The sequence below is a fragment of the Mesorhizobium sp. B264B1B genome (assembly GCF_020165765.1).
Classification (GTDB): domain Bacteria; phylum Pseudomonadota; class Alphaproteobacteria; order Rhizobiales; family Rhizobiaceae; genus Mesorhizobium.
The window spans coordinates 1-113919 of sequence record NZ_JAIUIS010000003.1; the positions used below are offsets into that span (position 1 = coordinate 1).

The following is a 113919-nucleotide window of genomic DNA, read 5'->3' on the forward strand; positions in this document are numbered from 1 at the left end:
CCCCCCCCCCCCCCCCCCCCCCCCCCCCCCCCCCCCCCCCCCCGCTTCTTTTTTATTTGCCGAGAACAGCAATTATCCTGCGATCAACTGGCCAAAGCGGTCGACTTCCTCTGACGTCGTCGCAAAACTGGTGACGAAGCGATAGAGCAATTCGTCCTCGCCGATATGGCCTTCGAAGCCATGCGGCTTGTGCCAGTCGTAGAAAACAGCACCCGCCGCCTGCAGCCTGTCGGCTTCGGCTTTTTTCATCACCGCGAAAACCTCGTTCGCTTGCGGCAGCCAAGCCAGTTTCGCCGTCTCGGAATCTTCTATCGCCGCGGCAAGGCGGGCAGCCATGGCATTGGCGTGCCTGGCGGTGTCGAGCCACAGGCCGTCGCGGAAATAAGCCTCGAACTGTGCCGCGATAAAGCGCGATTTGGAAAACAGCTGGGCTGCGCGCTTGCGCAGGAAGGCCAATTCCCGGGCACGCTCGAGATCGAATAGCAAGATCGCCTCGGCGCACCAGCAGCCGTTCTTGGTGCCGCCGAAAGACAGTATGTCGACGCCACTTTTCCAGGTCATTTCGGCGGGCGTCGTGTCGAGCGCGACCAGTGCATTGGCAAAGCGGGCGCCGTCCATATGCAATGGCACGGAATGTTGCCGCGCGATGGCCGAGATCGCGGCGATGTCATGCAGGCCGTAGACCGTGCCGACCTCCGTCGACTGGGTGATCGAGACCGCCATCGGCCGGCCCCAATGGACCACCTCGCCGGCGAAACGGCCGATCGCCGTTTCCAGATTGTGCGGATCGATCCGGCCCAGCGCGCCATCGACGGCATGCAGCCGCGAGCCGCCGGAGAAATATTCCGGTGCGCCGCACTCATCTTCGATGACATGCGATTCGCGATGAGCGAAGGAAATGCCGCCGGGCTTGTTGTAGGCGGTCAGCGCCAGCGAATTGGCGGCGGTGCCGGTGGCCACGAAGAACACCGCAACCTCGCGTTCGAAGATTTCGCTGAAGCGCTGGCAGACGGCCTGGTCGAGCGCGCCATCGCCATAGGCAGTGGAAAAGCCGCCGGCGTGGGCCGAGAGGCCGGAGGCGATGTTGGGGTGGGCGCCTGCCCAATTGTCGGAAGCGAAGAACATGCATCTGCCTGTGCTGGGAAAATCGCTGCAACCTTGACCGGTTTCATGGCTGGCTCGCAAGGGCCAGACGCCAGAAAACGGGTAAAGCCAGCGAGCTGCCGAAAACCGGCAGGGACGGAAGCTTGCGTTTAGCGGGTATTTCACGAAGCTTTGTGTCGCGGAACGCCGAAGTTTTTTGTGAATCGGTCTTGTATGCGCCCGGCTTTTCTGCCATAAAAATTTAGGACAGTAGTGCTGTCTTATTTTGTCGCGCAAAACAGGCTGGATTGGCGTATTCTAAGCCTCTCCGGCTTTTGCCGCGAGCGACAGGTGGACGGCCGTGCTCTGGCCTGTACGATACCGGATGCGAACCGCGCGGCGAGCCGCATGGTTCGGCAAGGATTTCGCAAGACGTGCCGTAAGGATGAAGGGGAAGCAATGCGCTTCCCGAGGCAAACCAGCGCCCGCAAGGACGCGGAATGGAGGACAGGACGATGACGGAATTGACGCACGCTGCGACGAACGGCAAGGCCGCGCAGACGAAAGCGGCAGCCGTCAAAACCCTGGCCAATACCCGCCGCACCGGTTTGACCGCCCAGGGCCTTTACGATCCGCGCAACGAGCACGATGCCTGCGGTGTCGGCTTCATCGTCAACATGAAGGGCGCGAAGTCGCACACGATCGTCGAGGACGGGCTTTCCATGCTCGAAAACCTGACGCATCGCGGCGCCGTCGGCGCCGATCCGCTGATGGGCGACGGCGCGGGCGTGCTGGTGCAGATTCCCGACGGCTTCTTCCGCGAGGAGATGGCCGCGCAGGGCGTCGAGCTGCCGCCGGCGGGGCAGTATGGCGTCGGCCATTGGTTCATGCCGCAGGATGCCGCGCTGCGCGCCCATGTCGAGGACATCATTGCCGAATCGGCGCAGTCCGAGGGGCTGCCGCTGCTCGGCTTCCGTGACGTGCCGGTCGACAATTCGTCGCTCTCCAAGGCCCCGGATATCGTGGCATCCGAGCCGTTCCACCGGCAGGTCTTCATCGGACGCACGGCCGACATTCCCGACGACGAGGAGTACGAGGCCAGGCTCTATCTGCTGCGCAAGGTCATATCGGGCCGCATCTACGCCGAGAACGACAACAAGGACATCGGCGCCTACTGCGTGTCGCTGTCGGCGCGCACCATCGTCTACAAGGGCATGTTCCTGGCCTATCAGGTCGGAGCCTATTACAAGGACCTGTCCGATCCGCGCTTCGAAACGGCGCTGATCCTGGTCCACCAGCGCTTCTCCACCAACACCTTCCCCTCGTGGAAGCTGGCGCATCCCTATCGCATGGTCGCGCACAATGGCGAGATCAACACCGTGCGCGGCAACAACAACTGGATGGCGGCGCGCCAGGCGTCGGTGGATTCGGAGCTGTTCGGCAACAACATCTCCAAGCTCTGGCCGATCTCCTATGAGGGCCAGTCCGACACCGCATGTTTCGACAATGCGCTCGAGTTCCTGTTCCAGGGCGGATACAGCCTCAGCCACGCCATGATGATGCTGATCCCGGAAGCCTGGGCCGGCAACAAGCTCATGGACGCCGACCGCAAGGCCTTCTACGAATACCACGCGGCGCTGATGGAGCCGTGGGACGGGCCCGCCGCGGTCGCCTTCACCGACGGGCGCCAGATCGGCGCCACGCTCGACCGCAACGGCTTGCGGCCAGCGCGCTACATCGTCACCGACGACGACCGGGTCATCATGGCGTCGGAGGCCGGCGCGCTGCCTGTGCCGGAGGAAAAGATCGTCCAGAAGTGGCGGCTGCAGCCCGGCCGCATGCTCTTGATCGATCTTGCCAAGGGCCGCATCGTTTCCGACGAGGAGATCAAGTCGGAGATCGCCACCAGGCATCCCTACAAGACCTGGCTCGCCAATACGCAGCTCATCCTGGAGGACCTGAAGCCGGTCGAGCCGCGCGCGCTGCGCAAGGATGTCAGCCTGCTCGACCGCCAGCAGGCGTTCGGCTACACCCAGGAAGACACCAAGCTCTTGATGTCGCCGATGGCCACCACAGGCCAGGAAGCCGTCGGTTCGATGGGCACCGACACGCCGATCTCGGCAATGTCGGACAGATCGAAGCTGCTCTACACCTATTTTAAGCAGAACTTCGCCCAGGTCACCAATCCGCCGATCGATCCGATCCGCGAGGAACTGGTGATGAGCCTGGTGTCCTTCATCGGCCCGCGGCCCAACATTTTCGACCTGGTCGGCAGTTCGCGCCGCAAGCGGCTGGAAGTGCGCCAGCCGATCCTGACCAATGGCGATCTCGAAAAGATCCGCTCCATCGGCCACACCGAGGATCGGTTCGACACCAAGACGATCGACATCACCTATGCCTCGATCGAGGGCGCGGCCGGCATGCAGGGCGCCATCGATCGGCTGTGCGAGCGGGCGGAAGCGGCGGTCGCCGGCGGCTACAACATCATCATCCTGTCCGACCGCCAGCTCGGGCCGGACCGCATCGCCATTCCCGCGCTTCTGGCCACGGCCGCGGTGCATCATCATCTGATCCGCAAGGGGCTGCGTACTTCGGTCGGGCTCGTCGTGGAATCCGGCGAGCCGCGCGAAGTGCATCATTTCTGCTGTCTTGCCGGCTACGGCGCCGAAGCGATCAATCCCTATCTCGCCTTCGACACGCTGCTCGACATGCACAAGCGCGGCGAATTGCCGGAAGAGGTCGACGCCTACGAAGTCGTGTCGCGCTACATCAAGTCGATCGGCAAGGGCATCCTCAAGGTGATGTCGAAGATGGGCATCTCGACCTACCAGTCCTATTGTGGCGCGCAGATCTTCGACGCGATCGGGCTGAAGACCGATTTCGTGGAGAAGTATTTCACCGGCACCGCCACGCTGATCGAAGGCGTCGGGCTGGACGAGATCGCCGAGGAGACGTTCAGGCGTCATACGGATGGTTTCGGCAACGATCCGGTGCTGCGCAACAGCCTGGATGTGGGCGGCGAATACCTGTTCCGCATGCGTGGCGAGGCGCATATGTGGTCGCCCGACGCGGTCGCCACCTTGCAGCACGCCGTGCGCCAGGGGTCCTGGGAGACCTTCAAGGAGTATTCCGCGCAGATCGACAGCGAGACGGCGCGCGCGCAGACCATTCGTGGCCTGTTCAAGATCAAGCTGGCGGAAGATACCGGCCGCAAGAAGGTCCGTCTCGACGACGTCATGCCGGCGGCCGAGATAGTCAAGCGTTTCTCGACCGGCGCGATGTCGTTCGGCTCGATCTCCAGGGAAGCGCATACGACGCTGGCGCGCGCCATGAACGCCATCGGCGGCAAGTCGAACACTGGCGAGGGCGGCGAAGAGGCAGACCGCTATCTGCCGCTGCCCGGCGGCGGCAAGAACCCCGAACGTTCGGCGATCAAGCAGATCGCTTCCGGACGGTTCGGCGTGACGGCCGAATATCTCGTCAACTCCGACGTCATGCAGATCAAGGTGGCGCAAGGCGCCAAGCCCGGCGAGGGCGGCCAGTTGCCCGGCCACAAGGTCGACGCCACCATCGCCAAGGTCCGGCACTCGACGCCCGGCGTCGGCCTGATCTCGCCGCCGCCGCATCACGACATCTATTCGATCGAGGATCTGGCGCAGCTGATCTACGATCTGAAGAACGTCAACCCGGCGGCCGACATTTCGGTCAAGCTGGTGTCGGAGGTCGGGGTCGGCACGGTCGCGGCGGGCGTCGCCAAGGCGCGCGCCGACCACATCACCATCTCGGGTTACGATGGCGGCACGGGTGCCTCGCCGCTGACATCGCTCAAGCATGCCGGCAGCCCGTGGGAGATGGGCCTTGCCGAGACGCACCAGACGCTGGTGCTCAACGGTCTCAGGTCGCGCGTGGCGCTGCAGGTCGATGGCGGATTGCGCACAGGCCGCGACGTCATCATCGGCGCGCTGCTCGGCGCCGACGAGTTCGGCTTCTCGACCGCGCCGCTGATCGCGGCCGGCTGCATCATGATGCGCAAATGCCATCTCAACACCTGCCCGGTCGGCGTGGCGACGCAGGATCCGGTGCTGCGCAAGCGCTTCAAGGGCACGCCCGAGCACGTCATCAACTTCTTCTTCTATGTCGCTGAAGAGGTGCGCGGACTGCTTGCCGAAATGGGCTTCACCCATATCGACCAGATCATCGGCGACGCCGATCTCCTGGAAAAGCGCGACGTGATCCAGCATTGGAAGGCGCGCGGGCTCGACTTCTCGAGGATGTTCTACAAGCCCGATGCGCCACATGAGGCGGTGCACTGGACCGAGCGGCAGAAGCACCCGATCGACGACGTGCTCGACCGCAAGCTGATCGAGCTGGCCAAGCCGGCACTGGAGGCCAAGCAGCCGGTCAAGATCGAGGTCGACATCCGCAATGTCGATCGTTCGGCGGGCGCCATGCTGTCGGGCGAGGTGGCCAAGCGCTTCAGGCACAAGGGCCTGCGCGAGGATACGATCCAGGTGAAGCTGACCGGCACCGCCGGCCAGTCCTTCGGCGCCTTCCTGGCGCGCGGCATCTCCTTCGAGCTGGTCGGCGCCGGCAACGACTATGTCGGCAAGGGCCTGTCGGGCGGCCGCATCGTCATCCGGCCGCCGGATGAAGCCAAGATCGTCGCGGCCGAGTCCATCATCGTCGGCAACACGGTGCTCTATGGCGCTACCGAAGGCGAGGCCTATTTCGCCGGTGTCGCCGGCGAGCGCTTCGCGGTGCGCAACTCGGGCGTCGTCACCGTCGTCGAGGGCGTCGGCGACCATGGCTGCGAATACATGACCGGCGGCATCGTCGTCGTCATCGGCAAGACCGGCCGCAACTTCGCCGCCGGCATGTCGGGCGGCGTTGCCTATGTGCTGGACGAGGCGGGCGATTTCGCCGAGCGCTGCAACATGGCCATGGTCGAGCTGGAGCCGGTGCCGGAAGAAGACGACCTGATGGAAAAGCTGCTGCATCATGGCGGCGACCTCGACCACAAGGGCCGCGTCGACGTCTCGGGTGACATGACCAGCCATGACGAGGAGCGGCTCTATCAGCTGATCTCGAACCACGTGCACTATACGGGTTCGGTGCGCGGCCGCGAGATCCTCGACAATTGGGCGGCGTTCCGGCCGAAATTCCGCAAGATCATGCCGGTCGAATACCGCCGCGCGCTGATCGAGATGGAACGCATGCGCATGAGCGTGGCGGCCGAATAGATCTTCGCAAAGGCCGGGAAGCCCAGGCTTCCCGGCTCCATGTCACTGATAATTTGACCTCTCGCGGAAGGTTGCCACGGCTGCCTGAAGAGGTTAACGGGTGCGGCGAAAACCGCACCATCTGGACAGCAGGAACTGGACTATGGGCAAGGTAACAGGCTTTCTCGAGATCGACCGGCAGGTGCACAAGTATCAGCCGGCCTCCGACCGCATCCGGCATTTCCGCGAGTTTACGCTGCCGATGTCGGACAAGGAGGTCGAGAAACAGGCCGCGCGCTGCATGGACTGCGGCATCCCGTTCTGTCACGGGCCGACCGGCTGCCCGATCCACAACCAGATCCCGGACTGGAACGACCTCGTCTATAACAGGGACTGGGACAATGCGATCCGCAACCTGCATTCGACCAACAATTTCCCCGAATTCACCGGCCGCATCTGCCCCGCGCCTTGCGAGGAAGCCTGCACGCTGAACCTCGAGGACATTCCGGTGGCCATCAAGACGGTCGAGCAGGCGATCGCCGACAAGGCCTACGAGACCGGCCATATCAGGCCCTATCCGCCGGAGAGGAAGACGGGCAAGCGCGTCGCCGTCATCGGCTCCGGCCCGGCCGGCATGGCCGCCGCCCAGCAGCTCGGCCGCGCCGGCCATGATGTCCATGTCTACGAACGCGAAAGCCGGCCAGGCGGGCTGATGCGCTATGGCATTCCCGACTTCAAGATCGAGAAGCACTATATCGATCGCCGCATCGAGCAGATGCAGGGCGAAGGCGTGACCTTCCATTGCGGCGTCAATGTCGGCATCGACAAGCCCGTGGCCGAACTGCTCGCCGAGCATGACGCGGTGCTCTATTGCGGCGGATCCGAGACCCCGCGTGCGGCCAACATCCCCGGTGACGATCTCGGCGGCGTCTATGACGCGATGCCTTACCTGGTGCAGCAGAACCGGCGTGTCGGCGGCGAGCCGATCCAGTCGGTGGCGTGGCCGTCGCACCCGATCATCGCCAGCGGCCAGCATGTCGTCGTCGTCGGCGGCGGCGATACCGCTTCCGACTGCGTCGGCACCGCCTTCCGCCAAGGCGCCGTGCGCGTCACGCAGCTCGACATCCGTCCGCAGCCGCCGGAGAAGGAAGACAAGCTCGCCGTCTGGCCCTACTGGGCGACCAAGATGCGCACCTCCTCCTCGCAGGCCGAGGGCGCCGAGCGCGAATTCCAGGTGGCGACACTCGAATTCATCGGCGAGGAAGGCCAGCTGACCGGTGTCAAATGCTGCGAGGTCGACGACAAGCGCCGACCGATCGTCGGCACCAAGTTCGTCATCCGCGCCGATCTCGCCTTCATCGCCATCGGCTTTGCCGGGCCGGCCATGGCCGGCGTGGTGTCTGAACTGGAAGGTGAGATGAAGATCGTCACCGACAGCCGGCGCTCCCGCAATGTCGAGGCCAATGACCGCGACTACCGGACCAGCGTCGACAGGCTCTATGCCGCGGGTGACGTGCGTCGGGGCCAGTCGCTGGTGGTCTGGGCGATCCGCGAGGGTCGGCAGGCGGCGCGTTCGATCGACGAGGCATTGATGGGTTCGAGCGTCCTGCCCCGCTGAGCCCGTTTGGAAACTCTACTGCTGCGGCCATAAGGCGTTTTCTGCGCTTCCGGTGCTCCCGTACCCAAAAAGTACGCTCGCTCCGGTTCTTGAAAACGCCATCCTATGGCTCGCAGCAGCGAGTTCCGAAAACCGGTTTCGGCCCTCCGCGCTGCTAAGGAGTGATGGCCGTCGTCGTGCCAGCCGCGGCGGCCGCGGCTGCCGGATTTGTCTTCGGCGGCCAGGCGAAATCGTCGGCGCGGCCGGGCGAAGCCACCGGCGCCTTGCCCTCGACCACCAGTTTTTCGCCGGGCAGGCCCGGGTTGGCCTTCGCGGGCGGTCCGGCGCCGAGCAGTTCCGTGCCGCCGTCGAGCGCCGGATCGCTGAGCAGCATCGGCGCGGTGCGGTCAATGACGATGGGAGCGGCGGCCGGCGCCGGCGCCTCGACCGGCGCGCCGGCAGGAGCAGCGGTCGGGGCGACGCTTCCCGGCGCGGCCAGGCCCAGGACCTTCATCAACGGCTTTTCGGTATAGAAGGCGAGCTTGCGCTTGCCGGCCTTCGACATGTTGATGCCGTCATCGGAGCGCAGCCGCACGGGCTGGCCGTTGATGTCGGGGCCACTGGTGACGAAGGCGCCGTTCTCGTCGACGAATCCATCCCAGATATCGACGAATTCGCCGCCATGGCTTTCGGCCGCCTGACGGTAGATGTCGTTGAAGGCGAGCATGTCGGATGTCATCTTCGAAACCCTGAACGCCGGCATGCCGACCCACAGGAAAGGCACCTTGGCCGTGGCGATGGCCTTGCCGAACGCTTCGGTGCGACGTTCGTATTCCTTGGTCCAGCTCTCGGAACGGGGCTGCTCGCGCACATCCCCCACCTTCATCGGCTGGCGGTCGTTGGAACCGAGCATCACGACCACGGCGGCGGGCTTTTCGGTCTCTATCAATGATTTGATCTGTTCTGGCCAATTGTAGAAATCATCGCGCACGAAGCCCGACGAGCCATTGGAGCGAACGACGATCCTGACGCCGGTATTCTCGGCAAAGGCGGTGTCTAGACCTTCGGCGAGCCCGGCCGCCATGAAATCGCCGACCACCAGGACGACCCGGGCGTCCGGCGCCTTCTCGGCGATCGGGATTTCCGGTTCCGCGGGCGGACGCGGCGCGCGCGGCTTTTTTGCCTTGGGCCTGGGCCTTGGTTTCTGGATGTCCAGCGGCGGCTCGATCCGCTCGCTGCGGCGCGGGAACAGAAGGTCACGCAATGACCAGCCGCGGCTTTGCTGCTCCTGCGCCATGGCGGGCGCATGGAAGGCGCCTGCCATGGCGACGGCGAGCACGGCGACGGCCAGGAACAGCACCAGCATGCGGGGAACGAACGTCCCGATGCGCGCAGCCCAAGCCAATCGCTCCTCCTCAGTTCATGACAGGCCCTATTTTTGCCTGAGCCATTTTAGCACTTCCATGCTCGGATAGCCGTCCTGGGTCAAGCCGACCTTTGCCTGATAGGCCATGATGGCCGACTTCGACCCGTCGCCGATCTTGCCGTCGAATTTGCCATCATAAAGGCCGTGCTGGGAAAGCCGCTTCTGCAATTCCTGCCTTTCCTCGAACGTCAGCTTGGTGAAAGGCCGTTTCCAGTCCTGTACGAGGCCGGTGGAACCGGCGATCTCGTCGGCAAGAAGGCCAACGGCAAGCGCGTATTTGTCGGCATTGTTGTAGGCCTTGATGACCGAGAAATTCCTGATCATCAGGAAAGCGGGGCCGCCGCGGCCATCCGGTACTTTCAACGTCGCCTTGTCGCTGAGGTTCCTGAACGGCTTGCCGCTCGCCCTGACCACGCCGAGCGCCTGCCATTGCGCCAGCGTCCTGGAGCCTGCTGGCAGCTTGCCGGCCGGCAAGGCCACCTCGTAGCCCCAGGTCTTGCCGGCCTGCCAGCCATTCTTCTTGAGCAGATTGGCTGATGTCGCCAGCGCATCGGGAATGGAATTCCAGATGTCGCGCTTGCCGTTGCCGTCCATGTCCACGGCATAGTGCTGGTAGCTGGTCGGGATGAACTGGGTCTGGCCCATGGCGCCCGCCCAGGAACCCGTGAGGTGGCTCTCGTCGATGTCGCCGGTCTGGAGGATCTTCAGTGCGGCGACCAGTTGCGTGCGGGCATATTTCGACCGCTTCTGATCGCCATAGGCCAGGGTCGCCAGCGAGCGGACGACATTGCGCATGATGTCGTCGCGCTTGAGGATCTCGCCATAGTTGGATTCCATCGACCAGATGGCCAGCAGGACGTTGCGGTCAACGCCGAACCTCGCCTCGATCCTGTCCAGCCACGGCTTCCATTTCCTGGCCATCTGCTGGCCGACCGCGACCGACTGGTCGTGGACGCGGTTGTCGAAATAATCCCAGGCGGGCGCGGTGAATTCCGGCTGGGTTCGGGCTTTTTCCAGCACCACCGGATCGGGTTCGTCGATGCCCCTGAAGGCGCGGTCATAGACGGCGCCGGAAACGCCCCCCTGCACCGCGGTGGCGCGGAAGCCGGCGACCCATTGCCGGAAGCCGGCATCGGCGAAGGCCGGCCCGGCAGGCATCAGCATGGCGAGCGAGAGGCTGGCGGCCGTCATGACGCTGGTGAAACGCTTTGCGGCATTGCGAACGGACATCTTTTCCTCCTTCTCCGTCTTGGGAAAGACCATTCATCGCCGAACCAGGTTAGGAATTGGTTTACCATAGGCCGCCCCTGGAACGAAAAGGCGCCTCGATGCTTCTACCGGTGCAAGTTTCCCTTCATCCGCCCGATAATCCTCAATTCCGGCGTGAAAATGTCGCGGGGCGGGATTGCGGAGCCGGCCTGCAAACGGATAATTGAAGGCATGAAGAGAGTTCGCAAGGCAGTTTTCCCGGTCGCAGGTCTCGGCACGCGGTTTCTCCCGGCCACCAAGGCCGTCCCCAAGGAAATGCTTACCGTCGTCGACCGGCCCGTCATCCAATACGTGGTGGACGAGGCGCGCGAGGCAGGCATCGAGCATTTCATCTTCGTCACCGGGCGCAACAAGGCGGTCATCGAGGATCATTTCGATATCCAGTTCGAGCTCTATGACACGCTCGCCCAGCGTGGCAAGGACGACCAGCTCGCCAGGTTGCAGCGGCTGCAGCCCGGGCCGGGACAGACCAGCTTCACTCGCCAGCAGGTGCCGCTCGGACTTGGCCATGCCGTCTGGTGCGCGCGCGAACTGGTCGGCGACGAGCCGTTCGCGCTGTTGTTGCCCGACATGATCATGCAGTCGGAAAAGAGCTGCATGAGGGACATGGTCGACCTCTATGCCGAGACCGGCAACAACATCATCGCGGTTCAGGAATGCGATCCCGCCGAGACCCATAAATACGGCATCGTCGGCCGGGGCGAAGCCACCCATCATGGCTTCCGCATCACCGAGATGGTGGAAAAGCCGAAGACCGGCACCGCGCCCTCCAATCTCTACATCAATGGCCGCTACATATTGCAGCCCGAGATATTCAAAATCCTCGAAGGCCAGGAGAAGGGCGCCGGAAACGAGATCCAGCTCACGGACGCAATGCTGAAGCTGGAGAAGCAGCAGCCCTTCTACGGCTACCACTTTCAGGGCCGCACCTTCGATTGCGGATCGCCGGAAGGGTTCGTCGAGGCCAATGTGGCCTTCGCGCTCTGGCGCAACGACATGAACCAGAGCATGGCCGGCGTCATCCGCAGGCTTCTCGACGAGATGGCGCCTTCGGAGCACGTTGTGGCGGCGCTTTAAGGGAGGCGCTGTCTGGCCGATGTCTCGGATGCGGCACGCAGCTTAGCGGCCCGCGCTTACCGCTGCACCTTCAAGCCGAGATAGATGCTGTTGGCGGTGTAGTCGCGGCCAGGCAGGTTGCTGGTGAGCTTCTCGGTCCTGGCGCGGGTGGTGAGGCCGGCATAGCGGTTCAGCCACCATGTCAGCCCGGCTTCGGCGCTCAGCACCCTGTCATGGCCGTCTATGCCGATATAATCGCGCCAGTCCAGGCCCAGCGCGGCATTGCCGGTCAGGTTGGCGCGGATCTGGCGTTCGGCCGTGAGGCGGCCGGAATAGAGGATGTCGCCGCTTTCACCTGCGGTGGTCGTGGGCTCGACCGTGGTCCGCCCGGTCAGGCCGATCGTGGTGCCGCGTTCGGGCGACCATTTCAGGTCGGCGTCCACGGTGGCACCCGCAATCGCCCCCAGGCGGTCGTCGTCGATCGCTTCCCGCAGCCAGCCGGCCGAGAACTCGCCGGCGAGCTTCTCGCCCATGTCGAGCTCGAGGCCGGCGCGGGCACCAAGCCGCGTTGATGAACGCTCGAAACCTTCATTGTCGAAGCGTTGATCATAGGCCCTGCGCCCGAGCTCGATTTCGGTGAAAGGCGTAAGGGCAGGGGAGATTTCGTAGCCGGTGCGCAAGGTCGCCGTATAAAGCGTGGAGTTACGATCCTTCTGCGACAGCGAGGTGTCGTCAGAAAGCTTGGCGTCGCCATAGAAGTCGTGCGAGACCGCCCCGGTCAAAGTGTATTGCGCCTTGCCGACGTCCTTTTCGATGCCGAGGCTGCCGTCGATGGTCTGGCGCAGCGGTTGCTTGCTGACGCCTGCAATGGCGTCGGGCGACGAGGCCGATTCCGGCACGGCCTCGTAACCGAGCTTGGCGACGGCGCGCTGCTCGTTGTCGAGGTCGACATTGAGCTGGCCTTCGATGCGGCCTTGCTCATTGTGAACCGGGTAGCCCGAGACGGTTTCGCGGAAGAGGCCATAACCGTCAATGGTCGCGGAGTTCTCGCGCCAGTCGGAGGCGGCGGAAAAGCGCAGTGCCGTCTCGGACAGCAGCGCCGCTTTGCCGGCACTGCTGGAATCGCCGTTCGAGGTGGCGGTCAGGCCCTGCTCCAGCGTCGGCCTTATGACGAAGGAGCCCCATTTGATGCCTGGAGCGGCGAACGGATCGTCCTCGATTTTCTTCTTCTGCCCTTCGATGGAAGCGGTGCGTTCGGCGCCCGGATCGAGCTGCTGCCGGTCGACGCTGTCGATGGTGACGGCGCGGCGGTTGGCAGTCTCCTGGTCGGTGTCAGTATCGGTGCCAGTGGCGTCGGCATCGTCGGCCGTGCTGGCGGTGGTGGCCGCGTCGGTCGTCGCGGTGGTGTTCTTTTTCTTTGTCTTCGCCTTGTCGGCGGCCTTGTCCGCATTAGCCTGCCCGGTGGCCGATGGCCGGCGTGGCTTGGGCGGAGGCGGATTGTCGGCGGTCGCGTCGTCACCGGCCGCCGGCGGGTCGAAGATGCTGCCAGCGGGCGAGGCGGCACCGCTATCGTCAGGAGCAGCGCCGGCGCTGGCGGGCAGATAGGTGCGCGACGGCGTGTCGTCCTGACCGGCGGCATTCGCTGGCTGCTGTTGACCCTGACCGGCTATGGCGGCCAGTCTCGCCTTGCGCTGCTGGTCGGACAGGATCGCCGATTCCGAGACCTCGCCGCGCAGCTCCGTTTCCTGGGCGAAGGACAGCGTCGGTCGCGGCAGGCCGAAGATGCTGGTCGCCAGCAGCAAGGCGCAGGCAGCCTTGCTCTTTCGCCTTCTCGTCTTTTCTGACTGGGCCCCGGACATCGCCACCACTGCTTGCGCGGCGCGAGCGCGCCATACTTACCGAACCGTAAATGGGGATGGTTAACGGAGGGTTGAGGCGGGGGGCGATTGCTTTTCCAAGCGCTCATTGTTCCAGGCCTCGACATTTGTGACCTTGCGCTTCGTTCATTCGAACCGCTCTCCTAGACGGTCGGGGGAGGCATTTCCGTTGGACAGGCGCGGCACAAAGCGCTAATCGCATCGGCCATGGATGCGAGATCCCTCGACAAGAAGCCGTTGGACAGACAGGCCTCTATCGCTTCGGCACTAAGAACGGTGGCGACCGAACAGGCGGGAGTGGCGGCGCTGGCCGAGGCGCTCGAAAATGGGCTGGCGAAGCCCTTTGCCGAAGCGGTCGACATGATCTCGAGGATCGAAGGCCGGGTCATCGTCACCGGCGTCGGTAAAAGCGGCCATATCGGTTCGAAGATCGCCGCGACCCTGGCCTCGACCGGAACGCCGGCTTTTTTCGTCCACCCCGCTGAAGCCAACCACGGCGATCTCGGCATGATCGCCAGGGACGATGCCATCATCGCCATGTCATGGTCGGGCGAAAGCAAGGAGATGATGGGCATCGTCGCCTATTCCAGGCGCTTCTCCATCCCGCTCATTGCAATCACGTCCGGTGAGACATCGGCGCTGGCGCGCGCCGCTGACGTCGTGCTTTTGCTGCCGCGTGCGCCGGAAGCCTGCCCGCATGGCCTGGCGCCGACGACATCGGCACTGCTGCAACTTGTGATGGGCGACGCGCTGGCGATCGCCCTGCTCGAGGCGCGGGGTTTCACGCCCGATCATTTCCGCACCTTCCATCCCGGCGGCCAGCTCGGCGCCAACCTGATGCAGATCCGCGAGATCATGCATGTCGGCGAGAGGTTGCCGCTGGTCGTTTCGGGCACCGGCATGCAGGACGCGATCCTGGAGTTGTCGCGCAAGGGCTTCGGCTGCGTGGCGGTCACCGCCGCCGACGGCGCGCTGATCGGCATCGTCACCGATGGCGACATCAGGCGTCACATAGGCAGCAACCTGACGGCGATGACGGTCGATGAGGTGATGACGAGATCCCCCAAGACCGCCGCGCCGGACACGCTGGTGGCGACCGCGCTGCAGACGATCAACAATTCAGCCATCACCAGCCTGATGGTGGTGGAGGGCAACAAGCCTGTCGGGCTCGTCCACCTGCACGATCTCTTGCGCATCGGCGCCGCGTAGGGCAGTTCACCGTTTCACGGAAACGGCGAACTGCTCTATCTCTTTGTTTCTGCACAATTCCGGACGGAAAACCGTACACACTTTTCCTGGAATTGCGCTAGCGCGGAGCCGGTTTCACACTCGCTCGACGGTCAGTTCGAGATCGGTGTCGGCGGCTCCGGTGACGCGCACCTGGGTGCCGGCCGGCAGGTCAGGGCCAGAGACGCGCCACAGCGTGTCGCCGAGCTTGATGCGGCCGCGGCCGTCGCGGATCGGCTCGGCCAGCGTCGCCATCCTGCCGATCATCTGCGCGCCACGGCGGTTGAGCAGCGGCTGGTCGGTCGGCTCGTCGCGTCCGCCGATGAGTTTCTTGCCGACCAATGCCGAGACCAGCGACAGCGCGAGGAAGACGAGCACCTGGACCTGCCAAGTCCAGCTGGCCGCATCCCAGACCAGCAGCGATACCGCGCCGACGATCAGCGCGGCGATGCCGGTCCACAACATGAAGATGCCCGGTGCGATGATTTCCATCGCCAAAAGCACGAAGCCCAGAACCATCCAGTTCCACGGGCCGAGTTCGGAAACGATGCGGTCGATCATGGTTTTGATCCACTCACAAAGACATTAGTTGTCGCTCGGCCTGACGACCGGAGGTCGTGAGACCTGCCGTTGCGTGCCGGCCGGCCCGTCGCCCTTGAACACTTCCCTGGCGATCTCGCCGATGCCGCCCAGCGAGCCGATCAGCGACGACGCTTCGAAAGGCATCAGCACGATCTTGCTGTTGGTGGCCGAACCGATCTTGCCCAGCGCTTCGGTGTATTTCTGGGCGACGAAGTAGTTGAGCGCCTGCACATCTCCCTTCGAGATCGCTTCCGACACCACTTGCGTGGCGCGGGCTTCCGCTTCGGCGGAGCGTTCGCGTGCCTCGGCATCGCGGAAGGCGGCTTCCTTGCGGCCTTCGGCCTCGAGGATCTGCGACTGCTTGAGGCCCTCGGCGGCAAGGATCTGCGCGCGTTTGTTGCGTTCGGCCGTCATCTGCCGGCCCATCGATTCGATCAGGTTGGCGGGCGGATTGATATCCTTGATCTCGACGCGGGTGATCTTGATGCCCCAGGGATGAGCCGCTTCGTCGACCACGCGCAGCAGGCGCTCGTTGATCGCGTCGCGGTTCGACAGCAGCTCGTCGAGATCCATCGAGCCCATCACGGTGCGGATGTTGGTCATGGTCAGGTTGAGGATGGCGTTCTGCAGGCCGGAAACCTGGTAGGCCGCCTGCGCCGCGTTGAGGATCTGGAAAAAGGCGATGCCGTCGACACCGACGATGGCGTTGTCGCGGGTGATGATCTCCTGGCTCGGGACGTCGAGCACCTGCTCCATCATGTTCAACTTGGCGCCGATGCGATCGATGAACGGCACGATGAGGTTGAGGCCTGGCGACAGCGTTTTCGTGTAACGGCCAAAGCGTTCGACCGTATAATTGTAGCCTTGCGGGATTGTCTTTATGCCTTTGAACAGCACCAGCACGACAAGAGCGACCAGAACAATAATCGCGATATCGAAACCACTGAAATCCATTTGGCTCTCCCTCAAGAGGCAAGCCATGGGAGCCATTCTCCCGCAGCCGGCTTCAGCAAACACTTAAGTGTGTTTCAACAACGTTACAATCAGGTGATAAGGGATTGTTTGTGTTGCTGCTGCCGGTGGCTGAAGGCGAACAGGCTTGCGTCCGTATCTTCCGATCCGGCCATGGCGGCAGAAACGATTTCGGAAGCGATTTGCGAGAAGGCGATGCCGTTGCCGCCATAGCCCATCACGGCCTGGATGCGCGGATGCCCAGGGATGGCGCCGATATAGGGCAGGCCGGTGGTTGTGGTGCCGAAGGAGCCGGTCCAGGCGAAATCGGGCCTGGTGTCCAGATCCGGGAACAGGCGGCCGAGCTTCCTGGCCAGTCTCAGGCTCTTGCCGGCGATCAACGCGTCACGCCGTTCCTTGTCGATAAAATCCTCGTCTTCGCCGCCGCAGATCACCCTGCCGTCGGCTGTCGCCCTTGCATAAAGATAGGGGTCCGACGCTTCCCAGATGAGGGCCGCGTCCGGCCAGATCTTTCGCGGCTGCGAGCGTGTGGCGATGGCCCATGTCGAGATGACGCGGTGGGCGGCTGCCGGCACGATGTCGGTCAACTCGTAGCCGGTCGCGAGCAGGACGTGCTGCGCGGTGATTGTGGGGCCGCCCCTGGTGGCGACGACGACCTCCTTGGCGCTGTCTTCGATCGTGGTCGCCTCGACCGGGGCGTAGAGGCGCGCCTTGCGCTCCAGCGCTTTCAGCAGCAATCCGGCGGTCAGTTTGCGCGGATCGAGCGCGATGTTGCCATGGCTGAGGATGGCGCCGTCGCGCTCGATGCCGAATCGCGCAGCCAGCGGCGCAGGGGCGAGATAGGTCGCGGCGATGCCCGCCTGTCGCCGCGCCTCGGTCTCGTCACGCAACTGCGATGGGCCGAGCACGGTACCGGCCAGATAGAGGGAGGGGGCGCGGCTCAGGCGGCAGTTGATGGAGAGCTCGGCTATGCGGCCGGCAAGGTTGGAAACGGCCAGACGCGAGCGCCGCCAGGCCTGTTCCGCCGAGGCCTTGCCGATCATCCTGCCGAGTGCCGTCAGCGGCTGGTCGATCTCGAACTGCACCAGGGCGGTGGTCGCCGACGTCGACCCTCTCAGCGGGCCGCGCCGGTCGATGCAGACCACCGAATGGCCGTCCGCCGTCAGCGCTTCTGCGATCATGGCGCCGCTGATGCCCATGCCTATCACCAGCACATCGGCCTTGGCGTCACGGGTCAGAGCGCTTGTCGGGACAGCGGGTGCCCGATAGGCGGACCAGACTGGCCGGCCGCTTCTGAGGTCGAGCTTGCGGGGCATCGATGGTCTCCGGAGGGCGCGCCTCAACGCCCCGGAACGTCCATTGTTCCCGGTTTCAGATCCAGCCGGACAGTTCGCGCCGCACCATCGCCTCGATCACCGCCATGCCTTCGGGACTGTCGTTGAGGCAGGGGATGTGCGCGAATCTTCCGCCGCCGGCATGATGGAAGGTTTCCGCCGCCTCGCGGCCGATCTCGTCCAACGTTTCGATGCAGTCGACGGAAAAGCCGGGGTTGACGATGGCAATCGATTTCACGCCGTCCTTGGCCAGTTTCTCCACCGTCTTGTCGGTGTAGGGCTGCAGCCATTCCTGTGCGCCGAAACGCGACTGGAAGGTGGTGATCAGCTTCTTCTCGTCCCAGCCGAGCCTCTCGCGCAGCAGCCGTGTCGTCTCGAGGCAATGCTCGCGGTAAGGATCGCCTCTGTCGGAATAGGGTTTCGGGATGCCGTGATAGGAGGTGATGACCACCTCCGGTTCGAAATCGAGGCTGGCCAGATGCCGTTCGATCGAATGGGCGAGCGCCTCGATATAGACCGGTTCGGCATAGTAGGGCGGCACGCTGCGGACGGCAGGCGCCGCACGCATCTTCATCAGCGCCCGGAACAACTGGTCATTGGCAGTCGCCGTGGTGGTGGCCGAATATTGCGGATAGAGCGGAAAGGTCAGGATGCGGTCGCAGCCCTGCGCGACCAGGCTTTCGGCGACGCTCGCGGTCGAGGGATTGCCGTAGCGCATCGCCCAGCCGACGACCACGTCGGGCAGGTCGCGCAATGCCACGGTCAGCTTCTCGGCCTGGGCGCGGGTATAGGTGCGCAGCGGCGACTCGTTGTTCTCGCGATTCCAGATCCTGGCATAGTTGGCGCCCGACTTCTTCGGTCGCGTGGTCAGCACGAGGCCATAGAGGATCGGATACCAGATCGCCTTGTTGAGTTCGATGACGCGCGGGTCGGACAGGAATTCGCGGAGATAGCGCCACATCGGCCTGAAATCGGTGCCGTCCGGCGTGCCGAGATTGACCAGCATGACGCCGACCTTGCCCGCCTTGGCCGGCGAATGTCCGGCCGGTCTCGGTCCCACGGTCCTCGCGGGCTTGGCGTCGACAGGGATGGAAGGCGGCATTGCGGGTCTCCGAACACGGCGCGAAAGTAGCGACGCCGCGCTGCTTTTCAATGCAGCGTCTGGCCGCACCTTACCAAAAACAGGACGCCCGCCCTGTTTCGGCGGGTGTCCCTGCGCGCAAAGGCGAAGGCGGTTACCTCGGCGGTATGGTCAAGGTGGCGCCGACCGGAAGCCGGCGCGGTTCGTAGCCCTTGTTGGCTTCGGAAATGACTTTCCACCTGGTGCCGTCGCCATAGGCCTTCTTTGCCAGGTCCCAATAGGTATCGCCGGCGACGATGACATGGCTGGTTTCGGCCGGTGCGGCCTCGGCGGGCTTTGCCGGCTCAGCCGGCGCGGGGGTTGCCGGGGCAGGGGCGGCTTCGGTAGGCTTTGCCGGTTCCGCAGGTGCTGGCGTTGCCGGAGCGGCAGGCGTTGCCGGCGCAGGCGCGGCCTCGGTCGACACGGCCGGCGGCGTGTTGGCGATATCGCCGGAGTTGGCAGGCAGGTCGGGCATTGCTTCGGCTGGCTTGGCGGGCTCCGCCGCAGGCGCGGCCGCTGTCGTCGCGGCGATCTCGGTGATGCGGCCGTCGAGCTTGGGCGTGTAGGGCCGGTGCGCGCCGAGATAGTCGGCGACCACCTGTTCGAGGCCGGGGCCGTAATCATAGGCGTTCTTGGCCTTTTCGGCGAAAACCTTGTAGCCGTCGCCGCCCTGGCGGACATAGTTGTTGGTGGCGACCAGATAGTCCTTGTCGGGATTGAGCGGCGTCCAGGCGCCGTTCTCCATCACCTCGACAGACTTGACGCGGCCGGCATTGGCCGGGGCGGATTTGTCGAAGGCGTATTTCAGGCCGGCCACCTGCGGGAAGCGGCCGGCGCCGTCCTCGACCTGGCTGAGACCGCTTTCGAGCCCGGCAACGAGGTCCTTGCCCGAGATCTGGAAGGTCGCCAGCGTGTTCTGGAAGGGCAGCACGGTCAGCACCTCGCCCATGGTGACGGTGCCCTTGTCGATCGAGGCGCGCAGGCCGCCGCCATTGGAGATGACGATCTCGACGCCCTGTCCCTTGACGCGGTCGAGGATGGCGTCGGAGACGAGATTGCCCATCGCGCATTCGCGGGCGCGGCAGCTCTCGCGGCTGCCGTCGATGACGTCGGTCGTCTCGGCCACTTCCTTGTTCTTCAGCGCTTCGATCGGCGCGCCGAGCTCCTTGATGCGGGCGAGCACCGCGGGATCGGGCGTGATCGACTTGTCGAGGAGGATCGGGTCGCCGCTCGCCGACTTGACGACGCCATTGTCGTCGAACACGACCTTGAACTCGCCGAGATATTTCGAATAGGACGCCGCCTGCACGACCGGCACCTTGTAGCCGTCCGGATTGTCGACCATGGTCGGATAGGGGCCTGCCGCCTTCGGATCGGTGTTGGACAAAAGCGTATGGCTGTGGCCGCCGACGACCACGTCGACGCCCGGGATCTTCGCTATGACATCGCGCTCCCTGTTGTAGCCGATATGGGTCACGGCAATGATCTTGTTGACGCCCTCTCCCTTCAGCTTCTCGACCTCGGCCGTGATCGACTTGACGTCGTCCTCGATGGCGATGTTGGGGCCGGGAGTGGCGAGTTCGGGCGTATCGTTGGTGACGGCGCCGATGATGCCGATCTTCTGGCCGCCGACCTCGACGACGATGGACGGCTTGACGCGGTCACCGAGCTTGGACTGCGCGTTGGCTTTCACATTGGCGCCGAGCACGGGGAACTTGATCATGTCGAGGAACGGCGCCAATGCCGTTTCGCCGTCGTCGAATTCATGATTGCCGAGCGCCATGGCATCGAACTTCATGTCGTTGAGGAACTCGCCTTCGGCCTTGCCCTTGTAAGTCGTGTAGAACAGCGAACCCTGAAAATTGTCGCCGGCGCTGAGCAACAGCACGTTCTGGCCTTCCAGCTTCTTGCGCTCCTGCGCGATCGCCGTGACCAGCCGGCCGGCTCCGCCGACGCATTCGCCCTTTGTCTCCTCGTCCGCCGAGCAGGTGGATTCGTATTTGTTGTTGCTTTCGATGCGGCTGTGCCAATCATTGATGTGCAGGATATTCAGCGTGTAGTCGGCAAAAGATGCGCCGGCCGACAGGCCCAGCGTCGACGCGGAAAGGGCGGCAATGGCGGCAAGCTTTTTCATCTTCGTCTCCCGGATAGGCTGATCAGAGCCGTTTAGCGCTCTTGCTTGACCGGTCTCTAACAGCCGGCTTTTTCAGCCATGTTCCCATCGCGTTCCGGAGCATGCAAGGGGAAATCGGGGCAAAATCCCGTTGATCCCTGCTGGGCACAAAAAAGGACGGCGGCCATTGGCCGCCGTCCTTTGCAGGTCTGAATGCCTGGTGGTTCAGGCGCGCCGGGTCAGCACGAAATTCTGGCCGGAGCCGCTGGTGCAGTTGAGCTGGCTGGTGGACACCAGCAGGCAATTGAAGCTCACCGGCGTCTGCCGGATCAGCGAGGTACCGTGGATCTCGACCGAAGTGGCGCCGGTCATCGTATAGGTGCCGTCGGACAGCTTCTGGCCGGTATCGGTCGCTACCGTGGTGAAGGTTCCGCCGGCAAAGGTCGAAAGACCGGTGCCCTTGGCGTCGATCCAGGAGCCTTCGACGCCCTTCGGCGCGGCCCCTATCGACGGCTCGTCGGGACCGCTGGTTGCACAAGCGGCCAGCCCCACCATCGTGGCCGCCGCAACACTCATCGAAAGAATCTTGCGCGCAATGGTCATGTAAAAATCCTCTCCTCGCCCGTCGGCCCGAAATCGGAAAACGACTTTCGGAAAGCACGGTGCATGCATCCAAGTTTCAAGAGCGCAGTTCATGCGTCCAGATGGACGCGGCTTGCTCCCGTCCGCATCCTTCAATCGCCCGATTTCCGGGCGATTGCAAGGCAGTGAGGCATGCTTGGCGCGACGCTATCGCACCAGGATGTTGCGGAATTGCCACGGGTCGTTCCGGTCGAGGTCCTCCGGAAACAGGCCGGGCCGATTATCGAGCGGCGTCCAGTCGGTATAATAGCCCTTCACCGGTCCGAGATATTGCGACTGCACGTCCAGACAGCGCTTGTAGTTCATCTCGTCGGCCTCGACGATGCCGGCTTCGGGGTTCTCCAGCGCCCAGACCATGCCGGCCAGAACCGCCGAGGTGACCTGCATGCCGGTGGCGTTCTGGTAAGGCGCCAGCTTGCGCGCTTCGGCGAGCGACAGTTGCGAGCCGTACCAGTAGGCGTTCTTGTCATGGCCGTAGAGCAGCACGCCGAGCTCGTCTACGCCGTCGACCAGTTCGTTTTCGTCCAGCACATGGTGTACCGGTTGCGCCTTGCCGGCAGCGCCGAACATTTCATGCAGCGACAGCACCGCGTCGTTGCAGGGATGATAGGCGTAGTGGCAGGTCGGGCGGTACTGAACCTTGCCCTTTTTGGACCGCACGGTGAAGAAGTCGGCGATCGAGATCGCCTCGTTGTGGGTCACCAGGAAGCCGTATTGGGCACCTGGCGTCGGGCACCACGAGCGCACGCGCGTGTTGGCGCCGGGCTGCTCCAGATAGATTGCGGCCTTGGAACCATGTTTGTGTTTCTTGCCGTTCTTGGGCATCCATTTCTCATGCGTGCCCCAGCCGAGTTCGGCGGGCTGCAGGCCCTCGGAGATGAAGCCCTCGACCGACCAGGTGTTCCAGAACACGTCCATCGGCTTCGGCTTCTTGGTGCGCTGGGTGTCGCGCTCGGCGATGTGGATGCCTTTGACGCCCGCCTTCCTCATGAGCTTCGCCCAGCCCTCGCGGTCTTCCTGCGCGGGTTCCGAAAACTCGAGGCCGAGATCGGTGGCCAGGTTGACCAATGCCTGCTTGACGAACCAGGAGACCATGCCCGGATTGGCGCCGCAGGTGGAGACCGCCGTCGCGCCGCCGGGCTTGTCGTGCTTTTCCTTGAGCAGCGACTCGCGCAACGCATAGTTGGTGCGGCTGGCATTGTCGGCCTCGGCATCGAAGTAGAAACCGAGCCATGGCTCGACGACCGTGTCGATGTAGAGCACGCCGAGCTTGCGGCAGAGCCGCATCAGATCCACCGAGCCGGTGTCGACCGACAGGTTGACGCAAAAACCCTGGCCGCCGCCATTGGTCAGAAGCGGGGTCAGGAGCTTCTTGTAGTTCTTCTCGGTCACCGCATCCTGCATGAAGGTGATGCCGCGCTCGTCGAGCAGCGCGCGGTCGGTGCCGCGCGGGTCGATAACCGTCATGCGCGATTTGTCGAACTTGAAATGGCGCTCGATCAGCGGCAGCGTGCCCCGTCCGATCGAGCCGAAGCCGATCATCACCACAGGGCCGGTGATCTCACCGTAAACGGGCCAGTTTTCATTCGCCATTTTATCGAGCACTCCTTCAGACAGGTGCAAAACCCGGGCATTCTCGCCCAACGGGCATGCGCTACATCACAGATCATTGTCATAAACCAGTGAAAAGCGCCAACCGCCGGTCAGGCGGCGTTCGCCATTTGGTTAAGGACGCCGACCAGCCGGTCGCGGTCTGATGTCAAGCCCTTGTAATCGAGCTGGGCGATGTCGAGCGCTTCGAGCTGGGCAGCGAAAGCCGGAGCCAGCGTCGCCCGGTCGGGGTGATGCGCCAACGCCGCCAGCGGGTCGAGATGAATGCGGATGGTGAACAGGATGTCGCCCGAGACGGGCAGTTTTCGAAGCGTCTGCCGCTCGACGCGGATGAAGGCGTGGGCATTGGCGTCGCCATCGGCAAATCGCGACGGGCGGCTGGCGGCGCGCTCGATTCGCTCGACATTGGACAGCGGGTGGTAGAGCGCATCGCCCGATTGAATCGACCAGTTGTAGCGCTCCACGGCCTGGCCCTGGAGGCCGTCGAACATGCGGTTGATCAGCTCGGCCGGCCGCGTGCCAGGGCCAAAACCCGGCACAGGCGCATGGATCTGCTGCAACGGCTTGCCGAATTTTTCGAGCAGCGACCAGGACGAGGGAAAGCAGAGCGAGCCGGCGGCGAGCCGCCAGCCGTCTTCGCCGCGGCGCATCAGGATCAGGTCTTCCTGGACGAGCAGCGAGGCCGCGACAAGCGGCGCCTTGGCGAAGTCGCCCTCGGGATTGCCGGCGGCGCCGATCACCTCGACCCCGCCACTGGCACGCCGATGGGTCTCGGGAAATGCCCGCGGCAAGTGCGCTTCGAGCAGGTCGAGCACTTCGCGCTGAGCATCGCGCGTGCCGTCTTCCTCGACGAACACGGTGCCGGGCATTTCGGCATAGAGCCGCTGCTTCTCGGCGAGGAACGGCAGGAGATGTTCGTCGACTTCGATCCAGTCGGCCAGGGCAAGCGGCTTCAGCCCGATGGTGAACAGCTTGGACGAGCCATCATAGGGCGTGTGGGTGGGCAGCGATGTCATGCTTCAGATCAGTTTTGCCGGGATCAAGCCGCGCAGTGAATTGCCGACATAGAGCGCCCTGGCGGATTTCAAGTCGTCAAAGCTGTAGATCGCCTCGCGGGCGCGGCCTTCATCCAGAAGCGCGCCGCGCAATATGCCAGGCAGCAGCCCGCAATCGAGGCGGGGCGTCAAAAGCATGCCGTCGCCGAAATCGGCGAAGACATTGGTGATGGTGCCTTCGCACATCTCGCCACGCTCGTTGGCCAACAGCACTTCGTCGGCCTGGGTGATGAGGTATTCGGCACGGGCATGCGCGTAGACCTGCCGGCGGCTGGTCTTGTGGCGCAGCAGCATGTCGTTCGAATCGAGCCTCGTGCGCGCCAGCCGCAGCGTCCAAACCTTATCGGCGGCGAGCGGCTCATAGGGCTGGACCGAGGCGGCCGCGTCGCCACTGCGCGCCAAAGCCAGGCGCGTGCGCAAGGCGTTGCGCGCGCCATCGACAGCCTTGCCCAACACGTCACCGATACGTTGCGGGTCGCAGGCAAAACCGAGTTCGGCCGCCGAACCATAGAGGCGCGCCAGATGCCGCTCCAAGCGCAGGAAGCCCGTGGCCGGCTCCCAGCGCATGGTCTCGATCAATTCGAAACCGGCGGCGTTCCCGTCGCGAAGCGGGCTTTCAAGAGACACTCCTGATACTCCTCCTGCGCGGTTGAATCGAAGACGATGCCGCCGCCGACATTGTAGACGGCCTCGCCGCCGGGAAAGAGCGAGATGGTGCGGATCGCCACGGAAAAGCGCATCGTGCCGCCTGGTGCGATCCAGCCGATGGCGCCGCAATAGACATCACGGGGCGTGCCTTCAAGGTCATGCAGGATCTCCATGGCGCGGATTTTCGGCGCGCCGGTGATGGAGCCGCAGGGAAACAGCGCGGCAAAGATCTGGCGGATCGTGAGGCCCGGCAGCAGCTTCGCCCTGACGTCGCTCACCATCTGGTGGACGGTCGGATAGGTTTCGATGCGGAACAGCTCGGGCACTTCCAGCGTGCCGACCTCGCTGATCAGCGAGATGTCGTTGCGAAGCAGGTCGACGATCATCCGGTTCTCGGCCTGGTTCTTCTCGTCATTGCGCAGGAAGGTTTTCTGGCGCTCGTCGTCGGCTTCCGTCGCACCACGCGGCGCCGTGCCCTTCATCGGATGGGTCTCGACCATGCCCTGGGCGTCGATCTCGAAGAACAGTTCGGGTGAGCGCGACAGCACGACCGGATCGCCAAGCGAAACCAGGGCACCATATTTCACCGGCTGGCGTTCGGTCAGCGCGTCGAAGGCGGCGAGCGGATCGCCCGACCATTGCGCATGCACCGGGAAGGTCAGGTTGCCCTGGTAGCAGTCGCCTTGCCTGATGTGCCGGTGCAGCCGCGAGAACCGCTTCTCGTAATCCTCGAACGACCATGTCGCCCTTGCATCGAAGATCGGGCCGTTGGTCGCCGCCGCCTTACGGGGCGGCACCGGCTCTTGCACCGGCGCGTCAAAGACGCCCAGGCAGACCAGCGGGGCGCGGCGCCCGGCCGGCAGCAACGGAACCAGCTTCGGCTCCAGCAGGTAGCCCGCCTCGTACGAGAAGTAGCCGGCAAGCCACTTGCCGGCATCATGCGCGGCCTGGGCCGCCTGCAGCGCGGCCGAGAAATCCCGGGCCTCGTGCGCCGTGATGATGTCGTCCGGTCGGTCGAAAACGAGCTGGCGCGCGCTTTCGTCATTGCGGAAAATTGCGGCGGGCAGGGGCATGGAACTCGGGCGTGGATCGATGAAGCCAATGATGGCTCTATATGGGGGGGCAGCCGCGCGCAATCGAGGGAGCGGCACCTTGCCACTTAAACCCGACCTGTCGCCCGATCCGTGGGCAGACCTTGCGGCCAAAAGCAAACCGGCGGCGCTTCGTTCGCGCCGCCGGCCGCAATCGTCGGATCTGCCCTGTCGCTCAGGTGTTGCTGGCGGTTCCAGCCGACGGAAACTGCCTGGCGAATTCCGCCTCGTTGCCGGCGGCGAGCAGCTTGGCCTGCTCGATCCAGCGCTCGCGCGCGATACGGCCGTCGAAATTCATGACGTCCTCGATCCGCTTGATATCAGCGGCTGTCCAGGCGGCGATCTGGGCAAAGCTGGTGACGCCTTGTGCCCTGAGCAGTTTCTCGTTGACCGGGCCGATACCGATCAGCCGGCGCAGATTGTCGGGTTTGCCGGAAGCCGCCTTGGCCGGCGCGGCCTTCGCCGGTGCCGCCTTCCTGGGCGCCACGCTGGCCTTGGGTGCCGCCTTGGCGGCAGCGGCCTTCGGCGCGCCAGTCTTCGCGGCGCTGGAAGCGGCCTTGGCCGCAGCCGGCTTCCTGGGCGCCGGCTTGGCCGCCGGAGCGGATTTGGCAGGGGTGGGCGTCGACATCAAGGCGGCCGGCGCCGGCGCCGCCGCCTTTGCCGGGCCGGAGCCGGTCGAGGCCTCGCGCAGCTGGCGCTCGAGATCGGCGCGGGTGCGCCCGCAGGCATCCAACTCGCCGGTCAGGCGATCGCTGTCGGCCCGCAGCCGGTCGCGCTCGCTGCGTGTGCGGTCGAGGTCGCCGCGCAAGCTGTCGAGCTCACCGCGCAGGCGTCCCCAGATGAACCAGCCAACCAGCACACCCACAAGGAACGCCAGGAGCATGTAGAAAAAAGTGCCCATTGTCTCTCTCTCCAGTCAGATCCGTCTGCCGCGGCATTGGACTTAATGACCTTCGGCGAAGGACTACTCGATGATGGTTCGGCCGCCTGCGGAACAGCCGGCCTCAGTCGAGCCGTCGGCGTCGGCTTTGCAAGCCATGGCCAATGGCCGTCGTCGCGTGCACCGGAACGCCGCGATCGGCTGAGACTTCCCCGCCCGACCCGCATGCTCCGGCTGAGCTTGGCGGGGAGGCTATCATAGAGCTTACGGAAAGCTATGGGAAAACTACGAAAGAGAGTTATTCAAGAACAGATATTTAGACCAAGAATAGTGTGGGCCCAATATGCATTCCGGCTAAACTGTTCTGAGCAGGTGGGGACGACGTACAGAAGACGCCTCAGTTGTCGAGCGCTTCCAGCTCGTCGATCAAGCCGCTGATCACGCCAAGCCCGATCTGCCAGAAGGCGGGATCGGTGGCATCGAGGCCGAAAGGCGCCAGAAGCTGCGAATGATGCTTGGTGCCGCCGGCGCGCAGCATCTCGAAATATTTGTCCTGGAAGCCGCGCTCGGCGTTCTGGTAGACCGCGTAGAGCGAGTTCACCAGACAGTCGCCGAACGCATAGGCGTAGACGTAGAAGGGCGAATGGATGAAGTGCGGGATGTAGGTCCAGAAGACTTCGTAGCCGTCGCGCAACTTTATCGCCGGGCCCAGACTTTCCGCCTGCACCTCCAGCCAGAATTGGCCGAGCCTGTCGGATGTCAGTTCGCCGTTGCGGCGCTCCGCATGCACCTTGCGCTCGAATTCGTAGAAGGCGATCTGGCGCACGACCGTGTTGATCATGTCCTCGACCTTCTGGGCGAGCATGGCCTTGCGCTCGCGCCTGTCGGTGGTCTGCTCGAGCAACGAGCGGAAGGTCAGCATCTCGCCGAAAACGGACGCCGTCTCGGCCAGCGTTAGCGGCGTCGAGGCCATCAGCGCGCCCTGGCCGCCGGCCAGCACCTGATGCACGCCATGGCCAAGCTCATGCGCCAGCGTCATCACATCGCGCGGCTTGCCCATGTAGTTGAGCAGTACGTAGGGGTGCGCCGAAGGCACGGTCGGATGGGCGAAGGCGCCGGGGGATTTGCCTGGGCGCACCGGCGCGTCGATCCAGTTGCGGTCGAAGAAAGTCCGCGCGATCTCGGCCATCTCGGGCGAGAAGCGCTGATAGGCGGACAGCACCGTGTTCCTGGCCTCGTCCCAGCCAATCACCGCCTGCGGCGTCTCCGGCAACGGCGCGTTGCGGTCCCAGTGGTTCATCACCTCCATGCCCAGCCAGCGCGCCTTCATCCGGTAATAGCGGTGTGACAGGCGCGGATAGGCCTCGCGCACCGCCGAAGCCAGCGCATCGACCACACCGCGCTCGACGCGGTTGGCGAGATGGCGTGAATCGGCGATGTCCTCGAAACCGCGCCAGCGGTCCGAGATTTCCTTGTCCTTGGCCAGCGTGTTGGTGACCAGCGTGAAGGTGCGCAAATTCCTCCGGAAGGTCTGGGCGAGCGCCTCGGAGGCGCGGCGTCGCACCTCGCCGTCGGCATCCTGCAATCGGTTCAGGGCCGGTTCCAGCGTCAGCTCCTCGCCGTCGACGTCGAAGCGCAGGTCCGTCATAGTCTCGTCGAACAGCCGGTTCCAGGCGCCGCGCCCGGTGATCGACTTCTCGTGGAACAGCTGCTCGACGCGATCCTCGAGCTGATAGGGCTTGTCCAGGCGCAGATCGAGCACCCAGGGCCGGTAATGACCGAAGGCGGGGTCGGCGGCGAGCGCGCCCTCGATGGCCGCGTCGTCGATCAGGTTCAGTTCGAGCGCGAAGAACAGAAGATGCGCGCTGGCGTCGGTCATCTTCTCCTGGATGTCGCCATAGAGCTTGGCGCGCTGCGGATCGGCGGTGTTGCCGGCGTAGATGAGGCCGGCATAGGAGACGATGCGGCCGATCAGCTCTTCCAGAGCCTCATAGGCGACAAGCGCCTCGCCCAGCCTGCCTGCGCTGCCGCGCTCGGCCTCGGCGGACAGCGTGCCCTTCCAGCGGCTCTCGAAGGCGACCGCATCGGCGGCGGCTTTCGCGATGTCGCGCTTCAGCTCCGGCGCCTCCATGCCCGCATAGAGGTCGGCAAGATTCCATTCCGGCAGATCGCCAAGCTCGGCGGCGCCCTGACCGGAAGCTGGCGCCGCAAGCCGCCGATCAAACATCACGCGCATCGACAATACCTTCTTTGAATCGAGTGGCCGGGCCCAGGGCCAGAATCAGGAGAACGGAGAAGCCGGTCAAATCCTAAGGAATTCGTTCACCGGGTTTTTTGAAACCTTATTTAGAACCCTGTGCCAAGATGGTCCATGGGGATATCAGGCGGGCGGCTCAAGACAGTCATGACAGGTTCCATACTCATAGTCGATGACGATCCCGTGCAGCGCCGGCTGCTCGAGGCGGCGGTGACGCGGTTCGGCCACACCGCAATCGTCGTCGACGGGGGCGCCGCCGGCCTCGACGCCCTCGACGGACCCGGCGCCCGCGACGTGTCGGTGGTCATCCTCGATCTGGTCATGCCTGATCTCGATGGCATCGGCGTGCTCAAGGCGATGCGCGAGCGCGGCATCACCATCCCGGTCATCGTGCAGACCGCCCAGGGCGGCATCGAGACCGTGGTTTCCGCGATGCGCCACGGCGCCTTCGACTTCGTCGTCAAGCCGGCCTCTCCCGACAGGCTGCAGGCCTCGATCGCCAACGCGCTCAAGGTTGAGGCTGTCGAAGGCGAGGTCAAGCGCACGTCGCGCCGGCGCGGCGGGCTGCTGACCTTCAGGGACATGATCACGCACAGTCCCGCCATGGACAAGGTGATCCGCCTCGGCCAGAAAGCGGCGGCATCCAACATCCCGATCCTGATCGAGGGCGAATCCGGCGTCGGCAAGGAACTGGTGGCGCGCGCCATACAAGGCAGCGGCGACCGCCGCTCGAAACCGTTCGTCACCGTCAATTGCGGCGCCATTCCCGACAATCTGGTCGAATCGATCCTGTTCGGCCATGAGAAGGGCTCGTTCACCGGAGCCACGGAGAAGCACACCGGCAAATTCGTCGAAGCGCATTCGGGCACGCTGTTTCTGGACGAGATCGGCGACCTGCCGCTCGACGTGCAGGTCAAGCTGCTGCGCGCCGTCCAGGATGGCGAGGTCGATCCGGTCGGCGGCCGCGCCACGGTCCGGGTCGACATCAGGCTGATTTCGGCGACGCACCGCAATCTCCTGCAGCAGGTCAAGGACGGCAAGTTCCGCGAGGACCTGTTCTACCGGCTCAACGTCTATCCGATCTATGTGCCGCCCTTGCGCGACCGCCGCGACGACATTCCCGATCTGGTCGCACATTTCATGGAGAAGGTGGCTCCGGCAGACCCGCGCCATCGCCTGCGGGGCATTTCGGCGGCGGCGCTCGCCGTGCTCCAGGCCTATGACTGGCCCGGCAACATCCGGCAGCTGGAAAATGCCGTCTTCCGCGCCTCGGTGCTGTGCGAAGGCGATGTGCTCGGCGTCGAGGATTTCCCGCAAATCCGCGCCCAGGTGGAGGGCACGGTCCGTCTCGATGTGGACATCGCGCCGACCGGCCCGGCTTTGGCCGTAGAACCGCGCGATGAGCCGGCGCTGGCCGGCGAGGGCGTTTCGGCTGCCGAACCCGAATCGCCGACGCGGCTTCAGCCACGCTTCGGCACGCTGCGCGCGCTCGACGAGCGCGGCAATGTGCGCGCGCTGGCGGATGTCGAACTGGAGATGATCAAGCTCGCCATCGATCACTACAACGGCCAGATGAGCGAAGTCGCCCGCCGCCTCGGCATCGGCCGCTCGACGCTTTACCGCAAGCTCAAGGAATACGGCATCGATCCGGAAACCGGCAGGCTCGACCGGCTCGCTTCCTGAGGGCGCTATCGCGCACAGCCGCCCGATGTCCGGCCTGAGAGCGGTCGGCCCGAGTGCGGTCACGCAAGGCCGGGACCAGCTTGCGCTGCCATCATGTCGCCGGTGCATTGACTGGACCGGAGTGTGGCGCGCCGATGGCGACGTCCCCGACGGTCCCGTTCACGCATTAAGGCTAACGGTAACAGATCGTGTTTCGGCCAAACGAGGAATCATGATCTAAACCAGCGGTTTACCAAGAAACCTTGTGGACAATTTTTGGCGGGATATCGCCACGGTCTTACCGCATTTCGGCTTCAATAAGCGATGATTAACCATTAGGATCGATATTCGGATGTGACAACGACACGTCCGTTTGGGCAAATCCGGGGACAAACGGCAGCCTGCAAGGCCTTTTGATTTGAACAGAATCGAACGACACACAAACGGGCGGCACTATCATTTGAGCGTCTGGCCGAAGTGGCTGGCGGCCATGATTGTCGCATTTGGTTTTCTTGCCGCTGCCGCAACCGGCGCCAGGGCCGAAGTGCGTTCGTTGAAGCTCTACCACCTCCACACGCACGAGAAGGCGGAGATCGTCTACAAGCGCAACGGCCGTTACGATCAGGCCGGGCTGAGGAAGATCAACATCATCCTGCGCGACTGGCGCCGCAACGAGCCGACCAAGATGGACCCGCGCCTGCTGGACCTGGTCTGGGAAGCCTATCGGGAAAGCGGCGCCACCGACTATATCCAGGTGGTTTGCGGCTATCGCTCGCCGTCGACGAACTCGATGCTGCGCAGTCGCAGCAAGGGTGTCGCCGAGAAGAGCCAGCACATGCTCGGCAAGGCGATGGACTTCTACATTCCGGGCGTGCCGCTGAAGAAGCTGCGCAATATCGGGCTCAAGATGCAGGGCGGCGGCGTCGGCTACTATCCGAGATCCGGTTCGCCGTTCGTCCACATGGATGTCGGCAATGTGCGCCATTGGCCCGGCATCAGCCGACAGGAACTGGTGAGCCTGTTCCCGAACGGCAAGACGCTGCACGTGCCGAGCGACGGCCGGCCGCTGCCTGGCTTTGAGCAGGCGCTTGCCTCATACAAGGCACGCAAGGGCTCCGGCGGCGCCGCCATCGAGCTGGCCAGCGCCGGCGGTGGTTCCAAAAGGTCCGGCGGACTCCTGGCTGCCTTCTTCGGCGGCGGCGACGACGAGGCCGACGACAGCGCCGATGTCGCATCGGCAGAGCCGGCGCCGAAGCCGAGAAGCGTGAAGCCGGTACCGGCGAGCACCGCCAAGAGCGGCACCCTGCCGGGGATCGCGATCGTGGCGCCCGAGAACGCCAAGCGCGCCGAGATCCCGCAGGTCGCCGAGGAGCAGGCCCCGGAGCCGGAAAAGGATACGCCCGAGACCATCATCGCGGCGTTGCCGGCACGCAGCATCCCGCTGCCCGATTTCGCGCCGCGGCCGAAAGTCGATGTCGGCGCGCAGCCGCCTGAAAATGTTCCCTTCGGCATGGCGGATGCGACGGCCAGCACCGAACAGACCGTGGCAACCGTGCAGACGCCGGCGAATATGCCTTTCGGCAAGGCTGATCCCTCGGCGGTCGCCGCCGATGCAGCGCAGGTTGCCGCCAACAACATACCTTTGCCGACATGGCGCCCCGAACACACGTTGCCGGCGGTGCTGGCGCCTGCGCCCAGCAAGGATGTGCTGATGGCGCTGGCCGAGACGGCCGAGCGTGGCAAGACCGCGACCGATGCCTTCTCGGTGCTGCCGAGCGCGCGGCCGGATATGACCAATATCGATGCGGCCAAGCCCGATGCGGTCAAGCCCGATGCGGTCAAGGCCGTGCTCGACGAGGCCGAGGCGCTTCCCGTGCAGGCTGACTATTATCGGGTTGCGTCGTTGTCCGAGCCTCGTTCGGCTTTCAACGACCCGTCCGGCGTCGATGCCGCATCGCCGCGCGAGGCCGTCGTCGCCCGCGCTGCCGGTTCCGATCCGGTCGCCGCGATCGGCGCCGGCGTGAAGACGACCCGCAAGGAGGCCAGAGCCACCGCCCGCGACCTGAAACCCGGTCCCAAGGCCATCGTAGTCGCCGCCGCGCCGCAGGCCGCCCGCTGGGCGCTGACCAGCGGCGAGAATGTCGCGACGGTTTCGAGCGCCACGACGGCGCCGGGCTACGCCTACAATGTGGTCCACACGCCGCCGAGCGAGGTCTACACGGCCGGCTTCCAGCAGGGGGATCAGATGGCGGATGCCAACCGTTTCACCGGCAATGCCGTAAAATTCCTGTCCGTCGCGCGCTTCCAGACGAAGTAGCGTGAAGACCGGGCATCCGAAAGCCCCGCCGGGCAACCGGCGCGGCTTTCGTTGTCAGCCGGCTGTGTGCGGCAACAATGGCATGCATGAAGCCGGCCCCGGCCCCGCGGGATCACGGGTGCCTGAACTTCTCGTGAAAAGGTAAAAGCCGCCTATTTCCCGGCTAGAATGGCTGCGTTCCAACCCGGGGATATTCATGAAGAAGATTCTATTGGCATCCGTCCTGGCGCTGGTGGCGGCATCGGCGGCTATTGGGCCCTCGCAAGCCGAAACCGTGATCATCAAAAATGGCAAGCATCACTGCCGGACCAAGATGGTCACGCATTGGAAGCATCACCACAAGGCGGTCGAGAAGGTCAGGGTCTGCAACTGACCGCCAAGACACCACTGACTATCATGGCACCAGATTAGCCCGATCGGCGCAAGCCGGCCGGGCTTTTTCGTGCCGCCCGGGATGGTTCAGTCGATGTCCAGCGCGGCCGCTTCGCCCCGCGCCAGAAGCCGCGCGGCATCGCGTGCAGGCGGCAACCCGAACTGACGCGCATACTCCCGGCTGAACTGCGAAGCGCTTTCATAGCCCACGGTAAAGGCAACCCGCGCGGCGTTTCCCGGCTGGGCCAGCAGCAGGTGGCGGGCCTCCAGCAGGCGGACCTGCTTCTGGTACTGGATCGGGCTCATCGCCGTCGCCGCCTTGAAGTGGCGATGAAACGCAGCGCTGCTCATATTGGCGAGCTCGGCCAACCGCCGCACCTCGATAGGCTCGTCATAGTGAGCCCGGATCCAGGCGGTCGCCCGGCGGATCTGTGACAAGCGGCTGTCGGCGCCGGCGAGCTGGCGCAACTTCGCGCCTTGCGGGCCTTGCAACAGGCGAAACAATATCTCGCGCTCGAGCAGGGGAGCGAGCACGGGAATCTCGGCGGGCCTGTCGAGCAGCCGCAGCATCCGGCGCCACGCGTCGAGCAGGTCGTCATTGGCCAGGCAGGTCATGAAATCGTCGCCACCGACGGCCGGCTCGTGCTCGATGAGCAGGGCTGCGATCGCCTTGACATCGAGGGCGAAGCCGATGGCCACATAGGGATGCGCGGTGCTCGCCTCGATCAGCTGGCTGGTGGCGGGTGTCTCGACTGCGTAGACGAAATAGCTGCCGGCTTGATAACGAAGCGTACGCTCGCCGATCAGCACCGATTTCGTGCCTTGCAGCACGAACAGCGCCGTCGGCTGACAAAGCTCGGGCATAGGCGGCGTCGGGACCTCGCTGCGGCCGATCGTAACGCGAGGGATCGCCGTCCTTGTCCGCCGTCCATGCGCATGGCGGGCGGCGATGGCGATCAATTCCAGCAGCGCCTCTCTCATCGTTCCAGCATTGCCGATCCGCGTGGGCCGCGCAACCAGGTGAGAGGATCGGGCAAGAGCAAGAGAGTTTTCGGCGCGCGAGGCGGGCGGCAATCCGCCATCTCTAAGGCGCGTCGCGTTTGGCGGCGTGTTTTGGGCCTTTGTTTTATGCATGTCGTTTTCCCGGACCGGGCCACTTCCAGGCGACAGGCATCAGGCCTCCACAAAGGAGATTTGGATATGACGACATCGAAGCGCGCACTGGTGACCGGCGCCAACAAGGGCATCGGCCTGGAGACCGCACGGCGCCTGGCGGCGACAGGATTCAAGGTCTGGCTCGGCGCCCGCGCCGCCGAACGCGGCGCCGCGGCGGCGCAGGCGCTGCGCAACGAAGGGCTCGACGTCGAGTGGCTCGAACTCGACGTCGTCGATGACGAAAGCGCGGCGGTCGCCGCCAGGACCGTCGCGGCGCGGGTAGCCAGCCTCGACGTGCTGGTCAACAATGCCGGCATTGCTCCTGGATATGTCGACGCGCTCGGCCCCGACGAGCGCTATGAGCTGCCGCCGAGCCGGGAGAATATCGCCGACATCAAGGCCACCTATGATGTCAACGTCTTCGGCCCGATCCGGGTCACCCAGGCATTCCTGCCGCTCTTGCTGGCATCGCCCGCCGGCCGCATCGTCATGGTGAGCAGCTATATCGGCTCGATCGCACGCGCGCAGGACGCAACAGGCGAAAACCAGTCGCCCAACATCATGGGCTATGGCAGCTCCAAGACGGCGCTCAACGCGATTACGGTGGCGTTCGCCAGGGAGCTCGCGCCGCGCGGCATCAAGGTGAATGCCGCTGCTCCCGGCTACACCGCGACCGATCTCAACGGGCACAGGGGCGGTCGCACGGTGCAGCAGGCAGCCGAGATCATCGTGCGCCTGGCGACGCTCGATGCCGATGGTCCGACTGCCGGCTATTTCGACGAGAACGGCCCGCTGCGCTGGTGAACGCGAAAGCGCTTATCCGGCGAGCTTGCTCGCGGCGCGTGCGAGAGCTTCGATCTCGTCCCACCTGCCGGCCTTGACCATGTCGTCGGGGGCAACCCAGGAGCCGCCGACGCAGATGACATTGGGCAGGCTGAGATAGTCGGCCGCGTTCTTGCCGGTGATGCCGCCGGTCGGGCAGAATTTCACGTCGGCGAGCGGCGAGGCGAATGCCTTCAGCGAGGCGATGCCGCCGGACTGCTCGGCCGGGAAGAACTTCAGGAAGCGCAGCCCGGCTTCGCGCGCGGCCATAATCTCGCCGGGCGTGATGGCGCCGGGCAGCAGCGGAACCTCGCTGTCGGCGGCGCCTGCCAGAAGCTCGCGGGTTATGCCCGGGCTGACGATGAATTGCGAGCCGGCGGCGGCCGCCTCATCGAACTGGCGCGCATCCAGAATGGTGCCGGCACCAACGATGGCTTCCTCGACCTCGCCGGCCACGCGGCGGATCGCTTCCAGCGCATCCGCGGTCCTGAGCGTGATCTCGATCGCCGGCAGGCCGCCGCGCGCCAGGGCGCGGGCCAACGGCACCGCATTGGCAACATCAGTGATCTTCAGCACCGGGATGACCGGCTGACCGTTGAGCAACGACAGGAGTTTTTCGGTCTTGCTGGGCATCTTCTTCTCCATATCGTTGTCAATTCAACCGATTAGCAGACGGATATTTTCCTGTCCACGCAACCGGGCGTGTCGTGATGTCACGCACGCCGGGTAGCTTACGGGCTCTTCCGGAACAGGGCCTGACAGGCCGTCAAACCCGTTTCACCTTGAAACGGCTTTTACGAGCGTCTAGTTGCTCTGGCAATGACACCGTCCGCGCCATCCCAGCCTGTCCGCGTCGCCGCGCTCTACAAATTTGCCCGGCTCGACGCCTTCCAGGCGCTGCGAGCGCCACTGGCTGCCTTCTGCTGTGGGCGCGGCATCCGGGGTACGCTGCTTCTGGCGCATGAAGGCATCAACGGCACGGTCGCCGGTAGCGATGCGGCGATTGCCGAACTGATCGACCATCTCGAAGCCATCGACGGGCTGTCCGGCCTCGAGGTGAAATACAGCAGCGCCGCGCAAACGCCCTTCCACCGCATGAAGGTGCGGCTGAAGCGCGAGATCGTCACCATGGGTGTCGAAGACATCGACCCGGCGAAGAGTGCCGGCACCTATGTCGCGCCGGCCGACTGGAACGCGCTGATTTCCCAACCCGACACGATCGTCATCGACACGCGCAACGCCTACGAAGTGTCGATCGGCACCTTCAAGGGCGCCATCGATCCGGCGACCGCGAGCTTTCGCGAATTCCCGGCCTGGGTGGAAGAGCACCGCGCGGAACTGGAAGGCCGCAAGGTCGCCATGTTCTGCACTGGCGGCATACGCTGCGAGAAGGCGACGGCCTATGTCAGGTCGCTTGGTCTCGAGGAGGTGTTCCATCTCAAGGGCGGCATCCTGAAATACCTCGAAGAGGTGCCGGCCGAAGACAGCCTGTGGCAAGGCGAATGCTTCGTCTTCGACGAACGGGTTTCGGTGTCGCACGGCCTCGCCGAGGGCGACGCCGAGCTGTGCCGCGCCTGCCGGCATCCACTGACCTTGGACGAGCTGACATCGCCGAAATTTGCCGCCGGCGTCTCCTGCCCGCATTGTTTCGACGCTCGGTCGGACGACGACCGCCAGCGCTATGCCGAGCGCCAGCGGCAGGTCGAGCTGGCGCAGGCGCGGGGCAGGGGACCGCATATCGGGTCCTGATCAAGGCGCCTGGGCCGGGGCAAAGCGGCCGCCCGTCATTGCAATGCCAGGTTTCGGGACCTACGTCTTCGGCGTTCGAAACCTGCCCGTTCGGCCGGGCAATCCTGGAGGCATTGATGTTCGATCCCAAGAAGCTTCTCGACGATCTGCTCGGCTCGCAAATTCCCGGCACCGGCGGCACGGTCCGCGACAAGGCCGGACAGGCGGTGCAGATGGCCAAGGACAATCCTCTTGCGGCGGGCGCGCTGGCCGCGGTGCTGCTTGGAACCGGCGCCGGGCGCCAGGTCACCGGTGCCGCCGTCAAGCTCGGCGGGTTGGCAGCGATCGGTGGCCTCGCCTACAAGGCCTACCAGAACTACAAGGCCGGCAATGCACCCGAGCAGGCGCCGGCGGCCGGCGAACCGGAATTGCTGCCGCCGCCGAAGGACACTGCGTTCCACCCGTCGCAAGCGCCGCAGGGCGAGGACGAATTCACGCTGACCCTGGTGCGGGCGATGATCTCGGCGGCCAAGGCCGACGGCCATGTCGACGATGAGGAGCGCAAGAAGATCGCCGGCAAGCTGAGCCTCGCGGGGATCGGTTCCGATGCGGAAAAATTCCTGATGGCGGAGCTGGAGAACCCGCTCGACCTCGACACGCTGGTGGCCGGCGCCAAGACCGACGCGCAGAAGCTTGAGCTCTACACCGCGTCGCGCCTTACAATCGATCCCGACACACGCGCCGAGCGCGGCTATCTCGATCTGCTCGCGGGCCGGCTCGGCCTGCCGGATGCGCTGATCGACCATGTCGAGGCAACGGTTTCGGCGGTCAAAGTGCCGGCTGCCAAGGCCGGGACCTCACCCAATCCACGCTGGTAGGCCAAAACGGAACAGGCGGGCCTTCGTGGCGTTAACCTCTCGTTAACCCAGGAAGCGCATGATTCTAGACAGTCGGATCGGCTTTCCTCCTCCCAAGTCCGGTCCAGATCAGGGCGGTCGCCAATGACCGCCCTTTTTGTCGGCCCTCCGTGCTTCTCCCAAAAACGAATTGCGCTTTTCGGTACCCGGCCAGGCTCCGAACCCTTGATAGGAATTTTTTCCTTGACGGGGTGACGGCAACTATGGTAGATATTTGGTTATGGTGCTGAGTTGCGCCAGGGACTCGCCGCAGGCGGGTTTTCCGTTCAAGGCTCCCTCGACAGCGCGCGGTCGAAGGCCGGACGAAACCTGTCAGCTTGGATTCGTTGCCCTGGACACCAGCGTCCCGCTTGCCATCGCCGCCGTCATTTGCGATGCCTTTTGCCCCTGGACCACCTGAAAATCAGTCGAGCCAAATGCGGCGCAGCCGGAGGATATCTGCCATGACCGAAAAAACCGCCATCGTCACCGGCGCCGGCACGGGCATCGGCAAGAGCGTCGCCAGCGCGCTGCTCAAAGCCGGCTGGAACACCGTGTTCTGCGGACGCCGGAAGGCGCTGCTGGACGAGGCGATCGCCGCGGCCGAGCAGACGGATGCCAAGGCACTGGCTGTCGCCTGCGACATCAGCAAGCCCGGCGAGGTCGATGATTTGTTCGAGACGGTGGCGGAGGCGTTCGGCCGCGTCGACCTGCTCTTCAACAATGCCGGCATGGGCTACAAGTCGGCGCCGATCGACGAGATCCCGGTCGAGGTGTGGAACGATATTGTGGGCGTAAACCTCACCGGTTCGTTCCTGTGCGCCCGCGCGGCCTTCCGCGCCATGCGCAAGCAGAAACCGATGGGCGGCCGCATCATCAACAACGGCTCCATCTCGGCCTACGCGCCGCGCCCGGGATCGGTGCCCTATACCGCGACCAAGCATGCCATCACTGGGCTGACCAAGACGCTGGCGCTCGACGGCCGCCCCTACGACATTGCCTGCGGCCAGATCGACATCGGCAATGCGCTGACCGACATGGCGCAACCGATGACGGTCGGCGTGCCACAGGCCAACGGCTCCATTGCCGCCGAAGCGGTGATGGACGTCCAGCACGTGGCCGACGCCGTCGTCCACATGGCCAGCCTGCCGCTCGAGGCCAATGTGCTGTTCATGACCGTGATGGCGACCAAGATGCCGTTCGTGGGCAGAGGCTGACGAAGCCTTTATTTTTGCGCAATTCCCAAGGGAAAGCGCTACGCGCTTTTCCCGGGAAAACCTCTACGCACTTTTTCTGGAGTTGCCTTAGGCCCCCGCCAGCGCCACGCCCGGCAGATAGAGCGCGATCGGGCGGATCTCGTAGACGGCGGTCGGGTTGACGCGGCGCAGATCGCGCGCGATGGCGATCGCGTCATCGCGCTTGGCGCAATCGACGACATAGAGGCCGAGAAGCTGTTCCTTGGTCTCGGCGAAGGGGCCGTCGATGACGATCCCGTCGCCGGGTCCGCGCAAGGTGCAGGCCGACTGGGTCGCTCCAAGCCGCGCCGAGGGGCCGAGGCTGCCGTTCGCATAGAGCCCGTCGTGGATCTTGAGCAGGTCGGTCATCAGTGCCGCATCTTCCTGCGGCGTCAGTGCCTTGATCGCGTCTTCCACGTGATAGGCAAGAATTGCATAAAACATCGAGGCACCCCATTTCGATCCTGATCCAACGATCGTAGCGGCTCCCCGCACGCAGGCACAGTCTTTGGCCTTGCGCCTCCCGACGCATCATGACATTGCCATGCCGCCAGCGGCAATCGATGCGGACTCGCGGCGAACGCCGGAGGCCTCACTTGGCCAGGAACGCTCCGATCCTGTCCAGCGCGCGCAAAATGTTCTCCTCGGAATTGGCGTAGGAGAGCCTGACATAGCCCTCGCCGAGAATGCCGAAATCGGGGCCGCCGATCAGTGCCACGCCGGCGTCGTCGAGCAGGGCGGAGGCCAGTTGCTTCGCCTTCCAGCCGGTCTTCGACACGTTGGGGAAGGCATAGAAGGCGCCCTTGGGCGTGATGCAGGATATGTTTGGCAGGGCGTTCAGTCCCTCGACCACGATCTTCCTGCGGCGATCGAAGGCGCGCATCATCTTTTCGACGTCGTCCTGCGGGCCGTCTATGGCGGCGATGCCGGCGAATTGGCTGGGCGCGTTAACGCAGGACCAGCAATTGACCGCCAGCTTGCGCACCTTGTCGTAGAGATGGGCGCCCTTGTCGCCGTTCGGCCAGATCGACCAGCCCATGCGCCAGCCGGTCATCGCCCAGGTCTTCGACCAGCCGTTGAGCACGATCAGCCGGTCGCGGATTTCGGGAAACTCGAGCAGCGAGCAGTGTTTTTCGCCATCATAGGTCATCACGTCATAGATTTCGTCGGAGAGGATGGCCACTTGCGGATGTGCCTCCAGTCCCTTGACCAGCTTCTCGATCTCGGCCCGCGGCGTGACGCCGCCGGTCGGGTTGGCCGGCGAATTGAGGATCAGGAGCCGCGTCTTCGAGGTGATCAGCGCCAGCGTCTCATCGGCCGAGAAGGCAAAGCCGTTCTCCTCGCGCATCGGCACGGGGATGGGTGCCGCACCGGTGAACTCGATCATCGAGCGGTAGATGGGAAAACCGGGATCGGGATAGAGGATCTCGGCGCCGGGCTCGCCGAACATCAGGATGGCGGCGAACATGGTCGGCTTGCCGCCGGGCAGGATCATCACCGCCTCGGGCGATACCTCGACCCCGGTCGTGGTCAGCGTGCGGCGCACCACCGCCTCGCGCGTCGCCAACAGGCCGTTCGCCGGCGTGTAGCCGTGGTGGCCGTCGCGCAGCGCCTTGATCGCCGCCTCGACAATGTGCTGCGGCGTCTTGAAGTCGGGCTGGCCGATGCCGAGATTGACGATGTCGCGGCCTTGTTGGGCGAGTGCCGTGGCCCTCGCGAGCACGGCGAAGGCGTTTTCCTCGCCGAGACGATCGAAGGCCGAAATCGTGTGGAGCATTTTTCCCGTCCGTGTGGTTCTTGCTATGCGGTTGCGTTTTTGTGAGCTTCGGCCCGCAAAAGTCAAACGGATTGGAGCTTTCGGTGTCGGAAAATCTCAAGGACTGGCAACCGCGTCCGCGCCCGGAGCGCAAGGTGCTGGAGGGCCGCTATGTCAGGCTTGAGCCGCTGAGCGCCGCGAAGCATGGCGATGGCCTCTATGAAGCGTCTTCCGTGGCCGACGTCGATGGCCGCTTCGCCTGGCTGCCCGACTATCCGCCGGAAACCCGCGCCGCCTTCCAGCCTTGGCTGGACAAGGTGGAGGCGAGCGAGGATCCGCTGTTCTTCGCCGTCATCGACAAACCGAGCGGCAAGGTCGCCGGGCGCCAGACGTTGATGCGCATCGATCCGGCCTATGGCGTCATCGAGATCGGCAACATCTATTGGGGGCCGCTCATCGCGCGCAAGCCGGCGGCGACGGAAGCGCAGTTCCTGTTCATGAAATACATTTTCGACGAGCTCGGCTATCGCCGCTACGAATGGAAATGCAACAACCGCAACGAGCCGTCGAAGCGCGCCGCGGAACGGTTCGGCTTCAAGTTCGAGGGCGTTTTCCGCCAGCACCTGATCGTCAAGGGTGAAAACCGCGACACCGCATGGTATTCGATCATCGACAAGGAATGGCCGGCCTTGCGCAAAGCCTACGAGGCGTGGCTCGATCCGGCCAATTTCGACGGTGCCGGCCAGCAGAAACGACGGCTCGAGGATTTTCGCGCGGAATTCGGCGCTTGAGCTGAATCCGGGCATGGGAGTTTGCCATTGGCGCACAGTCACGACGACAGCCGGCACGACGACAGCCGGCACGACCACAGCGGGCACGGCCACAGCGGGCATAGTCATGGCTCGACCGACAAGAAGCGCGTTTTGATCGCGGCCTGCCTGACGGCAGGCTTCATGGTGGCCGAGGCGCTTGGCGGCCTCTTCACCGGCTCTCTGGCGCTGCTGGCCGATGCCGGCCACATGCTTGCCGACGCCATTGCGCTCGGCCTGGCCTGGTATGCGTTTCATCTTGCGGACCGGCCGGCGACCGTCCGCCTGACCTATGGCTTCGGCCGGGTCAAGACGCTGGTGGCCTACACCAACGGCATCGCCATCTTCGTCATCGCGCTGTGGATCGTCTACGAGGCGTGGGAGCGCCTGCAGACGCCGGCGCCGGTGCTGGGCGGGCCGATGCTGGTGGTGGCGATCCTCGGCCTGCTGGTCAACATCGGCTCCTTCCTGGTGCTGCATGGCGGCGACCGTGAGAGCCTCAACATGCGCGGCGCCATCCTGCATGTGCTCGGCGACCTGCTCGGCTCGGCCGCGGCAATCGTGGCGGCGATCGTCATTCTGGCCACCGGCTGGACCCCGATCGATCCGATCCTGTCGGTGCTGGTCTCGCTGCTGATCCTGTCCACGGCATGGTCGCTGATGCGCGCGGCCGCCCACGTCCTGCTCGAAGGGGTGCCGCCGAGCCTCGACCGGGACCTGATCGCCAGCGACATCGCGACGACGGTCCAGGGGGTGCGCGAGGTGCACCACATGCATATCTGGTCGATCGACGGCACCAGCAGCATGGCGACGCTGCATGCATGCCTCAACGAGGGCGTGGACGCGCACAAGGCGGTCAGCGCGATCAAGAAGCGGCTTGCGTCGGAGCATGGCATCAGCCATGCCACGGTGGAACCTGAATTCGGCCAGTGCGCCGACGACGGCGACGAGCACGACCATGGTCATGACCATGATCACCACCAGGGGCATGACGCGGCTTTGCATCATGGCCATCATCACTGACGCAGGGAATCCAAGCGCCTTGAATCCGAGCTCGACGACCCCTGGCCACGCAGGGACAGCATAATGGATCGCGATAGCAAGAACGCCGCCATCGCCGCGCTGTCGATCATGCTGCTGTTCGGCATTGCCGTTTATTTCCTGCCAAACATCATGCTGGCCCTCGGCGATCTGTCGACCGTGCTGGCCGGCATCTTCGGCACCGCGTTCGTGCTGGCGTTTTTCTTGGTGTTCTGGCTGCGCGCGCGCAGCCAACGCAAAAATCAGGGCAAATAAGGGAAGTTCGACATGCGCATTCTGATCACGGGCGCCGCCGGCATGGTCGGCCGCAAGCTCATTGCACGGCTGGCGAAGGACGGCAGGCTGCGCGGCCAGAAGATCACCGCGCTCGACCTGCACGACATCGTACCGCCACAGGCGCCGGCCATCGATGGCGTCAGCATCCACAGCCATACCGGCGATCTCGCCGAGGCGGGCGCCGCCGAGAGGCTGGTCGCGTCGCGGCCCGACGTCGTGTTCCATCTCGCCGGCATCGTGTCGGGCGAGGCGGAAGCCAATTTCGATCTCGGCTACCGCGTCAATCTCGACGGCACGCGCGCCTTGTTCGATGCCATCCGCCTGGCGGGGTTTGCGCCGCGCGTCGTGTTCACCTCGTCGATCGCGGTGTTCGGCGCGCCGTTCCCGGACGTCATTCCCGATGAATTCCACACGACGCCGCTGACCTCCTACGGCACGCAGAAGCAGATGAGCGAGGCGCTGCTGGCCGACTATTCCAGGCGCGGCTTCTTCGACGGCATCGGCATCCGGCTGCCGACCATCTGCGTGCGGCCGGGCAAGCCGAACAAGGCGGCCTCCGGCTTCTTCTCCGGCATCATCCGCGAGCCGCTGAACGGTCAGGAGGCGATCCTGCCGGTGCCGCGCACCGTCGTCCATACCCACGCCAGCCCGCGATCGGCGGTGAATTTCCTGATCCATGCGGCCGGGATCGACGGCGCCGCCGTCGGGCCGCGCCGCAACCTGACGATGCCAGGCGTCGCCGTCACCGTCGGCGAGCAGATCGAGGCGCTGGAACGCATCGCCGGGCCGAAGGCGGTGAGCCTGATCCGCGAGGAGCCGGACGAGACGATCTGGGCGATCGTCAAGGGCTGGCCGACGCGGTTCGAGGCGCGGCGGTCAAGGGAACTCGGCTTCAGTGCCGAGAAGAGCTTTGACGAGATTATCCGCGCTCATATCGAGGATGAACTCGGCGGCAAGGTGTATTGATATTCAGGTGATGCCGGCCTGCGAACGGCTGATACCTGCGCTTCCGGTGCTCACGTACTTTAAGTACGCTCCGCTCCGGTTCTCGATATCAACCGTTCTCGGCACGGCCTGACCTGAATCTCAACACACCTTGGGGCGCTACTTCCGGGTCAAACGCCACCCGTCAGGCTCGCCGACAGCAGCAGCAGTCCGAACAGGAACACGAAGGCGGCGCCGCCGATCTCGACGATCGAATGGATGCGGTTGCCCATGCGGCCGTCGCCGGCGAAATACACCGCCCAGTTCTTTGCGGTCACCGCGATCGTGGCCAGCGCCGAGACGGTTATGGCGGTGCCGATCGACATCGCCAGCACCGACAGCAGGCCGCCGAGCCACAGGCCATTGAGCAGGGCGAAGCTGAGCACGATCAGCGCGCCGGAGCAGGGGCGGATACCGACCGCGGCCACCGCCGTCCAGGCGGTGCGCCAGTCGAAGCGGTCGCCGGACAGCAGCGCCGGATCTGGCGCATGCGAGTGGCCGCAGGTCTCGCAGACCTCGCCCGCCGCGTGCGCGTGATCGTGCGCGCCATGATCGTGGTGATGGTCATGCGCGCCGTGGTCATGGTGATCGTGCGAATGGTCATCCCCATGGTCGTGATGTTCATGCCCATGCAGCGCGTTCGCCGAATGGCTGTGAGCGGCATGCGAATGGCCCGTGTGACCTGTATGACCGGCATGCGAATGGCCCGCATGGGAATGCCCCGCGTGAGCCGCCGACAGGCTGTAGGCGGGACCTCTGCCGAACAGGCGCAGGACGGAGGGGCCGAGCTTGCGCCACAGCAGCCAGGCGCCGAACAGGGTGACGAAGACGAAGCTCATGATCTCCATGAACCAGGCCGCGTCGGTCATCGAGACGGCGGTGCCGCGCAGGACGAAATAGGCGACTGCCATGACCGCGACCGCGGTCAGGCCCTGCAGCAGGGCCGAGACGAACGACAACAGGATGCCACGCCGCAGCGCCACTTCGTTGGCGACCATGTAGGACGAGATCACCGCCTTGCCGTGGCCGGGGCCGGCGGCGTGGAAAATGCCGTAGGCGAAGGACAGGCCGATGAGCACCCAGAGCTTGCTGTTGTCCTGGCGCATCGCCTTCATCGCCGTGGCGAGCGCGCGATAGAATTCCTGCTGCCGCAGATTGATCCACATCAGGATGTGGGCGAACGGGCCGGTGGTCGGCGCCATGCCATCGTTGACGCCGATGCCGAGCGAGCTCTGGGCATGAGCCGAGCCGGCGAAATGCACCATCGCGAAGCTGATGGCCAACAGGCCGAATGCCAAACGCAGGGATGGTCTCATCACCGGGTTCATCCTTCTGGCTGACAGGTCAGTTCGAGCTTGGTGGCAAAGATCTTGCTCATGTCGGTGCCTGTCGGGTCGTTGAAGAAGGCGTCCGTCAGGGTCTTCTGGTTTTCCTTGATGGCCTCATCCGGGTCGGGGCGGACCACCTTGTCGGTGCAGTTCGGGGGCAGGCCCTCGACCGTGATGTTGGCGTCCTCGGTGAAATCGATCGCCGTGTAGAAGGTCGGATCGTAGACGCCGATATCGATCTTGCCGGCGAGCTTGATCGGCGCCTTCGGTTCGGACTCGAACAGGATGATCAGCTGGTCGTTGTCGAAATTGGCCATCAGATGCGGCGGCGGCGTCATCGGCACGTCCTTGCCGTCCTGGGTGACGAGCTGGAAGTAGTTGAAGTCGGCCAGCGAGGCGTGGACCGTGTCGGCGACCTCCTTCAACTCCTTGTCGTCAAGCTTCAGGTCGGAATTCTTGTCGAACTCCATCATGACAGTACTGGAAAACAGATCGTCGAAGCGCCAGAGATGGCGCAGCGCTTTCACGCTTTGGTGATCCGGGGAGAGGATCACGTCGAGGCGGGCCTCGGCGAAAACGTGCGGATGCACCTCTGCCGGTCCAACGGCGGCCAATGTCGCCGCCAGGGCCGAAGCCAGCATGATTGCGTGCCGTCTCAGATGCATTCGCGGTCGCGATTCCCTTGGCTTCGGAGAGAAGTCGACAGTTACCAGAAAGGGGGCGAAAATGGGACCGCGCCGCAATTGAAGGCGGTCATGCGGTTTCGCGCGTCCTGAACCACTGGACCAGGAAATCGACGAAGACACGCACCTTGGCGGGCAAATAGCGCCGGTGCGGATAGACGGCGAAAATGCCGGCGCCCGACAGGGTGCGGTCATCCAGCACCGTCACCAGCCGGCCGCTCGCAATATCCGGCGCGGCGATGAAATCCGGCAGGATGGCAAATCCCAACCCCGACAGGGCAGCAGCCCGCGCCGCCATCGGGCTGTTGACTTCGATCGGGCCGGAGACCGAGACGCTCACCGTATCCTCGCCGTCTCCCTTGAATTGCCAGTTGTTCAAGCCGCGGCCATTGGTGTCGACGATGCAGGGCATGCGGCCGAGATCCTGCGCCCGTACCGGCATGCCATGTTTTGCGATGAGTTCGGGAGATGCGCACAGCCGCGTCGAGAACGGCGCCAGACGCCTGGCGATCAGCGACGAGTTCTCCAGGCGCGAGATGCGCACCGCGAGATCGAAGCCTTCCTCGACGAGGTCGACAAAGCGGTCGTCCAGCTGGATGTCGAGCACGATGTCGGGATATTGCTTGGCGAAGTCGATCAGCGACTGGCCGATCGGCGCGTCGGCGAAGGTGCGCGGCGCAGACAGCTTGATCCTGCCGCGCACATCGCCGGAGGATTCGCGCACGGCGTCGGCAAGACTGTCGACCTCGCGCACGATCTCGGAGGCGCGGCGATAATAGGTGTGGCCGGCCTCGGTCATCGAGAACTGGCGGGTGGTGCGGTTGAGCAGCAGCGCGCCGAGCTCGTCCTCCAGCTCGCGCACATATTTCGACAGCAGCGCCTTGGAGCGGCCGATCTTGCGCGCCGCCGCCGAAAAGCCCTCGGCCTCGACCACGTCGATGAAGGCGCGCATACGAGTCAGTGTGTCCATGAATCAGGCCTTTCGTGCGGCATCGAGATTTCGGCCGAGCCGTATCAGGGCAATGTCGCCGCCGGAAGGGCCAGCGACAGGCCCGACCACCGATAGCTTGCGAGGGTGCCGAAGGGCGTCGAGAGGGGCGTGCGTGCCTGTCATCGTTCGATATCCGGATACGGTGAAACCAACATTGTTCGATGCCGGAATTTTTACAACCTGCGATACGATTTTTATTGATTGTGAATCTCTCTGCCCCTATATCGCGCTTGCCCAAAGTCGCACGTGCCTGTGGGTGTCCGCCGACCCTCTGAATGGTGAGGGAAATCGGTAAGGTAACTGGAGCCAACCCCTCCAGTCGGTTTAGCGGCCAACCGCCAGACCGAGGACACCTTGAAGCAACGACGGTGCGGGCCTTTCTGGTTCTCTGCCGGTTGTCCAAAGACCGGGGTTACTGAAGAGGCACACCATCATTGCCGGCAGTGCGGAACGGGGTTCTCCCAGTCCAAGCCAAGGCAGACAAAGCGAACCGAAGCCGGGCAAGGCCAAGGTTCATCGCCGCGAGACGGCGTTTCATGGTTCCGGGGTCTCCACCGGCTGGTTCCATGGAATTCCGTCCCGCCTTTGTCCACCGCGTGTTCGCGAGGCCGACAGCCCGCGTCCGCACCCTTGTGCGCGCCGAAAGGCGTGATGGAGAAACCCGATGGCCACGCAGCGCATCCTCGACTTCCTCGCCACCCGACGTCCGACCGGTCCTTGCCTCGTCGTCGACCTCGATGTCGTGCGCGACAATTTCCGCGCCTTCGAGAAGGCGCTGCCCGATTCCAGGATCTACTATGCGGTGAAAGCAAACCCGGCGCCGGAAATCCTGCGCCTCCTTGCTGCGATGGGCTCGTCCTTCGACACCGCTTCCGTTGCCGAAGTCGAGATGGCGATGGACGCCGGTGCGCCGGCGGACCGCATCTCCTTCGGCAACACAATCAAGAAGGAGCGCGACATCGCGCGCGCCTACCAGCTCGGTATCAAGCTGTTCGCCGTCGATTGCGTCGAGGAGGTCGAGAAGATCGCCCGCGCCGCTCCAGGCGCCCGCGTGTTCTGCCGCGTGCTGACCGATGGCGAGGGCGCCGAATGGCCGCTGTCGCGCAAGTTCGGCTGCGTGCCTGCGATGGCCGTCGACGTGCTGCGCCATGCCAAGGCGCTCGGGCTCGACGCCTATGGCGTGTCGTTCCATGTCGGCTCGCAGCAGACCGACCTGACGGCCTGGGATCGCGCGCTGGCCGACGCCAAGACCGTGTTTTCGACGCTCGCCGAGGAAGGCATCGTCTTGAAGATGGTCAATATGGGCGGCGGCTTCCCGACGCGCTACCTGCGCGACGTGCCGGCGGCCCAGGCTTACGGCCAGGCCATCTTCTCGGCGCTGCGCAAGCATTTCGGCAACGCCATTCCCGAGACCATCATCGAGCCGGGCCGCGGCATGGTCGGCAATGCCGGCGTCATCAAGTCGGAAGTCGTGCTGATCTCGAAGAAGGCGGACAACGACAATGTGCGCTGGGTGTTCCTCGATATCGGCAAATTCGGCGGCCTGGCCGAGACGATGGACGAGGCGATCCGCTATCCCCTAGTGACCGCGCATGACGGCTCAGAAACCGCGCCTTGCGTGCTCGCCGGCCCGACCTGCGATTCGGCCGACGTGATGTATGAGAAGACGCCCTATCCGCTGCCTCTGTCGCTGACCATCGGCGACGAGGTGCTGATCGAAGGCACCGGGGCCTACACGACCACCTATTCGGCGGTCGCCTTCAACGGTTTCGAGCCTCTCCGATCCTACGTGATCTGACGGTCGAAAGAACCGTCGGATCATCCCAGGTGGGCGTTTGTCGCCCATCCGGGCTCGCCTGTGGAACAGTCTCCGCTCGTGAAGGGATCGCGGAAATGGACATTGCAAATTTCGTTGTCGAAGGCGCTGCGCGCGACATCTCCCCCTTTGAGGGGGAGATGGTCACGAAGTGGCCGGAGGGGTTTGTCTCAGCCGCCTCGACGTCTCTTGGACCGCATGGGGCTAGCGCTTCACGCGCGGCGAACCCCTCTGTCGCCTTCGGCGACATCTCCCCCTCGAGGGGGGAGAGTGCCCGTGCTTTCGCCATCGTTGCCGAAACGCCTGATGACATCGCGGCGCGCGAGGCGTTGCTCGATGCCGCCATGGGGCCGAAGCGCAAGACGAAGTCGTCGGAGAAGCTGCGGCGGGGCCGGCGGCCCTCGGAAGGCCTGGCTTTCGTCGCGCGCGACGCATCGGGCGCCGTGATGGGCACGGTGCGGCTCTGGGACGTCACGCTGGGCGAGGGCGGTCCGGCAACACTGTTGCTTGGGCCCCTGGCGGTCGCTCCTTCGCTCAAGAGTGCCGGCATCGGCTCGGCGCTGATGCGCCATGCGGTCGCCGAAGCCGCGCGTCTCGGCCACGCGGCGATCCTGCTGGTCGGCGACGCGCCCTATTACGGCCGCTTCGGCTTCTCAGCCGCAAAGACCGGTTCGCTGGCCATGCCGGGCCCGTATGAGCGGCATCGGCTGCTCGCGGTGGAACTGGTGGAGGGCGCGCTCGACGGCGTCCATGGCACGCTGAAGGCCGCGGGGCGCAAGCTGAAGGCGCCGACGCTGGCGGCCTGAGGCGCTGAGCCCCAAACGAACGAAAAACGCCGCCCGAAACGGCGGCGTTTTCGTCCCGAGAACAGTCTCGGCGGTCTTCTGTCTCAGCCGATCAACTGGCTGAGCGCCATGGCGACAGACATGTCGCCTTCGACCTTTATCTTGCCGGTCATGAACGCCATGGTCGGGTTGAGATCGCCCGATATCAGCGAGTCCAGATCGTCGAGCGAGAGCTTGATGGTACAGTCGGCGGGGCCGTCGGCGGTCGAGACATCGGCGCCGTCGATGACGATGACGCCATCGCTGCCGGTGTCGAATTTCACGGAACGATCGAACCCGCTGCTGGCCACGCGCGACCTGATCTTGTCGGCAATCTCCTGAACGCTCACGCTGTTCTCCTGTCTGGTTGCATCCTGTTCGGTTGCATCTGCTTATCTGGTTGCATCTGTCGCGCCACGACACATCGATCCGCCCGAGGGCCATGCATCTTCGCGGCCACGGTCGCTGCCGCATATAGCTTTGGATTGACGTTTACGTCAACGCGAATTGCAGGGCCTGGTTCCTATCGCCGCACCGGGCGAGGACCGGATCACCGTGCCTGGCCAGTGGCATGCCCGGGGGCTCAATGCGACTTGAAGGCCTTGGTCATCTCGGACGCAGTGGCGCCGGCTTCCTGCCGGCGGCGCAACCAGTTGTCGCGTATCTCATCCTTGCTCAGGAAATTGACCTGATCGACCAGAACCTCATGCACCAGTGTGGCGCCGACGCGTGTGTTGACGGTATCGCGGATCGCGGCGCGGAAGGCGTCGAGGTCGATCGTCTCCTTCTTGGTGAAGTCGATCTGCGGATTGGAATACAGGTAGGAATAGACCTGGTCGGTGATCAGTGCCTCGGCCGGGATCGACAGTTTCTTGATCTGCTCGGGTTCGACCGTGTAGACCAACTTGGTCAGGAAATAACCGTCGATCCTGGCGTTGCGGATCAGCGGCACCGAGATGACCTCGGTCTTGACGTAGTCCAGCCCGCCCAGCATCGGCTTCGGCTTTTCGCCGACGCCGCGTTCGCCGGCGGCCTGGAACGAATAGAACACCGCGCCGAGGGTGGCGACGCAGATCCAGACCGCGATGGCGATGACCTTGACCATTCAGGCACCCGAGCCGGCGACCACCGCGCGCTAACCGCGCGCCCGGCCGAACTCGCCGGCGGAATAAGTGCCGTCGGTTTCGGCGCGCTGGATGGCGGTGCGCAACAGGCCAGCGACCTCGTTGACGGCGCTCAGATGCGCCAGGATCGCTGCCTCGTTCTTCGCAAGCTTTTGGCGAAGCCGGACAAGGCCTTCGCGGTGCTGTTCGAGGAACTCGGCTTCGCTGCCGCCGCGCATGGCACGGGTCAGTTCATAGAGATAGCGGCTCTTGCGCGCGTTCGATGCCTTGAGGTCGTAGCCGGTGTCGCTGCGCAGCCCGGCCGTTTCTTGCTCGACGACTTCCTCGATGCGGCCGATGATGGCGGCAAGGTTTCCGGGCCGCGCGAGTGCGACCGGGGCTTCCGATGTGGCCGTGCGCGCCGGCAGGTTGGCGGTGAATTCCGAAAAGTCGGCCATGGCGTTTCCCAGTCTAGATCTTGATGTCTGTCTTTGTGGTCGTTTCATCGCCGGTCATGGACCTGGCGGCCTTGCGCTGCAGCTCCTGGACGAGCGAGGTGGACAGACGGCTCTGCCGGTCGATCTCGGTCTTTTCAGGCCCGCCGGAGACCGGGCCGATCGGCACCTTGCGCTTGCCTTCGAGATAATGGTCGGCGAGCAGCGACTTGGCGATGCCGATGCCACCACGCTCGGCCATGACGTCGGCGACGCGCTCGGCGAGCTGCGATTTCCACATGTCGCCGGCCAGGCCCTTGCCGTACACGCCCTCGGTGTCCTTGGGCATCATGTTCTGGATGAAGGTCTGGAGCACCATGGCTTCGAATTTCTTGAACTTCTTGGATGGATCGGCCGCCAGGGCCTGGTCGGCGGTGGCGCGCGAGAGCATCGTCCCGGCCGAAGCGGCCTCGACCGAAAAGCTGCCGGCAACGCCGCCCGCATGCCTGGTCAGTGCGGCGCGCGCGGCCGCGAGATCCGCCGGCTCGGCTGCTCGGACAACATCCATCACGATGTCGCTGGGTGGAGAGATCGCCAAGAAAGTCCGCCTTTTATCGGTTTTCCTTGGCCAGACCATGCCTCAACAAGCTTGTGGCAGGCTTGCGGGGGGAGGGAGCAAGGTCAGGGTTCTCTGCATCCAAGCCGCGTAGCCAGATTTCAACAACGCATGTCGCGTAAAAAGTGGCTTCCGGTTTTGCGAGAACGACCTGCAGACGGCGTCTCGCCCGAATCCGTTCGAACGCGAGGGGCTTCAGGACGGAGGAAGACCGGCCCTCGACAGCATTTCAAGGAACCGGGAATGGTGATGATCCTTCACATAGCGCGGCACAAAGCCAGGGCAGACATTGCTCAGATTGAGATGTGGAAGTTGTGACAGGCAATGATGGATGGCCCGCGACGCTTCATCGCGATTGCCGGTTGCGGCCGCGGCTGCGGCCCAATAAAGCGCGCCACGAACGAAGCCCGGCTTTGTCCTGACCACCTTGCGCGCGACCTCGAGCGCCCGCTGATCGTCTCCGCCGGCAAACAGCGCCATAACGAGCCCGTGGTGACGCCAGTAGTCGATGACGTCATGGGTTCCCAGCCGGATCGCCTCGTTCGCCTCGCGCACGGCTTCGCTGACCTGCCCGCGCAGCGCGAAGAGCATCGCAATATCGCCGTGGCCGCTCGGATAATTTGGGTTGAGGCTGATCGCGTGCCGGCATTCGACGATCGCCTCGTCGATACGACCGCAACTTTCGAGAGCAAATGACAAGATGCACCGGGCAATTTCATCGTCCGGCACCGCCCGCACCGCGGCCTCGGCAAGCGCCAGCGTATACTCGATATTGCCCTGCTCGCGGGGCAGCGCGCCAAACGCGATGCCCATGGAAATCATGATCGAGAGCGTCCGCTTCGCACGGGCGTTGTCGGGCCCTGTCGAGAGCGCCTTCGTCGCAAGTTCCATCCCGACCAGCAGCGAGTCCTGGGTCATCTCAAAATATTTCATGAGCGCCTCGTTCACCAACCTGCGCACTTCAGGGGGACCAGGCGGACTCTTGTCGCGGACCTTCCAGTTGGTCAGTTGAAGTTCGAGGATCACCGCCAGAACGACGGACTGGGCGATCCTGTCCTGGAATTCGAGCGCATTCTCGGACTGGCCGTCGAACTTCTGGGCCCAGACATGATGACCGCCGACGGCATCGACAAGCTGGATGTTCACCCTCAGCCCATTGCCGGATCTCTGGATGCTGCCGCTGAGCACATATTGTGCGCGCAGCGCTCCCGGCGCTTTACCTTCCTGGCGCGGGCCGATCTTATCTGTCGGGGGAACCGCGGAGAGCACGACATAGTCGGCCACCTCGGAAAGGGCTGTCGTGATGTCCTGGACCAGTCCCTTGGAGAAAAAATTGTCGCCTTGTTTTCCGGTCAGATTGGTGAAGTCGGCAACGCCGATGGAGGGGTGTCCGAGACGATGGCTGGCCGCAACACCACTTGCCGACGGTGCGTGTGACGCCGTGTCGGAAGTGAGCAGCAGGGACTGCCATAGTGCCCGCGTCTCAGGGCCGGCTTCGACGCCGAACTCCTTCTTCAGCATGCTTCTGCAAGCCTCGTATGTCCTGAGCGCCTTGTCGCGTTGACCACAAGCAAGGAGCAATTCCATCTTGAGCCGATAGGATTCTTCCCGCGCCGGATCCATAGCCAGGACGCGATCGGCCAGGACGAGGCCCGCTTCAGCGTCGACGAGGCGAGCCAGTTTCTCGAACGATTCAAGCGCACGACCGAGCAACCTGTCGCGTTCCGACGCGACCCAGTCGTCGAAGCCATTGCTTCCCACATGGAGACCGTCGAGGAACGGGCCGGTGTAGTTCGCCAGAGCCTTTTCGAGTTCCTGCGCGGAGCGGGCCGATAAACCCGTCTCGAACTCCTCCACATCGACCCGGAACGCCTCTGGCCTGAGGTGGATCAACTCTCCGGTGGAATGGATAAGATCGACACCCGAGAGATCGCGGCGCAGGACGCTGAGCGCTTGGCGAAGACTGTTGCGCGAATGTTCGCCATCGCTGTCGCCCCATAGCAGATCAGCCAGTCTCTCCCGCGTCGCTGCCATGCCCGGACATCGGGCCAGATAAGCAACGATTGCCGGGCCGCGTTTCCCGACCAGTCGAAGCGGGCCAGTTGTTTCAATACGGAAGCCGCCGAAGAGTGAGATTCTATTTGCAGCGCCGCCGTCGTCACTTTGCATCTGCTGCCTCAGCCTGACGAAATTCTAACGCAAATCTAACGTTCCGCAATCGTCCGTCACCGCGCTTCAAGCGCTCCCGTGACGGCAGGTCATTTAGACTTCGCTAAATTAGGCGGCCAAGTCAACGCAATGCTTGGTTCAAGGGGGGCGCGTGTCCAGAACAAGAGCCAATTTGCTGCTGCTCCTTGCAGCCGCATTGTGGGGCTTCGGCAACGTCTCGCAAAAGACGGTGCTGGTCCATCTCGACGCCATGAGCGCGGTAAGTCTGCGTTGCCTGATCGGCGGGCTGCTGGTGCTGCCCTTTGTCTTGACCGAAAGGCGAGTGGCGATCGGGGCGGGCTATTTTCCGAGCCTGGCCAGGGTGGGCGCGCTGTTCGCCATCTCCATCACGCTTCAGCAGCTTTGCTATGTCGGAGCCTCGGTCACCAATGCAAGCTTTCTGGTGAGCACGGCAACCGTAATGACACCTCTGGCCGCCTGGTTGCTCGTCGGCGAGCGTCCGACAGCTGGCCTCACGATCGCTGCCGGGCTGACCCTGGTCGGAGCCCTGCTTTTGTCGGATGGGATCGGCGGCCTCGGCAGCGGCGATCTCACCGCCATCCTGTCGGCTGCCTGCTATGCGCTCTGGGCGGTCGAGCTCGGCCGGCACATGCAGGCCCATGCGCGGCCGTTCACCGCCGCCGCGGCACAATTCCTCGGCGCCGCAGTCTTCGCCCTGCCGCTCGGGGCAATGCAAGGCAACCTGTCGCTGGCCGCCGCATTCGCAGCCGGCCCGGAATTGGCGATACTCGGCGTCTTCTCCACCGCGATAGCCTTCGGCATACAGACGGCTGCCCTCCGCTTCACGCCGGCCAGCCACGCCGCCGTGATCGTCAGTGCCGAAAGCGTCTTCGGGGCGCTGGGCGCGACGATCTTTCTGGGCGAGCGGAGTTCGTGGCCGGGCGCCTTGGGAGCAGCGATCATTCTCGGTGCGATCCTTTCCGTGGCACGATCGAACCGAGCGCCGCAGGCACGTGCGTCCTTGCGGACCGCTTCGAACCAACGCTTCGACATTGCCCCTGCCTTTGCAACAGCGCCGGCAAGCGGGGCAGGCGAACGCCGCGTCAACAGTTCAGGTCCGGTGGAGGAATGCGATGACCACTGCCGCTGATGCGAACGTCGCCGTATCGAGCGCGGCCGGACAGGCCGCGGGTGCGCTGCGATGAACGCGTGGACAGTCCTTCTTCCGCTCGCACATTTGAGATCGGCCCTTGGTGCCCGCATGAAGGGACCCGGCGGCTATTACAACAGTGGCAACGCGCTTGGCCTCATCGTAGGTCTTGCAACCCAAATTGCGGCCGCGCCAGTCGGCCAGCATGAGGAAAGCGCTGTCATCGCGGCGGTGATGGACTATTTCGCGGGCAGCCATGGCACTGTTGCGCTCACCTTGGCTACCCTCGTCTTTTTCTGCGGCGGCGAAGCCTACCACCGGGCTTGGGCAAAGCCGGATGTTCCCGATCCCACCCTCAATCGTCTGGGCGACTTCCTCTCGGGATTAGGCGCAATCGGGCTCGGCATCGCGCTCTTGCTGCTCGGCGACCCGCTGCTTGCGGCGACGTCCGGCCTGCTGCATGCGCTCGGCAAGTTCGGCAGCACCTTTCACAGGCCGGGCAGGCCGGTTCCGGTGTGGCCGACCGCCTGGCCCGATCCGTTCCGCAGTGCGGTGCTCGCCAGCAGGTTGCCGGCAGTGGTGGCGACAACCGTCGCCCTCGGCCAGGCTTTGCCGGTAGTCTGGTCGGGCGAGTCCTTCGCGGCACTCATCATGCCGCTGACGTTACTCGGCTGTTATCTTTTGTGGACCAAGGCCGATCTGCTGCTGTTCGGCGTTGGGTCCAAGGTCCCTCGTCAAATTTCCACATGTTGAAAATGGGCGGCTTTGACAACGATCGGTTGTCGAGATGGAGAATGGCATGTTTATAGATATGTATCAGGACGCCGGTCCCTCTTCTGGAGCGGTCTCCTTTCGCGGGCGGGTGCAGCCGATAGGCGGGGCCAATCTTTTTTCGCCGAAAAAGCCATCGGGAAGGGGGCTGGCAAAGCGAGCCAATTCACTCCTGAGACTGGCGGGGATACTTGCAGCTTCTGCGTTCTGGAATCTCCCGGCGCATGCAGCGAATGTCGACGTTGCCATCGTGTTCGCGGTCGACTTCTCGTCATCGATTGATCCAAAGGTCGCCGATCTGCAACGCGAGGGACATGCCGCGGCACTCACTTCGCCCGAGATCATCGCCGCCATCGGCCGGAATTACGTCGGCTGCATCGGCGTGGCCTACTTTGAATGGTCGAGCCCCGGACACGCACGCACCATACTGCCGTGGACAAGCATCTGCGGACTGGAAGATGCAAGAGCGGCGGCGGCGGAGATCAGCAGGAAAGGGGATACCGGCGTCATCCGTCGAGGGCGATCCGGAACATCGGTTTCCTCGGCTATCGACATTGGCAGTCTTCTGTTGGACCAGTTTCCTGGAAATGCCGCCAAGAAGGTCATCGATATCTCCTCCAATGGTGAGAACAACGACGGACTTCCTGTTCAGCCGAGCAGGCTGAACGCCATTGCCAAGGGATATACGATCAACGCGATCGCCATTCCCACCGAAGACGACGATCCCGGCAATCCGCTGGCATCTTATTTTGCCAAATCGGTCATTGGCGGTTCCCAGGCCTTCGTCATGACGCCAAAAGGGCCAAACGACTACAGCACGGCGCTTCGCCGCAAGCTGGTCACGGAAGTAAGCATGAACAACGAAGGGAAATTCCCGCAACCGGCAGGCGGGCGCTCTTCTCAACCGTAATTCCGGACAGTGGCGCATTGCTGCACGTCCGCGTGAGGGCCGAGAGCAGACGGCGGCTCCTGGCATCGATCCACGGCCCCTCGTCGATCTTGATCTCGGCCCGGTCGATCGGGGCACCCCAGGGCGGCTCCGACGATCCGACAATCGCTGCCGATATGAGGCACCCGAGCCGGCGCCGATTTGAGGCTGGCTCAGCCGCGGCGACCCTCATGCCACCGCGGCGGTGGGACGCGGCTCATCCGATCGAGCGGAGCACACCACCGTCGACGCGCAGCGCGGCGCCGGTGGTCGCCGAGGCCTGCTCGGAGCAGGTGTAGACGACCATGTTCGCGACTTCCTCGGTTGTCGCGAACCGGTTGATGAGCGTGGTCGGACGCAGCGATTTCAGGAAATTATGCTCGGCGTCCGTTTGCGTGATGCCCTGCTCTTTCGCGGTGGCCTTCATCCAGCCGCCGAGAATCTCGGAGTCGGTCGGCCCCGGCAGGACAGCGTTGACCGTGACGCCGGTGCCACCGACAAGTTCGGCCAGCCCGCGCGACACGGCCAGCAACGCGGTCTTGGTCATGCCGTAGTCGATCATCTCCTTGGGGATGGCGAGCGCGGACTCGCTGCTGATGAAGACGACCCGTCCCCACCCGCGCTCGACCATACCCGGCATATAGTGGCGCGCGGCGCGCACGCCGCTCATCACGTTGAGCTGGAAGAGGTCGAGCCATGCGGCGTCGTCCTGCTCGAAGAAGCCGTTGGGACGCGCAGTGCCAACATTGTTGACGAGGATGTCGGCATTCGGCGCCTGCGCCGCGAGCGCCGCCGAGCCCTCGGCTGTCGCGAGATCGGCGGCAATGCCGGTGAGGTCGGCGTCAGGCAGCAGCGCGCGCAGTTCCCGGAGCGTCGCGGCGACCCGCTCTTCCGTACGTCCATTGACGACGACGGCGGAGCCTGCGCGCGCGAGCCCTTCGGCGATCGCGCGGCCGATGCCGGCGGTCGATCCGGTGACGATGGCCTTGCGGCCCTTGAGTTCGATGTTCATGCCCTTGATCTCCGATTATAGGTGGCCGGACGACCGGACGGATGGCCCGGAGGTCAGCTGATGCCGCTCAGCTAGATAAGCCGCGCGAGCGCACGCAGGCGTTCCGATGCTAGTGCCGAAGGATGCCGAGCCCGGTGCTTGCCTAGCGGCCGAACATACGGGCCAATGCCTGGCCAACAGCCCCAAATCTCATGGTGGAATAGCTCATCGCGCTTCTCCTTCGGGCGGACGCATCGCCGCTGCCCCACGCCAAGAGGTAGGCATGCCCAGGCGCGCCATGCAGTCGGAAGACACGCACTACGGTGGTGCGAAATCGCACCGGAGGCTTCACGTGACGACGCGAACTTCTCCATGATCGACTGGGACGGTATCCGTTACTTCTTCGCAGTCGCGCGCGACGGTTCGGTCCGAGCGGCGAGCAATGGATCAGGCGCCGCTGCCCGCATCATTCAGATGGCGACTGTCTCGCGAACCTGATCGGCCGCCGCATCCAGAAAAGCCTGCGCGAGGTCCGGGTCGTTGACCACCCGCGAGAGCATGACCGCGCCGACCATTGTCGAGAGAACGGCCATTGCCTTGTTGCCGCCCTTTTCGCCGTCGTCCTCGCCAACCCAACTGCCGAGCATCTCGAGATACTCCCTGATGCCGGCCTCGAATGAGGCCTTTACCTCGGCGCCTTGCCTGGCCGCATCCGAGCCGAGCGCGACGACCGGGCAGCCGTCCATCTTTTCCGCGCGATGATCCATACTGAGGTAGAATGAGATCACCCCGTCGAGCGGTTTCCCAGGGTTTGCCGCTGTCGCGGCCGACCACTTGTCGGTGGCGCTTTCCATCGCGCGCCTGGATGCCTGCGCCGCCAGGTCGTCCTTTGACTCGAACTGCTTGTAAAAGGCGCCCTGGGTCAGCCCGGCGCCCTTCATCAGATCCTTGAGGCCAATGCCGTCAAAGCCTCGCTCCCGAAAAAGGCGGCTTGCCACATTGATCACGGTTTCGCGGTTTTCCGCGGCCTGAGTGCGACTTACGCGCATCGCCATCTCCTTTTTAGATTGCATTCGTAATCTATACATTATATAGAGGTCGAACGCAATCCAAAAAAGGAGATATGAGATGATCCGCAAAACCCTGAGTGCGTCCGTTCTGGCCGCGATGTTTCTTGCGAAACCGGCTTTTGCCGAGGAAGCGACCATCGGACGCCCGATCGAAGCTGCCAGCCTGCACGAGGGACAGCTCGACATGGTGGTCTACTACGTCCCGGTCAACGGCGACCTGCTGGAGGTCACCGCCACCTTCGCGCCGAAGATCGGAGGTGATCCGCTGCGCTTCGTCATGGGCCTTGCTGACGGCGACTCCGTGGCCTTTTCCATGCCGGGCCATCAGGATTCGCTTTATGCGTTCTCAAGGTCGGGCGAGGAGGTCACGATCTCGACCGAGACCGACACATACCTGCGAGCCGACGCGACAATGCGCTGACGCGCAGACCCTGCATGGTGTCGGCTGCGTCCGAACAGCTTGCCTTCGATCGCGCTACCGAATGAGTTGGAGGAGAGTGATATGCTATATAGTTATTTTGTCGAGAAATCGATCCGAAAGAGCTTCGATGACGTCAACAATCATCGCTGGGATGCGGCGGTGAAAGCACTCGCGCCGCATGTCCATCATCGGGTTGGCGGCGCCCACGCGCTTGGTGGAGAGCGCCACGACAAGGAAGCCCTGCGCCGCTGGTTTGAACGCCTCGGCCGTGTTCTGCCCACCCTCCGTCTCACGGTCAATCACATCTGGGTGGAGGGCTGGCCATGGCATACCACTGTGTTTGCCCAGTGGGATGGCACCGCGACCCTGCTCAACGGCGACACGTCGTACATCAACCGAGGTCTCCACGTGTTTACCCTGCGGTGGGGCAGGGTCCATGCGCTGGAGGAATTTTACGATTCACAGGCAGCGGCTCGCGGTCTTGCCCTCCAAGCGGCAGCGGGCCTCGAAGAAGCTGCCGCCGAACAGATAACAAGCTAGCTGAAACGTCGCCTTTTTACGATCCTCCGCAATGCGGAGGCTCGGCACATTCTTCGACAGGCTGTACGGGCGGCTTCTGGGTAGACGCGAAATTGCATCCATAGCCCGTACGAGGCGCAAAGCGGTCAGTCAGGATTCCGCTGCGAAGGCTTGCTTTGCGTCCAGACCTCCTCCTCTACTCCTGTCCCCGCTTCTGCGCGATCAGATCGAGGCGTTCGCGGTCGGAGCGTTCGCGTTCGTCGCGGTTGCGCACGTCCTTGTAGGCGCGCTCGACCATGTTGGTGCGCGCGGTTGCCGACGCGACGAGGCCGGCCTCCTTCCTGGCGCTTTCGAGGTTCGCCTCCTGGCGCACGACGGCCTGGGCGATGCGGCGGTGGTAGAGATCGGGGAAAAGGCCGGAGAGGGAATTGTCCTTGTCGAAATGCTCGACCAGTTCCTTGGCCTCGGCTTCGGCGGCATTTGCGGCGGCGAGGAGGGTGGCGTGGCGCGTCTCGTGCAGCGCCTTCAACTGTTCCTGAACCTTGACCAGCTTCTTCAGGCGGTCCTTGCGCGTGCTCATGTCACCTCGCCAGCGTCAGGTCGACAAAGCCGTCGACGAACAGCGACAGCATGGAGCCGACGGCGAAATAGAAGATGAGCATGCCGCCGGCGATGACGAAGGGCTGAGAGATGAAATAGATCGGGATCTGCGGCGTCAGCTTGTTGACGAAGCCGATCGTCAGGTTGACGAGAATGGCATAGGCGACGAAAGGGCTGCCGAGGCGGATGACCAGGAAGAAGGTGTCCGACACCGTGTCGGCGACATCGACCAGTGCCGCCTGCGGGTTGAAGAAGACGTTGACCGGCGCGACCGTATAGGACGTCACCAGCGCGCGTATGATCTCATGGTCGAAGTCGAAGACGAACAGCAGCAGCAGTGCCGAGAACGAGATCATGGCGGCGAGCGCCGCCTGCGGTTCGGGCTCCTCGATCGCTGGCCCGCCCGAGCCGCCATAGCCGATCAGCATGGCGATGGCCGACCCCATGAAGCGCAGGGCTTCCATGTAGAGCCTGGTCATGGCGCCGATCAGGCCGCCGACCAGGAGTTCGGAAACGATCATCGGCACCAGGATCTGCGGACGCGGATCGACGAAGGGAAAGATCTTGTCCCACAGGAAGGCGAGCAGGCCGCCGGTGGCGGCGACCGCAACGAACAGCCTGACCTGCACCGGGATGCGGGCGCTGGACAGGCCGGGCATCAGCATGAAGCAGGCGCCGATGCGGCAGAAGGCGAGGAACGCCGCGATGACGACCGCTTGCGAGAGAACGCTCACGATATGGTCCCGAGCACCCTGATCTCGACGCCCTTGGCGATTTCGACATGCGAGAGCACCGGCAGCGTGGTGAACAGCCGCTCGATGATCATGCGCACATAGGGGCGCGCGTCGGGCGCGGTGACGAGGACGAAACGCTCGCCGGCTTCGAGGAATTTCTTGATCGCCTTGGTGGCGTCCTGGCCGAATTCCTCGAGCTGGCGCGGATCGATGTCGAACTCGCGCACCTCGCCCTTGGCGTCGCGCTTGAGGCTCTGGTGGAAGGCGAGGTCCCAGCGGTTGCCGAGACGCAACACCTTGAGCACGCCGCCCTCCGAAAGATCGCCGCAGATCTGCTGCGCCATGCGGATGCGGACATGCTCGACGATCTGCTCGGTGCGGCGCACATGCGGCGCGATCTCGGCGATGGCCTCGATGATCAGGTGCAGGTTGCGGATCGAGACACGCTCGGCCAGCAGCAGCTTCAGCACTGCCTGCAGGCCGGGATAGGAGATGTGCGTGGTGCAGATCTCGTCGGCGAGCTTGCGGTATTCCTGATCCTGGCGCTCGAGCAGCGCCTTCATGTCCTTGTAGGACAGAAGCTGCGGCAGGTTGTTGCGGATGACCTCGGAGAGATGGGTGAGCAGCACCGACATGTTGTCGGCAAAGGTGTAGTTCTCGCGCTTCAGATCCTCGGCGAATGTTTCCATGACGGAATAGGCACGCATGCCGAAGGCCGGTTCGCGGATCTCCTCGCCCGGAATTTCGGGAACGTCGCGGTTGCCGAGCAGCACCATGATCTCCCCGACGCGCATCGAATATTCGGCGACCACCGTTCCGTGCACCTTGATCTGATAGCTTTTCGGCGGGATGGCGAAATCGTCGGCGACGCGCACTTCGGGCACGACGAAGCCATATTGCTGGGCGAACTTCTTGCGCATCTTGGCCATGCGGAAGACCAGCTCCTGATGCGAGACCAGCAGCCGGGTCGAAAGCTGCTTGCCGATCAGAAGCTCGATCTCGGCGGTGGCGAGCGAGGCCTTGACCGAGTTCTTCTCTTCCTCGGCCTTGGTCGCCTTCTCCTGGTTCTTCAGCGCCTCGGCCTCGGCCATGGCCCGGTTGTGGCGCATCGGAATGACATAGCCGAGGCCGGCCATGCCGCCGGCGAGCGCGAAGAAGGGGAAGAAGGGCAGGCCTGGCATCAGCCCGAGCAGCACCAGCAGCGCCGCCGCCACATAGAGCGCGCGCGGATGCGCGCCGAGCTGCCCGAACACGGCCTGGTTCGTCGAACCGCGCGTACCGCCCTTGGAAACCAGCAGGCCGGCGGCGAGCGAGACGATGAGCGCCGGGATCTGGGTGACCAGACCGTCGCCGACCGACAGCTTGATGAACACGTCGGCGGCCTCGCCCATGCCCATGCCGTGCCTGATATAGCCGATGGCGATGCCGCCGACGATGTTGATGGCGGTGATGATGAGGCCGGCGATGGCGTCGCCGCGGACGAATTTCGAGGCGCCGTCCATCGAGCCGAAGAAGGAGGATTCCTCTTCCAGCTCGCGGCGGCGCAACTGCGCTGTCTTGTCGTCGATCATGCCGGCGGAGAGGTCGGCGTCGATCGACATCTGCTTGCCGGGGATGGCATCGAGGGTGAAACGGGCGCCGACCTCGGCGATACGGGTGGCGCCCTTGGTGATGACGATGAAGTTCACCACGATCAGGATCATGAAGACGATCAGGCCGATGACGAAATCGCTGGCCATGACCAGTTTGGAGAAGCCGGCGATGACGTAGCCGGCTGCATGCGTGCCTTCATTGCCGTGCGACAGGATCATGCGCGTGGTGGCGATGTTAAGCGATAGCCGCAGCATGGTAGCGATGAGCAGTACGGTCGGAAACGAGGAGAAGTCGAGCGGCCGCTGGATCCACAGTGCCACCATCAGGATCAGCACCGAAAGGGCGATCGAGAAGGCAAGGCCGACGTCGATGAGAAAGGCCGGGATCGGCAGGAACAGCACGGCCAGGATGATGACGATGCCCAGCGCGAAGAAGACGTCGCGACCGTTCTTGGCCACGGCGCCGGGCTGGATGCTTTCGCTTATCGCCATTCTAGTCCTCGAAAACCGTGGGCTGCCGAGCATGCGACAGCCCGGCGAGGGTAGCTGGCCAAGCTTGCGCGAGGGTGGGAGAGTGGCCTGCCCAACCATCGAAAGGAAATCTCATGCTGCTGGTCATCGGCACGGTTCGTCTGCCACCCGACAAGCTCGAACAGGCAAGGCCAGCGATGGAACGCATGGTTGTCGCCAGCCGTGCCGAGCCCGGTTGCCTCGCATACTCCTATGCGCAGGATGTCCTCGATGCCGGGTTGATCCGGGTCACGGAAGTCTGGAGTGACAGGGCGGCGCTCGACGCACATTTCGCCGCGCCACACCTTGTGGACTGGCGCGCAAGCTGGCCGGCGCTCGGCATCGGCGAGCGCAATCTCGTGCTCTACGAGGCCGGCGACCCGAAGCCGACCTGACCATCGGCGGCCGGACGGGCTCCCTCCCAAAGGGCGCGCGGGCGCCGTCATTGTGGTTGCCATGCGGTGCCGCTCGGCGTATCAGCACGGCAGTGTTTTCAATGCCTTGCTGATGTCGGCGAGCCGCTCCGGTGCTTACCAAAAACCAATCGCCCAGGAATCAACCGCAAGTCTACGCTCGCCGGCTGCGCGCGGTGCTCATCAATTCGATCCCGCTGCTCGAAGCGCGAGGCATAGCGGTTGTCGTCCTTGCCGGCATCGTCGGCGTGATGGCGGGCATACTGGTCACCGCGATGAGCCAGATCGTGCAGGACCTGCACGGGCTGTTGTTCGGCGTGCAGGCCGGCGGCCGGCTTTCGGGCATGTTCTCCCTCGCCCACCCCATGCAGGCCCTGATCCCGGCGATCGGCGGCATCCTGCTCGGGCTGACGGTGATCTGGCTGAGAAAGCGGAGATTCCGCACGCCTGTCGACCCGATCGAGGCCAACGCGCTCTATGGCGGTCGCATGTCGCTGACCGATACGTTCATCATCGCCGGCCAGACCATGCTCTCCAGCGGTTTCGGCGCCTCCGTCGGGCTGGAGGCCGGCTACACGCAGGTCGGTTCCGGCCTGGCTTCGCGGCTGGCGCGGCTGTTCAAGCTGCGCCGCAACGATGTCCGCATCCTGGTCGGCTGCGGCGCCGCCGGCGCCATCGCGGCGGCTTTCGACGCGCCGCTGACCGGCGCTTTCTATGGTTTCGAACTGGTCATCGGCATCTATTCGGTCGCCAATGTGGTGCCTGTCATGACCGCGGCGATCTCCGCCTCGCTCACCGCCGAGATGTTCGGCGGCGTGCCGTTCCCGCTGGAGCTTGCGGGCCTGCCGGCACTCACGGCCAGCCAGTACGTGCCCTTCCTGCTGCTTGGGCTGCTTGGCGGGGCCGCCTCGATCGCCATCATGCATCTGGTGACGCTGGTCGAACGCGCCTTTGCCAAGCTGTCGGTCGATGCCTCGCTGCGTCCCGTCATCGGCGGCGTCATCGTCGGCCTGCTCGGGCTGGTCACGCCGCAGGTGCTGTCGAGCGGCCACGGCGCGCTGCATCGCGAATTCGCCATGAACTATGGGCTGAGCGTGGTGGCCAGCGTCTTCGTGCTGAAGCTGGCGGCTTCCGCGATCTCGCTGGGTTCGGGGTTTCGCGGCGGACTGTTCTTCGCTTCGCTGTTTCTTGGCGCCCTGCTCGGCAAGGCATTCGCCGATGTGATGGCTTTCATCTCACCGTCGACCGGCATCGATTCCGCCGTCGCTGCCGTCGTCGGCATGACATCGCTGGCAGTCGGCGTCGTCGGCGGGCCGCTGACGATGACGTTCCTGGCGCTGGAATCGACCCGCGACCTGACGCTAACCGGCGTCGTCCTGGCGGCCTCGATCATGGCGGCGATCCTGGTGCGCGAGACCTTCGGCTACTCCTTCTCGACGTGGCGCTTTCATCTGCGCGGCGAGACGATCCGCAGTGCCCATGACGTCGGCTGGATGCGCAGCCTGACCGTCGGCTCGATGATGCGCAAGGACATCAAGACCATCAATGCCGACACGACGCTTGCGGCCTTCCGCAAGCAGGTGCCGCTGGGTTCGGCCCAGCGCGTCATTGCCGTCGACGCCGGCGATCAGTATGTCGGCGTGCTGATCGTTGCCGAACTGCATAGCGACCTGTCCGACGGCGAGACGGCGGTGCGCGATCTGGCGCAATACAAGGATGCCGTCCTGGTGCCGAGCATGAACGTGCAGTCGGCCGCCGAGACCTTCCAGCGGGCCGGCGCCGAGGAGCTGGCCGTGGTCGAGGATTTCACCGACCACATCGTGCTCGGACTGCTGACCGAGGGTCATCTGATGCGGCGCTATGCCGAGGAGCTGGAAAAAGCGCGCCGGGACCTGTCGGGCGAAGGGTAGGTCGGGCGAAGGTAGGCTGCCGAGCCGGCCCGGCTGAGCTCGTGCAAGGCGAAGCTGCCGTGGCCAAGCTTGTTCTCCGCCCTACTTCAGCAAATCATGGCCGACCGCGCACCATATCCGCCGCTCAACACGTTAAAGCTGGTTTCGAAGGACATCTGGATCGTGGATGGCCCGGTCATCCGCTTCGGCATGCCTTGGCCGAAAATGCGGTTTCCGACGCGGATGACCGTCATCCGCGTCAACGACGGCGATTTGTTCGTCCATTCACCCACCTTGCTGACAGAGAGCCTCGAGGCCGAGATCGCTGGATTGGGCAAGGTCCGCTACATCATCGGGCCGAACCGGATCCACTATTGGTGGATTCCGATGTGGCGCAGGGCCTTTGCGGATGCGGGTATCTGGCTGGCACCGGGCATTCGCGAGCAGGCGGGCGACAGGATCGATTTCGAGGCGAACGAGCTTGGTGCCGAGAGGGGCTACCCGTGGGACGATGACCTCAAGTCGCTGCCGGTGGAAGGCAGCTTCATGACAGAGATGGTGTTCTTCCATTCCGTCAGCCGAACATTGATCCTGACAGACCTGATCGAGAACTTCGAACCGCGGAAGCTTGGCTGGCCGTGGCGCTGGCTTGCCAGGGCGGCTGGTGTCGTTGATCCGGATGGCAAGACGCCGCGCGATTTGCGATTGACCTTCCCCAGGGGGCAACTCAAGGCGGCAGTCGAAAAGATGCTAGAATGGAATCCGGAACGCGTGATCATGGCGCACGGCCGTTGGTACGAACGCGATGGCGTCGCCGAACTGAAGCGCGCGTTCCGCTGGCTGGGTCCGCTCTAACGCTTTGTGTTGATGCAAGCCCGGACGAAAACGTCTTCGCGCTATCCTGCACTCCTAATGCTCGATCGGGCCCTTTGCCATGACCAGCGCCGTGCCCGCGGTTGTCGGGCGCTCGATCACGCGGCGCACCCGCGGCGGCTCGTCGCCGCTGTGCAGCGCCCGCAGGCGCTCGCCGACCATGGCGTCGGCTTGGGTGATGCGGCCGTTGTGCCTGACATATTCGAGCCAGGTCGGCGTGTGGTAGTGCTCGATCCAGATCGCCGGATTTTCGAGATCGCGCGCCAGCGTCCAGTTGCGGGCACCGTCGCGGCGGCGGATGCGGCCGCGCTCGGCCATGGTGGCCAGGAACTCCGGCACGTCCTCGTCGCGGATGATGTATTCGATCATGATGGCGATGGGGCCGCTGCGTGGCTTCAGGTCGAGCGCGAGATGCGGCTCCTTGAAGCGGTTGAGCGGATCGAGGTTCAGCACCTGCTGCTGCGGCAGCGGCAGCACGAGGCCGATGGCGCCGCCAGCCAGCATGGCGATGGCCGCCGCGATCAGCGCTGTCCCGGCGCCATGCGCGTCGGCGACGATGCCCCAGATCCAGCTGCCGAGCGCGATGCCGCCGAAGGTCGCGGTCTGATAGACCGACAGCACCCGGCCGACGACCCAGCGCGGCGTCGCCATCTGCACGGTGACGTTGAAATGCGAAAGCGCGATCACCCAGCACGCGCCGCCGACCAGCAGGCCGAGCGATGTCTGCCAGGCGTTGTGGCTGACGGCGGCATTGAAGGCGCAGACGGCGAAGCCGGCGAAGGCCGAGCGCACCATGGTCTCGCTGGACAAAAGCTGGCGCAGCCGCACGCTGATCAGCGCGCCGCCGACCGCGCCGATGCCGAAGGCGCCCAGCATGATGCCATAGGTCAAGGCATCGCCCTTGACGACGTCGCGCGCCACCAGCGGCAGGAGCGCCAGCACCGCGCCGGCGCTGAAGCCGAAGGCGGAGCCCCTGACCAGCACCTTGCCGATGTTGGGCGACATGGCGACATAGCGCAGGCCTGCGCCCATGGCCGCGCCAAGCGATTCGCGCGGCAGCGTCGATGGCTGAACCTGCGGCTTCCAGCGCGCCAGCACGACGATGAGACCGATATAGCTCACCGCGTTGGCCGCGAAGGCGGCCGCCGCCCCGGCTGCGGCGACGATGATGCCGCCGATCGCCGGACCGACGCTGCGGGTCAGGTTGAAGCCCATCGAGTTCAACGCGACGGCGGCCGGCACCTTGTTGCGGGGCACGATGTCGCCGACGGAGGCTTGCCAGGACGGGCTGTTCAGGGCCGTGCCGCTGTCGATCAGGAAGGTGAAGGCAAGCAGCGTCCACGGCGTCATCAAGCCGGAATAGGTGAACAGGGTCAGAAGCACCGAGACGACCAGCATGAAGGTCTGGGCGACCAGCATAACCTTGCGCCGGTCGAAGCTGTCGGCGATGGCGCCGGCGACGAGCGCGAACAGCATGATCGGCAAGGTGGTCGAGGCCTGCACCAGCGCGACCTGATAGGGCGAGGTGGCGATCGTGGTCATCATCCAGGCGGCGCCGACGCCCTGGATGAGGCCGCCGAAATTCGACACGAGGCTGGCCGACCACACGGCGCGGAAGATGCCGTGCCGGAACGGCGCCAGCGCCGAAACGCTCTCGCTCTCCGGCTTTTCGTCAATCATAGGAAAGGCCCTGTCATGGCTTGCCGATCGTTGCGGTGATCCGTTTCCGCGGATGGTTTGCCGAAACTATGGCATCGTGCCGCAAAGAGCGAACGTCCTGAAAAAAAGATCATGGTCCAACAAGAGGATAGAGGAGGACCACGCAGCCGTGCGGCGTTGCTTCGACGCCGCGCCGCGGATGCAGCCCTATGCCGTACACGGTCCGCATCGGCGACAGCAGGCTGCTGCCGGTAAGTCGTCGGGACAGAACGGGCCGGCTCGCCGCAAGCAGCTAGAACCCGTTTTCAATGCGCTCGAAGACGACGTTGGTGAAGGCCGATATCTGGCTGCCGATGAAGGGACCGGTCAGCGCCGCCACGAGCATGATGGCGACGATCTTCGGCACGAAGGTCAAGGTGATCTCCTGGACCTGCGTCAGGGCCTGGATCAAGGCGATGCCGATACCCACCGCCATGGCGACCAGCACCACCGGGGCGGATGCGGTCAGCACCGTCCACACCGCGTACTGGACGATGTCGAGTGCGTCGGCCTCGTTCATGGGGTCGGCCCGCCGGAGCCGTCAGCTTGCCGCCTTGACCGAGACGCCGGGGCCGACCGCGATCTCGGTGCCGTTGCCCAGCACGGCGATGAGGCCGCTGCTGGCAAGGCGCACGGACGCGACGGTGCCCGTCGTCTTGCCGTCGGCGGACGTTATCGAGCGCCCGATCAGCGCATCGGCCTGCGACAGCGCCGAGGACTGCATGATCTGGTCCAGCTTGGTATTGGTCTGCACAGACTGCTCGACCTGCGAGAAGGTGGCGAGCTGGGCGACGTACTGTGTCGAATCCATCGGCTTGGTCGGATCCTGGTTCTTCATCTCGGCGATCAGAAGCTTCAGGAAGGACTGGTAGTCGACAGCGGTCTTGGAGGTCTGCTGGCTGGCCTGATTGGTGCCAACCGGTATCGTCGTCGTCATGTCCACGGTCATCAGCGTGCTCCCACAGCCAGCGGACGCGAGGCGCCCGGAACGTCGTCATTGCCGCCCAGCGCGCGGCGTTCGAGCGGATAGAGCGACCGGATCGCCTTTAGCGCCTCGTAGATGTGGTCCTCGCCGACCATGCGGTCGATCTGTTTCAGCGCACTGCCGATCTCGGCGTCCTCGAAACTTGCAAGCAGCAGCGGTAGGGAGCGGCGGAACATTTCGCGCGCCTCGCCGGCGCCGGCCGGGTTCATGAGCATCACCTGGAGGATGAAATACAGCTGCTTGAGCGGCGTCGAGGCGTCATCGGCCTGGATCACATGGCTTTCGAGCAGGAACTGCACGTCGTTCATCAATTCGACGGTGACCTTGCGGTCGACGCGGATGACCGCACCGTTGATGTAGATCTTCTCGTTCGGCTTCAGCGATATCTTCAGCGTGTTGGTCATTGAATGCCGTCGCGGATGATCTGGGATACCTCGATCAGTCCCTCGAAATTCTGGGTGCGGCCCTGGCGGATGTCTTCCGCCTCGCGCAGCAGCCAAAGGCCGATCGAAATCAGGTTGGCGCGCAGTTCCTTGGGAAGCGCGTTGTCGTTGGAGCCGAGATCCTCGACAAAGGCGGTCCAGACGCGGTTGGTGAAATGCAGCGCCTCCACTGCCTCCATCGAAGCGGGGCCAAGGGCGGCGGCCGCCGCCAGCATGTCGATCGAGCGGGTCAGCAGCTCCCGTTCACGGTCCTTCGCATCGGCGACAGAGGTGCTCTGGATGTCGGCGTAGGAGAATTGGTACATCGTTGGCTCTACCGTTCCGGTTCAGAGTTGTCAGGTCAGGTAATTCAACAGGCTGAGCTGCTGGAGCCGCGCCGTCAATGCGAAGGAGGTCTCGATGTGCTGCGTCAGGTCGGCGACGCGGGTCGCGGCTTCGGCCGGGTCGACCGCTTCGAGATCGAGGATGTGGCGCTCGAACAGGTCGACCTGCGTCTTCATGCGGTCGACGGCGTCGGACACGCGCTTCTGGACGATACCGGTTTCGGACTGAACCTGGCCGATGCCGCTGAGCGCTTCGCCAACCAGCGACTGCGAGCGGCCGACGATGGTGTCCTTCGCCGCCTGGCTGATGTTGGTCGACATCAGGCTGGAGACCATGGCCGCCGCCATGGCGAGCTTCTTGATGCCGTCGCTGTTGGCGCTGGTCGAGGTCGCGGTGGTTTCGTTGAGCGCGATGCGGCTGACGATCTGCTGGTCGGTGGCGTTCGACCAGTTGGCCTGCCAGCCCGAACCGAAGAACTGCGGCTCGACGTCGTTGGTGATGAAATCGTCCATCTGGGCCGCGGTGATGTTTGCCGCGGCGGGGTCATCCGGCGTGAAACCGAAATTGGCGACGAAGGAGGCGTCGAAGGCAGCCTTGGCGGGTGATCCGGCCGCTGTGAAATCGTTGATCGGCTTGACGTCGGTGTTGGTGCCGGCAAACAGATACTCGCCGTTGACGCTGGTGTTGAGGATCGAGGCGAGCTGCTGGACGGCCGTCTTGCCGGCCGACTGGGTGAGGTTGGCGGAAGAATCGCCCGACGTTGAGGTGGTCAGGCTCGACAGCAAGGTCTGCGCGACGCTGGAGAGCTGGCCGAGCGAGGTCTGCGTCGAGGAGAGCCGGGCGGCCACCAGGCCGTTGGAATCGATAATGACATTGAGCCGGTCGAGATCGCGCGAGAAGGTTACGGACTGGGCGGTGCGTCCGCCCAGTGCCAGGCCGACATCGGCGACCCTGCCGGTGGAGGACTCCTTCGTGGCTTTGACGAGCTCGGCCTGCATGCGCATCTGCTGATAGCGCATGGCGTTCGAGAGAGCGGCCGAAGAGACTGAGGTCATGGATTATCCCACCGCGCTGAGCAGAGCCGCCAACATGTCGTCGACGGTTTTCATCATTCGGGCCGATGCCTGATAGGTATGTTCGAGATCGAGAAGCAGTGACATTTCCTGGTCGACATTGACGCCGGTCGCGTTGGACAGCGCCTCGGCGCTGCGCGACGCCAGGGCTTGCTTGGCGTCGGCTGCGGTCGAAGCCTGCTGGCGCACGCCCTGGAGCCAACCGATCGAATTGGCGGCATAGTCGGCAACGCTCGACGTCGCCGAAATCCCGGCGGCGGGGTCGAATGTCATCGGCTGATCGAGCCGGTCGCCATAGGCGACCAGAAGGCTGGAATAAGAGGCGCCGCCAGTGTTGACGACATAGGCCGCGCCGTTGGCGCCGCCGTCGCGCAGCAGTGCCGGATTGCCGCCGACACTTGGATCCATGGCGGCATTGACGCTGATCGTGCCGGCAAGGCCATTGACCAGCGTGCCAGCGGCCGGCACCGCCGGCGCGCCCGACCAGGTGAACAGCCCGGCGGCGTTGGGCATTGACGGCGCGGTCTCGGCGAAGGCCGTGATCAGGCCGCGCGCGGTCTCGTCGAGCTGGCTCTGCATGGTCGAGGCGACGCCATCGCGCAATTGCAGCAAACCGGCAAGCTTGCCGCTAGCGCTGGTGTTGCCGCCGGTTCCCGCCGAGATCGGCACATTATCGATGTAGAGGGCATTGCCGACGGTACCGGCGCTGTAGCCGGAGGATGGGGCGAAGCTGACCGTTCGCGGGATGGTTTCGAACAGCGTCGTGCCGTCACCCGTGGTGATGACCATGTCATTGTCGCCGCGCGTGAAGGTGGAGACCGGAACATAGTCCGAGATCTTCTTCAAAAGCGCGTCGCGCTGGTCCAGCGCATCGGACACGTCGGTGCCGGAGCGCGTGCCTGATATGACAGCCTGGTTGGCATCCTGGAACTGGCTGAGCAGCGAGTTAAGATCGTCTACCGCGGTGGCGATCTGGCCGTCGGTCTGGGTGCGAAAGTCCTGAATGGCCCTGGAGCCTTCGTTCAGGGAACGCACGACCTGCTTGGCTGCGTCGATGACGCTGGAGCCGAGATTCTGGTTCGAGGGCGAGGTGGCATAGAGCTGCAGCGCCTGCTGCAAATTGCCGATCGCGGTCGAGGGAGAGGACGCATTGTCAACGCCATTGACCGAAACATCCAGCTGATCCAGGCCGCTATAGAGCGCGTTTTGGCCGCTGTACGCCGACAGGGCGCTGAGATTCTGGCGGAAGAGCAGGTCGTTGGCTACGCGCTGGATATCAACCGAGCGCGCGCCCGGCGCCGTGCTGGTGACGACGGCGATGCGGCGCGTATAGTCCGGATTGGAAGCGTCGGCGACGTTGCGCGAGACAACGCTGGTCTGCCGAGCGGTGTTCATAAGCGCCGATTGGGCGATGCTCAATGCGGTGGAAAGCGACATGCGGGTCTTTCACGGGCGTTGCCCGGTTTTATCTCTTCAGGTTGACAAGGACGTCCATCAGGTCGGAACCGGTCTGGAAGACTTTCGAATTGGCGGTGTAGCTGCGTTGCGCCGCGATCATGTTGGTCAGTTCCTCGGCGATATCGACGTTCGAATTCTCGAGCGCGCCGGAGATGATGGAGCCGAGCTTGCCTTCATTGGCAAAGCCGACGCGGACCGCGCCGGATTCGGTGCCCTGCGAGTACACATTGCCGGGCAGCGCGGTGAGCTGGTCGGGACTCTGCACATCGGCCAGCGGGATCTTGTAGAGCGGCTTGGTGGAGCCGTCCTTGTACTGGGCGTAGATGGTGCCGTCCTTGCTGATCTGCACCTTGTCGATGGTGCTCGGCGCGTTGCCGTTGACCTGAGCGTCCGAAACCGTGAAGCCGGTGCCGAGCTGAGTCAATGCCGACAGATCCAACGAAAAGGCGCTGCCGTTGGGCACGGTGAGCGAGACGCTGTCGACGGCGCCGGTGAGCTTGCCCGTGGTCGTGTCGAAGGTCAGGTTGGCCGAGCCCAGCGCGCCGCCGGCGTAGGGGAATGACGTTCCGGCGGTCGCCTTCGACTGGTCGAAGACCGACACCTGCCAGGTGCCGGCGCCGGTGTTGGTGAAATAGACGTCGAGCAGCTTCTTGTTGCCGAGATTGTCATAGGCGACCATCGAGGATTTCGAGGTGTACTGCGCGCCTGCGGCGTTGGTGGTGGGCAGGTTGCCTGCCGCGACCGGCGTCGCGCCTGCGGGCAAGTTGCCGCTGTAGAGACCCTCGGTGCTCGGGGTCGCGGTCATTCCCTGGTCGGAGATGACGACCGGGACCAATCCTTCAAAACCGTTCACCGTCGCCGCCGGCACGCCATTTTCGTAGCTGTAGGCCATCAGCTGGAAGCCGGCCGAGTTGACGAGCCTGCCCTGTCCATCGGGAACGAAGGCGCCGGCGCGGGTCAGGAAAGGCGTACCGCTCGGGTCCTGGACGACAAAGAAGCCGTCGCCGCTGACGGCAAGATCGGAGACAGAGGTGGTGTATTGGAGCACGCCGGGATCGCTGACCGCCTGCCGGATCGTGGTGGTGATGCCGCCGGAATTATAGGCGCCGCCCGTCGAGGGCATGACCAGCGTTGAAAATTCGGCGGAGGACCGCTTGTAGCCGGTGGTATCGGAATTGGCGATGTTGTCGGCTGTCGTCGACAGACGGTTGGCCTGCGCGTTCATGCCGGAAACGCCGGTCCGCATCATCCCGTAGAGGCTCATCGAAATGTCTCCGCAATGTCCATGCCATTGGCAGCGAGGCTACGCGTCCTGTCTTGCGCGAGGCTGGCGCGGCGGTGCATCAGAACACCAGCCGGTAACCGAGGAAGCGCTTGGAATCGATCGGATCGGTGCCCAGCTTCTCGCGCAGCTTCTTGCGCAGCTTGCTGATGTGGCTTTCCACCACGTTCTCCTCGACCTCTTCGTCGAAGATGCCGTAGATGGCGTTGAATACTTGGGTCTTGGTGACGCGGCGGCCGCGATTGCTTGCCAGATATTCGAGAATGCGGCGCTCACGGCGCGGCAAGGGAAGCGGCTGGCCATTGATTTCGGGGTCGCGGCCATCCATGAAGATGCGCATGGCGCCGATCTCGGTAAAGGCGGCATCCTCGTTGGCGCGGCGGCGGATGGCTGTTATGCGAGCCAGGATCTCGCGGATATGGACCGGCTTGCGGATGACGTCATCGACACCGCTCTCGAACAGCCGCAACGTGTTCTCCAGCGAATGCTGCTCGCTGAGAGCAATCACCGGGGCTCCGGTGCGGTCGCGGATCTGGCGCGGAGAGATCGCGCCTTCGCGGCAGTCGCCGATGAGGAAGGCCCGGACCGAGCGCAGATCGGCATCGGCCGCCGAGTTCACCCACTCGCCGAATTCGCCGGAAGCGAAGCCCGCGCAGGCGATGCCCTCGCGGTCAAAAAGTGAATTGTATCCGTCTGTCACGAGCTCTCGCTCGTCAACGATAACGATCATCGGCCCCGCCTCCGAATCAGCTCATCTGCCCCGTGAGGGAAAGCCGTATCCGCTGGCAGGAATCCTGAACAACCGTCATTTCTTGTAACTAGTTTCTTGGGAGTCTGGAATCGCATCGGTTGCATTAGCATGGGGTGAGATATGCTTGGTGCTCCAAGTCCCGGCCAAGTCGAAGCGCAACGCCGAGACTTTGCGACTGATTGCATGAGATGCAACAATACACTCATGGGTTGCAGAACGTGCGGGCGTTGCCGGTCCATTTGCCGAAGCCGGTGGCCACCATGTTTGATATCACGCGGCAGACATAGACCTTCTGCGCCGGGTCGTTGTCGGGCCCCGCGTGATAGCGGGCGACGGCCATCGACCAGGTCACGTGACGGGCATGAAGGCTGGCCAGGAAACGCGCTGCATAGTCGACGTTCTGACGCGGATCTAGCATGTCCTCGACGCTGCGGAAATGCGCGCCGTGGTAGTGGTGATTGATTTGCATGCAGCCGAGATCGATCAGCGTCTTGCCCTCGCGTCGGGCATTGGCGAAGGTGGCAAGAGCTTCGGCGCGGCTTGTCGGGAAGACTGCTTTTCCTTCTATATTCAATGCGTTGGGCTGCAAGCTTCCCTTCTTGCCGGTCTCGGTCAAGCCGACGGCATAGAGGATGCCGGCCGGCACGCCATAGTGGTCGGCGGCGCGCAGGATCTCCGGTTCGCAAGCATTGGCGGCGGCAGCGGCGGCGCTCGCAAGACTAGATAAAGATATCGCCGCCAGCGCGCTCGCGAGAAGGCGAAGCGGGGCGGCCGTGTGCTTGCGCGTCATCATTGTGTCTTCCGGCGGATTGCTGGCCCGGTTGCTGGCCGCCGGCGCCGCTGTTGCCGCCGCCGGAATTCCCGGGTTGAAAGGACGACTGGTCGCGGCCCGCCGCCGTCTGCAAGGATGCGGTCGCATCAGTGCGGGTCGTTGCGGGGACCGCTACCGAAGGTTGTAGTATCGTGACCTTGTCAACCTCGAAGCCGAGTCCGCGCAGGGACTTGACGATGGCATCGCTATCAGAGGACAGCCGGTGGTAGGCGTCATGTGTTTGAGGCTTCAACTCAATCGAAAGTTGTTCTCCGGAGAGGCGAAGATTGGCGGTGACCATGCCAAGCTCGGCCGGATGAAGTTCGATCTTCAACACATGTGTCGCGGCGGCAACAGGGCCTGTCAGTTGCGCGGTTGCGGAGTGTGTCGAAAGCGTCGTTTTCGGGCCGCCATCGGCTGTTATGGCGCCGATCACGTTGAGGGCGGCCTGGCTCACCGGCGCCTGCGGCGGGGCAGGGAAGCTGCGCTCGGAAACCACGTCGATGCGTCCTGCCGCCGAAGGTTGTTTTCCGGGCTCGGACCGCAACGAGGACTGAACATCGGCGATGGACCTCAGCTGCGGTGCCGCGTGCTTCGGATCCACGCCCGGCACTTCGGCCGGCGCCGTCTGGGGCAGCGGCCCGGCCGCGATCGTATTATCGCGTTTTGGTGTGCCGGCGGCGTCGTTGACGGTCTGGCCATCGAGCTTGGTCAGCGCCCCATCGACGAGCGATGTCCGCTCGGGCTTCGACATCGGTTCGAGGTCATCATGCCCGGCGGCGGATTTCGGCCGGTAGGCCTTCGGCAGGAACTGCCCGTCGAGCGCCGGTTCCTGTCCGGTTTCGCTCGTATCGGCCGGTCTGGCCGATGTCGAGAAATGGCGCAGGTCATGGAACGCGATCAGCAACGGCAGATGGTCCTCGAGCGGCGTCGTACCTGTCTCGGCCGCTGCGCCATCGGCGTCCTTGTCCGTCTCGGCGGTCTTGTCGTCCCTGGCTGCTTTCGCGGCCAGCATTCCGCTGGATGGGATCCTTGCCTTGCCAGCCGGCAGTGGCTCGTCCTTCTGCCCGGCAGGACCGGCGGCAAGCCTGCTCCAGCGCTCATCGCGCGATTCGGCCCCGGCTGCCGGATGCTTGTCCGGGTGGGCCGGGCCGGCCTTGTCGTCCAGCATCTTGCCGAAACCCGTGTCGTCATTCTTTCCGGTCGCCGCCGGCTGTTCCGCCGTCGTGCGCGCGGTGGTGATTCCCGGCAGCGCCGGACCGAGGCTGGGGGTCATTTCGGAGCGGCTCCAAGCATCTGGTCGATCAGGTCGAGCTGTCGACGGGTTTTGACCATCGCGGCATCGGTCGGGTCTGACGTGTCGGTGCTGGCCGCGGCCGCCGGCGCCGATGCCGGCAGGACAGTTGCCGCATCGCCCGGAGCCGGCGGGTTCGGCGCAGCTGCCACTGTGTCGCCGGATGGCGCGACGGCCGGCTGTTCGGAGACAGCACCCTCGACGGGCGGCAATCCGGCGGCGTCGGTGGACTGCGCGGCGGCAGGCTCGGGCTCGTGCGATGGTATGACCTCTGCAGGTGCCGGGCTGGCGGTCGGAAGGGAAGCGGGCGGCGCCACCACTTCGCCGGCGATGGCCTCGGCGGCGTCGAGCAGCGCGCGGTCGCCGTCCGACAGCCGGCTGCGGTCGATCTTGCCCAGCTTGGCGCGCACGTCCTCGATGGTACCCGATGTCACGGTGGACAGGCTTGAGTAGAGCAGGGCGCGCGGATCGCCCTGATTGGTGTTGCCGTCGCGGCCTTGCTCGGCCCGCGCCGAGGCGAAGGCGGACAGTTCGTTCAGGCCGTCGATCGCGGCGCGGCGGGCGATGCGCAGATAAATGACCTTCTCGCGCTCGGGATCCATCATTGAGGTGATATCGGCCAATTTGTCCTGGCTGATCGACATGTGCAGCTCAATCACGCCCGAGACGAAGGAGTCGGCGAACTGGCTGGCATAGGGCGAATAGAGATAGCGCTCGACATATTGTGTGGAGGCAAGCGCAAAGCGCGCCGCGTCGCGCTGCGCGACCGCAATGCCGACCGAGCGGCGCAATGCCGCCTCCTCGACCAGTGTCCCGGGGCCGAGCAATTTCGCCTCGTCGAGCAGCACCAGCGCCGCGGCCGGCTGGTCGCTGGCGAGCAGCGAACCCTTGACCAGGGCAAGGAAGGCGGCGAGGTCGCTGGGCTCCGCCATCGGATCGACCGGCTTCAAGGCTTCGATGGCCTCGCCGGGGCGGCCGTTCAGGTAATCGATGACGCCCCTGGCAAGGGCTAGGTCCCGCGCATCGGCGGTGGCGCGCGACACGGCCGCCTCGACGGTCACCGGGTTGCCGCCGCTCATGCCGTAGACCAGCAGCGCGCGAAAATTCTTCGGATCCCTGAAATCGTCCTTGTCCGCCTCGCGCAAGCGCGTATCGATCATCTCCAGCAGCTTGGACTGCATCGGCAGCGCGGCGTGGTCGCCGACGGCGATACGGTCCTGAATAAGCTGCAGCGAGCGCACCAGCTGATAGGGTTGCAACGAATCCTGCGCGAGGGCGGCCGTAGGCTGGCCGGCCAACAGCAAAAGGCCCATCAAGCGGCTGGTGAAGACCGCCCGCCTCATCCGCCGGTCGCCATCAGTATCTCGATGCGGCGGTTCACCGCCGACAGCGGATCGGCGGGGTCCTTCGGCTGGCGGTCGGCGAAGCCGGCGACTTCGGTGATGCGGCGCTCGTCGACGCCGCCGCGCACCAGCATGTAGTACGCCGAATGCGCGCGCGCCGTCGACAGCCGCCAATTGTCGTAGCCGGCGCTGCGGAACGGCCGCGCGTCGGTGTGGCCGTTGATGCTGATCGTGCCCTTCTGGCTGTTGACGATGTGGCCGATCTTTTCCATCGCGAGCACCAGCTCACGGCGCGGCATCGCGGAGCCGACCTCGAACATGCCGAAGTCAAGCTGGTCGGTGATCGAGATGAGGACGCCCTTGTCGGTGGCTTCGACCGAGACGCCGTCGTGCAACTTGTCGCCAGGTTTGAAGGCCTCGGCCAGCTGCTGCCTGACATCGGCCGCAGCCTTAAGCGCGGCCGCGCCCGGCTTCTTTTCGCCGGCATCGGGCTTGGCCGCCTCCTGGGCGGCGGCAACCCTGGCGTCCGCGGGCCCGGCGGCGCCGGCTTTCGCATCACCCGCCTCGGCGATTGCCGTTGTGGCCTTGCCGTCCTTTGCCAGAGGTTCAAGCGGCGCCGCGATGACCGGCGGCGCAGGCGGCACGGCCTTGACCTTGGCGACCTGCGCCTCGGCGGCCTTGTCGCCGGGCTTCACCGGATCACCTTCGATCCTGGCGCGCTGCGCGCTGGCCTCGGCGCCCGGCGAGGCCACCTGCTGAGACCAGAAATCAGGCTCGAACGGATCGCGATAGGAGGCGCCGCCGGAAGCGCCCGTTGCCGGGCCGGCACTCTGCGCGCCGCCATCGCCCTTCTGGCTGACGTTCTGCATGATGCCGGTGTTGGTGGCGATTTCCGAAAGCACCGCGTAGGGATCGGCGAACAGGTGTTCGTCGGACTGCTCGGACTGCTGCGGCTCCTGCTTTTCCTTTTTGGGATCGGATGAACCCGCGCCGCCGGCTCCATCCTGTCCGGCCTTGGTGGCCGCCTCTTCCGGATTGTCGGCGGTCAGCCCGATGGCGCGCGGACCGTCGCCGAGATCCTCCAGGCCCTTGCGGCTCGACGTGCGGTCGACCAGCTTGACCGGATTGAAATAGCTGGCGACCGCCGCCTTGGTCTGTTCGTTGGCGGCGTTGATCAGCCACATGACCAGGAAGAAGCACATCATGGCCGTCATGAAGTCGGCGAAGGCGATCTTCCAGACGCCACCGTGATGGCCCTCCTCGTGGTCGTCATGGCCACGACGCACGATGATGATCTCGTGCCTGGCCTGATCGGCATCGGCGACGCTCATGCCAACACCTGGGAGAGCGTTGCCGACCATTCGGCCATGCGCGTCTCGAACACCGCTTCGTCGATGGAGACCGTGAGATCGAAGCCGGGAGCTTCGATGAAGTCGAGATTGGCGGCGCGCGCTCCGAGCGATGCCTTCAGCGCTTCGAAAAGGGAAAGCGGGCCGCGAACGACTATGCGCACCGCTTCGCCATCGCCGACCGCTTCGCGGACCGCACCGGCAAGCGCTTCAAGCGAGCGCTTTTGCAGGTCGTCACTGACGATGCCGCCGATGATGCGGGCGACCGTGGCGGCGACGAGGTCCGTCACGCGCGCCTCCATGGCATCAATGCGCAGCGAGACCGCCTCGCCGACATCGCCGCCGAAGCTCTCGAGAAAGGCCTTCGCTTCCTCGGCATTCGCCCGGCGTTCAGCGTCCATCGCTGCTTCGTGGGCAGCCGCAAGCCGCTCGCCAAGCGCTGCCTCCGCCTGGGCGACCGCTTCGGCGATCAGCGTGCCGATATCGGCTTGAGGCACGGCTGCTTCCGGCTCGTGCTCGGCGGCGGCCCTCGGCTGGCTGACACGTTGCGGGCGCGGGCCGAAATCCGGCAGGAGATCGAAAAGGGCTAGGGAAGGCATGGACTACACCGCGACTTCCTGGGCCGCCCATTTGCGCAGGATCTGCGCTGTGCGCTCCTCGTTGAGGTCGACCATGCGGGCAAGCCGCTCCTGCGGCGCGGGCCTGATCTTCTGGCGCAGGTCGTCGAGCGGCGTGGAGCCGGCCCGCACGCCCGGCAAGGCGCCGACGGCCGAGCCGGCTTCGGCGGAAGCCGTGCCCTCTGGCGTCGGCAGCGAGCGCTGGACCTCGTCGAAATTGGGACCGGCTATGGACGGCGTCGCCTTTGCTGTCAGGGCCGCCGCCATCGGGCGCAGGCCGAAGAAGGCCACCAGGAACACCACGACGATGAAGGCGCCGGCATTGATCAGCGTGCCGGCGTGCTGGCCGACGGAATCGAGCATTCCGGCCTGCGGGATCGCCTCGCCGTCGAGCCCGTCGATGAACTCGACCGCCGAGACGTCGATGACATCGCCGCGCTTGTCGTCGAAGCCGGTGGCAGAGGTCACCATCTTCTGGATGTCGGCGACGCGCTTGGCGATCTGTTCGGGCGTGGCGTCCTTGCCCAGGATCGCCTTCAGCCGATCCTGGTTGACGACCACGGCGATAGACATCTTGGTGACGCTGTAGCCGTTGGAGACGGTGGCGATCTTCTTGGAGTTGATCTCGTAGTTGGTGATCTCTTCCCTGCGGTCGTTCTGCGAGGAGGATTGCGGACCCTCGGTGGCGGTCGTCTGCGTCTCGGGCAGGTTCTGCTCGACGCTGGCCGGGGTGGAGGCCTGCTTCTGGTTGTTGTTCTCGTTGGCGCGCACCGACTGCACCGAACGCTCGACGCGCGACTCCGGATCGAAGATCGTCTCCTCCGTCTGGCGGGTATCGGTGTTGACGTCGGCCTTGACGCTGGCGCGGAAATTGTCCGGGCCGAGATACGGGGTGAGGGCGCGCCGGATGTTGTCGCCGATCTGCGCCTCGACGGTTTGTTCGACGCCAAGCGTGCGGGCGGCACTTGTGTTGGAGGGATCATCTCCCGCCGCCAGCAGATTGCCGTTGGAATCGAGCACCGTCACCTTGTCGGCCGACAGGCCGGGAACGGCGGCGGCGACGAGATGGCGGATCGACATGGCGCTTTTCTCGGCGTCGATGCCGGCGTAGCGGATGACGACCGACGCGGAGGGCTGCTGCTCGTCGCGGCGGAAATTGGCACGCTCGGACATAACGATATGGACGCGCGCAGCCTTGACGCCCGCGATCGACTGGATGGTGCGCGATATTTCGCCCTCCAGCGCGCGCACACGCGTGATCTGCTGCATGAAGGAGGTCAGGCCGAGCGAGCCGACATTGTCGAACAGTTCATAGCCGGCATTGGCGCTGGTCGGCAGGCCCTTTTCGGCAAGCAGCATGCGGGCCTGCGCGGTGGTGCCGGCCGGGACCAGGACCGAGGTTCCGTCGGAGCCGACGTCGAAGCCGATGCCGGCCTCGCCCAGCACGAGGCCGATCTGGTTCACGTCGGCGCGGTCGAGCCCGACATAGAGCGTGTCGTAGGCCGGACGGTTGAGATAGACGGAAGCGACACCGATGACGCTCATCACCAATGCGGCGATGCCCGCCAGCATGGCCAGGCGCTTCACGCCAAACCCGCGGAGATTCGCGATGATGCTCTGGATCTGTTCCGGCACGGTCGACTACTCCCAGCATGACTGTCCGCTGGAACACTAGCCCTCGAAGCTTGTGCGAAAATGAAATCGGGCCGCGCTCGGCGCGCGGCCCGTCAACCTTGAGGTGAAGACGTCGAGTGGGCGGTTAGCTCTTGAACAGCGACAGGATCGACTGCGAGGAACTGTTGGCGATCGACAGCGACTGGATGCCGAGCTGCTGCTGCACCTGGAGCGCCTGAAGGCGGGTCGATTCCTTGTTCATGTCGGCGTCGACGAGCTGGCCGACACCGCGGTCGATGGAGTCCATCAGGCTCTGCGTGAAGGTCTTCTGCAGGTCGATGCTGCTCTTGGCCGAACCGAGGATGGTGGCGGAATCGGTCAGCTGGCTCATGACGTTGTCGATCTTGGTGATCATCTGGGTGATGATGTCGTCGGTCACGCCCGCCGCAGTGATGTCGAGATTGTAGGCGGAAATATTGTCGACCTTGGCAACCGCCCCCGCCGCGGTCTGGCCGGCGGTGTTGGCTGCGATATCCGTTGATCCACCCGCGATCGATGCCGCATAGGCGGTGTCATACAGGGTCTGCGCGGCCGCGGTCGAATAGACCGATGTCTTGCGGTCGAGAATGCCCTGGTTCTTGACCTCGCCGGCGAGACCGGAATCGAAAAGCTTGGTGCTCTCGACATCGATGTCAATCGTCCCGAGTTGGACGGCGCCGGACGAGGTGCGGTTGAACGAGGACACGATCTTGGAGTCGGGCTGGACGCCGTCATTGGCGGCCGACACCTGCTTGGAGATCACCGACAGGAAATTCGAACCGGAGAAGGTGGCGGCGTCGGCAAAGGATTTCATCTGCGCCTGAAGCGCCGTGATTTCGGTCTGCGTCTTTGCCTTGGCGGCATCCGTCTGGCCGACGGTCGAAAGCAGCTTGGTTTTGATCTTGCCGATCGTGTCCAGCACATTGTTCATGCCGGTATAGGCGGTGTCGACCTTCGAGGCGCCGAGGCCGAGCGCATCCTGCACGGTCGAGAGCGCCTGGTTGTCGGAGCGCATGGTGGTGGCGATCGACCAGTAGGCGGCGTTGTCGGAGGCTTCGGAGACGCGATAGCCCGTCGAGACGCGGGCCTGTGTCTGCTCGAGCGACTTGTTGGTGGCGTTGAGGCTTTGAAGTGCAGTCAACGCCGCAGCGTTCGTCATGATGCTCGCCAAGAAACTCGCTCCTTCTCTAAGCCGGCATGCCCACAGGCCTGGTCGGCCTGCCCATCGGCTGCGATCGTGCCGGTCGGGCCGATTCGACAACCTGTCGTAAGCTATTGGTTAACCATAGCTAGCGCGATATGGTTAACGCCCTGTTAAAAGTCAGCTTTCGACAGTTAAGGAACGAGGATTGCGCGGGGCTGGAGCAAACGCAATCGGGCCGCGCTTTTGGCGCGGCCCGATATCTTGGTGCTGTTCGTGGATGGTGAAGGCGATCAGCCGCGGAAGAGCGACAGGATCGACTGCGACGAACCGTTGGCGATCGACAGCGCCTGGATGCCGAGCTGCTGCTGAACCTGCAGGGCCTGGAGGCGGGTCGATTCCTTGTTCATGTCGGCATCGACGAGCTGGCCAACGCCGCGGTCGATGGAGTCCATCAGGCTCTGCGTGAACGTCTTCTGCAGGTCGATGCTGCTCTTGGCGGCGCCGAGCGTGGTGGCGGCGTTCGTCATGTCCTTGAGCGCGGCGTCGACGACGTTCATCATCCCCGAGATCTGGTCGTCGCTGAAGCCCTTGCCCGTTGCGGAGTCGAAGATCTTCAGGCTGGCGACCGAATAGGTGTCGCCGGCCGCAACGGTAGCACCAGCAGCCGGAGTAGCCGCCGTGGCGGTGACGCTGCCGTCGGTGCCCAGACGCGCGGCGTCGAGGATGCCCTTCGCGGTGCCGGCCGTGGTACCCGCCTCGTACAGCTTGGTGCTTTCCACGTTGACGTCGATCGTCGAGATCGATACCGCGCCGGAAGCGTCACGGTTGAAGGCCGAAACGATCTTGATGTCCGCCACGGACGTGCCCGTGCCGCTGTCCACGGACAGCATGTTGGTGCCGGAGAAGCTGGCGCCATCGGCATAGGCCTTCAGCTGCTTCTGAAGGGCGGCGATTTCGGTCTGGGTCTTTTCCTTGTCGGCATCCGTCTGGCCGTAAGAGGCGGTCAGCTTGGTCTTGATCTGGTTGATGGTGTCGATCGCGCTGTTCATGCCGGTGTAAGCGGTATCGACCTTCGAGGCGCCGAGGCCGAGCGCGTCCGAAACGGTCGACATCTGCTGGTTGTCGGAACGCATCGTGGTGGCGATCGACCAGTAAGCGGCGTTGTCCGAAGCCTGGGAAACGCGATAGCCCGTCGAGATGCGGGCCTGGGTGGTTTCGAGGTTCTTGTTGGTGGCGTTCAAGCTCTGCAGCGCGGTCAGCGCCGAGGCATTGGTCATGATACTGGCCATGTCTACTCGTACCTTACTTTTTACAGGTGTTTTTTGACATACCGGATTGGCCGGTATGACGGAGCGGCATCATGCCAATGATCTGTCTGAGACCCGATCACCCGCCATCTGCGGGGAATATGGCGGCAAGTCCCTACCAAAGGACTAAACCGGACGGTTAATCGAAAAATATTGTCGAAAAAAACGGGAGGGCGCGGTTCGGCGCCGGGCGCGATCAGTTGAAGGAGCGCACCAGGCTGCCGACAAGCAGGTTCCAGCCGTCGATCAGCACGAAGAACAGGATCTTGAACGGCAGCGACACCACCGTCGGCGGCAGCATCATCATGCCCATCGCCATTGTGATGGTGGCGACGATCAGGTCGATGACCAGGAACGGCAGCACGATCAGGAAGCCGATCTCGAAGCCGCGCCGGATCTCGGAGATCATGAAGGCGGGCACCAGGATGCGCAGGTCGACGGTTTCCTTCGCAACGGTCTGGCCGCGTTCGCGCGCGAGGTCGGCGAACAGGTCGAAGTCCTTGTCGCGCACATTGTGCAGCATGAAGGTGCGGAAGGGATCGGAAATCTTCTCGAAGGCCTCGGTTTGGCTGATCTGGTTGTCCATCAGCGGCTTGACGCCGGTATTCCAGGCCTGGTCGAAGGTTGGCGCCATGACATAGAAGGTCATGAACAGCGACAGCGAAATGAGGATAAGGTTCGCCGGCGTCGACTGCAGGCCGATGCCGGCGCGCAGGATCGAGAAGGCGATGACGAAACGGGTGAAGCTCGTCACCATGATCAGCAGGCCCGGCGCCACCGACAGCACGGTGAGCAGGCCGAACATCTGGATGATGTAGCCGACGGTGGTGCCGTCGGCCTTGCCGATGCCGCCGAGGTCCAGTTGCTGGGCCGTCGCGATCGATGTGGCGGCGCCGAGCAGCGCCGCGGCAAGAAGAAATTTCTTCATTCGAGCAGCAACGTCCTGATGAGTACCTGCTTGGCATGCCCCTGGCTGCGGATCGAGGCGCGCTCCTCGATATCGGCCTTCAGGTGCTGATAGCCGCTGGCGCCTTCTATCTGGTGCATCTTCAGGGTGCGCACGAAGGCCAGAAGATCCTGATGGATCTCATCCGACATTGCCGGCGGCTGCGGCGCGTCGTAGACCACCGACACTTCCATCCTGATCCAGGTCTCGGCGGGCGAGGCGATGTTGGTGGTGATCGGCGCCAGCGCGACGAGTGACGGTCCCGTGCCGGGCTCTTGCGCGTCGGCGGGCTTGGGCACCTTGCCCTCGTTTTCCGGCGCGACGGGTACCGATGCCGGTGCCCCCACACCCTTGAGATAGCCGCCGGACAGCCAGCCCATGCCGATGGCGGCAGCCGTCACCAGGAGCAGCATGGCGCCCTGGACGGCAAGGGAAGGACCCTTGCGAGACGGAACCTGTTCGACGCTGGCCACGCTGCTGCGGTCTCCAATGCCCTAGAACGGAAGAACCTGGTCGAGGATCTGCTGGCCGTAGGCCGGCTGCTGGACCTCGCTGACGCGGCCGCGGCCGCCATAGGAGATGCGCGCCTCGGCGATGCGTTCGTAGGAGATGGTGTTCTCCGCGCCGATATCCGACGGGCGCACCATGCCTGCGATGGTAAGCACCCTGAGCTCATAATTGACACGCACTTCCTGCGAGCCCCTGATCATCAAATTGCCATTGGGCAGGACTTCGGTGACGACGGCAGCGACGTTGAGCTCCAGGTTCTCCGAGCGCTTGATCTCGCCGTCCGCATTGGTTTCGGTGCTGGAGCTCAGGCCGGCGTCGCCCTTGCCGCTCGTGCTCTTGTCTTCCCATCCGAGCGTGACGTCGTAACCCAGCTTGCGCGAGGCGGTGCGGCTCCTGTCGTTCTGGTTCTTGAAGTTGGCCTTGTCGTTGAGCTTGATCCTGACGGTGAGAATGTCGCCTTCGCGCAACGCCCTGGGGTCGGTGAACAGCCGGCTCTGGCGATCGTCCCACAGCGAGAATTTCTTGACCGGCGCGGCAGGCGGCTCAGGATAGCTGTAGGGCGAAGCTCCTTCACTGCCGATGCCGGAACCGACCGGCGACAGTGAAGGCTCCCTGCCGATCTCCTTGAGATTGGTGCCGCAGCCGGACAAAGCTGCGACCGCGCACAGGATGAGCGTTCTGCGGATCATGACGGATCTACCCTTCGGGCTGCGCTGGCCATGATGCCGGTGAGCGTCGCCGCCGCCTTCTGGTCCATTTCGTTGAGGATGACGCCGGCCTTGCGCGAATCCAGCTTCATCAGGATGGCCGCGGCGAGATCGGCATTGACGATGGCCAGGCGCTCGGCCGCCGCGTCGGGCTTCATGCCGGCATAGATCTTGACGACGCTGTCCTCGGCCCGGGCTAGGAACACCTCGCGCCGCTTCAGCCAGGTCTCGTATTCGGCCCGCTTTTCGTCCAGTGCCTTCATGCGTTGGTCGATGCCGGCCTGGAGCTGTTTCAACTCCTCCGCCTGCAACACGTAGCGGCGGTCGCGGGCGGCGTCGGCTATGTTGGAGCAGAAGCGCTCGATCTCGCTTTGGTCGGGAGCCTTCTCCCGGGCCAACAGCTGCGGCGCGGGTGCGGGCGGCGCCCCCGGCAGGACCTGGCGGACGGCTTCCTCGGCATGCACGCCGCTGGAAAAGGCCGCCAGAGCGCAGGCCGCGAACAGGATCGCGGCGGGGCGGCATCCTTGATGGAATGAGGGGAAGAAGATCATCGGCATCGCCTATTGGAGAACCAGATCGGCTTGCAGGGCGCCGGCCGACTTGATGCCTTGCAGGATGGCAATGATGCCGTCGGGCTTCACGCCGAGGCGGTTGAGGCCGGAAACAAGGGTTTGCAGGTCCGGGCCGTCGAGCACGGCGACGCGCGCGTCGGGCCGGCTGGCGTCGATGGCGGTGAACGGCTCGACGGCGGTTTCGCCCTTGGAGAATGGTTCGGGCTGCACGACGCGCGGCGCTTCGGTGATGCGCACCGTCAGCGTGCCGTGGCTGATGGCCACGCGCGAGATCTTGACGTCGTTGCCGATGACGATGGTACCCGTGCGTTCGTCGATGACCACGCGCGCCGGCGTGTCGGATTCGACCACGAGGTTTTCGATCTCGGCGTAGAAGCGGGCCGCCGAGACGCTTTTCGGCCGCCTGATCTGCACGGTGCGGGAATCGCGCTCGGCCGCCACGCGCATGCCGAAGCGCTGGCTGGTGTAGTCGTTGATCGCGTCGGCGATGCGGATGGCGGTCGAGAAATCGGGATTGCGCAGTTGCAGCGTCAGTGTCGACTGATCGTCGAACTCGGCCTTCACCGCGCGCTCGACGATGGCGCCGTTTGGCACGCGGCCGGCTGTCGGCACGCCTTGCGTCAGCTGCTCGGCCTGACCCTGAGCGGTGAAGCCCGAAACGATGACCGCGCCCTGGCCGACAGCATAGATCTCACCGTCCGCCGCCTTCAGCGGCGTCATGATCAGCGTGCCGCCTGCGAGCGAGGTGGCGTCGCCCATCGAGGAGACATCGATGTCGATGCGCGCGCCCGACTGCACGTAGGGCGGCATGTTGGCGGTGACGATGACGGCGGCGACGTTCTTGGCGCGCGCTCTGCCGCCTTCGGTGGCGATGCCGAGATTCTCCAGCATGGCGCGGATCGACTGTTCGGTGAACGGCGAGTTGCGCAAGCTGTCGCCCGATCCGGCGAGGCCGATGACCAGGCCGTAGCCGACGAGCTGGTTGTCGCGCGAACTCTGCAGCTGCGCGATGTCCTTGATGCGCGAGGCGACCTGGCCCGGCGGCAGCGAGCTTGGCCCGGGCGAGACGCGGAACATGCGCGTGGTGGTGGCCGGATCATATTCAGGATCGTCATAGACGCCGCCATTCCTGGCGGCGAGTTCGCGCTTGGCCTTGGGCGTGAGGCCGTCGGCCAAGGCAGGCTGCAGGCCGAGCGCGGCCGCAAGCAGAAGAGCAAGCGGACGCATCATGAAGCGCTGACCTGGATGGTTCCGTCAGCCATCACCGTGCCGGAGAGAATTTTCCCGCTGTCGCTGTTGCGAACCTTGATGAGATCGCCGGCCGAGCCTGGCTGCAAGGTCACGGCGGTGGCCGATATCGTCAATCCGCCGGCGATGAAGAAGACCTGCACGGCTGCGCCCTGCTCGACCAGCCAGGCGTCGCGAATGGCGGCGGCGGGGATGTAGCGGCCGGGCAGCAGCGTGCGCTTGGCGATCTTGCCCTGGAGTTCCTCGGCAAGGGTGGCCACCGCGTCGGGCTTGTGCTTGCCGGGGATGAGGGTCACCTGCTTGAGGGCCGCGAGCTCGATGGTCTCGCCGGGATAAATGACCCGGTTTGGGATCAGCACGACCTCGCCGGCAGGCTGGCTGCTGGCGATCTGCGTTGCCGACCGGTTGGCCGCGTCCTGCGCGAAAGCCGGCATGCCGCCGGTCACCAGCGCAAGGACGAGCGCGGTGCGGCGGAACGCGGAGCAGGAGACCGGACCGGCCATTGTCGTTACCTGATGTTCTTGGAGACGACCGAGGCCATGTCGTCGGCGGCCTGGATGACCTTGGAATTCATCTCATAAGCGCGCTGCGCCGAGATCAGTTCGGTAATTTCCTTGACCGGGTCGACGTTGGAGGCCTCGAGATAGCCTTGCTGGATGGTGGCGAAGCCGGGATCACCGGGCACGCCGGCATTGGCCGGGCCGGAGGCGGTCGTTTCCTGGAACAGATTGTCGCCGAGCGGCGCCAGTCCCGCTTCGTTGGCGAAGTTGACGATCTGGAGCTGGCCGAGATTCTGCAGGTCGGTCTGGCCATCGATGCGGGCGAAGACCTGGCCCGTCTTGTTGACGATGACCTCGACGGCGTCGACCGGGACGTTGATCGCTGGAATGACGCTGGCGCCGTCCACCGTCACCAGCTGGCCTGTGGCGTTGGTGTTGAAGGCGCCGGCGCGGGTGTAGAGCGTGCCGCCGTCGGCGCCTTCGATCTGGAACCAGCCCCTGCCGGTGAGCGCCATGTCGAAACTGTTGCCGGTGCTGGTCAGTTCGCCCTGGGTGTGGACGTTGCGCACGGCGGTGGTCTTGACGCCGAGGCCGATCGAGACGCCTTCCGGCACCAGCGAAGCGTTGGAGCGGTTGGGCACGCCTTGCGTGCGGTCGACCTGGTAGAGCAGGTCGGAGAATTCGGCCCGCGCCCGCTTGTAGCCGGTGGTGTTGATGTTGGCGATATTGTTGGCGATGACTTCCAGATTGGTCTGCTGGGCGTTCATGCCGGTGGCGGCGATGGCGAGTGCTTTCATGGCCGAACTCCTCAGATGCCCATGCGGCTGACTTCGAGATAGGCCGAAACGACCTTGTCGCGGATGGCGACGGCGGTCTGCAGCGCCTGCTGGGCGCTCATCACGGCATCGACGACCTGACGGGTGTCGGCGTCGCCCTTGAGCGCCTGGACCGAGACCTGCTCGGCGTTCTGCAGCGTGTTGACGGTCTTTGTGGCCGCCTGGCTCAGCGCCTCGGCGAAGGAGGTGCCGAGGTTGCCTGCGCTCGCGGGCGCAACGCCGCCCTGAAGCAGCTCAGTCGCCGTGTCGCCAAGTCCAGGCTTCAAGTTGAGCGCGCCGATGCCGTTCACGATCATTGGTTCCTCATCAGGTCGATGGTCATTGAAATGAGATCGCGCGCCTGCTTCACGACTTGCAGGTTAGCCTCGTAGGAGCGGTTGGCCTCGGTCATGTCAGCCATTTCGATCAGCACGTTGACGTTGGGCATCTTGACGTAGCCCTTGTCGTCGGCGGCCTCGTTGCCGGGTTGGAATTCCACGGGAAAATCGCTGGGATCGCGGTCGATCGAGTTCACTTCGACCGTTGAGCTGCCAGTGGTCCGGTCGAGCTCCGAGACGAAGCTGATGGTCTTGCGGCGATAGGGGTCGGAGCCGGGGGTGGTGCCGGTCGACTGGGCATTGGCGAGGTTTTCGGAAACCACGCGCAGCCGCTCCGACTGGGCGCCGAGGCCGGAGGCTGCTACTTTGAGGGCTGCTGTGAGCGCGTCCATGGTCAGCTCTTCACCGCCATCATCATCATCGAATGGAATGCCTTGACGATTGCCGTGTTGAGCTCGAAGGAGCGGCGCACCTCACCGGCCTTGAGAAGCTGGTCCTCGAGCACGACGGTGTTTTTGGACGGCATGACGACGCCGTCGTCTTCCTGTGGCTTGATCGCGAAACCGGCATTGGTCGCGGCGCTGCCGAGATGTCCGGCCTGTGTCGTCTGCAACGACACCGCCGCGCGGTCGAGCACCTTTTCGAACGGCTCGACATCGTTTGCCGTATAGCCCGGCGTGTTGGCGTTGGCGATGTTGCCGGCGACCGCCGACTGACGCACGGCCAGCCATTGCGCCTGCTTGGCGGCGAGATCGAAAAGAGAAACGGGCTCCATGGGAATCTCCGGGCGTGTGCCCAAAGACTAGGCCGCCAGTCTTGCGCGGACCTTGCGGGCGGACGCAACCGGCAAGCGCGGCGAACTTATCTGGAAAGCTCGATCACCTGGTTGGCGCTGGTGACCATCACCCATTTGCCGTTGCGTTGCTCGATCGACGACACCTTGTTGGAATCCGGCAGTATCGAGCCGCGCTGGACCATCCACAGCCCGGTGTCGTCCTCGATCATGGCGCGGCCATTGGCGACGTGGACCATGCGGAATTTGGTGACGTCGGCCGGAAAGGGCTGGTCATCTGGTGCCGGGGCGGCGCTGGGATCGTCCTGCACGGTTCCGGTGGCAAGCAGGTCGATATTGGCATTCGGAACGTCCTTGGCCGTCAGCGGCGCGCTGCGCTCGGCAACCACGCCGCCGCCCTCGCGTCCAGAATTGGTGCCGGTGCCGCCGAACTTGATTGCCTGGACGCCGAACTGTTCCTGATTGAAGAAGATATACCAGGGGAACAGCGCGCAGATCAGGCCGAGCGTGATGCCGAGCGCGGCGATGACGAAATCGCTGCGCCGGCCGGCCTTCTTGCCCAGCCTGGGAAACGCGGTCTTGGGCGGCTGCGGCCATTGCGGGGCGGCGAAGAGCCCGTCGATGGCCGAGTTGCGGCTGGCTTCGATCTCTTCTTCGGCTTTCGCCTCGGCGATCATTTCGCGCAGGATACGCTCGGTATGCTGGAGCTCAGTCCCCTTGTTCGGCATTCTGCTTTCCCTTGAGATGGCGGGCGAGATCGGAGAACGGATCAGCGGACGGGCGGTCCTTCGGCGATTGCATCAGCGCCTCGTAGATCAGGGGTACCTGGCGCACCGCCATATCGAGTTCCACGTCGGCGCCGCCCTGGTAGGCGCCGAGCAGGCGGATGTCGCGCGTGTCCTCGAAGCGGGAGATCATCGACTTCAGCCGCGTCACCAGCGCGCGCTGCTCGACGCTCCAGGCCTTGCCGGCCAGGCGTGATATGGACGACAGCGGATTGACCGGCGGATAGCGGCCCTGTTCGGCGATCGCGCGGTCGAGCACGACATGGCCGTCAAGGATGCCGCGCACGGAATCGGCCACCGGATCGTTGTGGTCGTCGCCGTCGACCAGCACGGAAATGATCGCGGTGATCGATCCTTTCCCTTCCACTCCCGGCCCGGCGCGTTCGAGCAGCTTCGGCAGCTCGGTGAAAACCGAAGCCGGATAGCCGCGCGCGACCGGCGGCTCACCCGTTCCCGTCGCCACTTCGCGCAGGGCGTGGGCAAAGCGGGTGATCGAATCCAGCACCAGAAGCACGCGGTGGCCCTGGTCGCGAAAATGTTCGGCGACACGCATCGCGGTGTCCGGCGCCCGCCGGCGCATCATGGCGCTTTCGTCGCTGGTGGCGACGACGGCTACGGTCTTGGCCATGCTGTCGCCGATCGTGTCCTCGAGGAATTCGCGGACCTCGCGGCCGCGTTCGCCGATCAGCGCCACGACCACGGTGTCGAAGACGTCTGCGCCGGCGAGCATGGCCAGCAGCGTCGACTTGCCGACACCGGAACCGGCAAAGACGCCCATGCGCTGGCCGAAACAGAGCGGCGTGAAAATGTCGATGATCTTGACCCCGGTCATGAAGGCGGTGCCGACGCGCTGGCGCGCCATGGCGCCGGGCGTGGCGGCCCCGGACATGCCGTCGCCCCTGATCAATGGCGGGCCACCGTCGATCGCCCGGGTGAGCGCGTCGATCGTGCGGCCGCGCCACGAGGCATGCGGCGCCACGGCGAGCGGACCGCGACGGAAAACGGCGTCGCCTATGCCGGCATCGGCACTGCGTTCGAAGGGGGCCACGACAATCTCGTCGCGGCTGATCTTGACGATCTCGCCGCGGCGCGTGCCGGCATGGCCGCGCTGTTCGACAAGATCGCCCAGCCTGGCGAAATCCGAAAGGCCGCGCACCTTGTAATGCGTCGATGTGACTTCGGTGACGAGGCCGCCGCGTTTGAGCAGTCCCTCGGCATCGCTGAAGCGCCGCCATATCCGCTCCAGCGCGGCAAGCCGGTCTTCCGGCGTTGGCTGGGGCAGTCTTTCGGGTGCGCGCAGGGTAGGCTGGTCGAGCGACATGCTACTTCGAGCCGAGCGTCTTGATCGCCTCGTCGGTGGAGGAATCAGTCTGCCGCATCAGGGCGGCGGTGTTCTCGAAAGCGCGCTGGACCATGATCAGCCGCGTCATCTCCAGCACTGGATTGACGTTGGATTCCTCGACGAAGCCCTGGGCGACGCCGATATCGGCGCGATCGGTCACCGGCTCGGGCGTGCGCGCCGGCACGATGCCGGAATTGCCGTAGCGCACGAAATTCTCACCCGGATCGAAATTGTACAGGCCGATGGAGCCTACCAGCTGATCGTTCTGGCGCAACGATCCGTCGGCTCCGGCCTTGGGCGGGCCGTTGCGGGGGTCGAGCTGGATCGGTGCGCCGCCGGCGTCGAGCACGGGATGGCCCTCGACCGACATCAGCTCGCCATTCTCGTTCATCGAGAAGCGGCCATCGCGGGTCATGACGGTGCCGACCGGCGTCTCGATGGCGAACCAGGCGTCGCCCTGTATGGCGAAATCGAACGGATTGCCGGTCTCGGTCAGGGAGCCATGGGCGCCGGAAAGGTAGGTCTTGCCCGAGGAGGCGAAGGACACGGATTTCGGCCCGGTGCCGGACACCACGTCCTCGAACTTCACGCCGGTGGCGCGAAAGCCGACGGTCGAGGCGTTGGCGACATTGTCGGCGATCGTGTCGAGCCGACGCTCGAGCGCGATCTGCGAGGAAAGGGCGACGTAGAGACTGTCCCGCATGGTCAGAACTTCAACTTCTGCATGGCCATCATCAGGTCGGTGGAGATCCCCGCCGTGACCGGCTTGGCGAAGAGCACGCTGATCGACGACACGGCTGACGAGGTCGGGTGGTTGATCTCGTACATGGAGGTGAAGCGGGTCAGGAACTTGCCGAGCTTTTCGGGGTCGGAGAAATCGGAAATGTCGAGCTTCTGCTCGAACAGCTGCGCCTGCTTGTCGACATCGGCGGTGGCGAAGGAATCGGGCAAGCCGAGCACTGTGCGCACCACACTGGCAAGAGCGGTGTCGGCGAGCACATTATACCAGCTGGTGATATCAGGCGCCTTGCGCTGGAAATAGAGCGCCAGCCGTACGCCCTCGTTGGTTTGGCCGGCATCCTCCTCCAACGTCTGGCGCATGTATTTGTCGACGGTCGGCTGCTGTGCTGGATTGGTCGTGGTGGCCGCTTCGGCGTATTGTTCGAAGTTGAAGGCAGAGGCGAGCCCGGCATAGGCTTTGTTGGTTATCTTGTTGGCGACGCTGTCGGGGTCGCGGACGCCACCGGCCAGGACGCTGCGGATCAGGTCCTTGCTCTCTGTCGCCGGATCGAGCGCGTAGGCCGAGAGGGCATAATTGTACAAGCGGCTGTTGGCCATCAGATCGTCGATGGATTTCACGTTCGTGATGTTCGCCAGGTAATATGCGGTCTCCGACTTGATGTAGTCCGCATTCGGCTTGATCAGGCCAAGCGCCGACTCTGTCGTGTAGATTTTCGGTGTATCTTTCAGCACTGCGTCGCGCGTGGTCGTCTGATCGCCATATTGGGCAAAATCGAAGGCCGTGACGAAGTTGGCGTATCGTTTATCGGTCAGCTTGTTTGCAGGGCTGTTGGAATCGCTCACGCCGCCCTCGAGCATGGCGCGGATCTGCCGCGGGGTTTCGGTTGACGCATCCAGTCCATAGGACGCCATGGCGAATGTAAGCAGGCGCTTGTCCGCCATGAGGTCGTCAATCGACCTCACCTTGGAAATGTTTGCCGCGTAGTAGTCGGCCTCGCCCTTGACGTACTGCGCGCTCGGCTTGATCAACGTCAGCCCGGCTCCGGCCATGTAGCCCTTAGGCACCGCCTGCTGGACGTTGTCGCGCGTGGTCGTCTGATCGCCATACTGGGCGAAGTCGAACGCCGAGACGAAGTTGGCGTAACTCTTGTCGGTCAGCTTGTTGGCGGGACTGTTGGTATCGCTGACGCCACCTTCGAGCATCGCCCTGACCGTTGCGGCCGGTTCGGTTTTGGCGTCGAGCCCGAATGCGGCCATCGCGTATGTCAGCAGGCGGCTGTCGCCCATCAGGTCGTCGATCGACTTAACCTTGGAGATGTTGGTGACATAATAGGCGGTTTCGCTCTGATAGTAAGAGAAGCCCGCCTGCGAGGCGCCGATCTGGACTTGCAGCGCATAGTTGCCGGTCACCAGCTGCTGCGCCTTGTTGTAAACGGTGGTATTGGCGCCGTTGGCTGCGAAGTTGAAGGCGCTGACAAATTCGGCGTAGCGCTTGTCGGTCAGCTTGTTGGCGAAACTGTCGGGGTCGGAAACGCCTTCCTTGAGCGCCTTGACCATGAACGCCTTGGCGTAAGCCATGTCCTCCAGGCCGTAGGCCTTCATGGCATATTTGAACAAACGGTCATTGTTGACGAAATCGTCGATCGATTTCACCTTGGTGATGTTGTCCAGATAATATTTGGTGTCGCGATCGACCGTCGGCTGCTTTTCGATGCGGTCGATCGACTTGTCGATGTCCCTGGTGATCAACTGGTAGCTGGTATAGGTACTGAGCAAGGACGCGCCTCCGGCCGAAGCTATGCCCAGCACAATAGACTCACTTCCTTGCGCGAAACTGAATCGCGCCGATCGGCTCGATGCCGCTCCGATTCAAGCCTCACACAAGGCACGGGGACTATCCCTTGCACCTGACTTGAAATGCGGAAGGACCTCTCGTGGGCATTCTGATTGGACTGGTGGTGACGCTCGGCTGCGTCCTTGGCGGCTTCATGGCCATGGGCGGGCATCTGCATGTGCTGATGCAGCCCTGGGAAGCGGTGGTCATCTGCGGCGCCGCACTCGGCACCTTCCTCGTCGCCAATCCGATGAAAACGGTCAAGGACACCGGCAGGGGCATCCTCGAAGCCTTCAAGCAGGCCGTGCCGAAGGAGCAGGATTATCTGGAAACGCTCGGCGTGCTGCACAGCCTGATGCGTGAACTGCGTTCGAAGTCGCGCAGCGAGGTCGAGGCGCATATCGACAATCCCGAGGAATCGGCGATCTTCCAGGCATTCCCCACCGTGCTGAAGAACCACGACCTGACGCATTTCATCTGCGACTATTGCCGGATCATCATCATCGGCAACGCCCGTTCGCACGAGATCGAGGCGCTGATGGATGAGGAAATCCAGACCATCAAGTCCGACAAGATGAAAGCCTACCACGCGCTGGTGGCGGTCGGCGACGGCCTGCCGGCGCTCGGGATCGTCGCCGCCGTGCTCGGCGTGGTCAAGGCGATGGGCGCGCTCGACCAGTCGCCGGAAATCCTTGGCGGCCTGATCGGCGCCGCCCTCGTCGGTACCTTCCTCGGCATCTTCCTGTCTTACGCGGTGGTCGGGCCCGTCGCCACCAAGATCAAGACGGTGCGCGAGAAGAAGAACCGGCTCTACATCATCGTCAAGCAGACGTTGCTCGCCTACATGAACGGCGCCCTGCCGCAGGTGGCGATCGAGTTCGGCCGCAAGACCATATCGTCCTATGAACGGCCGACCATCGACGCCGTCGAGCAGAGCACGATGAACACCGGCTCCGCCGAGAAAAGGGCCGCCTGAGCGATGCGCGACAGATCGGTGCCGACATTGTCATGACCAGTCCCGGCAGTCCCTCACAAGCGCGCTCCCTGATCATCGAGCGCCTGGTCGGCGACAGCGGCGAGGCCGCCCAGGTCATCGGCGCCGGCCGGGGCATGGCAGAGCGCGCTGCGCCGCTGCTGCAGAAGAGCCTGACCAGTGAGCTTGGAGTTCCGGTCACCGTCGATCTCAGGGGGGTCGAGGTCAGCCGCGTCGCGGAGGCCCGCTCCCGTGCCGGCGATACGTTTGCCATGACCATCGTTGCGTCAGCCACGTCCTCCGATGCCATGACCCTGGTGATCGATGCGCCGGCGATCGCGGTCACGCTTTGCACGCTGTTCGGCGGCGACCCGGAGATGCCGGCATCGCCGATAGAGCGTGATCTGTCGCAGATCGAGGTCGATGTTTCGACCATGATGTTCCAGCAGGTCGCGCAGGCACTGAACGGATCGGGACGACGGTCGCTCGACCTGCGCCTGCCAGTGCCGCGGGCGATGTCGGGCACCGAAGCCAAACGACACGTGTTGCGCGATGGCGCTGCAATCCGCATCGTCTTTGGCATCTCGACGCCGGCCGACAGCGGCACCGTCACGGTTACGATGCCGCAGCGTGTCGTGCTGGCCAGCCGGGACAGCGCTGCCGCCGGCGGCGAGAACGATCAGGGCGCCAGCTGGCGCGCGCGCTTTTCGGAAGAAGTGATGCGCTCCACGGTGGCGCTCGAGGCGACCATGCCGCTGGCCCGACTGACGCTCGGCGATCTTGCCGATTTCGAAATTGGCCAGATCATCGAATTCGAGGAAACGGCGCAATCGCAAGCGCGTCTCGGCGCGCGCGGCAAGACGCTGTTCGTATGCGAGTTCGGCAAGCTGGGACAGAATTACACCGTCCGGATCAAGCATCCCTATGATGCCGGACAGGATTTTATCGACGGGCTCATGCCGGCTGGTGCCGGGCACGCCTGAGCTTTTGGAGACGATGCATGGCCAAGACCAAGGCAGAAGCCGAAATCGACCAGCCGGACGAGCAGCTCGACCGCGCCATCGAGGAATTGCGCGGGGTTCTGCATGAAGAGGAACAGCGCCCCGATATTGCGTTCAAGGCCGCGTCCGCTGCCAATTCGAGCGTCATCATGAACATCCCAGTCGACGTCCAGATCATCCTCGGCAGCACCGAGATGCCGGTGTCCGACCTGATGGCGCTGCAGAAGGGCTCCACGGTGGCGCTCAACCGCCGCATCGGCGAACCGGTCGACGTGGTGGTCAACGGCCGCAGAATAGCGCGCGGCGAGATCACCGTGCTCGAAAGCGACCCGTCGCGCTTCGGCATCAGGCTGACCGAAATCATCGCCGGCACGAAGGGCGCGTGAAGATGCGTCGCGGGTCTTGCCGGCGGCAGCGGGAGCGAAAGGCATGACGACGTCCCTTTCCCTGACGCGTCCGCAGAAGGCGGCCGCCATACTGGTGGCGATGGGCAAGCCGTCGGCCAGCCGCCTCTTGAAATTCTTCAAGCAGGAGGAATTGAAGGCGCTCATCGAGGGCGCCCGGCTGCTCAGGACCATTCCGCAAGGCGATCTCGAGCGCATCGTCGCCGAGTTCGAGGCGGAGTTCACCGAAGGGGCGGGACTGCTCGATTCCGCCGACAGGATGGACACCATCCTCAATGAATCGCTGTCACCCGAAGAGATGAGCGCGATCATGGGTGACAAGAAATTCGAGGTTGCGCCGGAAGGTCCGCCGCCGATCTGGCCCGAGCTCGAGAAGCTCGAGCCGGTGCGGCTTGGTACTTTCCTGGCCGGTGAACATCCGCAGACTGCGGCCATGGTGCTGTCGAAGCTGGCGCCGCAGGCGGCGGCGAGCGTGCTGTTGACGTTGAGCAAGCCGACGCGCGGCGAGATCATCAAGCGCATGGTGACGATGGCCAATGTTCCCGACGCCGCCAGCAGGATCGTCGAAAACCGGCTGCGCACCAGCGTGCTGGCGGAAACCGCGACCAAGGATACATCGGCCGGACAGGCGCGCGTCGCCAGCGTTCTCAACGAATTGGACAAGCCGCTGCTCGAGGAGGTCATGCAGGACCTGGAGGCCGCCGGCACGCCCGATCTCGACGGCGTCCGGGCTCGGCTGTTCTCCTTCGACGATTTGCCGCTGCTTACCCAGAAAGCGCGCGTGCTTCTATTCGACGGGCTGTCGACCGAACTGGTCACGCTGGCGCTGCGCGGCACTTCGGCGATCCTTGCCGAAGCGGCGCTGTCGGCGATCGGCGCACGCTCGCGGCGCATGATCGAAGCCGAACTCGGACAAGGATCCGAAGGGGTTCCCCTCGCCGACATCATGGCGGCGCGCAAGACGATCGTGACGACGACAATCCGGCTGGCGCGCGAAGGCGCGTTCGAGCTTCCCGCGACCCAGAACGCCGCCGCCTAAGGCCGGATCATGGCAGAGGCGGTCGACAAGGATTCCAAAACCGAAGAAGCGACGGAAAAGAAGATCCGCGACACCATCGAACAGGGCAAGCTGCCCCATTCGAGGGAGACCGCGCTGCTGGCCTCCTTCGTCGCCATACTGGTGTTCACCGTCTTCTACGCCAAGGATGTCATTGTCGATCTCGGCATGTTCCTGTCGATGTTCCTGGAGAAGCCGGAAGCCTGGCCGATGGACACCGAGACCGACGTCATCGCGCTCTACAAGATCGTCATGCTGGAGGTGGGCCGTGCCATCCTCAGCCTGCTGGTGCTCCTGACCATCGCCGGCGTCGGTGCCTCGGTGTTCCAGAACATGCCGCAATTCGTCGGCGACCGCATCAGGCCGCAGCTGTCGCGCATCTCGATCGTCAAGGGCTGGAACAGGCTGTTCGGGGTGCAGGGCTGGGTCGAGTTCCTGAAGGCGCTCGGCAAGGTGGGCTTCGCCATCGTCGTGCTCGCCTTCACGCTGTCCGAGGATCACCGCAAGCTGCTCGCCGGCATGATCACCAATCCCGTCGCCTTCGGCCTCGTCATCCGCGGCATCGCGGTCGACATACTGGTGGCGATCGTCTTCGTCATGGGCCTGATCGCGGCGATCGACATCGTCTGGTCGCGCTTCCACTGGAAGCAGGACCTGCGCATGAGCAAGCAGGAGGTCAAGGACGAGTTCAAGCAGTCCGAGGGTGACCCGATCGTTAAGTCGCGGCTGCGCTCGCTGGCGCGCGACCGCGCTCGCAAGCGGATGATGACGGCGGTGCCGCGCGCGACGTTGATCATCGCCAACCCGACGCACTTCTCGATCGCGCTTAAATATGTGCGCGACGAGGATTCGGCACCGCTGGTGCTGGCCAAGGGGCAGGATCTGGTGGCGCTCAAGATCCGCGAAATCGCGCGCGAGCACAACATCCCGATCTTCGAGGACGTGGCGCTCGCCCGCTCCATGTACAAGCAAGTTTCGGTCGATAGTGTGATCCCGTCGCAATTCTACCAGGCCGTCGCCGAACTGGTGCGGATCGTCTACTCGAAAAAGGCTGAGCGCAGACAGATTTCATGAACCGCCAACCGCACGCCAACTCCCGCGAGATCATCGTCGCCAGCGCCATCGAGCAAGTCGTGGCGGAGCTCAGGCTGATCGATGTCGCCGATTATATCGCCTTCATCCGGCTGGAGCATTTCGCCTGCCTGTCGGACCTGGTCGATTCCGCGGCGGAACTGTTCTTCAAGCCGGGCACGCTGAGGCTCGGCCATGGCGGCGAGGCGCATGTCGACTGGAGCGGCAGCCCGCGCATCGTGCTCGATCTCGAGCTTCGGCCGCCCGGCGTCGCCGTCTATTTCCAGCTGACGCTGAGCGAAAAAGGCGCCTCGGTCGCGGTCAACTACGTGTCGTTCGAAAAGCCCGGCGAGGACCCCGAGCACAACACCGCCCTGCTCGAGGCGGTGGTCGAACAGGCGCGTATCCGCAAGGTCGAGCCGCTGGCGTTCTAACTATTCGATCAGGCCGAGCCGCAGCGCCTTGGCGACCGCTTGGTTGCGGTTGACGGCGTTGAGCTTCTGGGTCGACTGGGTGAGATACTGGTTGGCAGTATGCACCGACAGTTTCAGCAGCCGCGCTATCTCCTCGCTGGTATTGCCGTTGGCGGTCAGCTTCAGGCATTCGAGCTCGCGTTTGGAGATCGCGCGCGTCTTGCCGACATCGCCCGGCCGCATGCGGGCGACAGCGGCGAACAGCGAAAAGCAACGGGCGTGGATTTCATAGAGCGCGTCCTGCGGCAGGGCGATCTCCGAGCCGAGGAAGACGACGAGGCCGCACTGGCCGCGATCGGCGTGGACGGGAAAGGCGATGCCGCTGCTGCCGGGCGCCAGCGGCGCCATCTGCTCGGTCCAAGCAAGGCCGCCGAACATCTCGCTCATGGCCGCCACACCGTCATCCGTCCACCAGCGCGGTTCGGTCGAGATCCTGCTATGGCGCACGATCTCCTCGCCATTGGCGCCCGAGATGAACTTGGTCGCCACCGATATGCCGGGATAGTCGGAATCGAAGCACGGCACCAGCCGCGCCCGCTCGAGCGACGGGCTGACGAAGAACAGGCCGAAGGCCGAGGCATTGATGTCGACGGCGATCCAACGGCAGCGCCGCACAGCATCGGGAATGGTCACGGCGTGATGCGTTTCGGAGCCGAGCGAGAAGGCACCGAACGGATTGCGCTGGTCGTTGAAAAGGGCCTCGGCGGCCTGCTTGACGTCGGCCTGTTTCAAATGATGCCGCTCCTGATCGCCGTGGCGATGGCCATCGCGCGGTTGCTGGCCGCGAATTTCTGGATGGCGTGGGTGATGTAGCTGTTGACGGTGTTGGAGGACACGCCAAGGATGACGGCAACCTCGTCCGTGGTCTTGCCTTCCGAGACCCAGAACAGGCATTCGCGCTCGCGGTCCGACAGCGGATCCTGCATGGCGGCGGCGGCGATCAGTTGCGGAATATGCGAGAGCGCGTAGCAGCACTTCAGCTGCGCCTTCATCAGCGCTGGCTGGTCGATCCGGCCGGCGGCTGCCGCCGAGAACAGCGCGAACAGGCGTTGGCGGCCGACATTCAGCCTGAGCGAATAGATCTCGGCGTGGCCGAGCACGTCGAGCAGACGTGCCTCTTCGCCGGAGACCAGCCCCTCGGCCTGTGGTGCCTGCGCCGACACCAGCGGCCTTGGACGCATGCCCGGCGCAACGGTGAGCGCGCCCTGGGCAAGGCCAGCGATCAGCCGCTTGCCGATCAGTTCGATGGCGTCGAAAATCCAATTGGACGAGACGATGCGCGCGTCGTTGCGGTCCTGATCGTGGACGATGGCGACCAGCATATAGCTGTCGGCACCGATCTCGGCGGTCAACTCCATGAAAAAGCTGGTGAGATCGCCGCGCGACGTCAGGCGCGAGCCCAATGTGTCGGATTGAAGAAGCGCGGCGGGACTGCTCATTGCTGTTTTTGGCCGGAATCGATGCTGATGTCCGGATGCTGGAGAGCCAGCCGCCGAACCTGAAAACGCGTTACATTTACGAGACACACACAAGCGCGGGGTCGCGCCCGATCAGACGGAATCCATTCAGGGAACGCGAAGCCGTCCGCGTCTGGCGCCAGAAAATTCCGGCACTTGAGACTTTGGGTGGTCGCCGCGCCCCCCGAGGACCGGCTGATTCGGGTCTAATCTACCCGTAGATGAATCTGACATCAAACGCGATTTGACAAAATCGAATCGAGTGGACTCAAGCTGCGACTCAGGCGCCGATTTTCGCGCGTTTCGGTGCGTGAAAATGTTCGAGCCGTGCAAGCCAGTCTTCTCGGCCGGGGCTGTTTCAGTCGCGCCCACCAAGGGGCTAGAGGATGTCAAAGAGCGGCTGACGCCGCCCTTTTTCGTGGTTTCCCTGAGAGCTGCCGCGCTTCGGGCAGCCGGTGTCCCCGGCCCTCGAAGCCGGTCAGCACGCCGACGGCATTGATGCCGATTTCCTCGACGGCGTAGCCGCCTTCCATGACGAACAGCGTCGGCAGGCCGAGCCTGGCGATGCGGCGGCCGATCATGGGATAGTCCGACGACTTCAGCTTGAACTGGCTGATAGGATCCTTCTCGAACGTGTCGACGCCGAGCGAGACGATGACGACGTCTGGAGCGTAGGCGGCGAGCCTGGCGCAGGCGTCTTCCAGCGAGGCGCTCCAGGCGTCCCAGCCGGTGCCGAACGGCATGGGATAGTTGATGTTGAAACCTTCGCCCGCGCCGGCGCCACGCTCGTCGGCATGGCCGAGGAAGAACGGATATTCGACCATCGGGTCGCCGTGCAAATTGAGGACCTGCACGTCGGCGCGGTCGTAGAAGATCTCCTGTGTGCCGTTGCCGTGATGATAGTCGACATCGAGGATCGAGATGCGGCTGGCCCCCTGGTCGCGGAACCACTGCGCGGCAACGGCCGCGTTGTTGATGTAGCAATAGCCGCCCATGAAGCCGGCTCCGGCATGGTGGCCGGGCGGACGGCAGAGCGCGAAGGCGGAGGCTTCGCCGGCCTTGACCAGGCCCGCGGCGGTCAGCGCGACGTCGTAGGAGGACTTGATCGCATCCCATGTTCCTTCGACGAAGGTGGCGCCGCCGTCGAAGGAATAATAGCCGAGCAGGGCGTCGACGCGCTTGGGCGGCACGTCGCCGCGTAGGCCGCGTGTCGGCCAGGTGAAGGGCATGGCTGTGCCTGTGTGGCCCTCGGCGATCCATTGCGGCCAGACCGTCGGCAGGAAATCGACGTAGTCGGCCCTGTGGATGCGCTTGGCGGCGGCAAGATCATGCTCGGCCGGCGCGATGATCGGCCCGAGTTTCTCGCTGTCGACCCGCGCCTTGATGAACTCGGCGCGCGAGGGTTTTTCGAAACCCGGCACGATCGCCGATGTGACCAGTTCCATCTGGCCGGCGTGGCCGGCGTGAAGCGGCGAATAGACAGTCTTCATAAAATTCCTCTCGAAATGCGAAATCAGTCAAGGTTGAGGTAGGGGGTCACCAGAGCGAGCCACATGGTTTCGACATCGTTCTCGATGAGGTCGTATGTCCGGCGATCCCTTTTCAGGCCGACAAGACGGCAGGCGTGTCCGACCTCCATCATCAGCACGCCGAGCCGGTTGGCGACCTTGTCTTCGAGAGCCGGGTTCACGTGCCGCAGCCACGCCGCATAGAGGGCGATGATCTGGTCGTCATACTCGTTCTGGATCGGTCTCAGGTCGGCGTTGCCTGAAATCGCCTCGATCACCGGCATCAGGCTGGCATTGTCGAGATAAAGCCTGGAGGTATCGGTGAAGAGCCTGCGCACCTCCCGCCGAAACTCCTCGCGGTTGGTGGGCGGATCGACCCTGATGCGCCTCGCGATCACTTCGGGAAAGGATGACAGCCAGCGCCGGGCGAGGTCCAGGAGAATGGCTTCCTTGTTGGGAAAGTATTGGTAGACCGAACCGACCGACAGGCCCGCGCGCTGCGCTATGGCGAGCGTCGTCGGCGTCCTTGTCCCTTGCTCGCGGGTCAGGATCAGCGCCGCGTCGAGAATCCGGTCCACCACCTTGCTCGACCGTTGTTGCCGCGGCTGCTTGCGCGGTTCGAGCGCTATCCTGGTTTTGCGATCGAGATTGCGCTTCACGGCTTGATGTCCTCGTTCCCCGCCCGGTCCCAACATCGGGGCGGGGTTATCCACAATACATTGCAAATTCCGCATGTTGACAAACGCGAATGATTAGTCGCATTCTTTTATCCACGCTGCCTTGGGGATAACAAGGGGAATTTCGAAGACAGCGCGCCGGCATCATCTTTTCCCATCGCCCCTCCCGCGGAGCGGCAGCTCGTGGGCAGTGGTTGTCGGTCTCAGTCAAAAGCGCGGAGTCGCGATGTCTGTCATGGGTGCGGGTCACAAGGCGGATCTGATCGTCATCAATGGTCGTGTGTTGACCATGGACGATGACAATCCGACCGCCGAAGCCGTTGCCGTCAAGGATGGCGCCATCGTCGCTCTCGGCAGCCAAGCCTCCATCGAAGAGTTCAAGGGCCCGGCCACCAGGGTCATCGACGCCAGGGGCGGTTCGGTGATCCCGGGTTTCATCGAAGCCCACATGCATCTGTTTTCAGGCGCGGCCGAGCTTGCGCATCTGCAGCTGTCGGGCGTCCACGGTTTCGAGGCGCTGCAAAAGGCGATCCGCGACTACGCGTCGACGCACCCCGATGCCAAGATGCTGGTCGGACAGGGCGTCGACTACACCGTGCTCGATGACGAGCGAGTGACGCGCCATCATCTCGATGCGATCCTGCCGGACCGGCCCTTCGTCATGGCCGCGCCCGATCACCATACGATGTGGGCCAACAGCAGGGCGCTGGACATGGCCGGCATCCTGAATGGGCGCGCGCTTGGCCCCGGCAATGAGATCGTCATGGGCGACGACGGCCTGGCCAATGGCGAACTGCGCGAGGGCGAGGCTTTCGGCCCGGTGCTCGATCTTGCCGGCGAGGGCCGGGTGCGGCTCGGGCTGGCGACGGGCGGCGAGCCAGACCCGATGCCATCGGCGGAAGAACGCGCCGCCGACCGCGACATCATGCGGCGCGGGCTCGCCTGGTGCGCGCGCCACGGCATCACCTCGATCCAGAACATGGACGGCAATCTCTACCAGCTCGAATTGCTGGCCGAGATCGAGGCCGAGGAGGGTCTGTCCTGCCGGGTGCAGATACCCTTCCACTACAAGAATTTCATGACGCTCGACATGCTCGACAAGGCCTCGGCGATGGCCGAGCGCTACAATGGCGAGTGGCTGTCGTCAGGCATGGTCAAGGTGTTCTACGACGGCGTGCTCGATTCCTGGACGGCCGTCATGATCGAGCCCTATGCCGACCGTCCCGACTGGGTGGGCGAACCCCTGTTCACGCCCCAGCAATTCATCGATCTCGCCGTCGCCGTCGACAGGCGCGGCCTGCAGATCGCCGTGCATTCGATCGGCGACGGCGCCGTGCGCGCCGTGCTCGACGGCTACGAGGCGGCGCAAAAGGCCAATGGCAAGCGCGACAGCCGGCATCGTGTCGAACATATAGAGGTTATCGCCGCATCTGATGTGCCGCGTTTCGCGGAACTCGGCGTCATCGCCTCGATGCAGCCGCCGCATCCGCCCGGCGCCATGGATTTTCCGCTGGAGCCGACTGTGTCGCGCATCGGACCGGCGCGCTGGCCGCTGAGCTATGCCTGGCGCACCCTGAAGAATGCCGGCGCGCATGTCGTGTTCGCGTCGGACTGGCCGGTGTCGCCGATCGATCCGATCCTGGGCATCCAGGCGGCAGTGATGCGCAAACCATGGGCATCAACCGATCCGGACCAGAGCTTCTCGCTGCGTGAATCGCTTGCCGCCTACACGGTCGAGGGCGCCTATGCCGAATTCGCCGAGCACCGCAAGGGCACGCTGAAGCCGGGCTATATGGCCGATCTGGTGGTTTTGTCGGCCGACATCGAAAAGACTATGCCGGCCGACCTGCACAAGGTGCGCCCGGTAACAACGATCTGCGGCGGCAAAGTCACCTACCAGGCCTGACATGGCATGCGGCTTGCCTGCTGAAATGGCGGACTGAAATGACCGACTGAACTGTGATTCAATGCCGGACTTGCCAACCCATCGGCCGTGTGGTCACATCCAACAGGGGAAAAGCTCCGCCAGCAAGAGCGGGGTCAACAGTGAGGCGTAATCGTGCCGGACAAACCGGATCGGAATGCGATTGAAGTAGTAAACGTCAGCAAAATTTTCGGATCGGGTGAGGGGCAGGTCGCTGCCCTCGACAAAGTCTCGGTATCCATCCGCGAAAACGAATTCTTCACACTGCTGGGACCATCCGGCTGCGGCAAGACCACCTTGCTGCGGCTGATCGCCGGCTTCGACTTTCCAACCGCCGGCGAAATCCTGCTTTACGGCCAGGACATCGCGCCATTGCCGCCCTTCAAGCGGCCGGTCAACACCGTCTTCCAGTCCTATGCGCTGTTCCCGCACATGACGGTGGCAGACAATATCGGCTTCGGCCTGGAGATGCTGGGCAAGCCCAAGGCGCAGATCAAGGCGCGCGTTGCCGAGATGCTGAAGCTGGTCAAGATGGAGGCGCTGGCGGGCCGGCGCACCGGCCAGATTTCCGGCGGCCAGCAGCAGCGCGTGGCGCTGGCCCGGGCGCTCGCGCCGCAACCGAAGGTGCTGCTGCTCGACGAACCGCTCTCCGCCCTCGACTACAAGCTGCGCAAGGAGATGCAAATCGAGTTGAAGCGGCTGCAGCACGAGACCGGCATAACCTTCATCTTCGTCACCCATGACCAGGAAGAAGCGCTGACGATGTCGGACCGCATCGCGGTGATGTCGTCGGGCAAGATCCTGCAAGTCGGCTCGCCGTGGGATATCTACGACAAGCCTGCCGAACGCTTCGTCGCCGACTTCATCGGCGAGACCAATTTTCTCACCGCGGCCATATCAGGCACCGGCAACGGCAAGGCGCGCGCGACGCTCAAATCCGGCACCACCATCGAGGCGACCGTCGCCGAAGGTTTCCAGCCGAAGGACAACGCCACCGTGGTGGTGAGGCCGGAGCATGCCAAGCTGACCAAGAGTAAGGGCGACCTGTCGGGCACGGTCGACAACATCGTCTATTTCGGCACCGACACGCATATCCATGTCCAGCTCGACAGCGGCGAAGCCTTCACCGTGCGCCAGCAGAACACGCGCAGCGCCGGCTGCGGTTTCGAGCGCGGCGACAAGGTCGGCATCCTGATCGGCAACGACGCCGCGCAAGTGCTGAGGGACTGATGGCCACCGCCGAAGAAGTCGCCAAGGCAGCGGAGCGGCGCGACGTCCGCGCCCGCTGGTTGCTGTCAGCGCCGGCGCTGCTGGTCATTCTGCTCGCCGCGACCGGCCCGTTGCTGATCGTGCTCGTCTATTCGTTCCTGACGCCCGGCGCCTATGGCGACGTGAAGTGGCAATTTTCGCCGGAAGCCTGGGTGTCGGTGTTCATGGAACGCGACATTTTCGACGACACGCTGTCGCTGGCGGCCGCCCACGTCACCATCTTCCTGCGCTCGATCAAGCTCGCGGTGGTGACGACGCTGGCGACTTTGGCGCTCGGCTTCCCGACCGCCTATTTCATGGCGACGCGCAGTGAAAAGACCAGAGATCTCTGGCTGTTCCTGATCACCATCCCGTTCTGGACTAACCTTCTGATCCGCACTTTCGCTGTTCTGCAGATCATCCGCAACGAAGGCATCGTCAATACCATCCTTCTGAAGCTCGGCATCGTCTCGGCGCCGGTGCAGATCCTCTACACCGACACGGCGATCCTGATCGGCATGGCCTATGTCTACCTGCCGCTGATGGTGCTGCCGATCTATGCCAGCATGGAAAAACTCGATTTCCGGCTGGTCGAGGCCGGCTACGATCTCTACGCGACACGCTTCAAGGTGCTGCGCAAGATCATTTTCCCGCTGGTCAAACCCGGGGTCATCGCCGGCTCCATCCTGGTCTTCATTCCGGCCCTTGGCGCCTATGTGACGCCGAGCGTGCTTGGCGGCGGCAAGAACATGATGCTGTCCAACCTGATCGAATTGCAGTTCGGACAGGGCCGCAACTGGCCGCTTGGCTCGGCGCTGTCGATCACGGTCATGATCATCGTCATGGTGGCGCTGCTGGCCTATGTGCGCAACGCCGGCAAGTCGGGGGTGCGTCATGGCTAGCAACTTCTCCATCAAGCACCAGCCTGGCTTCACCGCGATCGCGGCAACCTGTTTCGTCGTGCTCTATTTGCCGATCATCGTGCTGGTCATCTACGCCTTCAACGCGGCGAGCTCGACCTCGGAATGGGGCGGGTTTTCGCTCAAATGGTTCCAGTCGGCCTGGCAGAACACGCAGGTCATCGATGCGACGATGCGTTCCTTCCAGATCGGCGCCATAGCGGCGGCCCTTGCCACCATCTTCGCCACAATGGCCGCGCTCGCCACCACGCGCACACCGCCCTATCCCGGGCTGACCTTCAAATACGCGGCCATCAACCAGCCGCTGATGGTGCCCGAAATCGTCACCGGCGTGGCGCTGCTGATCTTCTTCTCGCGCATCAAGATCTTCACCGGCTATTCCGGCCTTGGCTACCTGATCGCCGCGCATACGGCGTTCTGCATCCCGTTTGCCTACCTGCCGATCCGGGCGCGGCTGGAGAATATGGACCTGACGCTGGAACGCGCCGCTGCCGACCTCTATGCGACGCCGTGGAAGACCTTCCGCCGCATTACGCTGCCGCTTTTGTGGCCCGGCATCCTCGCCGGCCTGATGCTGGCTTTCGTCATCTCGCTCGATGACGTCGTCATCACCGAATTCGTCAAGTCGGGCGGCCAGGACACGCTGCCCACCTACATGCTCGGCCAGATCCGCCGCGGCATCACACCCGAGATCAACGCGATATCGACCGCCTTCCTGCTGCTTTCGGTCGCGATCGTCACGTTGTTTTTCTTTGTCAGCAGGAAACGAGACTGAAACCGATAATGGGAGTTAAAACGATGAACTGGAAGACAACAGCGGCCGCCATGGGGTTGGCGTTGCTCGCTTCGACGGGCCTTGCCCGCGCCGACGGCGTGCTCAACATCTACAATTGGGGCAATTACACCAGCCCCGACGTGATCAAGAAGTTCGAAGCCAAATACAACGTCAAGGTGACCATCACCGACTACGATTCCAACGATACCGCGCTTGCCAAGGTGCGCCAGGGCGGCACCGGTTTCGACATTGCCGTGCCTTCGCAGACCTATGTACCGATCTGGATCAAGGAAGGCCTCGTTCAGGAAACCGATCCGGGCAAGATGGAGAACTTCAAAAACGTGGCGCCGGAATGGGCCAATCCTGAGTTCGATCCGGGCCGCAAATACACGGTTCCGTGGGCCTGGGGCACGATCGGCGTCGTCGTCAATACCGACGCCTACAAGGGCCCGGCCAACACGTGGGGCATCATCTTCAACACGCCCGACGAGTTGAAGGGTAAGGTCAACGTCGTACCGGAGATGGGCGACGTGATGTTCGCCGCGATCAAGTATGTCGGCGGCCAGCAATGCACCAACGACAAGACGGTGCTGAAGAAAGTACGTGACCTGCTGGTGGCGGCCAAGCCGAACTGGATCGCCATGGAATACAACACCATTGAGAAGATGGGCGCCGGCGACTTCAAGGCAACCAGCGACTGGAATGGCTCGGCTTTGCGTCAGCGCCTCGCCAACCCGGCCATCCACTTCAACTACCCGAAGGAAGGCTATGGCCTGTGGAGCGACAACGTCGTCGTCCTGAAAGAGGCCAAGAATGTCGAGAACGCCAAGCTGTTCCAGAACTTCATCATGGATCCGGAAAACGCGGCCGGCCTCTCGGCCTTCCATCGTTACGCCAATGCCATCGCCGGTTCGGACAAATACATGCCGGCCGACATGAAGGACGCGCCGGAAGTCGTCATTCCGGCCGACGCCAAGCCGCTTGGCGAACTGCAGCAGATGTGCGCGCCAGAGACGCAGGAACTCTACACCAAGATCTGGACCGAACTGCAGAAGTAATCGCCGCATGACGGACCCGGCGGCACATGCCGCGGGGTCTTTTCCGTTTCCGGGAATGGCTTTCATGGACTCCTATCGCAACAGCGATCCGCGGCCGCCGATCATGCAGGGCTCGCCGCCCGCCATGGTGCCACCAAGGCTCGACTGGGACAGGCCGCCCTGGAACCGCTGGGCTTTCCAGCACATCAGGGAAATTCTGCCGACCGTCGAAGTCTGGCGCGGCAACGGCCACCGTCACCGCCTCGAACGCGCCGAGGTCGATCTCGACGGGCTGCCGGTCGAGGACAGCACGGGACGGAAGACGACGCTCGCGGGCCTGCTGGACGAGACCTATACGGATGGCTTCCTGGTGCTCAAGGACGGCAAGATAGCCTATGAGCGCTACTTCAACGGCATGGACGAGCGCACGCTGCATCTGTCGCAGTCGATGGCCAAGTCGGTCACCGGCTCGGTGTTCGGCATACTGGCCGGGCGCGGGCTGGTCGATCCGGCGAGGCCGGTGACGGACTACCTGCCGGAATTGAAGGCAACCGGGTGGGCCGGCGCCAACGTCCAGCACGTGCTCGACATGACGACGGGCGTGTGTTTCTCGGAGGAATATAACGACCGTTATTCCGACATAGGCCAGGTCGATGTCGCCACCGGCTGGAAGCCGGTGCCGCCGGGCAGCGATCCGGACTTTCGCTGGCCCGCGCACATGTTCGAGCTGATCCTGGGCTTGAAGGACATTGTCCGGCCACATGGGGCGGCATTCGAGTACCGCTCGGTCGAAACCGATGTGCTCGCGTTCATCCTGGAGCGGGTGACCGGCAAGCGGCTGGCGCAACTGGTCTCGGAAGAACTCTGGCAAAAGCTCGGCGCCGATGAAAGCGCCTGCTTCACCGTCGACAGCGCCGGCTACGCGCTGGCCGATGGCGGCTTCAACGCGACGCTGCGCGATTATGCCCGCTTCGGCCAGCTGATCCTCGATAATGGCGGCGGCATCGTGCCGGCCGACTGGATCGAGGCGACGCGCAGCGGCAGCCACGGACCGGGCTTCAGTCCAAGCCTGCCAGAGGGCAGCTACCGCAACCAGTTCTGGATCGAGAATCCCCATTCGCGGGCGCTGATGTGCCGGGGCGTGTTCGGGCAGATGATCCACATCGACTGGAATACGCGGATGGTCGTGGTGAAGCTTTCGACCTGGCCGGATTTCAGCAATGTCGCCTATTCCATGGCGACGCTGAAGGCCGTGCATGCCATCGCCGCCGCGCTGAGCTGAACCCCCACAAGACACGACCTGGAAGGAAATGCCATGACCGGCAAGACCGCGTTCGAGACCCGTTACGGCTTCCGCCGCAACCAGGTGCTGCTCGCCAACTGGCGGGAAAATCCGTTCAACCGATGGTCATTCCAGAACGTCGGCGAGCTGGTGCCGAGCGCGCGTGTCGCCGCCCTGCCGGTCAACGAGGCGCCGGCCGAGGATTTCGGCGGATTGCTCGACGAAAAGATCGCGGTGGCGAGCACGCCGGAAACCGTCGCGGCTTTTCTCAGCCGCTCGCACACGGATGCGCTGACCGTCATGAGAGGCGGCAGGATCGTCGGCGACTGGTTTGCGCCGCATATGGATTTCGGCGCCCGCCACATCATCTTTTCGATCAGCAAGTCGGTGACCGCGATCATGGCCGGCATATTGGAAGGCGAGGGCGTGTTCGATCCGGAAGCGCCGGTGACGGCCTACATGCCGGAAGCCGGCGGTTCGGCCTATGGCGAGGCTACCGTGCGGCATGTGCTCGATATGAGTGTCAGCCTCGATTTCGAAGAAGCCTATCTCGATCCCGAAAGCGCCTTTGCCCGCTACCGGCGCGCCACCTTGTGGAACCCCGGCGGCGGCACGGAAAGCCTGCGTGAATTCCTCCTGACGCTGCAGCGTCTCGCCGAGCCGCATGGCCAGACCTTCCGCTACCGGTCGCCCAATTCCGACCTGCTTGGCCTGCTGCTCGAACGGGCGTCCGGCCAGCGCTTCGCCGACCTGATGTGCGAGAAACTGTGGCTGCCGCTGGGCGCCGCCAGCGAAGCTTCGGTGGCGGTCGACATGGAGGGCACGGCGCGCACTGCCGGCGGCATCTCGGTGACGCCGCGCGATCTGGCGCGCGTCGGCGAGATGATGCGGCAAGGAGGCACTGCGAATGGCCGCCGCATCGTGCCCGAGGCCTGGGTGCGCGACACCACGGTAACCGGCGGCAGTTCTGAAGCCTGGCAGCGTGGCGCCATGCTGCCGCTGTTTCCCAAGGGCCGCTACCGCAACAAATGGTACCAGACAGGACATGAGAACGGGGCCTATTGCGGCATCGGGATCCATGGCCAGTGGCTCTATGTCGACCCCCGGACGGAAGTGGTGATCGCCAAGATGTCGTCGCAGCCCGAGCCGGTCGACGATCCGCTCGATCTCGAGATCGTCGCATTCTTCGAAGCGCTGAGCCGGATGGTCTGAGCGGCCGCAACATTAGGGCGCGCTTTCCTGTGGACCTCTGTCGCCGGCGAAACCGCGAAGGTTGGCGGGCAGGATATCTGCGCCTATGGTCGCCGCTCTTTTCGAGAAGAGCAGGAACGGCATGGCATCCGACATCAAGCGCATCGCAGCCATTATCGCGACCGAGATTACAGCGCGGCCCGAACAGGCTGCCGCTGCCATCGGGCTGCTCGACGAAGGCGCGACCGTGCCGTTCGTGGCGCGCTACCGCAAAGAGGTGACGGGCGGGCTCGACGACACGCAACTGCGCCTGCTGTCGGAGCGTCTTGCCTATCTGCGCGAGCTCGACGCGCGGCGTGACACCATCCTTGGCTCGATCCGGGAGCAGGGCAAGCTGACCGACGAGCTTGAAACCAAGCTCGCCGCCGCCGTCACCAAGGCCGAGCTGGAGGACATCTACCTGCCCTACAAGCCCAAGCGCCGCACCAGGGCGGAGATCGCCCGGGAGCGTGGGCTGGGACCCCTGGCGGAAGCCATCCTGGCCGACCGTTCGCTGGTGCCGGCGGAACTCGCACTGGCCTATCTGACCGAGGACGTGGCCGACGCCAAGGCGGCACTTGAGGGCGCGCGCGACATAGTGTCGGAGCAGTTCGCCGAGAATGCAGACTTGGTCGGCAAGCTGCGAAGCTACATGAAGGAACGCGCCTTCATGCGCGCCAGGGTGGTCGACGGCAAGCAGGAGGCGGGTGCGAAATTCTCCGATTATTTCGACCATGTCGAGCGCTGGGCCACCGTGCCGAGTCACCGCGCGCTGGCGATGCTGCGCGGCCGCAACGAGGAGGTGCTGTCGCTCGACATCGAGGTCGATGCCGACGACTCTTCACCGGTGAAGCCGGTAGAGCGGATGATCGCCAATGCCTACGCCATCGGCGGCAGCCTGCCGGGCGATCGCTGGCTGATGGAGGTCGCAGGCTGGACCTGGCGCATAAAACTATCCCTGCACCTGACGCTCGATCTGATGCGCGACCTGCGCGAACGGGCCGAGGAAGAGGCGATCCACGTCTTCGCCCGCAATTTGAAGGATCTGCTGCTCGCCGCCCCCGCCGGATCGCGGCCGACGATGGGGCTCGACCCTGGCATCCGCACCGGCGTCAAGGTCGCGGTGGTCGACGGCACCGGCAAGCTGGTGGCGACGACAACGGTCTATCCGTTCCCGCCCAGGAACGATGTGCGTGGCACGCAGGCGGAGCTCGCCAAGCTCGTTCGCCTGCACAAGGTCGAGCTGATCTCGATCGGCAATGGCACCGGCAGCCGCGAAACCGAGAAGCTGGTGTCCGACATGCCTTCCGACGGCGGGCCGAAGCCGCTCAAGGTGATCGTCAGCGAGGCCGGCGCTTCGGTCTATTCGGCTTCGGCGACGGCGGCGGCGGAATTCCCCGGTCTCGACGTATCATTGCGCGGTGCGGTGTCGATCGCGCGCCGCTTGCAGGATCCGCTGGCCGAACTGGTCAAGATCGAGCCGAAATCGATCGGCGTCGGCCAGTATCAGCACGATGTCGACCAGTACCGGCTTGGCCGCTCGCTGGAGGCGGTGGTCGAGGACGCCGTCAACGCGGTTGGCGTCGATCTCAACACGGCTTCGGCGCCGCTTGTGGCGCGGGTTTCAGGGCTCGGGGCGTCGCTCGCAGACGCCATCGTTGCGCATCGCGATGCCACCGGCC

Annotated in this window: 106 protein-coding genes and 1 pseudogene (1 of these 107 only partly in view); 39 read left to right on the top strand and 68 right to left on the bottom strand. The window is 64.2% G+C overall.

Features of this window, described 5'->3' with window-relative positions; genetic code table 11:
- Nucleotides 1-72: 72 nt before the first annotated feature.
- The gene (locus tag LB547_RS06625) at nt 73-1125 is read right to left on the bottom strand and encodes a threonine aldolase family protein (protein ID WP_140671436.1); all 1053 of its coding nucleotides are present in this window, start codon (nt 1123-1125) and stop codon (nt 73-75) included.
- A gap of 473 nt (nt 1126-1598) precedes the next feature.
- On the opposite strand from LB547_RS06625, the gene gltB reads away from it, so the two are divergent.
- Nucleotides 1599-6323 (top strand): glutamate synthase large subunit, encoded by a 4725-nt coding sequence (gene gltB, locus LB547_RS06630; protein WP_140513687.1) that lies wholly within the window; start codon nt 1599-1601, stop codon nt 6321-6323.
- Between the two features lie 142 nt (nt 6324-6465).
- Complete coding sequence (locus LB547_RS06635) at nt 6466-7920, top strand: glutamate synthase subunit beta (protein WP_140761375.1); 1455 nt, start codon at nt 6466-6468, stop codon at nt 7918-7920.
- Between the two features lie 154 nt (nt 7921-8074).
- Here the strand turns inward: LB547_RS06635 and LB547_RS06640 are convergent, their stop codons facing one another.
- Nucleotides 8075-9304 (bottom strand): DUF459 domain-containing protein, encoded by a 1230-nt coding sequence (locus tag LB547_RS06640; RefSeq protein ID WP_140761378.1) that lies wholly within the window; start codon nt 9302-9304, stop codon nt 8075-8077.
- Between the two features lie 27 nt (nt 9305-9331).
- On the bottom strand, nt 9332-10555 hold the full coding sequence (locus LB547_RS06645) for a lytic murein transglycosylase (RefSeq protein ID WP_140761381.1): 1224 nt from the start codon (nt 10553-10555) through the stop codon (nt 9332-9334).
- Nucleotides 10556-10756: 201 nt separating this feature from the next.
- On the opposite strand from LB547_RS06645, the gene galU reads away from it, so the two are divergent.
- A complete protein-coding gene (gene galU / locus LB547_RS06650) occupies nt 10757-11671 on the top strand; it encodes a UTP--glucose-1-phosphate uridylyltransferase GalU (protein WP_181168598.1) in 915 nt (304 codons plus the stop codon).
- A gap of 56 nt (nt 11672-11727) precedes the next feature.
- On the opposite strand, the gene LB547_RS06655 is transcribed toward galU, so the two are convergent.
- Nucleotides 11728-13509, bottom strand: coding sequence for an outer membrane beta-barrel protein (locus tag LB547_RS06655; RefSeq protein ID WP_181177986.1), 1782 nt, complete (start codon nt 13507-13509; stop codon nt 11728-11730).
- A 225-nt stretch (nt 13510-13734) separates the two neighbouring features.
- On the opposite strand from LB547_RS06655, the gene LB547_RS06660 reads away from it, so the two are divergent.
- Nucleotides 13735-14736, top strand: a complete 1002-nt coding sequence (locus LB547_RS06660) for a KpsF/GutQ family sugar-phosphate isomerase (RefSeq protein WP_140650187.1) — start codon at nt 13735-13737, stop codon at nt 14734-14736.
- Nucleotides 14737-14850: 114 nt separating this feature from the next.
- On the opposite strand, the gene LB547_RS06665 is transcribed toward LB547_RS06660, so the two are convergent.
- From LB547_RS06665 to LB547_RS06720, 12 genes are all read right to left on the bottom strand, one after another.
- Nucleotides 14851-15315, bottom strand: coding sequence for an NfeD family protein (locus LB547_RS06665; RefSeq protein WP_140496280.1), 465 nt, complete (start codon nt 15313-15315; stop codon nt 14851-14853).
- Between the two features lie 24 nt (nt 15316-15339).
- Nucleotides 15340-16290, bottom strand: coding sequence for an SPFH domain-containing protein (locus tag LB547_RS06670; protein ID WP_140624323.1), 951 nt, complete (start codon nt 16288-16290; stop codon nt 15340-15342).
- A gap of 89 nt (nt 16291-16379) precedes the next feature.
- Nucleotides 16380-17624, bottom strand: coding sequence for an NAD(P)/FAD-dependent oxidoreductase (locus LB547_RS06675; RefSeq protein ID WP_140761384.1), 1245 nt, complete (start codon nt 17622-17624; stop codon nt 16380-16382).
- A gap of 55 nt (nt 17625-17679) precedes the next feature.
- Complete coding sequence (gene hemH / locus LB547_RS06680; RefSeq protein WP_140566191.1) at nt 17680-18744, bottom strand: ferrochelatase; 1065 nt, start codon at nt 18742-18744, stop codon at nt 17680-17682.
- A gap of 133 nt (nt 18745-18877) precedes the next feature.
- Nucleotides 18878-20896 (bottom strand): bifunctional metallophosphatase/5'-nucleotidase, encoded by a 2019-nt coding sequence (locus LB547_RS06685; RefSeq protein ID WP_140761387.1) that lies wholly within the window; start codon nt 20894-20896, stop codon nt 18878-18880.
- Between the two features lie 204 nt (nt 20897-21100).
- On the bottom strand, nt 21101-21478 hold the full coding sequence (locus LB547_RS06690) for a hypothetical protein (protein WP_140496275.1): 378 nt from the start codon (nt 21476-21478) through the stop codon (nt 21101-21103).
- Between the two features lie 186 nt (nt 21479-21664).
- Nucleotides 21665-23110, bottom strand: coding sequence for a homospermidine synthase (locus LB547_RS06695; RefSeq protein WP_140560308.1), 1446 nt, complete (start codon nt 23108-23110; stop codon nt 21665-21667).
- A gap of 110 nt (nt 23111-23220) precedes the next feature.
- The gene (locus tag LB547_RS06700) at nt 23221-24144 is read right to left on the bottom strand and encodes a heme-dependent oxidative N-demethylase family protein (protein WP_140522392.1); all 924 of its coding nucleotides are present in this window, start codon (nt 24142-24144) and stop codon (nt 23221-23223) included.
- 3 nt (nt 24145-24147) lie between these two features.
- Entirely contained in the window at nt 24148-24810 is a 663-nt protein-coding gene (locus tag LB547_RS06705; protein WP_140522390.1) for an aminotransferase class IV family protein, read from the bottom strand.
- Nucleotides 24759-25904, bottom strand: coding sequence for an aminodeoxychorismate synthase component I (locus LB547_RS06710; RefSeq protein WP_140513676.1), 1146 nt, complete (start codon nt 25902-25904; stop codon nt 24759-24761). The genes LB547_RS06705 and LB547_RS06710 overlap by 52 nt, the downstream gene beginning before the upstream one ends.
- 193 nt (nt 25905-26097) lie before the next feature.
- Nucleotides 26098-26823, bottom strand: coding sequence for a proton-conducting membrane transporter (locus LB547_RS06715; RefSeq protein ID WP_140496270.1), 726 nt, complete (start codon nt 26821-26823; stop codon nt 26098-26100).
- A 376-nt stretch (nt 26824-27199) separates the two neighbouring features.
- Nucleotides 27200-29038 (bottom strand): M3 family oligoendopeptidase, encoded by a 1839-nt coding sequence (locus tag LB547_RS06720; protein WP_181171971.1) that lies wholly within the window; start codon nt 29036-29038, stop codon nt 27200-27202.
- Nucleotides 29039-29206: 168 nt separating this feature from the next.
- Here LB547_RS06720 and LB547_RS06725 point away from each other — a divergent pair, with 168 nt between their 5' ends.
- From LB547_RS06725 to LB547_RS06735, 3 genes are all read left to right on the top strand, one after another.
- Nucleotides 29207-30742, top strand: a complete 1536-nt coding sequence (locus LB547_RS06725) for a sigma-54-dependent transcriptional regulator (RefSeq protein ID WP_140522386.1) — start codon at nt 29207-29209, stop codon at nt 30740-30742.
- A gap of 469 nt (nt 30743-31211) precedes the next feature.
- Nucleotides 31212-33038, top strand: coding sequence for a DUF882 domain-containing protein (locus LB547_RS06730; protein ID WP_181168319.1), 1827 nt, complete (start codon nt 31212-31214; stop codon nt 33036-33038).
- Nucleotides 33039-33234: 196 nt separating this feature from the next.
- Nucleotides 33235-33411 carry a hypothetical protein gene (locus LB547_RS06735; RefSeq protein ID WP_181177987.1) on the top strand — a complete coding sequence of 59 codons (177 nt, stop codon included), beginning with the start codon at nt 33235-33237 and terminating at the stop codon, nt 33409-33411.
- Between the two features lie 86 nt (nt 33412-33497).
- Here LB547_RS06735 and LB547_RS06740 read toward each other — a convergent pair whose 3' ends face one another.
- Entirely contained in the window at nt 33498-34370 is an 873-nt protein-coding gene (locus tag LB547_RS06740) for an AraC family transcriptional regulator N-terminal domain-containing protein (RefSeq protein ID WP_412033404.1), read from the bottom strand.
- Nucleotides 34371-34610: 240 nt separating this feature from the next.
- Between LB547_RS06740 and LB547_RS06745 the strand changes: the two genes are divergently transcribed.
- The gene (locus LB547_RS06745) at nt 34611-35369 is read left to right on the top strand and encodes an SDR family NAD(P)-dependent oxidoreductase (RefSeq protein WP_224655831.1); all 759 of its coding nucleotides are present in this window, start codon (nt 34611-34613) and stop codon (nt 35367-35369) included.
- A gap of 12 nt (nt 35370-35381) precedes the next feature.
- Here the strand turns inward: LB547_RS06745 and LB547_RS06750 are convergent, their stop codons facing one another.
- Nucleotides 35382-36020 carry a 2-dehydro-3-deoxy-phosphogluconate aldolase gene (locus tag LB547_RS06750; RefSeq protein ID WP_140513671.1) on the bottom strand — a complete coding sequence of 213 codons (639 nt, stop codon included), beginning with the start codon at nt 36018-36020 and terminating at the stop codon, nt 35382-35384.
- A gap of 186 nt (nt 36021-36206) precedes the next feature.
- On the opposite strand from LB547_RS06750, the gene LB547_RS06755 reads away from it, so the two are divergent.
- From LB547_RS06755 to LB547_RS06765, 3 genes are all read left to right on the top strand, one after another.
- On the top strand, nt 36207-37136 hold the full coding sequence (locus LB547_RS06755; RefSeq protein WP_140560315.1) for a rhodanese-related sulfurtransferase: 930 nt from the start codon (nt 36207-36209) through the stop codon (nt 37134-37136).
- A gap of 116 nt (nt 37137-37252) precedes the next feature.
- Nucleotides 37253-37993, top strand: coding sequence for a tellurite resistance TerB family protein (locus LB547_RS06760; protein ID WP_140513669.1), 741 nt, complete (start codon nt 37253-37255; stop codon nt 37991-37993).
- Between the two features lie 482 nt (nt 37994-38475).
- Nucleotides 38476-39228, top strand: a complete 753-nt coding sequence (locus LB547_RS06765; RefSeq protein ID WP_140761398.1) for an SDR family oxidoreductase — start codon at nt 38476-38478, stop codon at nt 39226-39228.
- An 87-nt stretch (nt 39229-39315) separates the two neighbouring features.
- Here LB547_RS06765 and LB547_RS06770 read toward each other — a convergent pair whose 3' ends face one another.
- Both LB547_RS06770 and LB547_RS06775 read right to left on the bottom strand, forming a co-directional pair.
- Nucleotides 39316-39690, bottom strand: a complete 375-nt coding sequence (locus tag LB547_RS06770) for a YciI family protein (protein WP_140496262.1) — start codon at nt 39688-39690, stop codon at nt 39316-39318.
- Nucleotides 39691-39838: 148 nt separating this feature from the next.
- Nucleotides 39839-41023 (bottom strand): pyridoxal phosphate-dependent aminotransferase, encoded by a 1185-nt coding sequence (locus LB547_RS06775; RefSeq protein ID WP_140513667.1) that lies wholly within the window; start codon nt 41021-41023, stop codon nt 39839-39841.
- Nucleotides 41024-41106: 83 nt separating this feature from the next.
- Between LB547_RS06775 and LB547_RS06780 the strand changes: the two genes are divergently transcribed.
- From LB547_RS06780 to denD, 4 genes are read left to right on the top strand one after another with little or no spacing between them, the layout of a single operon-like run.
- Nucleotides 41107-41793: a GNAT family N-acetyltransferase gene (locus tag LB547_RS06780; protein ID WP_140522370.1), complete on the top strand. Its 687-nt coding sequence runs from the start codon at nt 41107-41109 to the stop codon at nt 41791-41793.
- A gap of 27 nt (nt 41794-41820) precedes the next feature.
- A complete protein-coding gene (locus LB547_RS06785; RefSeq protein WP_140560317.1) occupies nt 41821-42834 on the top strand; it encodes a cation diffusion facilitator family transporter in 1014 nt (337 codons plus the stop codon).
- Nucleotides 42835-42894: 60 nt separating this feature from the next.
- Nucleotides 42895-43107 (top strand): SoxR reducing system RseC family protein, encoded by a 213-nt coding sequence (locus tag LB547_RS06790; protein ID WP_140496258.1) that lies wholly within the window; start codon nt 42895-42897, stop codon nt 43105-43107.
- 12 nt (nt 43108-43119) lie between these two features.
- Entirely contained in the window at nt 43120-44094 is a 975-nt protein-coding gene (denD, locus tag LB547_RS06795) for a D-erythronate dehydrogenase (protein ID WP_140496257.1), read from the top strand.
- Between the two features lie 149 nt (nt 44095-44243).
- Here denD and LB547_RS06800 read toward each other — a convergent pair whose 3' ends face one another.
- The 3 genes from LB547_RS06800 to LB547_RS06810 all read right to left on the bottom strand — a co-directional run bounded on the left by LB547_RS06800 (nt 44244) and on the right by LB547_RS06810 (nt 47093).
- Entirely contained in the window at nt 44244-45440 is a 1197-nt protein-coding gene (locus LB547_RS06800; RefSeq protein WP_140556582.1) for a nickel/cobalt transporter, read from the bottom strand.
- A complete protein-coding gene (locus LB547_RS06805) occupies nt 45437-46105 on the bottom strand; it encodes a DUF1007 family protein (protein ID WP_140522362.1) in 669 nt (222 codons plus the stop codon). The genes LB547_RS06800 and LB547_RS06805 overlap by 4 nt, the downstream gene beginning before the upstream one ends.
- 88 nt (nt 46106-46193) lie before the next feature.
- Nucleotides 46194-47093: a LysR family transcriptional regulator gene (locus LB547_RS06810; protein ID WP_140522360.1), complete on the bottom strand. Its 900-nt coding sequence runs from the start codon at nt 47091-47093 to the stop codon at nt 46194-46196.
- Nucleotides 47094-47778: 685 nt separating this feature from the next.
- On the opposite strand from LB547_RS06810, the gene odc2 reads away from it, so the two are divergent.
- Together odc2 and LB547_RS06820 are read left to right on the top strand one after the other, a co-directional pair.
- Entirely contained in the window at nt 47779-48912 is a 1134-nt protein-coding gene (odc2, locus tag LB547_RS06815; protein ID WP_140496253.1) for an ornithine/lysine decarboxylase, read from the top strand.
- Nucleotides 48913-49070: 158 nt separating this feature from the next.
- Nucleotides 49071-49736 carry a GNAT family N-acetyltransferase gene (locus LB547_RS06820; RefSeq protein ID WP_140496466.1) on the top strand — a complete coding sequence of 222 codons (666 nt, stop codon included), beginning with the start codon at nt 49071-49073 and terminating at the stop codon, nt 49734-49736.
- A gap of 83 nt (nt 49737-49819) precedes the next feature.
- On the opposite strand, the gene LB547_RS06825 is transcribed toward LB547_RS06820, so the two are convergent.
- From LB547_RS06825 to LB547_RS06845, 5 genes are all read right to left on the bottom strand, one after another.
- Nucleotides 49820-50104 carry an SCP2 sterol-binding domain-containing protein gene (locus tag LB547_RS06825; protein WP_140496252.1) on the bottom strand — a complete coding sequence of 95 codons (285 nt, stop codon included), beginning with the start codon at nt 50102-50104 and terminating at the stop codon, nt 49820-49822.
- 233 nt (nt 50105-50337) lie between these two features.
- Nucleotides 50338-50859, bottom strand: a complete 522-nt coding sequence (locus LB547_RS06830; protein ID WP_140496251.1) for a hypothetical protein — start codon at nt 50857-50859, stop codon at nt 50338-50340.
- 30 nt (nt 50860-50889) lie between these two features.
- Entirely contained in the window at nt 50890-51315 is a 426-nt protein-coding gene (locus tag LB547_RS06835) for a hypothetical protein (protein ID WP_140496250.1), read from the bottom strand.
- Nucleotides 51316-51328: 13 nt separating this feature from the next.
- Nucleotides 51329-51928 (bottom strand): rod-binding protein, encoded by a 600-nt coding sequence (locus LB547_RS06840; RefSeq protein ID WP_181172115.1) that lies wholly within the window; start codon nt 51926-51928, stop codon nt 51329-51331.
- A 174-nt stretch (nt 51929-52102) separates the two neighbouring features.
- Nucleotides 52103-54076, bottom strand: a complete 1974-nt coding sequence (locus LB547_RS06845) for a BTAD domain-containing putative transcriptional regulator (protein ID WP_140496249.1) — start codon at nt 54074-54076, stop codon at nt 52103-52105.
- A 151-nt stretch (nt 54077-54227) separates the two neighbouring features.
- Here LB547_RS06845 and LB547_RS06850 point away from each other — a divergent pair, with 151 nt between their 5' ends.
- The 3 genes from LB547_RS06850 (at nt 54228) to LB547_RS06860 (ending at nt 56907) form a co-directional block, all read left to right on the top strand.
- Complete coding sequence (locus LB547_RS06850; protein ID WP_140496248.1) at nt 54228-55226, top strand: DMT family transporter; 999 nt, start codon at nt 54228-54230, stop codon at nt 55224-55226.
- Between the two features lie 111 nt (nt 55227-55337).
- Entirely contained in the window at nt 55338-55979 is a 642-nt protein-coding gene (locus LB547_RS06855) for a hypothetical protein (RefSeq protein ID WP_224655832.1), read from the top strand.
- Between the two features lie 34 nt (nt 55980-56013).
- Nucleotides 56014-56907: a DUF1194 domain-containing protein gene (locus LB547_RS06860; protein WP_318013602.1), complete on the top strand. Its 894-nt coding sequence runs from the start codon at nt 56014-56016 to the stop codon at nt 56905-56907.
- A gap of 235 nt (nt 56908-57142) precedes the next feature.
- Here LB547_RS06860 and LB547_RS06865 read toward each other — a convergent pair whose 3' ends face one another.
- A complete protein-coding gene (locus tag LB547_RS06865; RefSeq protein ID WP_140761404.1) occupies nt 57143-57937 on the bottom strand; it encodes an SDR family NAD(P)-dependent oxidoreductase in 795 nt (264 codons plus the stop codon).
- A 449-nt stretch (nt 57938-58386) separates the two neighbouring features.
- On the bottom strand, nt 58387-58965 hold the full coding sequence (locus LB547_RS06870; protein WP_140513927.1) for a TetR/AcrR family transcriptional regulator: 579 nt from the start codon (nt 58963-58965) through the stop codon (nt 58387-58389).
- A gap of 79 nt (nt 58966-59044) precedes the next feature.
- On the opposite strand from LB547_RS06870, the gene LB547_RS06875 reads away from it, so the two are divergent.
- Nucleotides 59045-59407, top strand: coding sequence for a hypothetical protein (locus LB547_RS06875; RefSeq protein ID WP_140560320.1), 363 nt, complete (start codon nt 59045-59047; stop codon nt 59405-59407).
- A gap of 81 nt (nt 59408-59488) precedes the next feature.
- Nucleotides 59489-59947: a nuclear transport factor 2 family protein gene (locus LB547_RS06880; protein ID WP_140560321.1), complete on the top strand. Its 459-nt coding sequence runs from the start codon at nt 59489-59491 to the stop codon at nt 59945-59947.
- A 175-nt stretch (nt 59948-60122) separates the two neighbouring features.
- On the opposite strand, the gene LB547_RS06885 is transcribed toward LB547_RS06880, so the two are convergent.
- From LB547_RS06885 to flhA, 3 genes are read right to left on the bottom strand one after another with little or no spacing between them, the layout of a single operon-like run.
- A complete protein-coding gene (locus tag LB547_RS06885; protein ID WP_140496242.1) occupies nt 60123-60506 on the bottom strand; it encodes a hypothetical protein in 384 nt (127 codons plus the stop codon).
- A gap of 1 nt (nt 60507) precedes the next feature.
- Nucleotides 60508-61260, bottom strand: a complete 753-nt coding sequence (gene fliR, locus LB547_RS06890) for a flagellar biosynthetic protein FliR (RefSeq protein WP_140496241.1) — start codon at nt 61258-61260, stop codon at nt 60508-60510.
- Nucleotides 61257-63344 (bottom strand): flagellar biosynthesis protein FlhA, encoded by a 2088-nt coding sequence (flhA, locus tag LB547_RS06895; protein ID WP_140496240.1) that lies wholly within the window; start codon nt 63342-63344, stop codon nt 61257-61259. The genes fliR and flhA overlap by 4 nt, the downstream gene beginning before the upstream one ends.
- 113 nt (nt 63345-63457) lie before the next feature.
- Between flhA and LB547_RS06900 the strand changes: the two genes are divergently transcribed.
- The 3 genes from LB547_RS06900 (at nt 63458) to LB547_RS06910 (ending at nt 66519) form a co-directional block, all read left to right on the top strand.
- Nucleotides 63458-63757 (top strand): putative quinol monooxygenase, encoded by a 300-nt coding sequence (locus LB547_RS06900; RefSeq protein ID WP_140556597.1) that lies wholly within the window; start codon nt 63458-63460, stop codon nt 63755-63757.
- Between the two features lie 131 nt (nt 63758-63888).
- Complete coding sequence (locus tag LB547_RS06905; RefSeq protein ID WP_140513652.1) at nt 63889-65685, top strand: chloride channel protein; 1797 nt, start codon at nt 63889-63891, stop codon at nt 65683-65685.
- 96 nt (nt 65686-65781) lie between these two features.
- Nucleotides 65782-66519, top strand: coding sequence for a DUF4336 domain-containing protein (locus LB547_RS06910; RefSeq protein WP_140761409.1), 738 nt, complete (start codon nt 65782-65784; stop codon nt 66517-66519).
- A 54-nt stretch (nt 66520-66573) separates the two neighbouring features.
- Here the strand turns inward: LB547_RS06910 and LB547_RS06915 are convergent, their stop codons facing one another.
- The 31 genes from LB547_RS06915 to LB547_RS07065 all read right to left on the bottom strand — a co-directional run bounded on the left by LB547_RS06915 (nt 66574) and on the right by LB547_RS07065 (nt 95142).
- Nucleotides 66574-68217 (bottom strand): MFS transporter, encoded by a 1644-nt coding sequence (locus tag LB547_RS06915; protein WP_140522340.1) that lies wholly within the window; start codon nt 68215-68217, stop codon nt 66574-66576.
- A gap of 271 nt (nt 68218-68488) precedes the next feature.
- Nucleotides 68489-68755 (bottom strand): flagellar biosynthesis protein FliQ, encoded by a 267-nt coding sequence (gene fliQ / locus LB547_RS06920; RefSeq protein WP_140496235.1) that lies wholly within the window; start codon nt 68753-68755, stop codon nt 68489-68491.
- Between the two features lie 21 nt (nt 68756-68776).
- On the bottom strand, nt 68777-69184 hold the full coding sequence (flgD, locus tag LB547_RS06925; protein WP_140513649.1) for a flagellar hook assembly protein FlgD: 408 nt from the start codon (nt 69182-69184) through the stop codon (nt 68777-68779).
- The gene (flbT, locus tag LB547_RS06930; protein WP_140496233.1) at nt 69184-69624 is read right to left on the bottom strand and encodes a flagellar biosynthesis repressor FlbT; all 441 of its coding nucleotides are present in this window, start codon (nt 69622-69624) and stop codon (nt 69184-69186) included. Before flbT ends, flgD begins: the two co-directional genes overlap by 1 nt.
- A complete protein-coding gene (gene flaF, locus LB547_RS06935; protein ID WP_140496232.1) occupies nt 69621-69968 on the bottom strand; it encodes a flagellar biosynthesis regulator FlaF in 348 nt (115 codons plus the stop codon). The genes flbT and flaF overlap by 4 nt, the downstream gene beginning before the upstream one ends.
- Before the next feature lie 30 nt (nt 69969-69998).
- Nucleotides 69999-71042, bottom strand: coding sequence for a flagellar hook-associated family protein (locus LB547_RS06940; RefSeq protein WP_140496231.1), 1044 nt, complete (start codon nt 71040-71042; stop codon nt 69999-70001).
- Between the two features lie 3 nt (nt 71043-71045).
- Complete coding sequence (gene flgK, locus LB547_RS06945) at nt 71046-72497, bottom strand: flagellar hook-associated protein FlgK (protein ID WP_140560324.1); 1452 nt, start codon at nt 72495-72497, stop codon at nt 71046-71048.
- 28 nt (nt 72498-72525) lie between these two features.
- Nucleotides 72526-73782 (bottom strand): flagellar hook protein FlgE, encoded by a 1257-nt coding sequence (locus tag LB547_RS06950; RefSeq protein ID WP_140624290.1) that lies wholly within the window; start codon nt 73780-73782, stop codon nt 72526-72528.
- A 79-nt stretch (nt 73783-73861) separates the two neighbouring features.
- Nucleotides 73862-74530 (bottom strand): response regulator transcription factor, encoded by a 669-nt coding sequence (locus tag LB547_RS06955; protein WP_140496228.1) that lies wholly within the window; start codon nt 74528-74530, stop codon nt 73862-73864.
- A gap of 223 nt (nt 74531-74753) precedes the next feature.
- Nucleotides 74754-75341 carry a transglycosylase SLT domain-containing protein gene (locus tag LB547_RS06960; RefSeq protein WP_181165242.1) on the bottom strand — a complete coding sequence of 196 codons (588 nt, stop codon included), beginning with the start codon at nt 75339-75341 and terminating at the stop codon, nt 74754-74756.
- Nucleotides 75271-76638 (bottom strand): flagellar hook-length control protein FliK, encoded by a 1368-nt coding sequence (locus tag LB547_RS06965; protein ID WP_140761413.1) that lies wholly within the window; start codon nt 76636-76638, stop codon nt 75271-75273. The genes LB547_RS06960 and LB547_RS06965 overlap by 71 nt, the downstream gene beginning before the upstream one ends.
- Nucleotides 76635-77999: a chemotaxis protein MotC gene (locus LB547_RS06970; protein WP_140556607.1), complete on the bottom strand. Its 1365-nt coding sequence runs from the start codon at nt 77997-77999 to the stop codon at nt 76635-76637. The genes LB547_RS06965 and LB547_RS06970 overlap by 4 nt, the downstream gene beginning before the upstream one ends.
- Nucleotides 77996-79330, bottom strand: coding sequence for a MotB family protein (locus tag LB547_RS06975; RefSeq protein ID WP_140624286.1), 1335 nt, complete (start codon nt 79328-79330; stop codon nt 77996-77998). Before LB547_RS06975 ends, LB547_RS06970 begins: the two co-directional genes overlap by 4 nt.
- Nucleotides 79327-79947, bottom strand: a complete 621-nt coding sequence (locus LB547_RS06980) for a hypothetical protein (protein ID WP_140513643.1) — start codon at nt 79945-79947, stop codon at nt 79327-79329. The genes LB547_RS06975 and LB547_RS06980 overlap by 4 nt, the downstream gene beginning before the upstream one ends.
- A 3-nt stretch (nt 79948-79950) precedes the next feature.
- Entirely contained in the window at nt 79951-81600 is a 1650-nt protein-coding gene (fliF, locus tag LB547_RS06985; RefSeq protein WP_140522324.1) for a flagellar basal-body MS-ring/collar protein FliF, read from the bottom strand.
- A 124-nt stretch (nt 81601-81724) separates the two neighbouring features.
- A complete protein-coding gene (locus LB547_RS06990) occupies nt 81725-82789 on the bottom strand; it encodes a flagellin (protein ID WP_140496222.1) in 1065 nt (354 codons plus the stop codon).
- 263 nt (nt 82790-83052) lie between these two features.
- Nucleotides 83053-84051: a flagellin gene (locus LB547_RS06995; protein ID WP_140496221.1), complete on the bottom strand. Its 999-nt coding sequence runs from the start codon at nt 84049-84051 to the stop codon at nt 83053-83055.
- Between the two features lie 214 nt (nt 84052-84265).
- Nucleotides 84266-84997, bottom strand: coding sequence for a flagellar type III secretion system pore protein FliP (fliP, locus tag LB547_RS07000; RefSeq protein WP_140513640.1), 732 nt, complete (start codon nt 84995-84997; stop codon nt 84266-84268).
- Nucleotides 84994-85428 carry a flagellar basal body-associated FliL family protein gene (locus tag LB547_RS07005; RefSeq protein WP_263483070.1) on the bottom strand — a complete coding sequence of 145 codons (435 nt, stop codon included), beginning with the start codon at nt 85426-85428 and terminating at the stop codon, nt 84994-84996. The genes fliP and LB547_RS07005 overlap by 4 nt, the downstream gene beginning before the upstream one ends.
- Before the next feature lie 81 nt (nt 85429-85509).
- The gene (gene flgH, locus LB547_RS07010) at nt 85510-86214 is read right to left on the bottom strand and encodes a flagellar basal body L-ring protein FlgH (protein ID WP_140513639.1); all 705 of its coding nucleotides are present in this window, start codon (nt 86212-86214) and stop codon (nt 85510-85512) included.
- Nucleotides 86211-86789, bottom strand: a complete 579-nt coding sequence (locus LB547_RS07015) for a MotE family protein (RefSeq protein ID WP_181167714.1) — start codon at nt 86787-86789, stop codon at nt 86211-86213. The genes flgH and LB547_RS07015 overlap by 4 nt, the downstream gene beginning before the upstream one ends.
- A gap of 3 nt (nt 86790-86792) precedes the next feature.
- The gene (locus LB547_RS07020; protein ID WP_140513637.1) at nt 86793-88034 is read right to left on the bottom strand and encodes a flagellar basal body P-ring protein FlgI; all 1242 of its coding nucleotides are present in this window, start codon (nt 88032-88034) and stop codon (nt 86793-86795) included.
- On the bottom strand, nt 88031-88555 hold the full coding sequence (flgA, locus tag LB547_RS07025) for a flagellar basal body P-ring formation chaperone FlgA (protein WP_140496215.1): 525 nt from the start codon (nt 88553-88555) through the stop codon (nt 88031-88033). Before flgA ends, LB547_RS07020 begins: the two co-directional genes overlap by 4 nt.
- Nucleotides 88556-88560: 5 nt before the next feature.
- Nucleotides 88561-89349, bottom strand: coding sequence for a flagellar basal-body rod protein FlgG (flgG, locus tag LB547_RS07030; protein ID WP_140513636.1), 789 nt, complete (start codon nt 89347-89349; stop codon nt 88561-88563).
- An 11-nt stretch (nt 89350-89360) separates the two neighbouring features.
- Nucleotides 89361-89684 (bottom strand): flagellar hook-basal body complex protein FliE, encoded by a 324-nt coding sequence (locus tag LB547_RS07035; RefSeq protein ID WP_181165227.1) that lies wholly within the window; start codon nt 89682-89684, stop codon nt 89361-89363.
- Nucleotides 89681-90097, bottom strand: coding sequence for a flagellar basal body rod protein FlgC (gene flgC / locus LB547_RS07040; RefSeq protein ID WP_140496213.1), 417 nt, complete (start codon nt 90095-90097; stop codon nt 89681-89683). The genes LB547_RS07035 and flgC overlap by 4 nt, the downstream gene beginning before the upstream one ends.
- Nucleotides 90098-90099: 2 nt before the next feature.
- Nucleotides 90100-90480: a flagellar basal body rod protein FlgB gene (flgB, locus tag LB547_RS07045; RefSeq protein ID WP_140496212.1), complete on the bottom strand. Its 381-nt coding sequence runs from the start codon at nt 90478-90480 to the stop codon at nt 90100-90102.
- 86 nt (nt 90481-90566) lie between these two features.
- The gene (locus tag LB547_RS07050) at nt 90567-91226 is read right to left on the bottom strand and encodes a hypothetical protein (RefSeq protein ID WP_140522320.1); all 660 of its coding nucleotides are present in this window, start codon (nt 91224-91226) and stop codon (nt 90567-90569) included.
- The gene (fliI, locus tag LB547_RS07055) at nt 91207-92604 is read right to left on the bottom strand and encodes a flagellar protein export ATPase FliI (protein ID WP_140761416.1); all 1398 of its coding nucleotides are present in this window, start codon (nt 92602-92604) and stop codon (nt 91207-91209) included. The genes LB547_RS07050 and fliI overlap by 20 nt, the downstream gene beginning before the upstream one ends.
- A gap of 1 nt (nt 92605) precedes the next feature.
- Nucleotides 92606-93328: a flagellar basal-body rod protein FlgF gene (flgF, locus tag LB547_RS07060; RefSeq protein WP_140513633.1), complete on the bottom strand. Its 723-nt coding sequence runs from the start codon at nt 93326-93328 to the stop codon at nt 92606-92608.
- A gap of 2 nt (nt 93329-93330) precedes the next feature.
- A complete protein-coding gene (locus tag LB547_RS07065) occupies nt 93331-95142 on the bottom strand; it encodes a DUF1217 domain-containing protein (RefSeq protein ID WP_140761421.1) in 1812 nt (603 codons plus the stop codon).
- 158 nt (nt 95143-95300) lie between these two features.
- Here LB547_RS07065 and motA point away from each other — a divergent pair, with 158 nt between their 5' ends.
- Genes motA through LB547_RS07095 form a run of 6 tightly spaced genes read left to right on the top strand, consistent with a single transcriptional unit; the run spans nt 95301 to nt 100140 of the window.
- The gene (gene motA / locus LB547_RS07070) at nt 95301-96176 is read left to right on the top strand and encodes a flagellar motor stator protein MotA (protein WP_140496207.1); all 876 of its coding nucleotides are present in this window, start codon (nt 95301-95303) and stop codon (nt 96174-96176) included.
- Nucleotides 96177-96208: 32 nt separating this feature from the next.
- Nucleotides 96209-97156, top strand: coding sequence for a FliM/FliN family flagellar motor switch protein (locus tag LB547_RS07075; RefSeq protein ID WP_140650227.1), 948 nt, complete (start codon nt 96209-96211; stop codon nt 97154-97156).
- A 17-nt stretch (nt 97157-97173) separates the two neighbouring features.
- A complete protein-coding gene (fliN, locus tag LB547_RS07080; protein WP_140496205.1) occupies nt 97174-97560 on the top strand; it encodes a flagellar motor switch protein FliN in 387 nt (128 codons plus the stop codon).
- A 43-nt stretch (nt 97561-97603) separates the two neighbouring features.
- Entirely contained in the window at nt 97604-98617 is a 1014-nt protein-coding gene (locus LB547_RS07085; protein WP_140513630.1) for a flagellar motor switch protein FliG, read from the top strand.
- A gap of 9 nt (nt 98618-98626) precedes the next feature.
- Nucleotides 98627-99709 (top strand): flagellar biosynthesis protein FlhB, encoded by a 1083-nt coding sequence (flhB, locus tag LB547_RS07090; protein WP_140761424.1) that lies wholly within the window; start codon nt 98627-98629, stop codon nt 99707-99709.
- A complete protein-coding gene (locus LB547_RS07095) occupies nt 99706-100140 on the top strand; it encodes a hypothetical protein (protein WP_140560337.1) in 435 nt (144 codons plus the stop codon). The genes flhB and LB547_RS07095 overlap by 4 nt, the downstream gene beginning before the upstream one ends.
- Here LB547_RS07095 and LB547_RS07100 read toward each other — a convergent pair whose 3' ends face one another.
- The 4 genes and pseudogenes from LB547_RS07100 to LB547_RS07115 form a co-directional block, all read right to left on the bottom strand.
- Entirely contained in the window at nt 100141-100911 is a 771-nt protein-coding gene (locus LB547_RS07100; protein WP_140513628.1) for a helix-turn-helix transcriptional regulator, read from the bottom strand.
- On the bottom strand, nt 100908-101618 hold the full coding sequence (locus tag LB547_RS07105) for a helix-turn-helix transcriptional regulator (RefSeq protein WP_140496200.1): 711 nt from the start codon (nt 101616-101618) through the stop codon (nt 100908-100910). Before LB547_RS07105 ends, LB547_RS07100 begins: the two co-directional genes overlap by 4 nt.
- 479 nt (nt 101619-102097) lie before the next feature.
- Nucleotides 102098-103126: pseudogene (locus LB547_RS07110) on the bottom strand (histone deacetylase family protein); the annotation flags it as partial.
- 23 nt (nt 103127-103149) lie between these two features.
- Nucleotides 103150-103803 (bottom strand): TetR/AcrR family transcriptional regulator, encoded by a 654-nt coding sequence (locus LB547_RS07115; RefSeq protein WP_140761427.1) that lies wholly within the window; start codon nt 103801-103803, stop codon nt 103150-103152.
- A 244-nt stretch (nt 103804-104047) separates the two neighbouring features.
- On the opposite strand from LB547_RS07115, the gene LB547_RS07120 reads away from it, so the two are divergent.
- The 8 genes from LB547_RS07120 to LB547_RS07155 all read left to right on the top strand — a co-directional run.
- Complete coding sequence (locus LB547_RS07120; RefSeq protein ID WP_140761431.1) at nt 104048-105727, top strand: amidohydrolase; 1680 nt, start codon at nt 104048-104050, stop codon at nt 105725-105727.
- 153 nt (nt 105728-105880) lie between these two features.
- Entirely contained in the window at nt 105881-106975 is a 1095-nt protein-coding gene (locus tag LB547_RS07125; protein WP_140657414.1) for an ABC transporter ATP-binding protein, read from the top strand.
- The gene (locus LB547_RS07130; RefSeq protein WP_140522306.1) at nt 106975-107895 is read left to right on the top strand and encodes an ABC transporter permease; all 921 of its coding nucleotides are present in this window, start codon (nt 106975-106977) and stop codon (nt 107893-107895) included. The genes LB547_RS07125 and LB547_RS07130 overlap by 1 nt, the downstream gene beginning before the upstream one ends.
- Complete coding sequence (locus LB547_RS07135; protein ID WP_140496194.1) at nt 107888-108688, top strand: ABC transporter permease; 801 nt, start codon at nt 107888-107890, stop codon at nt 108686-108688. Before LB547_RS07130 ends, LB547_RS07135 begins: the two co-directional genes overlap by 8 nt.
- 23 nt (nt 108689-108711) lie before the next feature.
- On the top strand, nt 108712-109746 hold the full coding sequence (locus tag LB547_RS07140) for an extracellular solute-binding protein (protein ID WP_140761435.1): 1035 nt from the start codon (nt 108712-108714) through the stop codon (nt 109744-109746).
- Between the two features lie 64 nt (nt 109747-109810).
- A complete protein-coding gene (locus LB547_RS07145; RefSeq protein ID WP_140761438.1) occupies nt 109811-111007 on the top strand; it encodes a serine hydrolase domain-containing protein in 1197 nt (398 codons plus the stop codon).
- A gap of 33 nt (nt 111008-111040) precedes the next feature.
- Nucleotides 111041-112219 (top strand): serine hydrolase domain-containing protein, encoded by a 1179-nt coding sequence (locus tag LB547_RS07150; protein ID WP_140624270.1) that lies wholly within the window; start codon nt 111041-111043, stop codon nt 112217-112219.
- 121 nt (nt 112220-112340) lie between these two features.
- Nucleotides 112341-113919 carry the 5' portion of a Tex family protein gene (locus tag LB547_RS07155; RefSeq protein WP_224702880.1) on the top strand. The gene runs 731 nt beyond the window's last position, so the window shows 1579 of its 2310 coding nt (coding positions 1-1579); the start codon lies at nt 112341-112343; the stop codon falls past the right edge of the window.

What these genes read in the sequence shown, in the direction of transcription:
- LB547_RS06625 (WP_140671436.1), bottom strand. Translation starts at nt 1,125, where the DNA reads ATGTTCTTCGCTTCCGACAATTGGGCAGGCGCCCACCCCAACATCGCC.
- gltB (WP_140513687.1), top strand. Translation starts at nt 1,599, where the DNA reads ATGACGGAATTGACGCACGCTGCGACGAACGGCAAGGCCGCGCAGACG.
- LB547_RS06635 (WP_140761375.1), top strand. Translation starts at nt 6,466, where the DNA reads ATGGGCAAGGTAACAGGCTTTCTCGAGATCGACCGGCAGGTGCACAAG.
- LB547_RS06645 (WP_140761381.1), bottom strand. Translation starts at nt 10,555, where the DNA reads ATGTCCGTTCGCAATGCCGCAAAGCGTTTCACCAGCGTCATGACGGCC.
- LB547_RS06655 (WP_181177986.1), bottom strand. Translation starts at nt 13,509, where the DNA reads ATGTCCGGGGCCCAGTCAGAAAAGACGAGAAGGCGAAAGAGCAAGGCT.
- LB547_RS06660 (WP_140650187.1), top strand. Translation starts at nt 13,735, where the DNA reads ATGGATGCGAGATCCCTCGACAAGAAGCCGTTGGACAGACAGGCCTCT.
- LB547_RS06665 (WP_140496280.1), bottom strand. Translation starts at nt 15,315, where the DNA reads ATGATCGACCGCATCGTTTCCGAACTCGGCCCGTGGAACTGGATGGTT.
- LB547_RS06670 (WP_140624323.1), bottom strand. Translation starts at nt 16,290, where the DNA reads ATGGATTTCAGTGGTTTCGATATCGCGATTATTGTTCTGGTCGCTCTT.
- LB547_RS06675 (WP_140761384.1), bottom strand. Translation starts at nt 17,624, where the DNA reads ATGCCCCGCAAGCTCGACCTCAGAAGCGGCCGGCCAGTCTGGTCCGCC.
- hemH (WP_140566191.1), bottom strand. Translation starts at nt 18,744, where the DNA reads ATGCCGCCTTCCATCCCTGTCGACGCCAAGCCCGCGAGGACCGTGGGA.
- LB547_RS06685 (WP_140761387.1), bottom strand. Translation starts at nt 20,896, where the DNA reads ATGAAAAAGCTTGCCGCCATTGCCGCCCTTTCCGCGTCGACGCTGGGC.
- LB547_RS06690 (WP_140496275.1), bottom strand. Translation starts at nt 21,478, where the DNA reads ATGACCATTGCGCGCAAGATTCTTTCGATGAGTGTTGCGGCGGCCACG.
- LB547_RS06695 (WP_140560308.1), bottom strand. Translation starts at nt 23,110, where the DNA reads ATGGCGAATGAAAACTGGCCCGTTTACGGTGAGATCACCGGCCCTGTG.
- LB547_RS06700 (WP_140522392.1), bottom strand. Translation starts at nt 24,144, where the DNA reads ATGACATCGCTGCCCACCCACACGCCCTATGATGGCTCGTCCAAGCTG.
- LB547_RS06710 (WP_140513676.1), bottom strand. Translation starts at nt 25,904, where the DNA reads ATGCCCCTGCCCGCCGCAATTTTCCGCAATGACGAAAGCGCGCGCCAG.
- LB547_RS06715 (WP_140496270.1), bottom strand. Translation starts at nt 26,823, where the DNA reads ATGGGCACTTTTTTCTACATGCTCCTGGCGTTCCTTGTGGGTGTGCTG.
- LB547_RS06720 (WP_181171971.1), bottom strand. Translation starts at nt 29,038, where the DNA reads ATGCGCGTGATGTTTGATCGGCGGCTTGCGGCGCCAGCTTCCGGTCAG.
- LB547_RS06725 (WP_140522386.1), top strand. Translation starts at nt 29,207, where the DNA reads ATGACAGGTTCCATACTCATAGTCGATGACGATCCCGTGCAGCGCCGG.
- LB547_RS06730 (WP_181168319.1), top strand. Translation starts at nt 31,212, where the DNA reads ATGATTGTCGCATTTGGTTTTCTTGCCGCTGCCGCAACCGGCGCCAGG.
- LB547_RS06735 (WP_181177987.1), top strand. Translation starts at nt 33,235, where the DNA reads ATGAAGAAGATTCTATTGGCATCCGTCCTGGCGCTGGTGGCGGCATCG.
- LB547_RS06745 (WP_224655831.1), top strand. Translation starts at nt 34,611, where the DNA reads ATGACGACATCGAAGCGCGCACTGGTGACCGGCGCCAACAAGGGCATC.
- LB547_RS06750 (WP_140513671.1), bottom strand. Translation starts at nt 36,020, where the DNA reads ATGCCCAGCAAGACCGAAAAACTCCTGTCGTTGCTCAACGGTCAGCCG.
- LB547_RS06755 (WP_140560315.1), top strand. Translation starts at nt 36,207, where the DNA reads ATGACACCGTCCGCGCCATCCCAGCCTGTCCGCGTCGCCGCGCTCTAC.
- LB547_RS06760 (WP_140513669.1), top strand. Translation starts at nt 37,253, where the DNA reads ATGTTCGATCCCAAGAAGCTTCTCGACGATCTGCTCGGCTCGCAAATT.
- LB547_RS06765 (WP_140761398.1), top strand. Translation starts at nt 38,476, where the DNA reads ATGACCGAAAAAACCGCCATCGTCACCGGCGCCGGCACGGGCATCGGC.
- LB547_RS06770 (WP_140496262.1), bottom strand. Translation starts at nt 39,690, where the DNA reads ATGTTTTATGCAATTCTTGCCTATCACGTGGAAGACGCGATCAAGGCA.
- LB547_RS06775 (WP_140513667.1), bottom strand. Translation starts at nt 41,023, where the DNA reads ATGCTCCACACGATTTCGGCCTTCGATCGTCTCGGCGAGGAAAACGCC.
- denD (WP_140496257.1), top strand. Translation starts at nt 43,120, where the DNA reads ATGCGCATTCTGATCACGGGCGCCGCCGGCATGGTCGGCCGCAAGCTC.
- LB547_RS06800 (WP_140556582.1), bottom strand. Translation starts at nt 45,440, where the DNA reads ATGAACCCGGTGATGAGACCATCCCTGCGTTTGGCATTCGGCCTGTTG.
- LB547_RS06805 (WP_140522362.1), bottom strand. Translation starts at nt 46,105, where the DNA reads ATGCATCTGAGACGGCACGCAATCATGCTGGCTTCGGCCCTGGCGGCG.
- LB547_RS06810 (WP_140522360.1), bottom strand. Translation starts at nt 47,093, where the DNA reads ATGGACACACTGACTCGTATGCGCGCCTTCATCGACGTGGTCGAGGCC.
- odc2 (WP_140496253.1), top strand. Translation starts at nt 47,779, where the DNA reads ATGGCCACGCAGCGCATCCTCGACTTCCTCGCCACCCGACGTCCGACC.
- LB547_RS06820 (WP_140496466.1), top strand. Translation starts at nt 49,071, where the DNA reads ATGGTCACGAAGTGGCCGGAGGGGTTTGTCTCAGCCGCCTCGACGTCT.
- LB547_RS06830 (WP_140496251.1), bottom strand. Translation starts at nt 50,859, where the DNA reads ATGGTCAAGGTCATCGCCATCGCGGTCTGGATCTGCGTCGCCACCCTC.
- LB547_RS06835 (WP_140496250.1), bottom strand. Translation starts at nt 51,315, where the DNA reads ATGGCCGACTTTTCGGAATTCACCGCCAACCTGCCGGCGCGCACGGCC.
- LB547_RS06840 (WP_181172115.1), bottom strand. Translation starts at nt 51,928, where the DNA reads ATGGTCTGGCCAAGGAAAACCGATAAAAGGCGGACTTTCTTGGCGATC.
- LB547_RS06845 (WP_140496249.1), bottom strand. Translation starts at nt 54,076, where the DNA reads ATGCAAAGTGACGACGGCGGCGCTGCAAATAGAATCTCACTCTTCGGC.
- LB547_RS06855 (WP_224655832.1), top strand. Translation starts at nt 55,338, where the DNA reads ATGAAGGGACCCGGCGGCTATTACAACAGTGGCAACGCGCTTGGCCTC.
- LB547_RS06860 (WP_318013602.1), top strand. Translation starts at nt 56,014, where the DNA reads ATGGAGAATGGCATGTTTATAGATATGTATCAGGACGCCGGTCCCTCT.
- LB547_RS06865 (WP_140761404.1), bottom strand. Translation starts at nt 57,937, where the DNA reads ATGAACATCGAACTCAAGGGCCGCAAGGCCATCGTCACCGGATCGACC.
- LB547_RS06870 (WP_140513927.1), bottom strand. Translation starts at nt 58,965, where the DNA reads ATGCGCGTAAGTCGCACTCAGGCCGCGGAAAACCGCGAAACCGTGATC.
- LB547_RS06875 (WP_140560320.1), top strand. Translation starts at nt 59,045, where the DNA reads ATGATCCGCAAAACCCTGAGTGCGTCCGTTCTGGCCGCGATGTTTCTT.
- LB547_RS06880 (WP_140560321.1), top strand. Translation starts at nt 59,489, where the DNA reads ATGCTATATAGTTATTTTGTCGAGAAATCGATCCGAAAGAGCTTCGAT.
- LB547_RS06885 (WP_140496242.1), bottom strand. Translation starts at nt 60,506, where the DNA reads ATGAGCACGCGCAAGGACCGCCTGAAGAAGCTGGTCAAGGTTCAGGAA.
- flhA (WP_140496240.1), bottom strand. Translation starts at nt 63,344, where the DNA reads ATGGCGATAAGCGAAAGCATCCAGCCCGGCGCCGTGGCCAAGAACGGT.
- LB547_RS06900 (WP_140556597.1), top strand. Translation starts at nt 63,458, where the DNA reads ATGCTGCTGGTCATCGGCACGGTTCGTCTGCCACCCGACAAGCTCGAA.
- LB547_RS06910 (WP_140761409.1), top strand. Translation starts at nt 65,782, where the DNA reads ATGGCCGACCGCGCACCATATCCGCCGCTCAACACGTTAAAGCTGGTT.
- LB547_RS06915 (WP_140522340.1), bottom strand. Translation starts at nt 68,217, where the DNA reads ATGATTGACGAAAAGCCGGAGAGCGAGAGCGTTTCGGCGCTGGCGCCG.
- fliQ (WP_140496235.1), bottom strand. Translation starts at nt 68,755, where the DNA reads ATGAACGAGGCCGACGCACTCGACATCGTCCAGTACGCGGTGTGGACG.
- flgD (WP_140513649.1), bottom strand. Translation starts at nt 69,184, where the DNA reads ATGACCGTGGACATGACGACGACGATACCGGTTGGCACCAATCAGGCC.
- flbT (WP_140496233.1), bottom strand. Translation starts at nt 69,624, where the DNA reads ATGACCAACACGCTGAAGATATCGCTGAAGCCGAACGAGAAGATCTAC.
- flaF (WP_140496232.1), bottom strand. Translation starts at nt 69,968, where the DNA reads ATGTACCAATTCTCCTACGCCGACATCCAGAGCACCTCTGTCGCCGAT.
- LB547_RS06940 (WP_140496231.1), bottom strand. Translation starts at nt 71,042, where the DNA reads ATGACCTCAGTCTCTTCGGCCGCTCTCTCGAACGCCATGCGCTATCAG.
- flgK (WP_140560324.1), bottom strand. Translation starts at nt 72,497, where the DNA reads ATGTCGCTTTCCACCGCATTGAGCATCGCCCAATCGGCGCTTATGAAC.
- LB547_RS06950 (WP_140624290.1), bottom strand. Translation starts at nt 73,782, where the DNA reads ATGAGCCTCTACGGGATGATGCGGACCGGCGTTTCCGGCATGAACGCG.
- LB547_RS06955 (WP_140496228.1), bottom strand. Translation starts at nt 74,530, where the DNA reads ATGATCGTTATCGTTGACGAGCGAGAGCTCGTGACAGACGGATACAAT.
- LB547_RS06960 (WP_181165242.1), bottom strand. Translation starts at nt 75,341, where the DNA reads ATGACGCGCAAGCACACGGCCGCCCCGCTTCGCCTTCTCGCGAGCGCG.
- LB547_RS06965 (WP_140761413.1), bottom strand. Translation starts at nt 76,638, where the DNA reads ATGACCCCCAGCCTCGGTCCGGCGCTGCCGGGAATCACCACCGCGCGC.
- LB547_RS06970 (WP_140556607.1), bottom strand. Translation starts at nt 77,999, where the DNA reads ATGAGGCGGGCGGTCTTCACCAGCCGCTTGATGGGCCTTTTGCTGTTG.
- LB547_RS06975 (WP_140624286.1), bottom strand. Translation starts at nt 79,330, where the DNA reads ATGAGCGTCGCCGATGCCGATCAGGCCAGGCACGAGATCATCATCGTG.
- LB547_RS06980 (WP_140513643.1), bottom strand. Translation starts at nt 79,947, where the DNA reads ATGCCTTCCCTAGCCCTTTTCGATCTCCTGCCGGATTTCGGCCCGCGC.
- LB547_RS06995 (WP_140496221.1), bottom strand. Translation starts at nt 84,051, where the DNA reads ATGGCCAGTATCATGACCAATGCCTCGGCGCTGACCGCGCTGCAGAGC.
- fliP (WP_140513640.1), bottom strand. Translation starts at nt 84,997, where the DNA reads ATGAAGAAATTTCTTCTTGCCGCGGCGCTGCTCGGCGCCGCCACATCG.
- LB547_RS07005 (WP_263483070.1), bottom strand. Translation starts at nt 85,428, where the DNA reads ATGCTGCTCCTGGTGACGGCTGCCGCCATCGGCATGGGCTGGCTGTCC.
- flgH (WP_140513639.1), bottom strand. Translation starts at nt 86,214, where the DNA reads ATGATCCGCAGAACGCTCATCCTGTGCGCGGTCGCAGCTTTGTCCGGC.
- LB547_RS07015 (WP_181167714.1), bottom strand. Translation starts at nt 86,789, where the DNA reads ATGCCGATGATCTTCTTCCCCTCATTCCATCAAGGATGCCGCCCCGCC.
- LB547_RS07020 (WP_140513637.1), bottom strand. Translation starts at nt 88,034, where the DNA reads ATGATGCGTCCGCTTGCTCTTCTGCTTGCGGCCGCGCTCGGCCTGCAG.
- flgA (WP_140496215.1), bottom strand. Translation starts at nt 88,555, where the DNA reads ATGGCCGGTCCGGTCTCCTGCTCCGCGTTCCGCCGCACCGCGCTCGTC.
- flgG (WP_140513636.1), bottom strand. Translation starts at nt 89,349, where the DNA reads ATGAAAGCACTCGCCATCGCCGCCACCGGCATGAACGCCCAGCAGACC.
- LB547_RS07035 (WP_181165227.1), bottom strand. Translation starts at nt 89,684, where the DNA reads ATGATCGTGAACGGCATCGGCGCGCTCAACTTGAAGCCTGGACTTGGC.
- flgC (WP_140496213.1), bottom strand. Translation starts at nt 90,097, where the DNA reads ATGGACGCGCTCACAGCAGCCCTCAAAGTAGCAGCCTCCGGCCTCGGC.
- flgB (WP_140496212.1), bottom strand. Translation starts at nt 90,480, where the DNA reads ATGGAGCCCGTTTCTCTTTTCGATCTCGCCGCCAAGCAGGCGCAATGG.
- LB547_RS07050 (WP_140522320.1), bottom strand. Translation starts at nt 91,226, where the DNA reads ATGCCGAACAAGGGGACTGAGCTCCAGCATACCGAGCGTATCCTGCGC.
- fliI (WP_140761416.1), bottom strand. Translation starts at nt 92,604, where the DNA reads ATGTCGCTCGACCAGCCTACCCTGCGCGCACCCGAAAGACTGCCCCAG.
- flgF (WP_140513633.1), bottom strand. Translation starts at nt 93,328, where the DNA reads ATGCGGGACAGTCTCTACGTCGCCCTTTCCTCGCAGATCGCGCTCGAG.
- LB547_RS07075 (WP_140650227.1), top strand. Translation starts at nt 96,209, where the DNA reads ATGACCAGTCCCGGCAGTCCCTCACAAGCGCGCTCCCTGATCATCGAG.
- fliN (WP_140496205.1), top strand. Translation starts at nt 97,174, where the DNA reads ATGGCCAAGACCAAGGCAGAAGCCGAAATCGACCAGCCGGACGAGCAG.
- LB547_RS07085 (WP_140513630.1), top strand. Translation starts at nt 97,604, where the DNA reads ATGACGACGTCCCTTTCCCTGACGCGTCCGCAGAAGGCGGCCGCCATA.
- flhB (WP_140761424.1), top strand. Translation starts at nt 98,627, where the DNA reads ATGGCAGAGGCGGTCGACAAGGATTCCAAAACCGAAGAAGCGACGGAA.
- LB547_RS07095 (WP_140560337.1), top strand. Translation starts at nt 99,706, where the DNA reads ATGAACCGCCAACCGCACGCCAACTCCCGCGAGATCATCGTCGCCAGC.
- LB547_RS07105 (WP_140496200.1), bottom strand. Translation starts at nt 101,618, where the DNA reads ATGAGCAGTCCCGCCGCGCTTCTTCAATCCGACACATTGGGCTCGCGC.
- LB547_RS07120 (WP_140761431.1), top strand. Translation starts at nt 104,048, where the DNA reads ATGTCTGTCATGGGTGCGGGTCACAAGGCGGATCTGATCGTCATCAAT.
- LB547_RS07130 (WP_140522306.1), top strand. Translation starts at nt 106,975, where the DNA reads ATGGCCACCGCCGAAGAAGTCGCCAAGGCAGCGGAGCGGCGCGACGTC.
- LB547_RS07135 (WP_140496194.1), top strand. Translation starts at nt 107,888, where the DNA reads ATGGCTAGCAACTTCTCCATCAAGCACCAGCCTGGCTTCACCGCGATC.
- LB547_RS07140 (WP_140761435.1), top strand. Translation starts at nt 108,712, where the DNA reads ATGAACTGGAAGACAACAGCGGCCGCCATGGGGTTGGCGTTGCTCGCT.
- LB547_RS07145 (WP_140761438.1), top strand. Translation starts at nt 109,811, where the DNA reads ATGGACTCCTATCGCAACAGCGATCCGCGGCCGCCGATCATGCAGGGC.
- LB547_RS07150 (WP_140624270.1), top strand. Translation starts at nt 111,041, where the DNA reads ATGACCGGCAAGACCGCGTTCGAGACCCGTTACGGCTTCCGCCGCAAC.